The following is a 115,343-nucleotide window of genomic DNA, read 5'->3' on the forward strand; positions in this document are numbered from 1 at the left end:
ATGCTCATGTTTTTTGCGCATAATAATTACACATTTTATTGTTATTGAATGTGTCTACCTATATCAGCATAAGACAATTGGAAATAAATAGACACAAATAAAAGAAAAAGATCATATAATTATGTAAGGGGCAAAGAGATAGGCGGGAAATCCGATGGGAAATGGAAGCGTCAACAAACTTCCGCACGCAAATGTAAGCATTTGCTGGATATAAATGGTAAAGAATAGTTGTAAAACATGTAAAAATCTTTAACGCTATTCGTGCTTGCAAAGTAGAAATAGCATATATTTGCAGCATTGCAAAGTTGAGATAGCAATATAACAGTTGAAATCAACAAAACTAGAATCTAAATTCAATACTGTCGAATATGGAAAGAAAAAGAGTTTACACGTTCGGAAATGGAAAAGCCGAAGGTAAGGCAGATATGAGAAATCTGCTGGGTGGTAAAGGCGCTAACCTTGCCGAGATGAATCTGATTGGTGTACCGGTTCCTCCGGGATTCACGATTACAACAGAAGTTTGTATAGAGTATTACGAGTTAGGCAAAGATAAAGTCGTAGAGTTGCTGAAAGCGGATGTTGAGAAGGCGATCGCTAATATCGAAACGTTAATGAACTCTAAGTTCGGTGATGTTGCCAATCCTCTGTTAGTTTCAGTTCGCTCCGGTGCCCGTGCGTCCATGCCGGGTATGATGGATACGATATTGAACCTTGGCTTGAACGACGAGGTAGTGGAAGGCTTGTCTCGTAAGACGGGCAACGCTCGTTTCGCTTGGGATTCCTATCGTCGTTTCGTTCAAATGTACGGAGATGTCGTATTAGGCATGAAACCGACAAGCAAAGAGGATATCGATCCGTTTGAGGCGATCATCGAGGAAGTAAAGAAAGCGAAAGGCGTTAAGTTAGATAACGAGCTTGACGTTGAAGACTTGAAAACATTGGTCTCTAAATTTAAGGCAGCCGTTAAGGCCCAGACCGGACAGGATTTCCCGACTTGCGCTTATGAGCAATTGTGGGGCGCTATCTGTGCCGTGTTCAATAGCTGGATGAATGAGCGTGCTATCCTGTATCGTAAGATGGAAGGTATTCCAGACGAGTGGGGAACGGCGGTTAGCGTACAAGCCATGGTATTCGGTAATATGGGCGATACTTCCGCTACAGGCGTTTGTTTCTCTCGTGACGCGGGTAATGGTGAGGACTTGTTTAATGGCGAGTACTTGATTAACGCTCAAGGTGAGGATGTTGTAGCAGGTATCCGTACCCCGCAACAGATCACGAAGATCGGTTCACAACGTTGGGCTGAACGTGCCGGAATCTCAGAAGAAGAACGTATCGCTAAATATCCGTCCATGGAAGAAGCCATGCCGGAAATCTATAAGCAATTAGACGCTATCCAAGAGAAATTGGAAGATCATTATCGGGATATGCAAGATATGGAATTTACCGTACAAGAGGGTAAACTTTGGTTCTTGCAAACCCGTAACGGTAAACGTACCGGTGCCGCTATGGTGAAAATCGCTATCGACTTATTGCATCAAGGTATGATCGATGAGAAAACAGCGTTGAACCGTATCGAGCCGAATAAATTAGATGAGTTGCTTCACCCTGTATTCGATAAAAAAGCCGAGAAACTGGCGAAAGTGTGGGTAAAAGGTTTGCCGGCTTCACCGGGTGCCGCTACCGGACAGATCGTATTCTTCGCTGATGATGCCGCTAAATGGCATGCCGATGGCAAAAAGGTTGTCATGGTCCGTATCGAGACTTCTCCGGAAGACTTGGCCGGTATGGCTGTCGCCGAAGGTATCCTTACCGCTCGTGGAGGTATGACATCTCATGCCGCTGTTGTAGCTCGTGGTATGGGGAAGTGCTGCGTATCCGGTGCTGGTGCCTTGAACATCGATTATAAGAATAAGACTGTAGACGTTGATGGCGTGACTTTGAAAGAAGGTGATTATATCTCTATCAATGGTACGACCGGAGAAGTCTATGTCGGGCAGGTTGAGACAAAAGCCGCTGAGTTATCGGGTGATTTCGAGGAGTTAATGGCTTTAGCCGATAAATATACAAAATTGCAAGTTCGTACAAACGCTGATACGCCTCACGACGCTTCGATCGCTCGTAGCTTCGGTGCCGTTGGTATTGGCCTTTGCCGTACGGAGCATATGTTCTTCGAGGGTGAGAAGATCAAAGCTATGCGTGAGATGATCTTGGCCGAGGACGCTGAAGGTCGTAAGAAAGCGTTGGCGAAGATCCTTCCTTATCAGAAAGAGGACTTTAAGGGTATCTTCAAGGCTATGGCCGGATGTCCTGTTACCGTTCGTTTGCTCGATCCTCCTTTGCATGAGTTCGTTCCTCACGATTTGAAAGGTCAAGAGGAAATGGCTGAGACTATGGGCGTGTCCGTTAAGGAGATCCAAAAACGTGTGGAATCTCTTTGCGAGCATAACCCGATGTTGGGTCACCGTGGTTGCCGTCTAGGTAATACATATCCGGAAATTACGGAAATGCAGACTCGGGCCATTTTAGGTGCCGCTTTGGATTTGAAGAAAGAAGGTATTGAGGCTAAACCGGAAATCATGGTACCATTAACAGGTATCTTATATGAATTCAAGGAACAAGAGAAGGTGATCCGTACCGCGGCCGAAGAGCTATTCAAGGAAGTTGGCGATCGTATCGAATTCAAGGTAGGTACGATGATCGAGATTCCTCGTGCGGCATTGACAGCGGATCGTATCGCTTCCAGCGCTGAATTCTTCTCATTCGGAACGAATGACTTGACTCAGATGACATTTGGTTACTCTCGTGACGATATCGCTTCCTTCTTACCGGTTTACTTAGAGAAGAAGATTTTGAAGGTCGATCCGTTCCAAGTACTAGACCAAAATGGTGTAGGACAGCTGGTTCGTATGGCAACTGAGAAAGGTCGTGCCATCCGTCCGGATTTGAAATGTGGTATTTGCGGCGAGCATGGTGGTGAGCCTTCTTCCGTTAAGTTCTGCCATAAAGTTGGCTTGAATTACGTATCATGTTCACCTTTTAGAGTGCCCATCGCTCGTATCGCGGCGGCGCAAGCGGCTCTAGAAGACTAATCAAGGGGTTGATTTTTAATAGTTTAAGCACACGATAGACAGGAGGGTGGACTGAGTGATCAATCTACCCTCTATTTTTTTATAGTCATATGGTATAATCTTATATATCAGGATATTGAAGTGGAGGGGAAGGCAACAAAACGACTAGTTTAATCGTTCGTTTTAATTAGTCGTTTGCAAATATCGCAAAAAACATTTACTTATGAAAGTCAAAAAGACTTTAGAATATAATTTTGATGCGGTTTTTGGGGTATTTTACTAAACCTATATGTTCCCTATAAAATAATCGATATAAACGACTAATTAAAACGAACGATTAATTCATTCGTTTTTTATGGCTAAACCCTCTTTTTGCATAAATATAATGAGAACGGATATATATGAAAACGACATTAGGCATAGAGTTCGAGCCTTTTTTTCCTCAGATAAGTCATCGTGCCAAGATCGGCTGCGCAAAGTATGATTTGTCTACTGGGGAAGGAGTGGCGATGGAACAATGGTATCTGAATATGGGTGAAGTTCCGGGAACTCCATTGAGCCAGATAGTAGGCATATATTCCAATGTCAAGCCAGAAGACCGTGAATGCTTGAAAACTTCCTTGAGCCGACTTGTCCACGGAGAAACTGATCATGATCAAGGGGAAGTCCGGGTCAGGGATGGCGAGGGATGGAAATGGGTTCGTCTGGATATAATGGAGGCGGGTCTGGAGAAATCAAGCCCCATCCTATTACTGATGAATTATGATATATCTGAACTGAAAGCGATGGAAGAACGAATGCTGAAGGCCGAGAAATCAGAGCGTTTGAAATCCTCCTTTTTGGCAAACATCAGCCATGAGATCCGCATGCCATTAAACGCTATTGTCGGATTCTCTTCTCTTTTAGGGGATGAAGAGGATGGTGAGCTAAGACAAGAGTATATTAATCTTATTCAGACCAATAATGAGTTATTATTGGGTATCGTTAATGATGTATTGGATCTGGCTAAGCTCGAGTCTGGTACCATGACCTTTGATTTCATGGAATTTGATCTAAGACAACTTATTGTAGAAACGGTAGCATCTTTCCAGATCAAAGTACCGAGAGGGGTAGCTTTGACCTATCCGGAATCTTTGGATTCCTTTTTATTACGCTCCGACCGTATCCGTTTGAAACAAGTTCTTGGCAATTTTATAACAAACGCAATTAAGTACACCTCTATAGGTAGCATCATCTTGTCATATCAAGCCATGGAGAACGAGGTTCTTTTGTCCGTGACCGATACGGGGGAAGGAATGTCGGAGGAAATAAAACTTCATGTGTTCGATCGTTTTTATAAAGGACGAAACCAAAAGCAAGGCATAGGGCTTGGACTTTCTATCTGCCAAAATATAATTGAAAGGCTGGGAGGGCGTATCGGTGTCTCTTCTGAGCAGGGAAAAGGCTCTTGTTTTTGGTGCACTTTACCAATCTTTCCCCCAAAAGATACCTATTAAATAAAGAAAATACCGTATATTTGTTTTTGAAAGAGAAACGAAAAAACAATTTCTACGTATGGAGCGGTATTTAATTATAAAAACAAGGGATGAGTTGTTGCGCATTAAGATTGGTCAGATCCTTTATTTTGAAGCAGACAGGAACTATACGAAACTATTGTTGTCAAATGGCATCCAATTTACCTTCGCTATAAATATCGGAAAAATAGAAGAGATCTTAGAGAAGCAGGTCGCTGGTTGTAACAAGATATTAATGCGTGTCGGAAAAAGTCATATCATAAATAAAAATCATATCTTACAAATAAATCTCCCTAAGCAGCGTTTATTATTATTGACGGAAGAGGGTAAGCCTAAAGAGTTGGTAATATCCAAGGATCCGTTGAAAGTGCTGAAAGATAATCTTGAGAAGGAGATGGGAAAGCCTCAAGAGGAAGAGGAAAAGGAATAAGACTATGATTATAAAGATAGGAAAAGCAAAAGACAATGATTTTATTGCAAACGATCCTCATGTAAGCCGCCATCATGCCCGTCTGATACGTGAGGATGGTGGCAACTTATTATTGGAGGATACGGGATCTACTAACGGTACGTTCGTGAATGGAGCCCAGATCGTAAAGAAACGTGTTACTCCTACGGATCATATTCGCTTGGGGGATAGCTATGTCTTAAATCTTTCCGAGGTGCTTAAATACAATAATGATTATAGCGATGAATTTGCCGCATTGAAAAAAGTCTACGATGATTATATTCAAGCAAAAGTTAAGATTCAATCCTCTAATCAGTTTAAGACCAGATTATTTCAATCCTTACCATTTGCTTTGCCCGGAATAGTGGGGGTCGTGATAGGCTTCTTAGGGAAAGGTAGCCCGGAACTATTCGGCATCAGCCTCCTGATAACGATTTGTGCCCCTACGGTAGGAATCTATCTAGGAGCCAAGCAGTCGGCCAAGATTCCCCAGCAATTGCAGGATATCGCCAATCAATTTAAGATAGACTATGTTTGTCCGAAATGTGGGACATTCTTAGGTGAGATCCCTTGGGAATCATTGAAAAACCGAAAGCAATGCCCAGTTTCTTCCTGTAAGGCCAAATGGGTGAGAGAATGAGCCTTTTCTTTTCGTATAGTAAAACAGCCTCTTTTGTACATGAAACCCAAATGTTTGATTATAAGAGAGAATAACAAGTTTATTAATCCATTGCTTTTTGTACTTTTGTTTTCGGAATATTAATATATTAGGAACAAAGGTTATGCAAGAAGAGGAATATACATTCGTAACTTTAGACGGCAATGACGTCATGCCAGCGGATGCTGTCATAATAGACGTGGAAGGAGGAGGTGTCGACCTAGGCGACGCCATTGTTATAGACGATAGTAGCATCGAGTCTTTCGATCATTCAGACTTTATAACATTGGCGGACGATACGGTTATGCTTTCCGATACAGATATGATGGATCTGTACTCTACGGATATGGATGGCGCAGATATTTCGTTTATCGTATGATCGCAGTTAAATGTCCACATTGCCATGTAGGATTAAAGGTAGACGAGGGGAAGATTCCCCTCGGCATTACCTCCTTTAAGTGTCCGAAATGCAAAGAGCCTATTCCTTTGTCCTTATTATCCGAGAAAAGTAATCATCAGGAAGTCGATTCCGATACGATTTTAGTGACACCTGTCAAGACTGGAATCGGCAGACTGACGGTTCTTCCAGACGCCGATACACCTGAACAAGCGTTTCCTCTTCACGAAGGGAAGGTTGTCATTGGCCGGAAGTCGAACGCCTCACAAGCCACGATGCCAATTATCACGGCTGATCGCACGATGAGTCGCGAGCATATTTGCATTGAGGTGAAAAAAGATTCAAAAGGTGGATATAAACATTTCCTTACCGACAATAATAGTAAAAACCATACGTTATATAATAACAGTTACCTAGAGAATGGCGAGGTGGTCGTGCTCAATGATAATGACGAGATTATTATTGGTCGCACCGTCTTACGTTTTAATGAATAAAACTCATTTGTTATGATTATAACGATCGGTAAGCCATGTGCTATTACGGAAAAAGGAGGCAGATCGAATAACGAGGATTCCATTTACCCGCTTCCCGAACAAGTGACCCTTGACCAAAAATTGTTTATGGTTTGCGATGGTGTGGGTGGAGCCGAGAAAGGGGAGGTAGCCAGCTCATTAGCTTGCGAGTCCATACAAACTTTCTTTTCTACGTTCCTAAAGGATGATCCCACGCCTGAGTTTATCCATAAAGCCGTACATTATGCGGAAGTCTGTTTCGACTCCTATGTTCAAGAGCATCCGGAAGCGATGGGTATGGCTACTACGCTCACCATGGCCTATATCGCTTCTTCCGGAATCGTATTGGCTCATATCGGAGATAGCCGGATCTATCATCTGAGGAAGGGGGAGATTTTATATCAAACAGAAGATCATTCATTGGTAAATTCATTGGTTAAATTAGGTAAGATCACTCCGGAAGAAGCGTTAACCCACCCCCAGCGGAATGTGATTATCCGGGCTATACAAGGCACTCATACTCCAACAGAAGCGGACATTATTACCTTGAACGATATTCAACCCGACGATTTCCTCTTTCTTTGTACGGACGGGGTTCTTGAAAGACTGAAGAATGAAAAGATCGCAGAGATATTTAATGGTCGTTTATCTGTTCCGGAAATAAAGGACGCTCTCATGGAAGCCTGTGACGGCAAGACTCGGGATAATTTTTCTTTTTATATCATACCTATTCAAAAAGTGGAAGATAGCATGGGTTTTAAGCAAAATATTCTCTCTTTTCTTTATTCTTTTATATAAATAACGTACTTTTGGCAGATTAAATGGAATTATTCAAGGTTATGAATCTGCCAGACGGACATCTTCTTCAAAACGGAAAATACAGACTTACTCATGTGGTTGGTCAAGGTGGTTTTGGCATAACCTACAGAGGAGTTTGGTATACAGAGGTTAAAGGATCTTTAGGCACCGTAAAGACGGAGGTCCCTATCTGTGTCAAGGAATATTTCTTCAAGGATTATTGTTATAGAGAACCCGGTTCCCAAGCCGTAAAAGTACATTCGGAGACGGGAAAGGTCTTATTTAACAAGTTCAAGGAAAAACTGATCAAAGAGGCAAAGATCCTATCGGAAGTTCACCATCCCTATATCGTAAACGTGTTGGAGGTTTTCGAGGAAAACAATACGGCTTATATTGCCATGGAGTATATTTCCGGCTTCTCGCTAAAATATATGCTTGAGAAAAACGGGATATTGCCCGAAGCTACGGTCCTTAAATATGTACGGCAAATTGGCGAGGCGTTACAATTCGTTCATGATAAGAGTATCTTGCATCTGGATATCAAGCCTAGCAATATCTTGATCGATAAGAACGGGAACGCCCGCTTGATCGATTTCGGAGTCAGCAAACGTTACGATATCGAACAGGAAGAGACCAGCACTACGATGTTAACCCTTTCTAAAGGATTCGCATCCATAGAGCAATACGATAACGAAGGAACACAAGTGTTCTCGCCCCGTCCGGATATTTATTCCTTGGGAGCCACGATGTATAATCTGTTAACGGGAACAATCCCTACAGAATCTATACTACGTGCCGCACGTCCTTTGCGAAACCCCTCTGAAATCAATGCGGCGATCAGCCCGAAAACAGAGGCTGTTATCATAAAAGCGATGCAAATCATTCCTGCGGATCGCTTTGAGACGGTGGGCGAGATGTTGGCGTCTTTGGATTTTTCTCAAGCGGAAAAGGAAGTTCAGGTTGTCCCAAGTCCATCTCCCGAGATTGTGAATGAGGAAACAACGGTGGTTTATTCATCACCTGTAGATTCTAAATTAGTAGGATCGGATGATGAAGAGACTGTTGTCAATGTGGCTAATCCACCTGCCGTGGAGCCAATAACAGAAAAGAATAATTCCAGAAAGAAAATAATTCCTATCGGAATCGCTATATTTGTCGTTGTAGGATCCGCTACGGCTCTTTTAGTGCATAGCAATAGGCCCACAAAAGAGGTTGTCGAGAGTATTGATTTACCTTCAGCTGTGGAGCCGGATAGCAATGTCTCAAAAGAAGTAGAAATGCCAGATCACCCAGTTTTACATACGGAACCTCCTATCTCTGAGATAAAGGAAGCGGAGAAACAAGAGCCTAAAGTGGAAGAGAAACGACCTATGGAAACAGAGCATACGATAGAAGAGAATGTTCTCCCGGATCAGCCATCGGAAAATGAGATGAATGAGAAATATAACTCGTTAATCGCCTCCGGTAAGGAAAAAATGGCCAAAGCTGATTATTTGGGAGCTAAGAAAGATTTGTCGGAGGCAAAGGATACGAAACTTACGGAAGAGGTAGTCCGGTTGATCATCGCTTGCGATGAGAAAACCGAGGAGAAACGTATAGCGGACAAAAAGGCCCTGTATGAGGAGAAAATGGCTTTCGGACGATATAAGATCGTACGTAAGAAGTCAAATAACAGATACGGGGCGATCGATTCGAAAGCCGAGGAACGTATTCCTTGCAAATACCTAAGTGTCGGTATCGCGGATAACGGCCGGGCATTCGAACGGGAAGACAATTTGTTTGATATTTATAATTCTGACGGATCATTGATTAGCGAAGGCCTTACTTATTATTGATTGTAATATTATGAACAACTAAACATGTATTTACCTATTATATGAAAAGACTTTGGATATTGATGATATGTGCGGTATTTCCCCTCGGACTGCTGGCGCAACAGCGTACGGAATACAACCGTAAGGGAGATGAAGCGATGAAACGTCTTGATTATAGTGACGCTAAAATGTGGTACGAGGAAGGCGTATCGCAATGCGACGCATACAGTATTGATCAGCTGACTACGATTTGGCTTTCCAACGAGCGAATGCGGCCTTCCATGCGTAGCTTGATGAATAAATGTTTAAACTGCCTGACAGTCAAAGCTACGGAAGATGATCCGGATGCCATCTCTAAATTAATCATTTATTATTCGGAAGGTATCGGAACCCCTAAAAGTGAGGAGCTAGCAACCTATTGGAAAGAATACCAAGAGATGTTGTTAAAGCCGGCGGAACCGGAGGCCCAACCGATAGATTCCGCGGCGGTATCCCCTAAGAAACGAATGGAGTTTTTTGCGGGATACTCGTATTCGATCGAATCTCCTTATGGAATCACGGTAGGAGGTATGGGGCAACGCTTCGGTTGGTATGTCCGTTTCAAGACGAATATGTCTTTTATGAATTATACGGACGAATGTAATAACCAAGGGCAGATTATTAAGTTCTCTAATTCGGAAGGGGAATCTTATGAGCTTAATACAGGTAAATCCTCGAAGACAAATAGTATAGCCGGAACGGCCGGTTTAATCGTAAAATGCTTTCCGTGGTTATATGCCTCCGTTGGTTTGGGATATGGTGAAAGAGCTTTACTACATTCGTTCACGACCCATTCCTATGAAAACTACGATAGTACACGAGAGGTATGGTGCCGGAATATTGATTCCTCATACAAAGGGGTCGCTGCCGAGGTTGACTTGATGATGAAAATAACGAACTCTGTATTTATTAGCGTTGGATGCAATACGGTTAATTTTAAGTACTTGGATCTAAACGCTGGCTTAGGTGTATTCTTTTAATATTGATTATTTATGAAACATATATACTCACTCTTCTCTATTCTATTTGCGGCTTTATTAATGGCCGGATGCGTGAATGATCCGGATATAGATGGTGGCATTCGAAACGCTAAAAAACCGTCTGTTAAGACAGACGAGATATTGAAGTCCACGGCTAGTTCCGTGACAGTATCGGGGGAGGTCCTGCAAGAAAACGGCGCTCCCGTGACAGAGGCCGGTTTTTGTTGGAGCACGGAATCTACCTTTACTGTGATAGAGAAAAATAAAAAAGCCGTATCCAAGCGTAAGGTAAAATATGAGGCTACGATCGAGGGCTTAACCAATGATCTGGATTACTATATCCGGGCCTATGCGATCAATGCGGTAGATACCGCTTATGGAGAGATTTTACCTTTTAAGACGAAAGATGGATTAGGAAGCGTTAAGACCTTATTGCCAGTCAACGTGATGTCTACTTCCGTTCAATGCGGAGGTATGATAACCAAACAAGGGGAAGCCGAAATCGAGGAAAGGGGTATTTACTTAATGCTGAATCCGGAGCCTTCAGCATCCGACTCTACGATTCGTATAGACATGGAAGCCGATTCGTTCTATTGTACGATCTCCGATTTAAAACCGGAAACTACCTATTACGTTAGAGCTTACGCAAAAAGTAAATATGGTGAGTATAACGGGGCGAAAGTCGAGACCTTTAAGACCACGAATGGTCGTCCTGTATTAGATGATAACAAATTCAAGAAAATAGCGACAGAGTTTACCTATGCGGAGTTCTCCATGGAAATAATAAGCGAGGGAGATTCTCCGATCACGGCATGTGGTTTCTGCTTTAGTACTGATAAATCACCGACAATAGAAAATGGGGATACGATTATTTGCGGAGCGGGTATCGGAGAATTTGCCGGGAAAATCTATGATATGCAACAGCAGAAAGGGTATTACGTACGTGCTTATGCGACAAACGCTTTAGGTACTACCTATAGCGTAGGCGAAGGTATCCATACGATTCTGGAAAGTGAGTTGCCTACAGTCAATACGAAGGAGGTGTCTACTATTAAAAACGGTACCGCATGGGTAGGAGGAGAGGTCTTAGCCGAAGGAGCCTCACCGGTTACAGAGGCCGGTGTATGTTGGGGAACTAGTCCTAGTCCGGCCTTTGGTAATTGTGAAGGAGCGGTAGCTCTTTCTTCCGGTACACAAGCGTTTACGGGTACGATAAAGGAATTGAGAGGAGGCACGAGCTATTATTTAAGAGCTTACGCTAAAAATAAGAATGGTATCGCTTACGGAGAGGAAGTTCGCTTCCAAACTCCGGATATATTTGGAGCAGGGGCAAGGTTTGAGGGAGCTTTCCGGATACCGGGATCTACCTCTTTCTGTACCTTGGCTAATAGCACGGGATTCTTGTTAGGCGGTGACACGGGTAGGGAATACACCGATGAGTTTTGGGGATATATGACCTCTAAGAAAGAATGGTTGCCCTTAAGGTCTCAGCCTGAGAAATTATCGGGCCAAGCATGTTTCAGCATCGGATTTGGCCTATGGACTTTTGGTGGTTTGGATAACACGGGAAAGATATGTGACAGTTTATATGTATACTCCACATCCGATAATTCTTGGAGCGCCGTACAAACAGACCAGCAACGGCCTAAAGGTATGTATCGGGCGGCATGTTGCAGAATGGAAGATCAAGCGTTCCTCATAGGTGGACGTAGAGGTAACGAACTAATCGATGAAGTCTGGACTTATGAACCGAGCGCTTTCGTTTGGAGCAAGAAATCTAATTTCCCGATTAAACAATACGGCGGAATATCCGTTGTAATTGGTGACCGTATATATGCCGGACTGGGGATTATTAATAAAGCGGATCCTTCTTTGGAATATACGACACAGTTTTGGTCTACAGACAAGAACGCTGTAGCTTGGGAAAAGGAGGCTTCGTTCCCCGGAAGGATGCTTTTATGTGCTATCGCTTATGGTAATTACGTATATGGCGTAGACGGGGACGGTTATATTTGGCGCTATGATCCGGACTCTCAGAACTGGAGCCAGAAATCCCAGTTACCAGCGGCTAACAGGTCTGTACATTGCATGTATGTCTTGGATAATTATATCTATATAGGTTTGGGCAATGCCTCTAACTCATTAATCAGTTACGATCCTACTTGGGATAATTAAAGATGAATAGAACAGCGATTTTAGAACAGATACAGAAGAACGTAGAACGGCTGTCGGCTCCTGATCTACCGGAATACAAATATATCCCGTTGCATCAGAAGCCATCGCCTTCAGTCGCTACGTTGCATGAGATCATGCGCCTATTACGTACGGTTATCTTCCCCGGATTCTTTGGTACGGAACAAGAGGCTCAATTAGGCTCTATCCAATATTATACGGGAGTCTATTTGGAAAAGATCTATGATCTCTTGCAAGAGCAAATATATAATGGACTTTGTTTTGAGGTAGAGCGTTGTTGTGATTCCAAGGACCGGGCTTCCGAGATCTCGATCGCTTTTATTAACCGGATTCCTCATATCAAATATTTACTGTCCACCGATGTAAAGGCCATCTTGGATGGTGATCCGGCAGCCAAGAGCGTGAGTGAGATTATATTCTGTTATCCGGCGGTCTACGCGCTTTTACATCAACGGGTCGCTCATGAATTATTCGAGCTAGGCGTACCGGTACTCCCGCGTATCATTACGGAAATGGCACACTCGCAAACCGGGATCGACATTCATCCCGGGGCGCAGATCGGAGAATATTTCAGTATCGATCATGGAACGGGTATTGTCGTGGGACAAACCGCCATTATCGGAAACCATGTCCGCCTTTATCAAGGTGTGACGTTAGGAGCCAAGAGTTTTACGCTGGACGAGGAAGGACTTCCGATAGATTTGCCCCGTCACCCGATCATCGAGGATTATGTGACCATTTATTCCAACGCATCCATATTAGGACGGATCACTATTGGCCGAGGATCTATTATCGGGGGTAACATCTGGCTCACCCATAGTGTACCTCCCAATTCCAAGATATCTCAATCACGTGTCGAAGAAAAATTCACGGAAATATGATATTATTTGAAAGAGATTCCGTATGTTTGTGCAAATGACATTACGGTGTTTTCCTTAAATAATAGAATATGACCATGAACAAAGTAAAGACATTAGATGATCTCAAGAAAATGCGTGAATCTCTTCGTGCGTCTTTGGATCTGCGTGAAAAAAGCAATACCCCTGATCAGCTCGTACAAATTAAGGTTTCTATGGCCACTTGCGGTATAGCTGCCGGAGCCAAGGAGATAATGAGTTATTTTATCGAGGTTTTAGACCGGCAGAGAATCGATGCGTTGGTAACTCAAACCGGATGCATGGGCTATTGTTATGCGGAACCGACTATCGAAATCAAGCTTCCGGGTCAGGAGCCGTTGGTATTCGGTTATGTCGATAAGGCAAAAGTAGAAGAGATCATAGATAAGTATATCCGTAAGGGTATCTTGGTAGACGGCATCATTCCTGTAACTTACACCACCGTAAAACCCGAATAAGAAATTTAATATCTTACATAAATGGCACAATACACGAATTATATATTGGTGTGCGGTGGCACAGGTTGCCGTGCATCACAAAGCGAGCAGATCATCGAGAATCTGAGAGCCGCCGTCGAGCAATACGGATTAGAGGATACACAAGTGATCCGTACCGGATGCTTCGGTTTCTGCGAGAAGGGTCCGGTGGTTAAGATGATCCCCGATAACACTTTTTACGTACAAGTTCAACCATCGGATGCGGACGAGATCGTACGGGAGCATTTGGTAAAAGGCCGTAAAGTGGAACGGTTACTTTATATGAATCCAGAGACCCGTGAGCTGGTTCTGGACTCCAAGCATATCGGATTCTATAAGAAACAGCTACGAATCGCCCTTCGAAATTGTGGCTTTATCAACCCGGAGAATATCGATGAGTATATCGCTCGTGACGGCTATGTAGCGTTGGGAAAAGCCCTTGTGGAAATGACTCCCGAGGAAGTAATCAAGGAAATCATGGATAGTGGTTTACGGGGTCGTGGGGGCGGTGGTTTCCCCACAGGCTTGAAATGGCAGATTACCCGTAAGGTACAAGCGCCTCAAAAATACGTGGTCTGTAATGCGGACGAGGGCGACCCGGGCGCTTTTATGGATCGCTCCATATTGGAGGGCGACCCGCATTCGATTGTGGAGGCTATGGCGATTAATGGATATTGTACGGGAGCTAGCAAAGGTTTGGTATATATCCGTGCCGAATATCCGCTAGCCGTGGAACGTTTGAAAATAGCCATACGGCAAGCGAAAGAATATGGATTGCTGGGCGAGAATATATTTGGGACTGATTTCTCATTCGATATCGAGATCCGGTACGGTGCCGGAGCTTTTGTTTGTGGAGAGGAGACCGCTTTGATCCACAGTATGGAAGGTTTGCGAGGCGAGGCTACCGTAAAGCCGCCGTTCCCTAGTGAACACGGGTATAAAGGTTGTCCGACCAATGTAAATAACGTAGAGACTTATGCGAATATCCCGGTGATCTTGTTAAGAGGCGCTAAATGGTTCAGTAGTATCGGAACGGAGAAAAGCAAAGGAACAAAGGTGTTCGCCTTGGCTGGAAAGGTAAACAATGTGGGGCTGATCGAGGTTCCTATGGGTACGACTTTGCGTGAGGTTATCTTTGGAATTGGGGGAGGTATCAAGGATGGAAAGAAGTTTAAGGCTGTGCAAACCGGTGGCCCGTCAGGAGGTTGCTTGACAGAAAAGCATCTAGATCTTCCTATCGATTATGATAATTTGCTTGCCGCTGGTTCCATGATGGGTTCCGGAGGTATGATCGTCATGGACGAGGATGATTGTATGGTAGCCATGGCTAAGTTCTATCTGGACTTTACGGTCGAGGAATCTTGCGGTAAATGCGCACCGTGCCGTATCGGTAATAAACGCTTACATGAAATATTGCAGAAAATTACGAGTGGAAACGGAACCGAAGAGGATTTGACCCGTCTAAGGAATCTGGCGATGGTGATTAAGGATACCGCTTTATGCGGCTTGGGACAGACTTCTCCGAATCCGGTTTTATCTACGATGGATAATTTCTACGATGAATATCTGGCGCATGTCCGGGAGCATCGTTGTCCGTCTCATCAATGCCGGGAACTTACTCAATATTTCATCAATCCGGAGAAATGTAAAGGATGTACGCTCTGTGCCCGTGTTTGTCCGGTGCATGCAATTACAGGTGGACGGAAAATTCCTCATATTATCGATCCGCAAGCTTGTATCCGTTGCGGTACCTGTATGGAGAAGTGTAAGTTCGGAGCGATTTATGTCCACTAAATTCATTTACAATCATGGAAACAATTAAATTAATCATAGATAATAAAGAGGTGGAAGTGCCGAGAGGAACCACCATTTTAGATGCGGCAAAAAGTGTAGGTATTCATATCCCGACACTCTGTTATATGAAACTGGAGGACTTGCACTACGAGAATAATCCGGGAGCTTGCCGTATTTGTGTCGTAGAGATCGAGGGACGTAGAAATTTAGCCCCATCCTGTAAAATGGAATGTACGGAAGGTATGGTCGTACGGACACATACCCCTCGGGTAATGAATGCCCGCAGGACGGTGATGGAGCTGATCCTCTCGAATCATCCGGCGGAATGCCTGACATGTAGTAGCAACGGACATTGCGAGTTACAAAAGATCGCGCACGACCTAGGAATCCGCGAGATCCGGTATAAGGGAGAAATGTCTACATTTACGATAGATCGTTCCCCTTCTATTGTCCGGAACATGAACAAATGCATCATGTGCCGCCGTTGTGAGACCATGTGCAATACGATACAGACGGTTGGCGCCTTGACTGCCGTGAACCGTGGATTTAACGCGGCCGTATCGACAGCTTTCGAACGGGATATGGCCGGAAGTACCTGTTCTTATTGTGGACAATGCGTATCCGTCTGTCCTGTAAACGCGCTTAGCGGACGTAATACGCAACAGCCGGTCTTGGACGCTTTGGCCGATCCTACTAAAATTGTTATCGCCCAGACAGCGCCGGCGGTTCGCACAGCGTTGGGACGTGATTTCGGGTATGAGCCGGGTACATTGGTTACAGGCAAGATGGTTTCAGCTTTGCGTCAATTGGGTTTTGATTATGTATTTGATACGGACTTTGCCGCCGACTTGACCATTATGGAAGAGGGAACGGAATTATTACATCGCCTAGGTAGTTACTTGAATGGAGACAAAGAGGTGAAAATACCGTTAATGACGAGTTGTTGTCCGGGCTGGGTTAGCTTTGTGGAACAACATTTCCCCGAGTTACGGGATAATTTATCTACAGCCAAGAGCCCGCAGCAAATGTTCGGAGCGATCGCCAAGAGCTATTTCGCCGAGAAGTTGGGAGTGGACCGTAAGGATTTGGTAGTCGTATCTATCATGCCTTGTTTGGCGAAGAAGTATGAGGCTAGCCGCCCGGAGTTTAGCGTGGAAGGTAATCCCGATGTAGATTATTCGATATATACTCGTGAGTTAGCCCGTTTAATCCGTTATGCGAATATAGATTTCAATGAACTGCCGGATGGTGAGTTCGATCGCCCGTTGGGTGAATCTACCGGAGCGAGCGTGATCTTCGGTACTACCGGCGGTGTTATCGAGGCCGCTTGCCGTACAGCTTATGAATTATATACGAAGAAAAATCTGGATAAAGTGGATTTCGAGGAGTTACGCGGACTGGAAGGTATTCGTAGCGCTACCATCGATTTTAATGGGACTCCGGTAAAGATCGGTATCGCTCATGGTCTGGGGAATGCCCGCAAATTGATCGAGGAGGTGAAGAACGGTACCTCTCCTTATCATGCGATCGAGGTGATGGCTTGTCCGGGAGGCTGTATCGGCGGTGGCGGACAACCGTTCCACCGAGGCCGTATGGAGGTACTTCGCCGGCGTGCTGCCGCTCTTTACCGGGAAGACGCTAACAAACCGCTTCGCAAGAGCCATGAGAATCCGTATATCCAGCAATTATACAGCGAGTATTTGGGAGAGCCTTGCGGACCGAAAGCCCACAAATTACTGCATACCCATTACATAGATCGTAAGGAAGTAATCGGTATGTATATAGAAACTGAAAAAAGTAAATAAGCCATGAATGAGATACATTTGCCTAAAACAAAAGTAGCGGAGCTACATGCGATATGCGCTGAACGCAACAACGATCCCGGGGAGTTGATCAATATCTTGCACGCCGCCCAAGGCTTGTTCGGATATTTACCACCGGAAGTCCAACAGGTTATCGCCGCCGAATTGAATATCCCGGTCTCAAGGGTATATGGCGTAGTTACTTTTTACTCATTCTTTACGATGACCCCCAAGGGGAAATACCCCATCTCGGTTTGTCTGGGAACGGCCTGTTACGTGCGTGGCGCGGAAAATGTTCTGGAAGAAATGCAACGTCAATTGGAAATAAAGGTAGGAGAGACTACACCGGACGGTTTGTTCTCCTTGGATTGCTTACGCTGTGTCGGTGCTTGCGGATTGGCTCCGGTGGTCATGATCGGCGGGAAGGTCTATGGAAGGGTTACTCCCGAGAAGGTACGGGATATACTTTCCGACTACTATCTGAAAGAGCAATAAGATACGAAAACACAAGCGGTCACATAAGGTTTTACGTGACCGCTTGTATAAAATAATGCGAATAATCGTATTTTCAGAAACGACTGATCGAACCGCCACCCCCGGAGCTTCCACCTCCCCAAGAGCCGCCACCGCCGCCTCCGCTAAAACCTCCGAAACCACCACCGCCCCCCATAATAATAGGGCCACCTCCTCCTCGGTGTATGCGGTCGATGGTACGATTTTTTTTCTCTGTATACCCGCAACTCTTACAGCGATATACATCTTCGGCCAGACCTTCCGAAAAACGAGTCGCTTCCCGGATCACCTGCTGCCCCATATACACAAAGGTTTTCTTTCCACAACGGGGGCATGCCTTCGGACGATACTTTAAGTATGCGATAAACGCCGAGAAACCGATCATCCCGATAATCCCCACCACGAATATCCACATAAAATCATCATCGGACGAGGAAGAAGAACGGTTGCCAGTCATGCCTGCCCGTTCATAGTCGCTGGACATTAAATACTTGGTAACCGCCATGACTCCTTTCAACATGCCGGCGCTATAATCCCCGGCCTTTAGATCGGGCATCATATACCGCTGCTGGAGCCGGTAGCAAATCGCGTCGGGTAAGACACCCTCGATGCCATATCCCGTCTCGAAAACGACCGAACGTTGGGAAGGTTCCGTCACCAACTGGATCAATAAACCATTATCCTTGCTCTTTTGTCCCAATCCCCAATGTTTGAATAAATCCGTAGCGAACATCCGGGCATCCTGATCCCCGATGCTATTCACGGCAACGACAGCTACCTCGATACCGAGACTATCTTCCACTACATTTAATAATTGATTGATACGTGCCGCGTCATCCGGGGTAATGATACCATCCGGATTACTGACATGGTTCAACCGGTTGGAAAGACGTACGTTCGGAATGGTCTCGATCGAATAATCCTTTGCCGCGAAAATAGAGGAGGCAAAACCAACCAGCAATAAACTGATCCATAAAAGGCTTACCGGACACTTGCGTCTAGATCTTATATTCTTTATCTCACTCATTCAGCGAATGGCTATTAGAATTCTACCTTAGGAGCCTTTTCCGCACCGGATTCAGCGGCGAAATAAGCTTTCGATTGGAAGCCGAACATTCCGGACAAAATATTGTTCGGGAATTGGCGAATATAGGTATTATAAGACTGAGCTACCTCATTAAAACGTTTACGCTCTACTGAGATACGATTTTCGGTCCCTTCCAATTGAGCTTGAAGCTCCATAAAGTTTTGATTCGCTTTTAAGTCTGGATAACGCTCTAAAACAAGCATCAAACGGGAGAGGGCATTTCCTAACTCACCTTGTGCGGACTGGAATTTCTTCAAGGATTCCTCAGTAAGGTTAGAAGGATCAATCGTAGTCTTCGTCGCCTCGGCACGAGCGTTGACCACACCTTCTAAAGTCTCTTTCTCATGCGCGGCGTATCCTTTTACCGTATTTACCAGATTCGGGATCAAATCCATACGGCGTTGATATTGGTTCTCAACTTGGCTCCATGCGGTTTTCACGCCTTCGTCTTGAGTTACCATATTATTATACACGCCTTTCACCCAAAAGAATAATATCGCTACGATAGCGATGATAATCCATACAACTTTGTTCTTAAACATCTTTGCCTTATAATTTATTGATTATACATAATGAGACAAAGCTATATAAAAAAATCGGATTATCCACATAGCGATTGGCGGCTGCTTATAACTGCGATTGTTAGCTGCTTATAATGGGCATTGTAACATCCTTATATTGCCCATTGTTAGGACCTCATACCGGGCATTATAGGAAGGAGCTTGCCGCGATGCTGCGGATGGAAGCCCACCGCATAGATTCTATTTATCTTCCCATAGATAAAACTGATCAATGAAATCCAAGGCTTTTAGGGTACATGTAAGTGAATTGTTCTATATTTGCACTTAATAAATCTAAATAAATATAGTTATGCGTAAAACAATTTATGCTAAAATGACGGCATTACCGGTAGGACTCTGCGCTTTAGCCTTTGCGGTTACCTCGTGCGGTTCTTCCGAATACAAGAAATTTGCCGACAATGAAGGTAAGCAAGTGGCCTCTATCCTGCGGGAAAACGACTGTTTGGCCTGCCACTCTGAAAATGCGCCTCTGCCATTTTACGGTAATTTACCGTTGATCGGTCCCGTTGTACAGGCAGACATGAAGGAGGCCGTTCACTATGTGGACTTGACTGCTATGGTGGAAGCCTTGGAGAACGGGCAGCCCGTTTCAGAGGTTGATTTGGCGAAGGTGGAGAATACGGCCCTAAGCGGCTCTATGCCCCCGGCTAAGTATTCCCATATGCCGATGCACTGGGGAACCAGCCTTGACGACAATGAGAAAGCGGTGATCATTTCATGGGCGAAGAATGTCCGTAAAGATCGTTTCACGACCGAAACCGTAGCGGAAGAATTTAAGAATGAGCCTCTTCAGCCTCTAATGAAGAGCTTGCCTACAGATTCGGCGAAGGTAGAGTTGGGTTTTGCCCTGTATCATGATACTCGTTTGTCTGCGGACAATACGATCTCTTGCGCTACTTGCCACGGATTGAACACAGGTGGTGTAGACCGTAAGCAATATTCGGAAGGTATTAATGGACAGTTCGGTGGTGTTAACGCTCCGACCGTATATAATGCGGCGCTTAATTTCGTTCAATTTTGGGACGGACGTGCGGCAGACCTAAAAGAGCAAGCGGCTGGTCCTCCATTAAACCCAGTGGAAATGGGTTGTACCTCATTCGACCAGATTTGCGAGGCTTTAGCGCAAGATAAGGATTTCACGAAGAAATTCACGGAAGTGTATCCGGAAGGTTATTCTCAATCTACGATCACGGACGCTATCGCTGAGTTTGAGAAGACCTTGCTTACGCCGAGTCGTTTCGACAAATACTTGATGGGAGATAAAAACGCGCTTACAGCGGAAGAATTAGAGGGCTATCAACTATTCAAGGACAATAAATGCGCTACTTGCCACGTTGGTGTAAATGTCGGTGGTCAATCTTACGAGTTCATGGGTATCAAGAACAGCTATTTCGATTACCGGAATACAGGGTTGACGGACGGTGATAACGGACGCTATGCCGTGACTAAGAAAGAATCCGATCGTCATAAGTTCAAAACCCCGACACTTCGTAACGTGATGCTGACTTATCCGTACATGCACGACGGAACGGTAGCCTCTGTAGAGGATGCGATCCGTATCATGCATGAGTTCCAGATCGGAAAGGAGATCAATGATGTAGAAGTTGAAAAAATCGTTGTTTTTCTAAGGACTTTGAACGGAGAATATAATGGAAAAATGCTTCAATAATTGATTAAAAAAGGTACATGTCCTTCCGCTTGTTCTACATATTACTTATATTTGCCGCAGTTAAGTGTGGAGAAGGAATATGGGCACAGGAGGAAGGACTTGCTTCGTATTACCATCATCGTTTCCACGGCAGGAAATCATCCAGTGGAAGGGTTCATGATAAAGAAGAATTAGTCGCCGCGCATCGTACGTATCCTTTTGGTACTTTTTTAAGAGTCACGAACTTGGAGAATATGAAAAGTACCATTGTATGCGTAACGGATCGTGGACCTCGTTATAGAAAACGAATCATTGATGTATCAGCGAGCGCCGCCGAGATATTGGATTTTATCGATAAAGGTGTCGCTAAGGTACGGATAGAAGTCGTTCCCGGCCCCTTAGACCTCCGCTATCTGGACTTGATCTATCCTAAGATTCCTTATCTGGATATAGATTATTTACGTCCGGATCCACCTTATAGGGTGAAATTCACGAAATAAATTTAATATAATGAAGCAAATACTTATCACCGGGGGCGCCGGCTTTATCGGTTCTCATTTATGTGCCCGTCTTTTAGAAGAAGGAAATGAAGTAATTTGTCTGGATAACTATTTTACGGGAAGTAAGGAGAATGTGATTCCTCTGCTGAAAAATCCACATTTCGAGTTGATCAGGCATGATGTTTCTATACCGTTCCAAGCCGAGGTCGATGAGATTTATAATTTGGCATGTCCCGCATCTCCAGTTTATTATCAAATAGATCCGATACAGACGATCAAGACATCCGTGTTAGGAGCGGTCAATATGTTAGGTCTGGCAAAACGGGTGAACGCTAAGATATTACAAGCATCTACCAGTGAGGTGTATGGAGATCCCATGATACACCCGCAGCCGGAAAGCTATTGGGGAAATGTCAACCCGATAGGGCCTCGCTCTTGTTATGACGAGGGCAAGCGTTGCGCCGAGACCTTATTTATGGATTACCATCGCCAAAACAAGGTTCGCATTAAAATCATCCGCATCTTTAATACGTATGGGCCTAATATGAGTACGAACGATGGCCGTGTCGTCTCTAATTTCATTATACAGGCATTACAAAATAAGGACATTACGATTTATGGGGATGGAAACCAAACTCGTAGTTTCCAATATGTAGACGATTTGATCGAGGGGATGATTCGCATGATGAATACCTCGGATGATTTTACCGGCCCGGTAAATATCGGAAATCAGGGAGAGTTCTCGATGAACGAGTTGGCCAAGATCGTGATCCGTTTGACAAACTCCTCCTCTAAGATCGTATACCGCCCGTTGCCGGGAGACGATCCCAAGCAACGTAAGCCCGATATTACGTTGGCCAAAGAGAAATTAGATGGGTGGGAACCTACGGTTTGTTTGGAGGAAGGATTAAAGAAAACGATATTATACTTTAAATCTCTCTAATAAATTTCTAATTTGGCCTAAGAGTATTCTAACTAAATATTCATAAGCGATAAAAGAGTGACTTCTACCTTTGCGTAAAATTTAACGCAAATGGACAGACGAGTCACTCTTTTACTTTTTTTATCTCTTCTTTTCTCTGGGGCGAAAGCCTCTGTTGTCTCCCTCTCCTTGAAAGAGTCCGAGCAACGTTTCTCTGAACACAATCTGGAAGTGATAGCCGAACGGTATAATATCGATATAGCCGAGGCTCAGGTGGTACAGGCCAAACTTTTCGAGAATCCCGTGGTCTCTTTGGAGCAAAATGTTTATAACCGGTTGAACGGACATTACTTTGATTTCGGAAAACAAGGGGAAACGATCGTAGAGGTGGAACAGTTGATCTATATCGCCGGACAGCGAAACAAACGTGTCCGTTTGGAGAATATCCATAAGGAAATGGCCCTTTACCAATTCGAGGAAGTATTAAGAACCCTCCGGAGCGAGTTGAAGGAGAAATTCGTAACGCTTTATTTCACCCGGAAATCCCAATCCATTTACGATCGTGAGATCGATTCTTTGGCTCATCTGTTGGTGGTTCTCAAGGAGCAGAATGAGAAAGGGAATGTTTCTTTATTAGAGAAGTCCCGTATCGAGGCCCTATTACTCTCTTTACGGCAAGAGCGGAATGATATCGCCAACCAAGTTATCTCCCTTCAAGGAGACATGCGGCTTTTACTAGGAATATCCGGCAATGATACCTTCGAGCCGATATTCGATGAGTCTGTGTTGAACCAGATCGATATGGACTCCGTTCCTTTCTCTGAATTGACCTCTTTATTATACGAACGTCCGGATCTTAAGTTGGCGCAAGCAAGCGTCAAGGCTTCGGAGGCGGACGTGAGATTACAACGTTCCCTCGCTTTCCCGGAAGTGAGCGTAAAGGGTACGTATGATAAGGCGGGTAACTTTATCAATGATTATTGGGCGATCGGCTTGAGCGTCTCTCTCCCTATATTTAACCGGAATCAAGGGAATATCAGGGCGGCGAAAATATCCGTCGCTCAAAAGGCCCATAAGGAAGAATACGCACGCCGCCAGGCCGAGAATGAATTATTCACCAGCTATGCCCGGTTGGAAAAGGCGATTCAGCTCTATCGTTCCTCGAACTATGGGTTGGAGAAGGATTTCGCCTTGATTATCGAAGGCGTGAACTCGAATTTCCAAAAACGGAATATCAGTCTCCTTGAGTTTATCGATTATTATGAGACCTACAAAACAACCTGCTTGCAACTTTACCAAACTCAAAAAGAAGTGTTACTGGCCTTGGAGGAGGTAAATACCGTAACGGGTAGCCATGTATTCAACTATTAAAAGCAAATCAAACGATATGAATAAGCATCTAATCACATGCATCCTTTTAGTACCCTTGGTATGTTCCTGCGGGAAACAGGCGACCACCTCGGTCGATATCCGGGAACCTTTACTATTAAATGACAGTTTACAGGAGATTATAACACTGGATACGGTTCGTGACACACCATTAACCAACGAGTTATTGCTCAATGGCCGTGTCAGTTTCAATCCGGAGCGAGTGGCTCATGTGTATCCGATATTTGGTGGAAATGTCACCTCCATTCATGCGGAAGTTGGCGATTACGTGGGGAAAGGAGATGTCCTAGCGGTGATCCGGAGCGGCGAGATCGCTGATATCGACAAGCAGCGAAAGGAGGCCGAGCATCAACTGGCTATCGCTAACCGTAACTTGGAGGCTACCCAAGATATGGCGCGGAGCGGTATGGCTTCCGACCGGGACTTCCTGCAAGCCCAGCAAGAGCAAGCCAATGCCGAGGCCGAGACCAAACGTATCCAAGAAATGTATTCCATTTATAACATAACAGACCCATCTACCTATGTGGTGAAAGCGCCGGTCTCCGGCTTTATCATCGATAAGAATATAAACCGGGATATGCAGATCCGTTCCGATCAAGGGGAGGAGATGTTTACCATTTCCGGTCTCGACGATGTCTGGGTGATGGCCGATGTCTATGAGGGAGATATCAGCAAGGTAAAAGAGGGGGCTACCGTTCGTATCACTACTTTGGCCTATAAGGATATGGAGTTTACGGGAACGATCGATAAGGTTTATCATATGCTAGACCGAGAAAGTAAGACCATGAGCGTAAGAGTCAAATTAAGGAACGAGAAGTATATGCTTAAACCCGGAATGTTTACGAACGTATATGTACAGAGCGCGGTAAAAGGAGAAAGTATGCCTTGCGTAAACGCCCATGCCGTGATTTTCGAGGATGGTAAAGAATACGTTGTCTATGTCTCGAAGGAGGGATATTTGCAAATGCGTGAGATCTCGGTGTATAAGCAAACCGAGAAGTTCTGTTACCTGCGATCCGGCTTGAAGGATGGGGATCGGATCGTAGATCGGAACGCTCTTTTGGTGTATAACGAATTAAAGTAACCAGACGATATGCACACATTCATAGATAATATCATAACGTTCTCCCTCCGGAACAAATTCTTTATCTTCTTCTGTACCACGATCGCCGTAATCGCCGGTATCACCAGCTTTATCCATACGCCGATCGACGCATTTCCGGATGTGACGAATACGAAAGTGACGATTATCACCCAATGGCCGGGCAGGAGCGCCGAGGAGATCGAGAAGTTTATCACGATCCCGATCGAGATCGCCATGAACCCGGTACAGAAAAAGACGGATATCCGGAGCACGACCCTTTTCGGGCTTTCCGTCATCAACGTGATGTTCGAAGATAAGGTGGATGATTTCTTCGCCCGCCAGCAAGTTTATAATCTCTTGAACGACGCCGACCTGCCGGAAGGGGTCACGCCGGAAGTGCAGCCCTTATATGGTCCGACCGGCGAGATCTTCCGCTATACATTATGTAGCGATAAGCGTTCCGTCCGGGAATTGAAGACTTTGCAGGATTGGGTGATCGAGCGGAAGTTGCGGGCCGTACCCGGTGTAGCGGATATCGTCAGCTTCGGAGGAGAAGTAAAGACTTTCGAGGTTAGCGTCAACCCGAATCAACTGATCAGTTACGGGGTAACGACCTTGGAACTTTATGACGCTATCGCGAAAAGTAATATCAACGTAGGCGGCGACGTGATCACGAAAAGCTCGCAAGCCTATGTCGTGCGGGGTATCGGCTTGATTAACGATGTAAAAGAGATCGAGAATATCGTCGTAAAGAATATCAATGGCACGCCAATCCTTGTCAAGCACTTGGCTACCGTGCACGAATCCAGTCTTCCCCGCCTAGGGCAAGTCGGCCGCATGGAGGAAGATGATGTCGTACAAGGCATCGTTGTCATGCGAAAAGGGGAGAACCCCGGCGAGGTAATCGCCGCCTTGAAGGATAAGATCAAGGATATCCAACAAAACGCCTTGCCGGAAGACGTGCGAATCGTATCGTTCTACGATCGTGAGAATCTGGTAGATCTGGCGGTCAAGACCGTAACACATAATCTGGCGGAAGGTATTCTGCTGGTAACTTTCATCGTATTAATCTTCATGGCGGATTGGCGTACGACGGTGATCGTGTCGATCATTATCCCGTTGGCACTCCTCTTCGCCTTTATTTGTCTCCGGGCGATGGGGATGAGCGCCAACCTCTTATCTATGGGAGCGATCGACTTCGGTATTATTATCGATGGCGCCGTCGTGATGGTGGAGGGGCTTTTCGTGGCATTGGACCGGAAAGCCCGTGAAGTAGGCATGCCCGCTTTCAATTTGATGAGTAAGATGGGTATTATCCGTCATACGGCGAAGGACCGTGCGAAAGCGGTTTTCTTCTCTAAGCTGATTATCATCACCGCCTTGGTCCCGATCTTCTCTTTCCAGAAGGTGGAAGGAAAGATGTTCAGCCCGCTCGCTTATACCTTGGGGTTCGCCTTGTTGGGAGCGTTGATCTTTACGTTGACATTGGTACCCGTCCTCTCTTCCATGCTATTAAAGAAAGAGGTGCGTGAGAAACATAATCCGTTCCTTGCGTGGATCAATCAGAAGTCGATCGGTATTTTCGACTGGTGCCACGCCCGTAAGAAGCGGACAATCACGTTCGCCACGCTGGTAGCCGCCGTAGGTATCTGGTGCTTCACATTGTTGGGCAGCGAGTTTCTCCCGCAACTGAACGAGGGCTCTATTTATATCCGTGCGACCTTACCGCAAAGTATATCTTTGGATGAATCCGTTACGTTGGCCAACCAGATGCGCCGGAAGCTGGCGGCTTATCCGGAGGTTCGTCAGGTCTTATCGCAAACCGGCCGGCCGAACGATGGCACGGACGCGACAGGTTTCTACAACATCGAGTTTCATGTGGATATATATCCCGAGAAAGAGTGGGAAAGCGAACGCTCGAAAGCGGGTCTGATCGAGAAGATGCAAGAGGATCTGGCGATCTATCCGGGCGTGGATTTTAACTTTTCGCAGCCTATCTCGGACAATGTAGAGGAAGCGGCCAGCGGCGTGAAGGGTTCCATCGCCGTGAAAGTCTTCGGTAAGGATCTATACGAGTCGGAGAAAAAGGCGGTAGAAGTTTTCAAGGTCTTGGAGACCGTAGACGGTATCGAAGATCTGGGCGTTATCCGGAATATCGGCCAGCCGGAGCTACGGATCGAGTTGAACGAGTCTCGTTTAGCCCGCTACGGCGTGGCCAAGGAGGACGTGCAATCCATTATCGAGATGGCGATAGGAGGTAAGAGTGCCTCTCTGCTTTATGAGGACGAGCGTAAGTTCAATATCATGGTCCGCTACGAATCCGCTTTCCGCCGTAGCGAGAATGAGATAGGCAAGATACTGGTTCCGGCGAAGGATGGTTCCATGATTCCTATCCGCGAGCTGGCGGATATCCATACGATTACCGGCCCGTTGATTATCTACCGGGATAACCACGCTCGTTTCTGCGCCGTGAAATTCTCGGTCCGGGGCCGCGACATGGGTAGCGCCGTGGCTGAAGCCCAGCGGAAAGTGGAGAGGCAGGTAAAGCTCCCCGAAGGCTATACCTTGAAATGGACCGGAGATTTCGAGAACCAACAACGGGCTACCAAACGCTTGGCCCAAGTCGTCCCCGTAAGTATAGCGATCATCTTCGTGATCCTATTCGTCCTTTTCGGCAACGCCCGGGATGCCGGACTGGTCTTATTGAACGTGCCTTACGCCGCCGTCGGAGGTATCTTGGCCCTATTAATCACGAGTTTCAACTTCTCGATCTCCGCCGGTATCGGCTTTATCGCCCTCTTCGGTATCTGTATACAGAATGGCGTGATCATGATATCGGACATCAAGAATAACCTGCGGGAGAGGCATCCTCTGGAAGATTCGATCAAGATGAGCGTGAAATCAAGGGTACGTTCCGTATTAATGACCGCCTCCATGGCCGCTATCGGCCTGCTTCCGGCCGCCTTGAGCCACGGTATCGGATCGGAAAGCCAGCGTCCTTTGGCGATCGTGATCATTGGCGGATTAATAGGGGCCACGTTCTTCACCCTCTTTGTCTTCCCGCTGATGGTGGAGGCTTTTTATCGACGAATGCTTTATGATAAGAACGGTAAATTAGTGCAACGTAGGTTGTAATTGCTATATTTGTAGCAAGAAAGTCCGGAACTATTAGGGAGGGCGACTGGAGTTATTATGCGAAAGGATTATACTTACTGATCTTTTCACGGCTGTGAAAAGATCATATCACAGAGGTGAAACGATCGTATCACAACCGTGAAAAGAACGTTTCACCTCTGTGATACGATTAGCATCACCCTAAGTACGCATTACTAATGATGGACATTCTTATTAATACATACGATACAATGGCGAAGATATTATTAGTAGAAGACGAGATAAACATCGCCTCTTTTATAGAAAGAGGCTTGCGGGAGTTCGGGCATGAGGTATATGTCGCTTATGACGGTGCCGCTGGTTGGGAACTGACACAGAAGAACGATTTCCAATTGCTGATTCTGGATATTATAATGCCGAAGATGAATGGCCTGCAACTTTGCAAACAGTACCGGCAACGGTTCGGTTACCATGCCCCCGTGATCATGCTGACCGCCTTGGGAACCACCGAGGATATCGTTAGCGGGCTGGATGCCGGGGCGGATGATTATCTGGTAAAACCTTTCAGCTTCCAAGAACTCGAGGCCCGCATAAAGGCGTTATTACGCCGATCGGGAAACGAATCCGTCCATACGGCTCTCCGGTGCGGGGATCTGGTCTTAGATCCTCCAAGCCATCGGGCTATACGGAATGGGCAGGTCATCGATTTGACGGTAAAGGAATATAGGCTCTTGGAATATTTCATACAGAACCAAGGAACGGCCTTGAGCCGGATGAACTTGCTAAAGAATGTCTGGGACAAGGATTTCGATACCAATACGAACGTGGTCGATGTTTACGTGAATTATTTGCGCACGAAGATAGACAAGGACTTCGAACCTAAGCTAATCCATACCGTGGTGGGCGTGGGCTATATGATGGAAGCATGAAGACAGGAAACAAGATCGCTCTCTTTTACTCGGCCATTACCATAGGCGTGATAGCCGTCGTGACGCTTGTCTTCTATTTGGTTTCCACGAGCTATATCTCTCGCCTGTACTATTCTTACCTGACGGAAAAAGCCTATGCCACGGCACAGAAGCATTGGGAGAAGGACGAGACCGACGACGAGAGCTATGCCCGTATCCAACAGCGTTACGAGGAAACCCTTCCCGTCGCTACCGAGATATTGCTGAACGCCGATAGCTTGGAGACCCGGCAAGTACTGTCCCGTTATCTGGACGCCACGCAGGTGAGATCTCTATACCAAGAGGATATCGTTCACTTCAAGCACGATACGCAAATGGGAGCGGCTTTGTATTATCCCGACAACGAGGGGAATTTCATCGTGATTGTCCTTTCCGGGAATCAGTATGGGATGGATATCCAGCATCGGATCGGCTGGCTGTTGCTGGGATTGATATTGGTTAGCTCGGTATTGATCTATTTTGTCGGCAGACTATACGCGACCCGGATGGTAGACCGGATCGACGCTGCTTACCAAAGTGAGAAAGCGTTTATCAGCAACGCCTCGCATGAGTTGAACAATCCACTGACAGCCATTCAAGGCGAATGCGAGATCAGCCTGCTGAAAGAGCGCTCCCCGGAGGAATACCAAGCGGCATTAAGACGTATCGCCACGGAGACGAGCCGTATCATACAATTGATCAAACACCTGCTGTTCCTGTCGCACGGGGATAAGGAGATCCAGAAAAGTGCGATGGAGACGATCTTCCTAGCGGACTTCTTGATGCAGTTCTCCTCGGCCCGGATCTCGTTCTCCCCGGATAATTTCTCTTATATGATCAGTGCCAATCCCTATTTATTGAAGATAGCGATCAAGAATATCTTGAGCAACGCCTGTAAGTATTCGAACGATAAACCGGTAGAGATGCGGCTTCGAGGCAGTATCTTGACCATATCCGACCGAGGTATCGGCATTCCTCCCGAGGAATTGAAACGAATCTTCCAACCCTTTTACAGGGCGAGCAATACCCGGGAATACGCCGGGCATGGTGTCGGGCTAAGCCTCTCGCTACGCATATTGAGCACCTATGGAGCGAAGGTGAATATTATTTCTGATCTAGGGGTTGGGACGAGCGTGGAGATCGACTTTGGGTAGCCGTCAGATATTCTTTAGCCGGACCTGTTATTTCGACAGACTCCGGCGTTACCCCTACCGCCTCTTCCGAAGATATAAGTCCGCGATCTACCAAGCGATCCAGTATTACCCTGTAAAAATCCTCATAATACGGCTTCAACCGCAACCCGTCGAAGCAATAGCGGACCTGTTTGGGTTTGGGGATAATACTGGCCATAAAAATGCACTCGGCAAGGTTTAATTGGGAAGGTTCCTTCGCGAAATAATAACGTGAGGCCTCGGCGGCTCCATAAATCATGGGACCCCATTCGGCGATGTTCAGATAAACCTCAAACATCCGCTCTTTAGAGGTCAGATGATTGCTCTCGATCAGCCATACGATTAACATTTCCTCCAGTTTGCGGGCGATCGTCTTATTACGGCTCAAGAATACATTCTTCACCAATTGCATGCTGAGCGTACTGCCGCCACGGGCGAAACGTCGTTCCTTGATATCCTGTATCAACGATTCCCGGATAGCGCTTGGAATAAAACCGTTGTGATAAAAGAAGCCGGCATCCTCACTCTGCATGATCGCTAAAGGAAGATAACGGGATACGGCGTTGAACGGGCGGAAAGAGGGATTCGCCGGACCGATCTCGAAAGAGCGTACCGGCTCGCCTTGCTCATAGACAGTATATTCAAATGGCTCATTCATCTTCCGCAAATCTGTATTCCCATAGGCAAGGATCTGGAAGCCCTTCGCTTTCAAAGTAGATTCCAAGATCAAGCTGTCTACCTGTCCGAAATCCAGATCCAATCGAAAATGATAGGAGAGGGTACCTTCTGTTCTCAGGCCTTCCAGATTGTAGAATAAGCCTTTAGGCAGGGAGGAGAACAGTTGATCCGCAGGGAAATCCCTTTTATTCACAGAGGCCGTGATTTGCCAACTGGTATCTTTAACGATCTTCAGATAAGGATGGAAATCCAGATGATTAAACCGGATATCACTGACGCTATCTAATTCGATATAGTTCTTACCGATGTTTGTCCGGAAGTGTATAGAGCCTTTATCCAGTAAGACCGTGTCCGGAGATATACGCTCTTGGTGGATGGTAAGCCCGCTCACATAGGCGCTTCCGAGTAAGGATTGTATGTCTTCTTCTATTTTAGGTCCCTTAAGCTCGAAGGCCAAGGTGTCGAAACGTACCGATGCCCCCCAACGATATTCCAGAAAAGGAAGAGGAATCTTCGTATGCTCGTCGGCGTAGAGATGGGCTTTCACGAGTCGCTCCTTATCAGAGAGAGAGCCTTCGCAAATCCATTCGCTACGAACTCCGTTCTCCGTGCTGTTTATATGCGTAGAGAATTGATTGTTAGTAAGATTGAGTTCGGGTATCTCTAGTATTAGTTCATCTCCTTTATTACTATAAGAAACACATAAATCATGTACCAAGGCATTTCCGGGCAATAAATTGAAAAGGAGACTAAGGGAGCGTTCAGCCTTGCGCGCGTAATCCCGTTCCTTATCATCTACAGCTGTTTCCTCTGGCTCACCTGGGTGATTCGATGGTTTATAAAGGAAATCAAAATTAGCTCTCTCTCCCTTCTTAATAAAATGAATATGCAAATTATCCGCTTGTACACTCTCTATGGAAGGGGTAAGTAGCAATAATCTGCCAAGCTCCAGTTTCGCTTGAAGCCTGTCCGCATGTATCAACGTATCAGCATCAATCGGGATAACGGTCAATCCCTCCATACGTACGGTACTCAGCCCCATCAACCGGATCTTATCATAGCGTATGTCAAGATGATGCCTTTCGGCAAGTTTACTCAATTTATGTCCCGCATACGCCCCTAAGATCAGGTCGATGCCCCAAAATGCCATAAACAAGAGAAAGCCAATAAAAATAAGAACTGCTATAAAAGATCTTTTATGGGATTGATTCATGCTCATCTATATTGTTACCCAGCGGACAAAAGTACTATAATTAAACGAATGGATTTCTTTTTCGATAAACAATCAAGGGCTTAATTTAGTTATATTAAAAAATTAAAGTTATATGGCGTATAAGATTGCGTTTTTTGGTGCTAAACCCTACGACATCGCTTCTTTCGATAAGATCAATGAGCGGTATGAGTTCGATATTCGTTACTATAAAGGACATTTGAATATCAATAATGTCGTCTTAACCCAAGGGGTAGACGCTGTATGTATTTTCGTGAACGACACGGCCGATGCCGATGTAATAAACGCTTTGGTTGCCAATGGTGTGAAACTGTTGGCGCTTCGTTGCGCCGGTTTTAATAATGTGGATTTGAATGCCGCCAGGGGGAAATTACCGGTCGTACGCGTACCGGCCTACTCACCCTATGCGGTCGCTGAATATACGTTGGCCTTGATGTTATCGTTAAACCGTAAGATACACCGGGCATACTGGCGTACGAGAGATGGCAACTTCTCCTTGAATGGCTTGATGGGATTTGATATGCATGGCAAGACCGCCGGTATTATCGGTACCGGAAAGATCGCCAAGATATTGATTCATATCTTAAAAGGATTGGGGATGCGTGTATTGGCAAACGACCTGTATCCGGATGAGAAATTCGCCAAGGAGGAAGGGATCACCTATGTCTCTTTAGACGAGTTATACAAAGAGTCCGATATCATTTCCTTGCATTGCCCGTTGACCGACCAGACCCGTTATCTGATCAACGACGATTCGATCGCCAAGATGAAAGACGGCGTAATGATTATCAATACGGGACGCGGGTTACTGATTCATACCAACGCCTTGATCGAGGGATTGAAGACCAAGAAAGTATCTGCCGCTGGATTGGATGTCTACGAGGAGGAGGGAGACTATTTCTACGAGGATAAATCGGATAAGATTATCGATGATGATGTCTTGGCCCGTCTGCTCTCGTTCAACAATGTGATCGTTACTTCCCATCAGGCGTTTTTCACGAAAGAGGCTCTGCATAATATCGCCGAGACTACCTTGCGGAACATCAAGGATTTCGAGGAAGGCCGTCCCTTAGTGAACGAAGTGACCAAGTAAATTCTAAAAAGGAACTATTATTTATCGCTGATTTATTATATTTTTGTGGCCATTGCTTGGTGGGAACCCAGCAATGGCTTTTTTAATTCAGAGGTATATATATGGAAATAGATAGTCAGACAGGTTTGGTGTTGGAAGGTGGCGGAATGCGTGCCATATTTACGGTGGGAGTATTGGATTATTTTATGGATCATGATATTTGGTTTCCTTATACGATCGGAGTATCGGCGGGCGCGAGTAACGGAATCTCGTATGCTTCCCGCCAGCGGGGACGCTCTCGTTTTAGCAATATCGACCTATTGAAGAAATATAATTACATAGGTCTTCGTCATTTCTTACGGGGAAGGGGATATATCGATCTGAATTTCTTGTTTTATGTCTATCCGGATTTGTATTATCCGTTGGATTACGATACCTATTTCAAGTCCAAGGATCGGTTCGTTATGGTCACGAGCAATTGCTTGACGGGTAAAGCGGAATATTTCGAGGAAAAGAAAGATAAGAAACGTTTGGTGGATATCTGTAAAGCATCTTGCACATTACCGATCCTCTGTCCAATTACGTATGTAGACGGGATACCGATGGTCGACGGAGGCGTATGCGACGCTATCCCTATCCGACGGGCTATCGCCGACGGCTTCTCCAAGAACGTCATCATCCTTACCCGTAACAAAGGCTATCGGAAAGAAGAGAAAGATTTTTACCTTCCCGGCTTTATTTATAACAAATACCCAGCGATCCGGGAACAGTTGCGACTACGATACCGGCGGTACAACGAGGTCTTGGATTACATAGACCAACTGGAGGCCGAAGGAAAAGCCTTCATCATCCGTCCGCAAAACCCAATTAAAGTCGGCCGTACCGGAAGCGACACAAAGAAACTGGAAGAACTATATGAGGAAGGCTACGAATGCGGAAAACAAATCACTCAATTGTAGAGACGGGGCATGCCCCGTCTCATCCCCTCAAAACAGTATTTTATTTACAACCTTGCAAATCCTTACTTAACCGCATAGCGCAGAAATTAGGACCGCACATCGTACAGTACTCTCCATCCGTAACAGCACTCTCCTTATAATACTGTAAAGCCCTTTCCGGGTCCAAGGACAAATTGAACTGGTCTTTCCAGCGGAAATCAAAACGGGCCTTGCTCAACGCATTATCACGTACTTGAGCGCCGGGATGCCCTTTCGCCAAGTCAGCGGCATGCGCCGCTATCTTATAAGCGACCACCCCATTACGCACGTCTTCCTTATTCGGCAATCCCAAATGTTCCTTCGGCGTAACATAGCAGATCATAGCCGTCCCATGCCAAGCGATTTGCGCGCCACCAATAGCCGACGTGATATGATCGTATCCAGGAGCGATATCGGTCGTCAACGGGCCCAACGTATAGAACGGCGCTCCATGGCAGGCATACTGTTGTTCCTTCATATTCTCATGAATCTTATTCATGGGAACATGGCCCGGGCCTTCGATAATCACTTGTACGAACTGCTCCCAAGCTATTTTCGTCAGTTCTCCCATCGTGTGAAGCTCGGCGAATTGTGCCGCATCGTTCGCGTCATAGATAGAACCCGGACGAAGCCCGTCTCCGATAGAGACCGCCACGTCATATGCCTTTAGTATCTCGCAGATTTCGGCGAAATGTGTGTACAGGAAGTTTTCCTCGTCATGAAGCTGCATCCATTTAGCCATGATAGATCCGCCTCTGGAGACAATCCCCGTCAGGCGAGTCGCCGTCAGCTCCACATGTTTACGCAACAAACCCGCGTGGATCGTGAAATAATCCACGCCCTGTTCCGCCTGCTCGATCAACGTATCCCGATAGATCTCCCAAGAAAGGTCCTCTACCTTACCATTCACCTTCTCCAAGGCTTGATAAATAGGAACCGTACCCATCGGAACCGGGCAGTTACGAATAATCCACTCGCGCGTCTCATGGATATTATCGCCGGTAGAGAGATCCATCAACGTGTCTCCGCCCCATTTACAACTCCATATCGCCTTCTCGATCTCCTCGTCGATACCGGAGGAAAGAGCGGAGTTACCGATATTGGTATTGATCTTTACCAAGAACTTCTTACCGATAATCATCGGCTCGGCTTCCGGGTGATTGATATTCGCCGGGATGATCGCGCGACCGGCGGCGATTTCCTTGCGGACGAACTCCGGCGTGATATACGACTTCAGTCCCAAAGCCTCGATTTGCTGGTTCTCACGAATCGCCACGTACTCCATTTCCGGAGTGATAATGCGCTTCTTCGCATAATACATCTGGGTGATATTCTTACCCTCTTTAGCCCGGAAAGGCAAGTATCGCTTGGGGAAACGCAGGGAATTCAGACTCGCGTCCGCCAATCGCTCACGGCCATAAGCGGAAGTCAATTCCGGCAATTGAACCACATCTTTACGCTTACCGTACCACTCCTCACGTATACGAGGAAGTCCTTTAACGATATCAATCGATATCTTGGGGTCGGAATACGGGCCGCTCGTATCGTAAACGATTACCGGATTGTTCTTCTTGAAGATTCGTTCTCCATGCTCATCCAAGGTTACCGTGTCCAACAATTTAATCTTACGCATACCAACCTTGATCTTATTGATCTCGCCCGGGACATAAATCTTTTCCGAGGACGGATAGGAAATACGCATATTCTTTTTAGTAGCCATATGTATTTAGTTTAGTACTTATTGATTTCCTCTATAAACCGGCGGGTTTCCTCCACGGGATCGGGGGCATTGATAATCGCGCCCGAAACAGCGATTCCGGTTATACCCGTCTCCATCAAAGGGCCTACGTCTTCCAACGTAATACCACCTATCGCGAAGATAGGAATATCAATGCCAGCCTCCTTACATTGAACGATAATTTTACGATAACCTTCCAAACCTAAGATGGGACTCAAATTCTTCTTGGTACCTGTAAAGCGATACGGCCCTAGTCCGATATACGAGGCGCCTCGTTCTACGGCCAGCCGGATATCCTCGAACGTGTTAGCCGTAGCCCCGATATAGAAGATGGCATTGGAGTCCAACTTGTCTTTCAGTACTTCCCAAGCGATATCCAAGGGAATGTCATTCTTACCTAGATGACAAGCCGTAGCGCCACATGTCACGGCGGCTTCCAGATCATCGTTTACGCAGAAATCCACGATTCGCTCACATTCGTCCGCGCAGATAGTGGCACATTTACGTACGGTATCCTCATAGATCCCGTCTTTCATACGCAATTGTATCCACGAACATCCTCCTTGGATTGCCATGCGTACCTCGTCGCATTCCGTATATTTAGGTGTACGATGCGTTATAAACATCAAGCGGTTACTCCCACCAAAAGGAGGGCGTAATCCGGTTGTTCTCCGACCGACTCTTCCATTCTCATCATATCCGAAATAATAATTTAAGGCCATACTTGTAATCGTTTGAATTGTTTTATGAGTTGATCCGCAACAAGAAGGGAGGGATCGTTTCCCCAAAGGGCCCCGAGAACGGCGACACCGCCGAAGGGGATATCTCTTAATTTCGTTATTGTTTGTGAGCAGATTCCTCCCAAGGCGATCACCTTATCATCGATGATGCCCTTTGCGTTTCGCAATCCATCTAAGGGGAATCCGCTACCATATCCTTCTTTGGATATACTCTGAAAGATCGGGCTAAGGAATACATAGTCGCATACCGGTTTATACTTGATAATCTCTTCCAGACTATGGCAAGAACGACTTATACTGCCTTTATATAAAGGTGGAGCTTCCGGGTTCCTCTTGTTCAAATGGACTCCTCCTAAAGCCCTTTCTTCTGCCAAGGTAAACCAATCATGAAGAACGATCCTGTCGTAATAAGCCGGAGAGATGTTATCCAATAAGCCCTCCAATTCATCACGTTTACAATCCGGTTTACGTAGATGTAAACGAGACATTCCTTCCGCGAATAGAAGTTCGATCAAAGAAGCTTCATCCGCGAAAAAATAAGGTGTAGTAATTACGACCAGCTTATTCATGATTCCATCGGATTTTATGAAGGGCAGAGGGTGAGAAGAAGTGGTTTACAGGTCCGTGCCCTTTTCCCATGCATACATTTGCCCCGTGAACGAGCGCGTTATTCATATATTCCTTGGCTAATCGTACGGCTTCCACCAATGAATGGCCGAGTGCCATATAAGCGGCGATGGCGGACGATAGCGTACAGCCCGTTCCATGGGTATTGAAAGTCTCCACTGTTGGCGAGGCCAGACAAATCGGATTATTCTCATTGATAAATAACCGATCCACCGTTTCTACTCCGGGAATATGCCCCCCTTTGATCAATATAGCCTTACATCCTTTTTCCTGCAATTTCCGGGCGGCAAGTAAGATATCCGCCTCGTTATTGATTTTTATACCGGAAAGATATTCCGTCTCGGGAATATTCGGAGTAAGCAGTGTCGCTTTAGGGAACAACTCATCAATGATGGTTCGGATGGCGTCATCCTCCAATAATTTACTTCCGCTCGTGGATATCATCACTGGATCTAAAATGATAGAAGTCTGTTGGAAGGAAGATAAAGTTTCAGATACGACCTTTACGGCATCCTTGTTATGTAGCATCCCTATTTTTACGGCATCTACGATGAAGTCCTCAAGAATAGCTTCGATTTGTCCTCTCAAAATCTCGGGAGAGATCGCTTGGATCCCTCGCACTCCCTGTGTGTTTTGAGCGGTTATAGCCGTTATCGCCGAGGCTCCAAAAACACCCAGCGAGGAAAAAGTCTTAATATCCGCTTGTATTCCGGCACCACCGCCACTATCAGAGCCCGCGATCGTTAAAGCTACCGGATAACGGTACGTTTCATTTTTATCCATCTAACATTCGTTTTTCTTACGGCGGCATTACCCGCATCAAGTAGTAAGGGTATGATCTCAGCCCATATAGTATGGCACCCCTTCGACGACGCAAACTTAGTGAAAAAAATCGATATTAAGATATTTCCGGCTTTTAAACGATAATTTTAACGCAAGGTTATACTTCCATAAATCGTAGACGGGAGCCTTCTGGTTTTAGAAGGCTTCCGTCATATTCATATAAACCGCCATCCCTTTTTGGTTCGGGTCTTTGCCTACGTCTAGGCGGAAGTTCTTGCCGGGTTGCATTTGGATACGTAAGCCTACGCCGTAGTTGAACTTCCATTTATTCCAGTCTACGATAGGAGCGTTTCCGATCGTACCCGTGCCGACCCAGCCAACAAAACCACACTTCGCCCAGAAATTACCGCTCTTATATTTCTCCACGCTGCCGAACATATGACGATACTCCAGAATCCCATACGCCATGGTCTTGTCACGGTACTTGCCCCAATAGTATCCGCGAAGATCGAAAGGAGAGCCAAACGAAGGAAGCTCCGTAAAAGGAACGTTTCCCACACCGATTTGTGTCTTGGCGATCCATGCCAAGGTGCTACGAGGACGAAATACTTGCTGGAACTGGCGGTATTCTAACTCGAACATCTCATAATTATATGCACCGCCTAAATACTTTCCATACACTTTAGCGATCGCGCTTAGTAACATACCGGAACTTGGGGTCGCCACGTCATTTCGTGTATCGTATTGAATCAAGCCGCCGACACCGATATTGACATAATCTCGTTTGAACTTATTGAAATAAGGATCTTCGGCCATCACCGGGTTGATATCATCTGATTTGCTGAAATTAATATCAAAAAGAGGACCCGTATATAAATGAGGCCTAACTTCCCATACGAAACGGGGATATAGTTGGAAAGAACTCTTATGGAATTTCGTTGTCGAATCGCTTTTCTCGATTTGCTCGATCGTCTCATAGCCTTTCCCGAAATAATGCGAAGGTTCGTTCCGATAACCGTAACTGATATAAATACGGAAGCGATTCTCGTTGAAGAATAAGGTACCGGCACCGGCAAAAACGAACGTCCCGTTTAAGGTGATGTTAAATCCCGCAGGGATAAACGATCGTTGGGATATCGTATCATTCTTGTTTAAGCGAAAGCTAGCCAAAACCGCGCCACCTACGCCAAAGGAGGCTTCCGGCGTGTAAGACGGTCCGCCAAGGATAGACCACCAGATCCTTTTGTTGGCCCGTATGGAGTCTTTATGTAATTGTTTATGATAACGTTGTATTTGCTTTTCGGTCATAGGCTTACCATCCAGCATCAGCACTTCTTTCGGAATCGTGTCATTGGAAATGCCTTGCGCCTTTACGGAAAAGGCGAATAGAAGGCAGGCCATATAAATTAAAAGATATCTAAACATTATTTTAATCAATATTTAGAGGGCAAAAGTACGAAATCCTCCTAATATGTATTCTTAAAGAATCCCTAATAAAAAAGAATAAACAGCTAAAAAGAAATGCTATTACAGTCTGGGGGTTGTAGATACGTAGCGTGCGTGCTGCGTCTCTACAGCTAAGATTGGTACAAGACCTTGCCCTCTTCGGATATTAACAGCAAGGTTAGTTCGCCGTCGGGAAGGATAGGAGCGCAATACGATTTACATTTTTGTAAAAGTAATGGGAAAAAACGATTTTGATCTTTTTCCGTAAGAAGCTCCCATAATTCACGGGCCAACGTAATCCGATTGATTGCATCTACGGTCGCCTCCTCGCATTTCGCTTCTTTCGCTACATCTTGAAGGAAGCCTTTGTTCATGACGACTTTTTTGCTGTGTGTATCCAGGAAACCTTCCGCAAGTTTCACCGCCTTGCCGATCATGATACCTAAGATAACCTGCTTGAAACCTAAATCGGCAGCGATCTTTAGCGTCTCTCCGATAAAGTTCCCGTAATGGACGAATGATTGTGGAGGCAAAGAAGCGTATAAGCTCCGAAGGTAGCGTTCACTCTTCGCCCCGGAATTAATAACCAACGTCTCGCAACCTATCGCTTTGGCGACACTGGCTTCTTTCCGTATCGAGGCGATAAAAGCGTCCGATGAGAAAGGACGCACGATTCCGGATGTCCCGATAATGGAGATTCCCCCGATAATTCCAAGTTTCGGATTGAAGGTACGTTTCGCCAACTCCTCGCCACCGGGAACCGAGACCGTGACAATAGCGACGGAATCGGGTGAGGGCAGGAGTGGAATCAGCTCTTGCCGGATCATCTTACGGGGCGTGGCGTTTATAGCCGGGCCGCCGACTTTCAAGCCGAGTCCCGGAAGGGTCACGGTTCCGACTCCTTCACCTGCTTGGAAGATGACTCTTCCCGTATCGTCGCTTTCTGTTTCTTGACAATATTCTTCTTGTGCCATTACCGTGGCACGCTTGTGCCATCGGCTTGGCACAGCTGTGCCATCACCGTGGCACGACTCTGCCACGGCGATGGCACAACCGGATGCATCGAGAGATAATTGAACAGTAACCCGGATCCGGCTATGATTCGTCACGTCCGGATCATCCCCAGACTCCTTGATCACGGTACAGGTGGCGGAACACCCGGCCCATTCGGTATAGGCTACCGGCAACGTTATCTGTTCTCCCGAGGGTAATGTTATCTGGCTTTCTGTTTGTTCCTCCCTTGTTAATAAGGCTAATAAAGCAGCTTTTGCGGCGGCGGTAGCACAAGCTCCGGTCGTATATCCGCTTTTCAAGGGAAAGAATTCGGGTAATAGGCGTTCGATTTGTTTGCGCAATCCGTCTTCACCATACACTCGGTAGAAAGTTTCCGGTAATGCGGGACGCTTCACGACAAATACTGGTATTCCGAATTGGCGGGCAGCGTTCACTTTATCCGTAAAATAGCCGGAGAAACCACTTTCCTTTGTCAAGATCGCATCCGGATGGAGTTGCTCCAACAACTTTAACTCATCCTCACCTTCTCGATAGAAAACCAGACGTTCTTGGGGGAAGCCCTGCTTCTCGGCCAACGACAAAGATTCCTCCCGCTCCAATATACGGAACCAAGTGGTATGCGATCGCCAATAAGGGCGGAGCGGGGCAAGGGTGTTCACGCCACTGAGGGCAAGTAGCCGTTGGATACCTTTGTTTTCCATTTGGTGAATTGCGTCTGCATAACTATCGCACCAAGTCAAGTCCTCATCACGAGGTGGATACCGACGTTCGTAACGGATCACCGGAATCTGTAAACATTTCGATACTTTTTCGATCGTTTGGTGTAACACTTGAGCGAAAGGGTGTGCCGCATCAATCAATAGCTTAATCGCGTGGTCACGACAAAAACACTCCATTTCCTCCGCATTCATGGCTCCGGTCAAACGGATTCCATGCGCGCATTCAATGGATTGCAAAGTTCCTTTCGTAGAATAGTAATAGGTAGCGGCTGCCTCGTCCGCTACCCGCACAGCCACACGACCTTCTGTCGTTCCTCCAAGGATCAGTATCATTACTTACGGAAAAGATGTTTGAATTCATCCGCATATAAGCGGGATAGACCCTTGCGATTATCGATGGCATCCCCGACGACAAGTAATGTTGTCAGTGTAAGATGATTCTCTTTTACGATTTTCGCGAGATCTTTCAGTTGCCCACGGTAGATCCGCTCGTCTTTCCATGTCAATTTATAGCAAGCGGCTACCGGAGTGGTTGGAGCGTAATGTCGCGATAATTCCTCTTGGACCTTCTCTACGACACCGGCGCTTAAGAAGATACACATCGTACTTTGGCTTTGAGCCAGTTTGTGCAGTTGCTCTTTCTCAGGCATGGGCGTACGTCCTTCGCCACGAGTGAGGATGATCGTTTGTACTTTCTCCGGAATCGTGAACTGGGAATAAAGAGCGGCGGCGGCGGCTTGGAAAGAGGAAATACCCGGAGTGATATGATAATCCATCCCGTATTGATCAAAGTAATTCATTTGCTCTTGAATAGCTCCATAGATGCAAGGATCGCCCGTGTGCAAACGAACGACAAACAATCCTTTATCATAAAACTCTTTCATCAACGCGAACTGTTCTTCCAGATTCATATCCGCCGAGCTTCGCACTGTAGCGCCTGCCTTCGCGCATAAGGTAAGTTCTTTCGGGACGAGGCTTCCTGCATACAGGATCAAATCCGCTTTCTCCAACATTTGCCGTCCGCGGATAGAGATTAAGTCCGGATCGCCGGGACCGGCTCCTACGATCTCGATATGTCCCTTGCGGCAGGCCGTCCGATCTAACGCTACGGCAAAGGTATATTCATTTCCTTTCCCTAAATCCGCTTTTTGCTTCTCGACCAAAAGCGGACCGCCATGAGCCGCATAAATGGCGGAAGCTTCCGATACACTTGGGGATTCGGTTACCTCCAGTACCTTCTCCGAGGGATTGGGTACCGGGATATCTTTCAGCTCCTCCGATGTATAGGTGTGGAAAGGGCATTCCATAACTCCATAAGCCAGTAATGTCAGCACCGGTTCGCATTTCTTCAAATCGATTGTATTTACATCCGCCAAGGCCTCCGGATACAGGCGTTTATCACGCAATACATCTTTAATATGTTCGTAAACGACCGTAGGATCGCCTTGCATATCCTTGCGGCAACCCATTCCTAGGTGGAGGACTTTCGGTATATAGGTGATCGTAGGGATGGATGTATCGTATTGTTGGGGACTGACGATCATCAATAACTCATAGTCTTGCTGCGGTATCGCCTCGAAGGAATAAAAGATAGAGACATGAGACGGGACCGTACGCTCCAAATAATCCGTTCCTTTATCTCGTATATCAAGGAGTAGCGCTGTCGGTTTTCCATTGACAAAAGTGGAGATGGCGGCATTGCTATCTTTGGCGATCAAGGTCCAATCGTATTTCTTCCCTAATGTATCGAGCGCCCATAGGTTTGCGTTGTCGCTTTGTGTCGTAATAATCGCTTCGGCTCCTAATAGGTTCGCTAACTCTTTGGAAAGATCGTTCGCTCCACCGATATGTCCGGATAAGACAGGAATCACGTATTTGCCGGTACTATCTATACAAACCACGGCCGGATCGGTATGTTTATCTTCCGCGAAGGGAGCGATACTGCGTACGCAAATTCCCATCGCTCCAATAAATACCAAACTACTGGATTCGTGAAAAACCTCTTTTGAGAAAGAGCCGAATGGTAAGATCTTCGCCTCGGGATAAGAAGCAAGAATTCGCTCAGCAAGCACCCGGCTGCTATCGGATATTGGAATAATTGATATTGTACTCATAATTTATAAATAACATTCACGGTAATCGTATTAAAATCATCAATCGTGATACGGGTTTGGGCGGATATCCGAAGACCGGTTTGGCGGACCGCTTCCTCTAAAAGCGCTTTGCTTTCGTCGGATACGGAGTTGAAGACGATGACACCGTTCTCTTTCATCTTTTTGGAAACTACCATAAGGATCTCCACTAATTTCCCGCCATGTCCGCCGATAAAGATTGCATCCGGAGCCTCCAACGCTGATAAATCCACCGATAAGAAATCTCCGATTATAGCCTCGATACCCGGAGTCCCAAAACGATGACAATTCTCAGTCATTAACTTTCGTCCCTCTTCCCGGATCTCAAAACTCGTGATATGCAAATGCGGGAACAGCAATTTAGCCTCTATCGAGACAGAACCCGTGCAAAAGCCGATATCCCAAAAACGTTCCCGGTTTCTCAGATCCAGCATGCTTAAAGATAACAAACGGATCGGCATTTTGGTTATCATCTTCTCCCGTCCGTTCAAATGCTCGAACGCGGAATCCGGCAGGCCGAATTTACGGGAATGCCCGTCACGCTCTTTCTTTAGGATCAAGCAATTCGGATGAACGAAATTATTCATTGCCGCGGCTTGTATACTGAATTGGCGGATGCTCTGCCGTTCGGTATTTCCTAACCGTTCTCCCACGAACATGGTATAATTATCATAGCCGTATTCCAGCATCCGGCGAGCGATAGTCGTAGGCGTATGTTCCCGATCCGTGAGCACGCCTATCTTAGACGCACTTTCGATCAAGGCACGATCGAACTCGTGCCAAGGCCGTCCGGTAAGGGAGACGATCCGCATATCGTGGTAAGGCATCAATAGATTTTGTGCCAAGAGTTGCAAGGAATTAAATGACGGGTACAGGCGGATTTGCGCATCCGGCAATCGGTTTTGAATCGTAACGGCGAATCCGAAAAACAAAGGATCTCCGGAAGCGAATACAACGATGCTTTCCCGACCGTCGTACGAACGATAGCGATCGAAGACCTCGTCCAACGGGACTTTTATATCGATCCAGTCCGCTTTCTCGGGCAAGAGCGAACGTACGATCTCATGATGCCGCACGCCTCCGGAGAACACCCGGTGGGACGAGATTATCTCCAATATCTCCGGCGGAAAGTATTGCCGCATATTATCATCCAGCCCTATGACATAAAATCGGTTCATACGTCTCTTCCCGGCTTTAGTTGTTCTGCGTCATTAAAACAAAGGATGGCATTCACTAGCGTAGCCGCTAAATTACTACCTCCTTTACGACCTTCCACGATTAGTTTCGGTATACCGATAAAAGGTTTCACCATATGTTTGGATTCCTGCACATGTACAAAACCTACCGGAGCCGCGATAATACCTACCGGAGTCGCTTTACCTTTACGTATTAAATCGCATAATTCCATAAGGGCGGTCGGAGCGTTCCCGAAGACAAACAGAGCGGTCGGATGCTCTTCCACGGCCCGACGAATACCGGCTTGGGTACGGGTAATTCCTTTGCTCGAAGCCATCTCAGCGACCCGCTCGTCTTGAAGGTAGCATTTCACCTCGACACCCAGACGTTGCAGAGCTCCCTTACGAATGCCGGAAGCAGCCATCGTGACATCGGTGATGATCGTAGGAACTTCCCCGCCGCTGATCTTATTATATAATGTAGAGACAGCATCCGGGTCGGCATAAAGGATATTTTCCATATCGAAATCGGCCGTCGTATGAATGGCATGGAGTAACGCCCATTTCTTATCCAACGGGATCTCTTGGTTTTTCAGTTCCTTCTCGATCGTACGGAAACTACGGATCATGATGTCCTGTCCGATACCCGTATCCATTTTCTTTTGTTTGATCTCGCCATAATATCCCCGGGGAGTGATCATATGATTCCCGGAAAGATATGTTTGTGAGTTTCCGATCAAGACTACCGTAAACATATCGATCTGCTCGGGGTCCAGATCTGCGAGCGTAGTGACGAATACTTCTTGCTCCTCCCGTCCGGCCTGACGTACATAACCGACCGGAGTCTCCGGCTTGCGTTCTTGCAGGAACAATTCTTTTAAGCGATAGAGTTGCCAATAACGTCCCTCGCTTTTTGGATTATAGATCGCCGTAACAAAATCGGCCATGGCCGCCGCGTGAATCCGTTTCTCGATCAGTTCCCAAGGAGTCATCAAGTCTGAGAGGGAAATCACACAGAAATCATGTCCGATAGGAGCGCCAAGCAAGGACGCAGCTTTCTGGAAAGCGCTGATGCCCGGATACGACTCGATCTCGATCTCGCTTCCGGATTCTTTCTTCATCTCATAAATCAGAGGAGTCATGCCATAAATACCGGCGTCACCGGAACTGATCACGCAAACCGTCTTTCCCTCGTTGGCATAAGCGAAAGCTTGCTCGGCACGAGCTTGCTCACGTTTCATACCTGTATCTATACATTCCGTTCCCTCACGAAGCAAGTGGGTGATAAAACGGAAATAATATTTATATCCTATGATGACATCCGAGCTTTGGATAGCGGCCAAAACCGCAGGCGTTATATCGGCCTCGCTACCGGGGCCGATTCCGGCGACTATAATCTTGCCTTTATTCATTCAAATCTATTTTATAATACAATGTTCTCAATAAATATAATACAAATATACAGGCTTTACTTCTTTCTTCTCGCTTTTCGCCTGATATATTTTATCGCAAGCCATACACCGGATAAGGAAACGAACGTGCCTCCCAACATGGTTCCCCACATCACGATATTCCATAAGACCGGATGATCTACCAAGAATTTCAGATTCAAGCTATGCAATGCCGGATACATCCAATGGTTCCAACGAGACGGCGTATTTACATAACGGTATTGTCCATTACGGGGATTAATGTAATAACAACTATTATCCACGTCTTGAATAGATACTTTCCAGACCGGGAGTTCTAAATTCCTTTTTCGTGAGATATAATACGTATCATAAGCATCCAACAGTTTGATATCAGCCGTGGTCCCGATACCATGTATCTGAGACAATACGGAACGGATTTCTTCCGGTCGCAGGTTCAATAAAGATATCCCGTCACTCTTATTTGCGTTCACGACAATATCCTTCGTGTCTGTTTGTACGATGTAAAAGGGTATATCACCAAAACTACTCCATTCCAATTGACGGATCTGGCCGGGATAGGCTTGTACGACCGCCCTGTAATCCAACGGATAATCGAGTGGGGAAGGAGCCATCTTCCGCAGTTCTTGAACCGGGTTTATATCGAGCTTGGCTTTCAACCCCCAATCCTGTACACGAGCCAAAGACATCATACCACTAAAGCAGAAGGTGAGGACAAATAAACCGAATAACACCCCAAGAATATGATGCCATTTATACCAGAACTTCTTATAAGGGGAAATCAAATGACGTCTCCTCGCTAACCGGAAATCCCGTATTCCTAAATAGATCCCGGCGATACACATAACGCACCCGATTCCGGATAACCAGACAACTACCTTTATCCATAATTCAGCGTCTTGCCGCAAGGAAGTGAAATAGACCCAATGAGGGATCGCCCCGAGCCAAGCCCAGAAACGACTGTTTTTATCCGTATATTGCAAAACCTCCCCGGATTTAGAGGATATGTATAATTCATGTCGTTCCGGATCGGCGAAATGGAATTTATAGATCGGAAATTCCTCTTTTAAACGACCGAATGGAATCCATTGGTCCAAGGTGTACAAGGAATCTACCTTCGCTATGGAAGAGGTATTCCATAGTGATGCCACACGTTGGATATGATTCCAGTCGATTACGGGTAATCTTTCCGTCGAGTCGGCAGGAATATCATAGCTCCCTTTCTCCGTCCGGAGATGAAAAACAGTTTGTCCCAAATAGCTGTTTAAGGTAACATGGTTTATCCGCTCGTTCTGCGGTAAACGTTTCTCTATCTGGTCTAACGAAGGAAGATTCTCCGGAGAGAGAATATCCATCTTCGCCCGTTTATCGGCCCGGTCCGCTCGCGGGAACGTATGGTAGATCATTACCAATCCCGATAGGAACCAAACGAGGAACAGGATACTGAGTGCCGTGCCCAGTATCCTGTGTATAAATTGCATGATCTTTGTCAATAGATTCATGAGCGTATGTTCTATATATTATAATGTATAGGAGATAGCCACTTGGAAATTACGAGGCATGCTTGGCACCATCTGTTGTCCGAGCGCTTGGTTATAATAATTGTTGTCAAACAAGTTATTCAAGTTGAATGTAAGGTGAATATTGTTGTTCAACAAATAAGACATACCGAAATCGGTTACCCAATACGGATCGAACCAAGAGTTGTTAGATGTATTACGGTATACTTTACCGGTATAACTGCTACTCAAGTGAAATTCCAGATTCTTCAAGACACCCCGAGGGATGGTATAACTGCCGTATGCGTAGAAAGTCTGGTTCGGTACGTTGCTCTGCCAGTTTCCTTCTTGGCTATTCAATTGTTGCTTTGTCTCATCCGGGTTATTGCCATAGATAGCCTCGATCAATTCCGGATCCTTTATTTCTTTCATCTCCCGGATCTTGGAGTCGTTCAATCCATAACCGATCGTCAGCGCTAAGGTGCTTACCGGAGAAAGAGTGACATCAAAATCAAAACCTTTGGAATCTTGTACACCCACCTGTCCGATTACACTCATCGTGGTAGTCTCGCCGTTTACTTCCTCTTGATAGTTGTTGGTCAACGTAGCCGTACTGTTCATCTTCCGGATATAGAACAAGCTGGCATTGGCGCTTAATATATTGTTCAATTGATATTTAAGACCCACCTCGGCTTGGTATCCTTTCTCCGGCTTAAATACTTCCTCATTGCGAGCAGGCTCGAAACGATTTCCATCACCTCCTACATAAATGACGTTATCTTGATAGAACGTACGGATCGGCTTGAAGAAAGAGGCGAAAGACGCATAAATGGATGTATTCGGATGGGGCAGATAGACCGCTCCGAAACGATAAGTCAACGCCTTATTCTTTATCATATTGAAGCTTGAATGCTCCTCATACTCACGTCGTCCGGTAGGAGTTGTAGCGCTGGCGGACATATAACGGAAAAAGTCGTAACGTAGAGCGGCTAATACCTTCCATTGCTCGTTGAACTCAACCATATCTTGAAGATAAAGGCTGTTGGAATAATGATGCGTAACCGTTGCTTTCGAGAATTTACTGGTCATATATCCCATGCTATGCGGATCATAAACGGATACATGCGAATAAAGGCCGGGACCCTGAACATCATCTCCTAAATTATAGCCCGAATAGCTGGTACGATTCAAGGCGACGAAAGAGTAACCTCCCATATACGTATGCTTTATCTCACCCGTCCTGAATTTACCGCTTAGCTCGAGCGTATTGGCTACCGTCTTGGCTATATGGGAGAAGCGAAGCGGGAAAGAAAGATATACACTGTCCAAACAGATATATTTTTTCTGGCCGTTTTTCATATAATAATGATCATAGATCGGATCATCACTTTCGAGATAGTCGAGGGCTTCCGTCCCAAAATAGTTGATATCGTCGTTATTGTAAGAAAGGCGATCTGTTAGTTTCGCGCCGTTCCAAAAAGTATGTGTGTATTGCGTCGATACGTTCCATGCGTGATTCTTCATAAAGTCGGACTCGTTATTGTAGCGAGCCTCACGGTCAAGTCCCGGTAGCATCTCATTTTTATGGAGATATAACTGTCCTGTTTGCACATTATATACATCATTTGCCATTAAATCGGGAAGACCGATCTCCGTCCCATAGAAGTCGCGGTTAAAACCTCCGCGAACATCTAATATGTCACGTTCCGTCATTTTAGCTTGCAATGCCAGATAACCGGAAAAGCGACGGTTGCCATTATCACGCCAGCCCTCTTGATCGGAAAAGTTGACATTGGCGTAATAATTGACCGGACCGACCAATTTACCGCCCATGCCAAGTGTCGCCTCTTTATTCTCGTAACTACCGTAGGCCAATCGAGCATTAACGCTCTGTTTCTCTGACGGGGATTTACGAACGATATTCAAGGTTCCACCTACGGCTGAATGTCCGTAAAGTACAGAAGCCGGTCCCTTTAATAATTCAATAGACTCGATACAGGATAGATCGGGTACGGGATAAGAGTTGTTTATTGCCGAACGTTCATCGCGGATACCGTCTATCATCATGATAGAATGATCGAAACCACGGATCGACAATTGTTGAAATGCGCCATAAGATGTTTGGAATCGTACGCCCGGCATAAAGCGTACCGCATCTTGGATATTACGGATACCTCGCAACTCCAAACTACTCGCCGTAATGCTATTAATTGAAATAGGAAGATATTTCATAGGTACGTCCAACTTCGTGATTTGTGGACGTGGCTTGCGTGCGGCGGTCGCTACGACTTCTTGAATATTGAATGTCGTATCGGCGAAATTCGTGTACTCATTCTTGTGTTGTGCCTGCATCGTACTGATACATAAGGCTGTCAACGGTAAGATTGTCAAAACTCTTTTCATGTATTTAGCATATTAGTCCTTTTCTACCGCATAAGCTTTTTTCTTGTCGACGATATCAATCATCTTATGTTTAGCCATAAAACGGGCGTGCTCGATGAAAATCTTCTGAATATCCGGATTCTGTCCCAGACCTTCCATAAATACGCTTACCTCGTAGCCTTTCTTTTCCAGTTCCTCTTTCCAATCACCGGCGATATCGTTTTTCGCATGGTCTCCAGCGACAAACATAAATGGCATTAACACGACTTTCTTCGTACCATTGGCTTTTACTTGAGCTTCCATCGTATCAAAAGAAGGATAACCTTCAATAGTTCCTACGGAATAATTCTTGAACCCCTTCTCCTTCAACATATAATCCAACATGGCATATTGGGCCGTTGCTGGAGTATAAGTGCCATGACCTACTAATAATGTAGCGCCTTCCTTCGCCCCATTTTTTATGATAGCAGCGATTACTGCCTCATAATCTTCCGGCGTATACAATAGGGGATTGCCGATTCGGATTTCCTTGAAAGAAGACTTCATGGCGGCAACGTCTTTACGTAAGGATTCCATCTCGATACCTTCGATTATATTCGTGGATTGGATCAAGATGTGCGTATAACCATCAGCCTTTAACTTTTCCAAGGCTTCGATCGGGTTTAGTTTCTCTATGCCACGAGCTTTTAAGCGGCGCATTACAATGCGAGAAGTCCATGCCTCACGCAACTCAACATCTTTGAAAGCTTCTTTCGCTTTTTGATTGATCGCGTCGATTGTCAAGGCACGGGTATCATCATGGGTTGTTCCAAAATGTACCATCAATAAAGCGGCCTTATCGCCCGGTTGTAAAGAGGCGAATAAATCGGATGCTACAAAATTCTCGCCATCGTGCGCACGACAAACTAGGCTGATGACCAGCAGGAAGAAAGATAGTAAGTGTTTCCTCATCATATGAATATATTAATAATTAGATTACATATCAATCCCACGGAGACAACGTATTATTCCGTCTCCAACATCTTTTAGATATAGGTGATATTTCTATCCTCTTAATTGCTCCTAACCCCGGGAGGAATTAATCATTACTTCGCTTGGCAGGTTTCCTGACTGGCTCGGAAAGCAACCTTCCCATCTTTCTTAAGACAGTGGCATAGCAGAACGCTTTCCTTTTCAAGAGCTTCACAGTAGCGGGCACTGTTCCGGATTCTAACCGGATTCCCTTTTATAGAGTTGTCGGTAGACAAACTCTATCACCTAAGCGGTCGCAAATTTATATAAATAATCCCGAAAAGTAACAACATCTTTCAAAGAATCCCTGTTCCAATAGCATCTTTTTTGTTTAACATCAAATAAATAGATATGGAATGGATAACTAATTTACTTCAACATTATCCGGAGCTAGCTATTTTCATAACCTTAGCTCTCGGTTTCTGGATTGGCAAGTTTAAGATAAAGAAGTTCACGCTGGGAACGGTTACCAGCGTATTATTGGTCGGTGTATTGATCGGGCAATTAAAAATCGATATAAGCGGACCGTTAAAGTCCGTCTTTTTCTTGATGTTCCTCTTCGCTGTAGGATATAGCGTTGGGCCACAGTTCTTCCGGGGATTGAAAAAGGAAGGTCTTCCTCAAATGCTTTTCGCCGCCGTCATGTGTATATTTTGTTTGATCGCTCCTTTTTTGTTAGCGAAACTTATGGGATATAACGCAGGCGAGGCCGCAGGATTATTGGCGGGCTCCCAGACGATGTCGGCAGTATTAGGAGTTGCCGAAGATACGATCGGACAGATGAATATTAGCGATACGGATAAAAGTGCTATGGTAAATGTAATGCCCGTGGCCTATGCGGTAACTTATATTTTCGGTACGGCAGGATCCGCATGGTTAGTGAGTGATATCGGGCCACGTCTTTTAGGAGGACTCGACTACGTGAAAAAAGCGTGTAAAGAGCTAGAGGCTAAAATGGGAAATAACGACGAGAGCGAGCAACCGGGCTTTATGCCAGCCGCCCGTCCGGTAACTTTCCGGGCCTATAAGATTAGTAATGAATGGTTCAAGGATGGCAAAAGCGTAAAGCAGTTGGAGGTATATTTAGACCAATTGGGACGGCATTTGTTCGTGGAGCGTGTCCGTATTAATAATGTAGTAACCGATGTTAAACCGGATTTGGTTTTACATACCGGAAATGAGGTTGTTCTAAGCGGTCGCCGGGAATTCGTGATCGGAGAGGAGAACTGGATTGGCGACGAGGTCAATGACATTGAATTGCTTGATTTTCCGGCAGAGACGTTACCCGTACTAGTGATCCATAAGGAATACGTGGGGAAAAAGATCTGCTATTTACGCAATCAATCGTTCATGCATGGTGTTAGCATCAAGTCCGTAAGGCGCGCGGGTATCAATATCCCGGTCTTGGCCGCTACGGTGATAGATTCCGGTGATATGCTGGAATTGGTAGGCATGAAATCAGAGGTAAATAAAGCGGCGACGGCTTTAGGATATCCCGATCGCCCAACCAATCAGACCGATTTGATTTTCGTGGGTATCGGTATTTTCTTAGGGGGAATTTTAGGTTCGCTCGCGATTCATTTCGGGGGTGTCCCGATTAGCCTAAGTACGAGTGGAGGTGCTTTGATAGCCGGGCTCGTCTTTGGATGGCTTCGTTCTAAGCATCCGACCTTCGGGCGTATTCCGGAGCCTTCCGTCTGGATATTAAATAATTTGGGATTGAATATGTTTATCGCCGTAGTCGGTATCACGGCGGGTCCCAGTTTCGTGACCGGATTGAAGGAAGTCGGTATAAGTTTATTTATTATCGGTGCTTTAGCGACATCTATCCCGCTTATCATCGGTATTCTGATGGGACGTTACGTTTTTAAGTTCCACCCGGCTATTACTTTAGGTTGTACGGCGGGTTCACGTACGACAACTGCCGCATTAGGAGCGGTGGAAGATGCCGTAGGAAGTGAGACTCCAGCCTTAGGCTATACCGTTACCTATGCGGTGGGTAATACTTTATTAATCATCTGGGGTGTCGTTATTGTGCTAATCATGTAATATATATAATGTATGGACAAGAAGAAAATACATGTCACGAGAGAATATGAGAAAAAGATGTCGGAGATTAGCCCTTTCGAGCTAAAGAACATCTTGATAGAGTTAGCGGATGAGAGCGCTCGTAAAAGTACGCACATCATGCTGAACGCAGGAAGGGGAAATCCAAACTGGATCAGTACGGTTCCACGGGAGGCATTCTTCCTATTAGGGCAGTTCGCCTTGGAGGAATGCCAGCGGGAAACCGAATTGGCAGATGAGATGGCCGGAGCCGCAGGGGTTCCCAACCGCAAAAGGATCGCGTCTCGCTTCGTACAGTTTCTAAAGAAACATGCGCAATCTCCCGGCGCTACTTTATTGAAGGGTACCTATGAATATCTGGTCACGGAAAAAGGTGTAGATGAGAATGAGCTTGTATATGAATGGGCGGAAGGTGTCATTGGTGATCAATATCCGGTTCCCGATCGTATCTTGAAATATACGGAAATGCTCGTGCGGGATTATTTAGACCAAGAATTATGTGATAACCAGCCCCCTGAGGGAATATTCGACCTTTTCGCTACCGAGGGCGGAACTGCCGCCATGTGTTATATCTTCGATTCCTTGCAACAGAATTTCTTGTTGAATAAGGGAGACAAGATCGTTCTCTTCGCTCCGGTATTCACTCCTTATATAGAGATTCCGGAACAGGCTCGTTATCTTTTTAATGTCATAGAGATAAAAGCCTTGAAGATGACAAAAGACGGCTATCACACGTGGCAATATCAAGAAAAAGATTTAGATGTCCTGAAAGATCCTAGCGTGAAAGCCGCTTTCATAACAAACCCGAGCAACCCGCCTTCATACGGATTGACAAAAGCATTGATGAATAGGATCGTTGAGATCGTACGGAACGACAATCCCAACCTCATGATTATTACGGATGATGTGTATGCGACATTTATTCCGCATTTTCGCTCGATGATGGCCGAATTACCAAAGAATACGTTATGTGTCTACTCTTTCTCCAAATATTTCGGGGCAACCGGATGGAGATTGGCGGTAATCGCTTTACATCAAGATAATATTTACGACCGGATGATCCGTGAATTGCCAAGAGATAAACAGGAGCTTCTAAAAAAACGATATAGCAGTCTATCCTTACATCCCGAGGATATCCGCTTTATTGATCGTATGGTAGCCGATAGCCGTCAAGTAGCCTTGAATCATACGGCCGGTCTTTCCTTGCCACAGCAAACACAAATGTCTCTGTTTGCGTCTTTCGCTCTATTAGATGCGGAAAATACCTATAAGAAAAGGATGCAGGATATGATCCACGAGCGTTTACACACATTGTGGGAAAGCACCGGATTCACCTTATTAGACGACCCTTTGCGTGCGGGATATTATAGTGAGATCGATATGCTTGTCTGGGCTAAGAAATTCTATGGGGATGATTTCGTGGAATATCTAAAAAAGAATTACGAACCTCTGGATGTCGTTTTCCGTCTGGCACAGGAAACTTCCTTGGTTTTACTGAACGGAGGAGGTTTTGATGCTCCCGAGTGGTCTATCCGCGCATCTTTAGCTAACCTTAAACGGGAAGATTATGTCCGGATCGGAGAGGGTATCGCATCTATTTTGCATAGTTATGCCCAAAGATGGAAAGAAAGTCTCGATAAGTAGAAAAAACAGCTCCAAGGCTTGAACAAAACGGGCTAATGGTACGTTTTATTAATAAACGTGCGATTAGCCCGTTTTTCTAAGTTATCCGGGAGATTATAAATAACCTCTATAACCTCATAGAAATTATCGAACAAATTGTATTTCATTATATTATATATTTGTTGATAATAAAAACAAAGACTCATTGGCAGATGTCTTATTTATTACATTTTAGCTGGTTATAGATAAATATATTTGCGAAAAGGCTTACAATAAAAAACGAATATGAATATGGTGTACGACATTGACATGCTTAGAAATTTCTATGCGAATTTCCCCAGAAGAGTGGACACAGCCCGCGAACGTATCGGTGGTCGCCCGATGACCTTGGCCGAGAAAATCTTATATGCGCATCTATACGATGAAAGCTCGACTCGCCTTTTCAAAAGAGGTGAGGATTATGTGAATTTCCGTCCCGACCGTGTGGCTATGCAAGATGCCACCGCTCAGATGGCGCTTTTACAATTCATGAACGCCGGAAAAGAAAAATCCGCAGTACCGGCTACCGTGCATTGCGACCATTTGATCCAAGCGAATATGGGAGCCAAGACGGATATCGATACGGCTACCAAAAGCAATAGCGAGGTCTATGATTTCTTGAAATCGGTCTCCGATAAATATGGAATCGGTTTTTGGAAACCCGGAGCAGGCATTATCCATCAAGTGGTATTGGAAAATTATGCGTTTCCCGGCGGTATGATGGTAGGAACTGATTCACATACCCCGAATGCCGGAGGACTTGGAATGGTCGCTATCGGAGTAGGAGGAGCCGACGCCGTGGATGTCATGACCGGAATGGAATGGGAACTGAAGATGCCGAAACTAATTGGTGTTAAGTTAACTGGTAATTTGAATGGTTGGGCCTCGCCGAAGGACGTGATTCTTAAGCTAGCGGGCATCTTAACCGTAAAAGGTGGAACGAACGCTATCATCGAATATTTTGGTCCGGGCACCGCCTCAATCTCAGCGACCGGAAAAGCTACGATCTGTAATATGGGTGCCGAGGTAGGAGCGACGACTTCCTTATTTCCATTCGATAATACAATGGCTCAATATCTTCGTGCCACGGGACGTGACGAGGTAGCGAGCTGGGCCGAAGCTATCGGTGAATATCTGGAAGCGGATATGGACGTTCGTGCCGAGCCAGATAAGTTTTACGATCGTGTAATCGTTATTAACCTTTCCGAATTGGAGCCGCATATCAACGGTCCGTTCACGCCGGATGCAGCTACGCCTATCTCGGAGTTTGCCGCAAAAGTAAAAGCGAATGGCTATCCCCGAAAGATGGAGGTCGGATTAATCGGTTCCTGTACCAACTCTTCTTATCAAGATCTAAGCCGTGCGGCATCCATTGCTCGCCAAGCTTATGAGGATAAAATACCGGTAGCGGCACCCTTGATCATCAACCCGGGTTCCGAGCAAATCCGTTATACGGCGGAAAGAGATGGTATTATCGGTGATTTTGAACGGATTGGCGCAACCATTATGGCGAATGCCTGTGGTCCTTGTATCGGACAATGGAAACGTCATACGGATGATAATACCCGTAAGAATTCGATCGTTACTTCATTCAATCGTAACTTCGCTAAACGTGCGGACGGTAATCCGAATACACATGCTTTTGTCGCTTCTCCGGAACTGACACTGGCCTTGACCATCGCAGGTGATCTATGTTTCAATCCTTTGACCGATACATTGAAGACAGAGGATGGTAAGGTTGTGAAACTGAAAGAACCGAAAGGCACGGATTTTCCGCCGAAAGGTTTCGAGGTAAAGGATAACGGCTATCTGGCACCTACGGGTAAGAACGTAGTGGTGAACATCGATCCGGAATCCAACCGCCTACAAGCATTAAAGCCTTTCGCTCCTTGGAATGGAGAGGATTTCACGGATATGCCCCTTCTTATCAAGGCTGAAGGTAAATGTACGACGGATCATATCTCGATGGCCGGTCCATGGTTACGTTTCCGTGGGCATTTGGAAAATATATCGGATAATATGTTGATGGGAGCCGTAAACGCTTTCAACGGGAAGACAAACTCTGTATTGAATCAACTGAACAATGAATATGAAGCAGTTTCTGCCGTAGCGAAACAATACAAGGCAAATGGTATTTCCTCGATCGTCGTAGCGGAAGAAAACTATGGTGAAGGCTCTTCCCGGGAACATGCAGCCATGGAGCCTCGCTTCCTAAATGTAAAAGTGATCCTAGCCAAGAGTTTCGCCCGTATCCACGAGACAAACTTGAAGAAACAAGGAATGTTAGCACTGACTTTCGCCAATAAGGAGGATTACAGCAAGATCCGCGAGAATGACCATATCTCGATCATCGGATTGAAAGATTTTCAGCCGGGCAAACCGTTGACGGCCGTTCTTCTTCATGCGGATGGTACGCAAGAATCATTCCCGGTTAACCATACGTATAATGATTTACAAATTAAATGGTTCAAGGCGGGTTCCGCTTTAAATACAGCTCACTAAGACAAACAAAAAATCTTGATATCATGAGTAAGATAACAAAGAAAGGTAATCATATTTTCGTTCCGGATCACGTGACAATCCCTTATATTGAAGGAGATGGCGTGGGGCATGAGATCACTCCCGTTAGCCAAAAGATAGTAAACGCTGCCATCAAGCAAGCTTACAACGGAACCCGTTCCATCGAATGGAAAGAGGTCTTAGCCGGCGAAAAGGCGTTTAAGCAAACCGGAAGTTGGCTTCCCGATGAGACTATGGAAGCGTTCCGTGAATACATCGTCGGTATTAAGGGACCGCTGACGACTCCAATTGGTGGAGGTATCCGTTCATTAAATGTGGCCCTCCGTCAGACGTTGGATTTATATGTTTGTCTCCGTCCGGTTCGTTGGTTTAAAGGAGTCGTATCTCCGGTAAAGGAGCCGCAGAAAGTGAATATGTATATCTTCCGTGAGAATACGGAAGATATCTATGCCGGAATCGAATGGCAACAAGGGACTCCGGAGGCACAAAAGTTATTGAAGTTCCTCACCGAGGAAATGGGAGTGAAGAAAATACGTTTCCCGGAAACTTCCTCTTTCGGCATCAAGCCGGTTTCTGTGGAAGGTACGGAGCGTCTGGTGCGTGCCGCTATCGAATACGCGATATTGCATCAGTTACCGAGCGTGACTTTGGTACACAAAGGTAACATCATGAAATTCACGGAAGGTGGTTTCAAACTATGGGGATACGCTTTAGCGGAACGGGAGTTTGCGGATCTCACTTTCACATGGCCTCAATATGAGAAGATCAAGAAAGAGCAAGGCGAGGAAGCGGCCAATACCGCCTTAGTGGAAGCTTCAAAGGCCGGTAAAATCATTATCAAGGATGTCATAGCCGATGCTTTCTTGCAAAACACTCTATTAATTCCGGAAGAATATTCCGTGATCGCTACCTTGAACCTGAACGGCGATTATATCTCCGATCAATTAGCGGCGATGGTAGGTGGCATTGGCATTGCTCCCGGCGCTAATATCAACTATAACAGTGGTCATGCGATCTTCGAGGCAACACATGGAACCGCTCCGAATATTGCGGGAAAGAATCTCGTAAACCCCTCTTCCTTATTATTATCATCCGTGATGATGCTGGAATATATGGGATGGAGTGATGCGGCTAACCTGATTACATCCGCTATGGAGCAAGCTTTCTCCGCTGGAGAGGCCACTCATGACTTGGCTCGTTTTATGCCGAACGGCAAATCTCTCGGCACCAAAGAATTTGGTGATCGTATCATCTCTATTATCGAAACAATTAAATCAGTATAGTCATGTTGAAGAAAGAATATTTAATTTACAAATTGTCCGAGGCTGCCAGAGAGGCTTGCAAGATCGACAACGAACTTTTCCCGATGTATAATGTGAAACGTGGCCTTCGTAACGAGGATGGTAGTGGCGTGTTAGTAGGATTGACCCAAGTCGGTAATGTAGTAGGATACGAACGCTTGCCAGAGGGCGGTCTTAAAGCGATCCCCGGTAAGTTATTCTATAGAGGTTACGACGTAGAGGATTTAGCGCGTGATTTCATCAAGGAAAAACGGTTCGGTTTTGAGGAAGTGGCTTATTTATTACTTTCTGGTAAACTCCCCGATAAAGAGGAATTATCAGCCTTTAAAGAACTGTTGAACGATAATATGCCCTTGGAGCAAAAGACCAAGATGAATATTCTGGATCTGGAAGGACAGAACATCATGAATATATTGGCTCGTAGCGTATTGGAGATGTATACCTTCGACGCAAACCCGGACGACACCTCCCGAGATAACTTAATGCGCCAATCTATTGAATTGATCTCTAAGTTCCCGACGATTATCGCTTATGCCTACAATATTTATCGTCATAGCACACAGGGGCGTTCTTTACACATCCGTCATCCGCACGAGAACTTATCGATCGCAGAAAATTTCCTTCACATGCTGAAACGTGATTTCACGGATCTGGACGCACGTACGTTGGATTTGCTCTTGGTATTGCAAGCAGAACATGGTGGTGGTAATAACTCTACGTTCACGGTACGCGTCACTAGTTCTACGGGAACGGATACGTACTCATCTATCGCAGCTGGTATCGGCTCATTGAAAGGCCCGTTGCACGGAGGTGCCAATATTCAGGTAGTAGATATGTTCCATCATTTAAAAGAGAATATCGCAGATTGGAAGAACGTGGACGAGATCGATACTTATTTCATGAGGATGCTTAACAAAGAGGCTTATAACAAGACTGGCTTGATCTATGGTATCGGCCATGCGGTCTATACGATTTCCGATCCCCGTGCGGTCGTATTAAAGGAACTGGCTCGTGATCTGGCAAAAGAGAAAGGTCGCTCTGAGGAATTCGCCTTCCTTGAGTTATTAGAGGAAAGAGCGATCGAATGTTTCGCCAAGCATAAAGGAACTAAGAAACGGGTTTCCTCGAACGTGGACTTCTATTCTGGATTCGTTTATGAGATGATCGGTTTGCCACAGGAAATCTATACGCCTTTATTCGCCATGGCCCGAATCGTGGGTTGGACCGCTCACCGTATCGAGGAGTTGAACTTTGACGGAAAACGCATCATCCGTCCGGCTTACAAGAACGTTTTGGACGATAGGGAATATATCTCAATCAACGAGCGATAACACTAAAAAAATCATAGTTATGTTTTCTTTCATTCATAGTTATAAGTTGAAGGATTCATAACTATGATTTTTTAGCATGCTCAAGCTTATAATAATAAGCCTACATAAAACCCTTAAAATGTAAATTTCTCAAGTTTCATCGCACCTAATCCTTGCAATTTAGGAACCAACGTTACGAAATGCTCAGCTTTTTCGTGAGCTGATAAGGATTCAGCGTCTTTCCACGTCTCACAAATCATCAATACATCACTACGAGTAGAGCTCTCGAAAATATCATAAGCTATACAGCCATTGTCTTTCAAAGACTTTTCAACCAATTCTTTCGCTGTCTCCAATGCGGCTGGACGATTCTCCTCACTTACTTGAATAAATACATTTAGTCTAATCATACTCATAATTGTTTTAAGAATGTTACATACTTGATCAAAAGTACAGCACAAATATAGAAATAAACCCGTATATTTGTCATTCGAAACGTATAATTAACAGCATGAAGGAATCTGTTCGTATTCTTCGTTTCGCCATTGTAGGTTCTTCTAACGCTTTGATCACCGCATTGGTAATCTGGATATTAATGGATATTCTGGATTGTAATTACTTGTGGTCGAACATGGCTGGATATGTGGCTGCCTTGGTGAATAACTTCTTTTGGAGTAAATACTGGGTATTTTCTTCCGGGAAAGGTAATTTCTGGAAGGAGATTCCTTTATTCCTAATCGCTTTTGGTTGCGCTTACGCTACTCAATTCATATTCTTGCTTTTAATGGTGGAGGTGATCGATCTAAATGAATATCTGGGTCAGTTCCTTGGACTTTTCGTTTACGGAGCCGTTAATTTTATGATGAATAAGAGGCTTACTTTTAAGAGCTAGAATCCGATAAATCGTATCAAAGGAAGTGGTATAGTACGCCAGTAGTGGTGAAGGTCAACGCGACTATTCGCATAAGCCTTCACCACTACTGGTGTTGACCATCGGGACTAGTCGCGTGAGCCATCGAGACTAATCGTGCTGAATCGCTAACGGGTAAGGCTCGTAAACTGCTTCCCGAGTCTGTAAAGATAGAAAGCTAGATGCGTAAAAGCGAATACGAATGAGATAATCAATAAGACTTTACTTTCGCCCCATCCCACGGTTTGCTGGTGCCAAAGCCCCGTAATCACGCAAAGCACGGATAGGGTAATACCGATCATATCCAATGTGGTCTGTCCCGAGCGATGTTTCTGCATATGTTCCAGTTTGCTATGTTTGATGCCATAGCAGACATATATATCCAGACCGATTAACATCCATAATACCAAACGAATCCATGTATCAGCCGGGAGAAAAAGCATCATTACCAGACAAGTTATGATACCGGCGATAGGCACGAACGGAACCAACGGGGTCTTGAAAGACCGGGGAGCGTCCGGCATTGTCTTACGGACAATCAATACCCCGGCGCAAACTAGCGTAAAGGCGAACAAAGTCCCGATACTACACATCTCGCCCGCTACGCTCGCCGGAACGAAAGCTGCCAATGCACCGACCAATAACATAAACAGGAAATTACTTCGTGCCGGCGTGCGGAATTTCTCATGGATATGGGAAAATAGGGGAGGGAGCAGCCCATCCCGGCTCATACTCAAGAATACACGACTCTGTCCTAATAACGTTACCATGATAACCGAGCAATACCCCAGTAAAATAGCTATTACGATCGCCCGGTTCATCCAAGGGTAATCCGGACGAATCACACCAGAAGCATCCATTTGCCCCATATGATCGATAGCTATTGCCACAGGAGCGATTCCATTCTGGCCAGCAAACGCTGAGTAATGTACGACTCCGGTCATCACGTGGGCAAACAACATATATAATATAGTACAAACCACTAATGACATCAAGATACCGATCGGCATATTCCGTTTCGGGTTCTTGGTTTCCTGCGCCGCCGTACTTACAGCGTCGAAACCGAGGAAAGCAAAGAATACGATAGCCGCCCCTCGTAGGATACCGGAGAAACCGAACTCGCCTAGGGTCCCCGTATTAGCGGGTATATAAGGCGTATAATTCTCCATACGGATATATTTCCATCCCAAGACTACGAACACCAAGACTACGGAGACTTTCAAGAATACGATAATCCCATTGAAGATAGAACTGCCTTCCGTCCCTCGTATCAACAAAATACTCATTAACACCACGATCACGAAAGCCGGGATATTCACGATACCGCCATCCCAAGGGCAAGCCGTCAAGGCTTGCGGTAAATGTACTCCGAATCCTTCCAGAAAAACGACCAAATACCGACTCCAACTTATGCTAACGGTCGTAGCGGCCACGCAATACTCGAGCACCAAATCCCAACCGATAATCCAAGCGACCAACTCACCCATCGTGGCATACGAGTAGGTATATGCACTACCTGCCACCGGGATCATGGATGCGAACTCGGCGTAACATAACCCGGCGAAACAACAGCCCAAGGCGGCGATAGCGAAAGATAAAGTAATGGCAGGCCCCGTATACCCGGCGGCCACCGCACCCGTAATGGAGAACAATCCGGCACCGATAATAACACCGACACCTAAGGCGATCAAACTCCACGGGCCAAGGATACGCTTCAGCGATTTACTGCCCGAATCATTTGCCTCGGTCATCAAATCCGCTAAAGGCTTCTTAATAAATAAACCCATCTGTATAGATTAAAAAATTAGTAATTGGGCGCAAAGGTAGGAATTTTTATTATGTTTGCCGAAAAGTAAAAGCAAGGACAGAAACAAACAAGAAAATAAATAGACAACTAAATAATGAAACAATTGATAGCCTGTTGCGGATTAGATTGCGAAAGTTGCGATGCCCGCATAGCCACAGTTAAGAATGATAATGAGCTAAGAGAAAAAACCGCCCAAAAGTGGAGCGCCATGAACAATGCGCCCGAAATTACAGCCGCAACTATAAACTGTATGGGTTGTCGTGCGGACGGAGTGAAATTTGCGTATTGCAGTGATTATTGTGAAATACGCAAATGTGTATCCGGAAAAGGCTTTAATACATGTGGCGATTGTGATGAATTGGATAGTTGCCAAATAGTCGGCGCGGTCCTTCAGCATGCTCCCGGCGCAAGAGAAAATCTAATGTAGAAGCAAAAAAGATGAACCTCTAACATATCCGATCCTAATTCCGTATTGGCAGCCGTTCCCAAAGCCATTCAGGGATCAGTCTCCAGAGAAAGACAAGGATAGCGTATTTCCAATCGATGATCGCCCTTCTCTTTTTCCGGTCTATAGCGTTAGCGATACGCAAGGCGGCGTATTGGGGAGACATCAGCATAGGATAATTCCTGCCGTCTTTCAATAAATCCGTACGGACAAATCCCGGACGGATATCCGTAAATGTAATAGGCTGTTTCTCCATACGGGAAAGTTGGGCTAAAGCGTCTATATAAATATTTTGGTATCGTTTGGTAGCCGAGTAGGAGGGAGCGACACCTAATCCTTTGGTTCCGGCAATAGAGCTGATTACAGATATATGCCCGCCACCTTGACTGGAAAAATAACGATAAGCAGCTAGTACCATACGTGTAAAACCCGTCACATTCGTCTGTATCGTAGCTTGTTCAATGGAAGTGTCTAAGTATTTATTCTGGTTGCCGATCCCTGAACTAAGCAAGAAGATGTCCATTCCTCCCAAATCACGGATCAACTCTTCCAAACGATCGGCGGCATCCTCGGCGGTCACGTCCAACCGCTTTATCCGGATATGTTCCGGATCTTGCCTACGAAGCTCTTCTAATCGATCCACCCGACGGCCAGCCAACCCTAATTGATATCCTCGTTTCCAATAGATCTTAGCGACCTCATAGCCAATACCGGAGGTAGCGCCAATAATGATAATTCGTTTGACCATAATACTTGATGCCATAAATTAACAATAAAGACAAATTAAATTCTCATGCCATGTCTACTGCAACCCGCCTTGCAGTAGTACTGCACCGCACGTGCAGCGTCACTGCAACGGGCGTGCAGTAACACTGCAAGGCGGGTTGCAGTGACGCGGGTTAAGTAACACACGGCTAAAATAGCATAAAATCCCTTGCAATCCCCATCTGTTTCGTTATATTTGCTACAATTTATAAACTTGATAAAATAAAACGCTATGTCAGTAAAATCTTATATCGAATCCAATAAGGATCGCTTTCTTGAGGAATTGTTCTCTTTAATCCGTATTCCGTCAATCAGCGCCAAGCATGAGAATAAGCCGGACATGTTGACATGTGCCCAGCGTTGGACTGAGGTGCTGTTGTCTTCCGGTGCGGATAAGGCCGAGGTAATGCCTACGAAAGGCAATCCTGTCGTATACGCCGAGAAAATGGTATCTCCCAATGCTCCGACCGTATTGGTTTACGCTCATTACGACGTGATGCCTGCCGAGCCACTAGAACTGTGGAAGAGTGAACCTTTCGAGCCGGTGATCCGGGACGGACGCATTTGGGCCCGTGGAGCAGACGATGATAAGGGACAGGGCATGATTCAAGTAAAAGGTTTTGAGACAGCGATTAAAGAAGGTTTGTTACAGTGTAACGTGAAGTTTATTTTCGAAGGAGAGGAGGAGATAGGTTCTCCTAGCTTGGAAGATTTTTGCCGGGAACATAAAGAATTATTGAAAGCGGATGTAATCCTCGTTTCCGATACAAGCATGGTCAGCGCTGAAACACCGTCGCTCACGACAGGCTTACGTGGTTTGGCTTACTGGGAAATAGAAGTAACCGGACCGAACCGCGATTTGCATTCCGGTCATTTTGGCGGAGCCGTAGCGAATCCGATCAACGTACTTTGCAAATTGATGGCAGATATCACCGACGTGGATGGACGCATCACGATCCCGGTTTTTTATGACGACGTGGAGGATGTATCTCCCGCAGAACGGGAGATGATCGCCCAAATCCCATTCGACGAGGAAAAATATAAGAAAGCGATCGGGGTAGACGCTCTTTTCGGAGAGAAAGGCTATTCTACGCTAGAACGTAATAGTTGTCGGCCTTCTTTCGATATCTGTGGTATTTGGGGCGGATATACGGGGGAAGGAAGCAAAACTGTATTGCCTTCAAAGGCTTATGCCAAGGTTTCCACTCGTTTGGTTCCACACCAAGATCATGCCAAGATCTCCCAAATGTTTGAGGAGTATATAGCTCGTGTGACCCCACCTTATGTTAAAGTGAAAGTTACGCCCAGCCATGGCGGGCAAGGATATGTTTGTCCGATAGACTTGCCAGCTTATCAAGCGGCAGAAAAGGCTGTTGGCATCGCATTCGGGAAGAAACCGTTGGCGGTTCGTCGCGGAGGTAGCATTCCTATTATCTCTACATTCGAGCAGGTATTAGGTATCAAGACCGTACTGATGGGATTCGGCTTGGAGCAAAACGCGATCCATTCGCCCAACGAGAGCCATGAGTTGGATATCTTCTTCAAGGGAATCGAGTCGGTAGCGGAATTCTACCGTTTATATAAATAAGAAGGAAGAAGATGAGTATATTAATAAAGAATGTCCTGTTCAACGATAAAACGATTGATATCTATATCGAAGGAAAAGAGATCAAGCAAATAGGAGCGGGGCTGTCCTTTCCTGCCGATAAGATACTGGATGGTAGCCGTAAAGCCGTCATTCCCGGTTTCGTGAACGCTCATACACATGCTGCCATGACTTTGTTCCGCGGCTTCGGCGATGATATGCCGCTTATGCCATGGCTTGAGCAAAAGATCTGGCCGAATGAGGCGAAAATGACCCGTGAGGATGTATATTGGGGAGCGAAATTAGCGTGCTTGGAAATGATAAAAAGTGGCACGACCACTTTCTTCGACATGTATCAACGCCCTCGTGTCACGGCCGATGTGACGGAGGAGATGGGATTGCGAGGTATCATAGCCGGCGTTTGCTTCGATGGTTTTGATAAAGAAGAGGCGGAGAAATGCAAACGCCATAACGAGCGACTGATCCAAGATGTGGATAACTACAGCAAACGGGTTCGCTTCTCGATCGGGCCGCACGCCATCTATACCGTTTCCGGTGAGCTTCTGAAATGGGCGCATCGGTTCGCTATGGAACATCAAATCCCGATCCATCTGCATCTAGCAGAGACAGAGGGGGAAGTGAAAGACTCTCTCGATAGATTCGGACTCACTCCTGTACGTTATTTATATAAGTTAGGTGTGCTTTCTCCACGTTTGATTATCGCTCACGGAATTTACATCGATGATGACGAGCTTCGCATGTTGGCCGATCACGAGGTGAAAGTCGTACATAACCCGGCCTCAAACATGAAACTGGCTTCCGGTATTCATTTTAAGTTTAAGGAAATGCGCCAATTGGGTATTACCGTGGGATTGGGAACGGACGGTTGTTCCTCTTCCAATAACTTGGATATGATCGAGGCGATGAAGCTGGCTTCCCTGTTAGGAAAAGCTTGGCGAAAGGATCCCGAAGCCTTGACCGCAAATGAGATGCTGCAAGCCGCTACTGCGGAAGGAGCCGCTATGTTCGGTTTAAAAGCCGGGCAGATCAAGGAAGGGTATTTAGCCGATCTATGTTTGATAGATCTCAACACCCCCGCTTTTACCCCGAACTTCAATTTCGTCTCAAATCTTGTATACGCCGCCAACGGCAGTTGCGTGGATACCGTTATCTGTGATGGTAAAATATTGATGGAGAATAAGAAGGTACCGGGAGAGGACGAGATTATGGAGAAAGCGACAGAGATAGCTTATAACTTGATGAAACGTTAAATTGATTAAATATGGAAATGATTAAAACCGAACAATATCGGGAAGCGGCCGCCTATTTAGCTAGCCGGATCGAAGGTAACCCGGAGACCGCCATTATCCTTGGTAGTGGCTTAGGCTCTTTAGCCGATCAAATAACAGATCCTATAGTGATACCTTATGCGGAGATCCCACATTTTATGAAATCTACCGCTACCGGGCATAAGGGGAATTTTATTTGTGGCAAACTAGGGGATAAGCAAGTCTTGGCTATGCAAGGCCGTTTTCATTACTATGAGGGCTACACAATGCAACAGGTCACTTTTCCCGTACGTGTAATGAAGCTCTTAGGAATCAAGAACCTTTTGGTCTCGAACGCCGCCGGAGGTATCAATAATACGTTCAAGGTAGGTGATCTGATGATCATCCGGGATCATATCAATATGATGCCGAACCCGCTGATCGGTCCGAACAATGAGGATTTCGGCACTCGTTTCCCGGATATGACCCGTGCTTATGATCGTGAATTTATCCGCTATGTGGAAGAAATAGCCGCCTCCCGATCTATCCCGTTAAAGAAAGGTGTATATGTAGGTTTGACAGGCCCTTCCTTCGAGACTCCTTCCGAGTACGCTTTCTATGGAAAAGTCGGGGGAGATGCGATCGGCATGAGTACGGTACCGGAAGTAATCGTGGCACGTCATGCGGGCTTGCGTGTATTCGGTATGTCTGTCATCACGAACGAAGGTTATCACTTCGCTGACGACTTTGTAAATGATGGTGCCGATGTTATCGTAGCGGCTAATAAAGCAGCATCTGTTATGACACAACTATTTACGGAATTGGTCAAAAAAATCCAATAAAAAAGTAACGCAAAGGCTTGGTGGTTTCAATGAAATCACTACCTTTGCACTCGCAATCGAGAACAAAGCGGTTGTATATGCGGAAGTAGCTCAGTTGGTAGAGCATAACCTTGCCAAGGTTAGGGTCGCGGGTTCGAGTCCCGTCTTCCGCTCTTTCTCGTATTGATTGCCCAGGTGGCGGAATTGGTAGACGCGCTCGTTTCAGGTGCGAGTGGTTTTGCGATCGTGCAGGTTCGAGTCCTGTTCTGGGCACCCTTCCTAAAATGCGCAGGTGGTGGAATTGGTAGACACGCTACTTTGAGGGGGTAGTGCCGGTTACGGCGTGTGAGTTCAAGTCTCATCCTGCGTACTTAAGTAAAAAAAGAAATAAAAGCATGATCTATTCAATTAGGTCATGCTTTTTTTGCGTGTCAAAATGACAGACGAATAAGATGGACGAACATAAAAAAAGCCGGACTCACGCCCGGCTTCTATATTCATAGACAAACTTATTCAGCATCTTTCTTTTTTATCGAAGTCGTGATTTTCTGCTCTTCTTTATCAAAGTCTACGATAATCGTATCGCCTTCACCTACTGAGGCACGGATAATCATCTCCGCCATCTCATCTTCCAGATACTTCTGGATCGCACGCTTCAACGGACGGGCACCGAATTGGATATCGTAGCCTTTTGTCGCAATGAAATCTTTTGCCTCGTCTGTGATCGACAACTCATAGCCCAGATTTGATACACGCTGATACAGACCCTGCAACTCAATATCGATAATCTTATGAATAGCGGCTTTATCAAGCTGATCGAACATAATGATATCATCCACACGATTCAAGAACTCTGGAGCAAATGCTTTATTCAACGCTTTCTGGATCACGCTACGGGAGAAATCCTTATCCGGCTCACCAGCCATCTGGGTATTGAAACCAACGCCACGGCCGAAATCTTTCAATTGCCGGGTACCAATATTGGAAGTCATGATCAAGATCGTATTCTTGAAATCAATACGTCTACCCAAACTATCCGTCAAACGGCCTTCATCCAAGACTTGCAGCAGCAAGTTAAATACATCCGGATGCGCCTTCTCGATCTCGTCCAATAAGACCACCGAATAAGGCTTGCGACGTACTTTCTCTGTTAACTGGCCACCTTCCTCGTAACCAACGTATCCGGGAGGCGCTCCGATCAAACGGGAAACAGCGAATTTCTCCAAGTATTCACTCATATCGATACGTACCAAAGAATCCGCCGAATCAAATAGATATTCAGCAAGCTTCTTGGCCAAGTGAGTTTTACCTACACCCGTCGGTCCTAGGAACATAAAAGTTCCGATCGGCTTATTCGGATCTTTCAAGCCAACACGGTTACGTTGAATTGCCTTTACGATCTTTTGAACAGCATCATCCTGCCCGACCACCTTACTTTTCAATACGTCCGCCATTTCCAGAAGCTTGACATTCTCTGCCTTAGCGATACGTTGAACAGGTACACCGGACATCATGGCAACAACTTCAGCGACCTTCTCTTCATCAACGGTCTCCCGATGTTCTTGAAGCTCTTGTTCCCATTTAGCTTTCGCGGCCTCCAGTTGCAATAAATACTGACGCTCCTTATCGCGGAAACTTGCGGCTAACTCAAAGTTCTGAGATTTCACGGCCGCTAATTTCTCATTCTTCGTATCCTCGATCTTTGCCTCAAGCTCTTCGATACTTTTCGGAACAATGATATTAGATATATGTACACGGGAACCGGCCTCGTCTAAAGCATCGATCGCCTTATCCGGGAAATTACGGTCACTGATATATCTTTCTGTCAATTTTACACACGCTTGTAAAGCATCTTCAGTATAGATCACGTTATGGTGCTCCTCATAACGAGGTTTGATATTACGCAAGATCTGCAAAGTTTCTTCCGCCGTAGTCGGATCAACGATCACTTTCTGGAAACGACGTTCCAACGCACCGTCTTTCTCGATATTCTTACGATATTCATCCAAAGTAGTAGCGCCAATGCATTGAATCTCACCACGAGCCAACGCAGGTTTCAGCATATTCGCCGCATCCATAGATCCGGAAGCGGAACCAGCGCCAACAATCGTATGAATCTCATCGATAAAGAGGATGATATTCGGGTTCTTCGATAACTCATTCAAGATAGCCTTAATACGTTCCTCGAATTGTCCGCGGTATTTCGTACCGGCGACAATAGAAGCCATATCCAAGCTAATCACACGCTTATCGAATAACACCCGGGAAACCTTACGCTGAATAATGCGTAAAGCCAATCCCTCTACGATAGCCGACTTACCCACACCCGGCTCACCAATCAATACCGGATTATTTTTCTTCCTACGGCTTAATATCTGGGCCAAACGCTCGATCTCCTTCTCACGTCCCACAATTGGGTCTAGACGGTTTTCTGCGGCGGCACGTGTCATATCCGTTCCGAAGTTATCCAGAACAGGTGTATCATTAGGGGATTTCGGTTGAGCGGCTCCCGCTCCAGCACCGGAAGAGGGGCGAGATGCCTCACGACGAGAGGAGAAACCTTCGTCCTCGTCATCTTCGTCATCATCCGTATATCCGTCGCTGATCTCGTCGAATTCCTCCATATTGTTCAAACCGGTTCCGCTTACTAATATATTATATGCGGAACGATAAGTAATACCCGCGTCGTTCAACACCTTGGCGGCTACGTTAAACTCCTCTTTCAATATCGCCAATAGAAGATGTTCCGTATCGGTCTCATCTTCCTTGAATAAACGAGATTCCAGCATACTCATACGCAAGACACGTTCTGTAGTCTTACTTATTGCGATCTCATGCTGGACAGAATCCTCAGAATCGAATGTGTTCTTTATTTCTTGCTCAATCTTGCGTTTAATATCCATCGGATCGGTATGTAGCTCTCGCAAGACACGCATTGCCTCGCCTTCGCCTTCCCGGATGATGCCTAGCATCAAATGTTCCGGCCCGATATAGCTATTCTGGAGCCTAGCCGCTTCTTCACGGCTATACTCAATCACGTCAATCAATCTTTTCGAATAATTTTTCATACTATATTATATATGTACTGATTACGCAAAGTTACATAATCTATTCCAACTATCATCAAATTTCGTGCCATTATTCCTTAATAAGCCTTGAAAAGCCCAGAGGCGCAAAATTTCAAGACAAATTCTTTCGTAGTATACGGAAAAACCTTACCTTAGTGCAATTTTTCAGAGGTGAGATATTGAGTGTAATTAATATAAAACTAAATGGTTGATCAAGACAGAATTATTAAGATTAACATCGAAGAGGAAATGAAATCGGCATACATTGATTATTCAATGTCTGTCATTGTTTCACGTGCTCTTCCTGATGTTAGGGATGGCTTTAAGCCGGTTCACCGCCGTATTTTATTTGGAATGAATGAACTGGGTAACACATCCGACAAACCTTATAAAAAATCTGCGAGAATAGTTGGTGAAGTTTTAGGTAAATATCATCCACATGGCGACTCGTCTGTATATTTCGCCATGGTTCGTATGGCCCAGACATGGTCTATGCGTTATCCGTTAGTAGACGGACAAGGTAACTTCGGTTCAGTGGACGGTGATAGTCCTGCCGCTATGCGTTATACAGAGGCACGACTGAGTAAACTCGCCGAAGAAATGCTCCGGGATATCGATAAGGACACGGTAGATTTCCAGCTCAACTTCGATGATACGTTGAAGGAGCCAACCGTATTGCCGACTCGTGTTCCTAACTTACTTGTAAATGGTGGATCGGGTATCGCCGTTGGTATGGCTACGAATATGCCGACTCATAACTTGAGCGAGGTATTAGATGGTTGTATCGCTTATATCGATGCCAAGGGAGATATCGAGGTAGAGGGCTTAATGCAATATATCAAGGCTCCGGACTTCCCTACAGGCGCTACAATTTATGGCTACGCAGGCGTGAAAGACGCTTTCGAGACGGGTAGGGGACGTATCATCCTTCGCGGTAAAGCCGAGATTGAGGTGGAGAATAATCATGAGAAGATTATTATTACCGAGATTCCTTATTTGGTAAATAAGGCTGAGTTGATCAAGTATATCGCTGACCTGGTAAACGAGAAGCGTATCGATGGCATTTCCAATGTCAATGACGAGTCCGACCGTAGCGGTATGCGTATCGTAGTTGACGTGAAACGTGACGCGAACTCGAGTGTCGTACTGAATAAATTGTATAAGCTTACTGCTCTGCAATCCTCATTCAGCGTCAATAATATCGCTTTGGTGAACGGCCGTCCGAGGTTGCTTAACTTAAAAGACTTAATCAAGGCGTTTGTTGAGCACCGTCATGAGGTCGTTATCCGGCGTACAAAATATGAATTGAGGAAAGCGGAAGAGAGAGCTCATATATTGGAAGGCTTGATCATCGCTTCCGATAATATAGACGAGGTAATCGCGATTATCAAGTCTTCCAAGAGCCCGCAAGAGGCTATCGAGCGTTTGATCGAACGTTTCTCTTTATCTGAGCTTCAAGCACGTGCGATTGTCGAGATGAGACTTCGTCAGTTGACAGGTCTGGAACAAGACAAATTGCGTGCGGAATATGAGGAGATCGAGAAGTTGATCGCTTATTTGAATGAGATTCTGGAGAATGAGGACCTTTGTATGAAGGTTATCAAAGATGAATTATTGGAAATCAAGGATAAATTTGGCGACGAACGTAAGACGGATATCGTTTACGCCTCTGAGGAATTAAATCCGGAGGATTTCTATGCGGATGATGAGATGATCATTACCGTATCTCATATGGGATATATCAAACGTACCCCGTTAAGTGAGTTCCGTGCGCAAGGCCGTGGTGGTGTAGGAGCGAAGGGTTCCGAGACTAGAGACGAGGATTTCGTTGAGTATATCTATCCGGCATCCATGCACGCAACCTTATTATTCTTCACGGCAAAAGGTAAATGTTATTGGTTGAAGGTATTCGAGATTCCGGAAGGAGCTAAGAACGCTAAAGGACGTGCGATCCAGAATCTTCTGAATATCGAGCCGGATGATAAGGTACAAGCCTTTATACGTGTTAAGAAATTAACCACCGATACGGAATTCATTAATTCTCATTACCTATTATTCTGTACGAAGAAAGGTGTGATCAAAAAGACTTTGTTGGAGGCCTATTCCCGTCCTCGTCAAAACGGTGTGAACGCTATTACATTGCGTGAAGACGATGGCTTGATCCAAGTATGTATGACGAATGGCAACAACGAGGTGATCATAGCGAACCGTAACGGCCGGGCGATCCGTTTCCATGAAAGCGCAGTACGTGTAATGGGCCGTACGGCTTCCGGAGTGAAAGGTATGACTTTGGACGAGGATAATACCGATGAAGTCGTTGGTATGATCTGTATCAAGGACAAGGAAAAAGAGACCGTACTCGTCGTATCAGAGCAGGGATATGGAAAACGTTCCTCTATCGAGGATTATCGTATAACGAATCGTGGCGGTAAAGGCGTAAAAACCATTAATATCACGGAGAAGACCGGTAAATTAGTTGCCATCAAGAATGTTACGGACGAGAACGATTTAATGATTATCAATAAGTCGGGTATCGCTATCCGTATGAAAGTGGCCGATTTGAACGTAATAGGACGTGCTACTCAAGGTGTTCGTTTGATTAATCTAGAAAAGCGCAACGACGAAATCGCTTCTGTATGTAAAGTATTGTCTGAGAGTGAAGAGGAAATAGCCGAGCAAAAAGCGGAACAAGAAGCCAGACAAGAGAATGAGGGAAGAGAGTTGAGTGAGAATCAAGCTAGTCTAGGTACCGATGTTGATCTACCGGAATCAGAGGAGGATAACGAACAAAATGATAACGAAGAAATAACTGAATAATTTTAAACAAATAGAAATATTAATCTCAAAATTACTATCGCAATGAAACGAGTATTATTAACAGTGGCACTATGTGTCGCAGCATCGGTCTCTTTTGCACAGAAAAAAGCTGTAAATGAGGCTCAAAGTATAGCTAAGGGTTCAACTCCTGATTTCTCGGAAGCCAGAACTCTTATTAAAGGAGCTTTGGAAAATCCAGAAACAAAGGATGACGCTAAAACTTGGTATGTTGCCGGTTTTATCGAGGATCAACAGTTCAGCAACGAAAGAACTAAACAAGTCTTGGGCCAACAACCGGACGAGCCTGTTATGTACGAGGCATTGGGTAGTATTTTGCCATACTTTGAGAAAGCATATGAGTTAGATCAACTTCCTAATGAAAAAGGAAAAGTTAAACCTAAGTTCACGAAAGATATCAAAGGTATCCTAGGAGCAAACCACGTATATTACATCAATGGTGGTGCTTACTATTTCGATCAGAAAGATTATAACAAAGCTTACGATTTCTTCGAGCAATACCTGAAAATATCTGATATGCCGATGTTTAAAGGTGAGGCTGTCGCTGAAAGAGATTCAAACTTCATGACAGTTCAGTTCTATGCCGCTGTAGCAGCGACCCAACTTGGCGATTCTCAAAAAGCTATCGCAGCGTTAGAGCGTGCTAAAAATACGGATTATAGAGCAAGCGAGGTATATCAATACTTATGCTATGAGTATGAGCAAGCTAAGGATACCGTGAATTTAGAGAAGACTTTGGAAGAAGGTTTGAATAAATTCCCTGAGGAACAGTATTTCTTAATGAGCCTTATAAACAATTACATCTATTCTAATAGAAATGAGAAAGCTATTGAATATTTGAACACAGCTATCGCTAAGGATTCCAACAATCCACAGCTTTACGATGTAATGGGCCGTGTTTATGAGACTGGTTTGAAAGATTACGCTAAAGCTGAAGAGTATTTCAAGAAAGCATTGGCGATCAATCCTGACTATATCGAATCTCTCTCTAACTTAGGTCGTGTATATTATAACCAAGGTGTAAACAAGCAAGGTGAGGCTAATATGATCAACGACGCAAAACAATATCAAGAGGAATTAGGCAAAGCTAAGGAATTCTTTAAGCAAGCTCTTCCTTACTTTGAGAAAGCTCACCAAATGAAACCAGAAGAAAGAGAATATATGACCGCTTTAAGAGGTATTTACTACAACTTGAATATGGGTGATAAATTCGATGCTATTGAAGCAGAGATGAATAAGTAATTTCTTCTTTCAGAATAAATGGAACCGTCTAGTAATATAAGGTTACTAGGCGGTTTTTTATTTGTGTATCATGTATCGCGGAGTAGTCATTTTTTGATCGTTCATAATACTATTAAACATAATGGGAATTATAAAATTAATGGCAAGATAAGGATAAATTAGTGCATTCAAACAAAGCTTGTAGCTGCTTTGAGTAAAGACACAGATCTTTTCACGGCTGTGAAACGTTTGTTTCATGGATGTGAAAAGATCGTATCACAGCTGTGAAAAGATCAGATCACCTATATGAAAAGATTAATTCAGCTTGACGCGACTATTTGATTCGCTATTAACTCCTTCAAATAAAGCATGACTTTCGGATGACTTAATGGCATGTCCTCTAGGATTTCTTTAAGCTCTTGCGTACTGATATCAAATGAAACCAGATCTGAATGATATGAGAAATGAATGTTTATGTCTGGATTACTGCCTATAAGCATAGCCATTGTACCCGCCAAATCTCCCCAAGGCGGACAATCAATATGAGATGAGACAAAACAAGCAACAACTACCGTACCTTTTCCCTGTATGGAAGATATTTCCACATTCCCGCCTGTTTGCTCCGCATTTTGTATCAAGAAAGGTAAGCCTAGACCCACTTTTCGTGTCGTGCGAGTCGTATAAAACGGATTACGGATCAGAGAGACTGTTTCCGGATCCATACCACAGCCATTATCCGCGATACGAATACATATGGATGTGTCCTTTATCTGTATATCTATCTCTATGTCAGAAGCTTTTGCTCTGATACTATTAGCGGTTATATCCGTGATATGAAACGAGAGATTATCCATGAGAGGCGAAAATTAAGTGATTGTCTTTTTGATCAAAAGCCTTTCGTAAGCCATCGAAGGTTAATTCCTCCGTTTGCCAAATGGAGGGCTGAGTACCTATTTGTTCGGGGTAATGAGCATCCGAGGCTGAGTATTGAGTCTGCTTTTTCAAATACCCGTGAATAGACAATAACTTACTGTATCTTTGCTGATTATTATATTCAATAGCATCTAAAGATAAGCAAGGGTCTATAAAACCTAATTGACTGATCAGGCTGAATGACGGACGTTCTACATGGGCGGCTACAAATAGAGCATCCACCTTACGTGCTTGAGCGGCTATTTGGTTTACGCTTTGATCCAAGGCGGAGAGCAAAAGATAGGGCACTTCTCCTAGAATCTCATTCTCCGCATTCACCCAAACTTGATCGCCAAAACGTTCCGGATCATTTGGAATTGGAGGGAGATGCTCTTCTAAATATCGTTGGAATCGCTTACGGGATTCATCGGTCGGGAAATAAACCAGACAATGCGCCTCCTCACGGGTCGTAACTTCTACGCCCGCAAAGACCCTTAGTCCGAATCTCTCGCCAAGGGATTGAATCTCCGGGCATTGTAAGGTCGTATTATGGTCCGTAATGGCAATAGCATCCAAACCTTTCGCTAAGGAACGACGCACGATCTCCGATGGACTCATTTCCAGACTGCCGCATGGTGACAGGCAAGTATGGATATGTAAATCAGCTAAATACTGTTTCATCCATTCTCATTCTGTAATAAGCGGTAAATCATACCGGAAGCCTCGAACGCGGAGCGTGTAGTTCCTAAAAGAGGGACAGCCTCTTCCCTACCTTTTTGTAAGGTCTCATCATCCGGAGAGGTTCCGTTTACGATCAATACTGCGGAGGCGTCTTTTAAAGTAGCCACGGCCAGTATATTCTGATGCGTTTGCATGGTAATCCATAGCATACCCTCCTCGATATGTCCCATGACATCACTTAGTAAATCGCTCGTATAGCCTCCGGTTATCTCTGTATCAAGGCCCTCTTGTCCACAAAATACAGTAAGATTCAACATCTTCACTAAATCACAAACCTTCATATTTAGCTCCTTTCTTATAACAATCCTTATTTAAACGATCTTTCCCCCATGTCTTCTCAACGATACGGAAGGCATGCTCTTGGTCTAGTTTACCGTGCTTCTCCATATTACGTTGCATAAATACGCAATCACTGAATTGAGCCTCGTGGCGTACGATATCCTCGGCCAAGCTTTGACAGTTCGGGCTGCCGCAAGCGCCACAATCGATTCCCGGTAGGTAGCACATCAATTTCCGCACTTGCTCCATTTTCTTCAGCATCTCATCGATCGTTCCATCGTACAACCGTTTGGGATTCGGTTGCACCGGACGGATCGTAATATGCTGCCTCAAATAGGATAAAGCCTCGAAATTATCGGCGGCGTATATCATCGGTACTTTATCCCGGTTCATGGATCGCTTCATGATACGCTCGGCCGTGAGGAAACGGTTCGCTACGGCTAATACACCTCCGGCACAGCTACGGTCGCAAGCCCTCAGTTCCAGAAAGTCTACGTTACGTACCTCGCTGGTCGTTTCCATTCGTTCCAAGAAATCGATCACATTATGGATCTCATCGATCGCGAGGCAACGACCGGAGAAATGTTTGGCCTCCCCTCCTGTCTGGCTCCATCGCATCTCTTTTTTCGTTAATGGCGGAGGAAGCTCACATTCCGGCTCATATCCTCTCGGGCGATTCTTAAGAATATGGTATACCTTATTATATAGGGTATCCATATTTATCACGCCTTTGATCGTAGATGAGTAACCTTCCGCTCCCTTCAACGCCGCGATTTTCGCCGCGCAAGGCGTAACATAAAAGATACCGATCTCTTCCGAGGGAACACCTTGCCCTTCCAATATCTTATGATAATAAGTGGCCGAGGCGTTTACCGGCGCTTTCACCAATAAGATATTATCCACCAGCGCAGGGAAACGGACTTGTATCAACCGGACGATAGCGGGGCAAAAAGAACTGATCACCGGCTTTTCCTCGGCGTTTTCCATCTGCCGTACCATTTCCTTATGGATCATATCGGCGGTAAACTCTACTTGGAAAACATGGGTAAAGCCCAGTTCCATAACGGCGCTGATAATTTCCTTCTCGGTCGTATACTTTGAGAACTGCCCGATAAATACCGTGGGCATCAACGCTACTCTGCATTTATAATCAAATATACGCTGGAAGTCATCCTGCTCCACATAGATAGCCTCTGTCGGGCACGATTTCAAGCACTCGCCGCAATCCACGCACCAATCCTTATGGATCAAAGCCTTACCATCCCGGATACGGATCGCTCCCGTAGGGCACTCTTTCATGCAATGCGTACAGCCTATACAGCGGTCATTGTCAATCTTCAAGGCATGATAAAAATTAGCTTCCTCCATGGTCTACGCTCCTTCTTTATTAAACCATGTGACCATACGTACCGTGGTACCTACGTCTACTTGGCTCTCGATCGTTAATTCATCTACGTTCTTCTTCATATTTGGAAGTCCCATTCCGGCACCAAATCCCATTTCACGCACGGCCTCGGATGCCGTCGAATACCCTTCACGCATAGCTAGCGATATATCCGGGATTCCGGGCCCTTCATCCTTCAGTTCCAAAGATATTTTATCAGCGTCCAATTCAGCGACAACCGTTCCTCTCCAAGCGTGAGCCACGATATTCACCTCCGCCTCATAAAGCGCCACGACCACCCGCTTAATGATCCGGGGATCGATAGCCAATTGCTTCAAGACCTTCTTTATCTGGCTAGACGCATAACCCGCCTTCGAGAAATTACCGCCCTCCAACTCAAACTTAAATAGCATATCTCACGACCTCCTTTCTTAATATATAGGAAGGAGCCCCGCGCTATAAAGCTCTCCGACCGTATGATACATAGAATGATCTGTCTCCAGAAGAACCATATTGTTCTCACGAGCCAGCTCCAGCATATCCGGGGTTACTTTCTTCCCCCGCACGAAAAGTATATAAGAAACTTCCGCCATCTCCGCGGTACGGATCGTTTGCAAATTACAAAGTCCTGTCACCAACAGCACATCGCCACAATCCAGCGTAAGCACGTCACTCATCAGATCGCTGGCAAAAGCGCACTGCACATCGTTCTCCCGTTTCTCTGAGCCACAGACGATGGAGGCATCGGTAAGCTCTTGAATTCTTTGAATCTTCATAAGGTACCAGAGGTTACATTTTACATGGGCTAATGTAAGAAATAATTTCGAATGTCGGCCTAGTATATTACATTAATTACTATCTTTGGTACACTAACAAAAAATAATCCTTATGTTCAGTAAAGAAACTTATATGGCCCGCCGGGCTAAGCTGAAACAAACCATAGGTTCCGGTTTGTTGCTATTCCTTGGAAACGACGAGAGTGGGATGAACTACGCCGATAATACGTATCACTTCCGTCAAGACTCTACCTTCTTGTATTTCTTCGGATTGCCATACGCCGGGTTATCCGCTATCATCGATATCGATAACGATAAGGAGATCATCTTTGGCGATGAGTTGACTATAGACGCGATTGTATGGATGGGTACGCAGCCCACCCTAAAAGAGAAGAGCGAGGCCGCAGGTATCAAGGAGGTCCGTCCTTTCAAGGAGATCGAGACATACTTGAAGAATGCCCAGCAAAAAGGCCAGCCAATCCATTATCTGCCGACGTATCGTGCGGAACACCAGATCAAGTTATTCCAATGGTTGGGTATCGTACCCGGTGCGGAGAAACCTTCCGTACCTTTCATCATGGGTGTCGTAAACCAACGGAATTATAAGAGCGAGGAAGAAATCGCCGAGATCGAGAAAGCCTGTATCGTAACCGCCGATATGCACCTGACTGCCATGCGTACCGTACGTCCGGGAATCCGGGAGTCGGATGTAGCGGCTGCCGTTGCGGAAGTAGCTTTCGCCAACAATTACCAGCTCTCCTTCCCTATCATCGCCACGATCAATGGGCAGACTTTGCACAACCATGATCATAGTCATATGATTAAGAGCGGTGATATGCTGTTATTGGACGCCGGTGCCGAGACTGAGATGGGATATGCCGGAGATATGTCGTCCACCATCCCGGCCGACTCAAAATTCACGACCCGTCAAAAAGACATCTATGATATTCAAGTAGCCGCCCATGAGGCTGCCGTAGCGGCTTTGCGCCCGGGTATTCCTTTCGTGGATGTATATGAGTTGTCTTGTAAAGTGATCATGGAGGGTTTAAAGGACCTTGGTTTCGTGAAAGGAGATCCGATGGAGGCCGTAAAAGCCGGTGCTCACGCCATGTTTATGCCTTGTGGCCTAGGTCACATGATGGGATTGGATGTACATGATATGGAGAATCTGGGAGAGGTATACGTTGGTTATGACGGACAGCCGAAGAGTACGGAATTCGGACGTAAGTCATTGCGCTTGGGACGTAAGCTGGAACCGGGTTTTGTCTTGACCATCGAGCCGGGCGTATACTTCATCCCCGAATTAATGGATTTATGGAGAGGCCAGAACAAGTTCACCGAATTCATCAATTACGAGAAGTTGTTTACATATAAAGATTTCAGTGGCATACGTAACGAGGAAGACTATCTGATTACCGAGAACGGCGCTCGTCTATTAGGAAAGAAGATCCCTTTGCGTACGGAAGAAGTAGAAGCAATTCGATAAATCCTATACATTATTATATATAAGCTTATGCAAAAGGGAGAGCCTTAAAAACAGCTCTCCCTTTTTGGGCTAAACGAGAAAGACAATGTATGAAACGATTTAAAAGCGATATCCAATACTTAGAAAGAACGAATGCATAAAACGAATCCGGGGCATACTAAGCCTTTTTCCCTCTACAACGAAGTTTCGCCCTCCACTATATAAATCAAAATTCGAGAATATATACCCCAAAGAGAATATATACCGCTGGTCTATATCAAGGCTCAACATACTTTTAATATGATAAAATAACGATTTACCTCCCTTGTTCTTTATATGATCGAATTTTTGAGGTATCCATACCCCGGGAGTGTTTGGAACATAGCTTATATTAAACTCTTGATTGACAGGCAAAGGAATGGTTAATCCAGGTGAAACGACCAAAGAGAGTCCCGTATCCTTGTCTTTCCCGAATTTAAAAGTGGGAGTTACTAACTGGATGGCCGGACGTAACGCAAAGAAATGACAGCCCGGATTACTCTCATCTGAATCCCAGAACCACTGATTATCTCTTGAAAACCCCGTATAACTATCTTTCTCAATCGTATTACAGAAAAGCAACCCCATAGTAATTCCCACATAAGGAATCGGTAGATAAGTAACAGATGGCTCTACCTCCCATGCTGAATTATTATTCAAGGCACCGGAGAGTTCTACTTTCCACATATGGGATTTTTCTACCTCTTGCGCCTGTCCCTCAAAGGTAAAGATCAAACAAATAAAGAAAAGTATAGATCTCATTATATATAGGATGTTAGTTGTTCATTTACAGTAAAGACAGAGGACCTTCTCAATCACCCTATCCATTAGGGTTAATAAATCAAAAAGAGTTAATAATAAACACGGACTTAAAAAGAAAGTGTACATTTCCTTCTCAGACTATACATGCTATTTCATCATCTCGAAACGAAAACTCGTGAATCGATAAAAAAAGGCTGTCCCATCTTGAAGTGGAACAGCCCTCTTTGCTAAATAATACTGATTAAATTGCTTTCAGAATCTCGGTCAGTTTTTCCGGTGTGACGTTGGCGGCGATTATCACTCCTTCATCGTTAATCAAGAAGTTCTTGAAACCTTTTCTTAAATCATACTTCTTGTACAACTCTGACTCTTTACCCAGTCCTTCGTGAAATTGCGTTGACAGATCCAACTTGTCAATCTTTACCGTCTCGGTAAAAATAGATTCTTTCTCATCCATAGAGATCGAACACATCGCGATTTTGTCCGGACCAAACTTGTTAACCTCATTCGCCAATTGCACGTTACGAGCCCGCGATTCCGCATCGTAAGCCGCCCAAAAGTTGAGCAATGTATAACGTCCTAATTGGTTGTGGAAACTGGCTTTAGCGTCGTTTCCCAAAAACTCTATTCTCGGAGCTAGATCACCGGGGTTCACACCCTCGGTAAGTTTCGCCTTTTTCGAACCGGCAGACATTCCTAATAACGCTACCGATGCGATGAGAACATAAGCTCTTACCTTCATATTTTCAATTTTACGTTAAACTTAATCGGGGGAATCTCCCGGGGGACAAACTCCCGACTCCTGATTTTCAGGATCGTAAACAAGCATGTTTCTTTCGCTAAAGAGACACTTACTTGTCTTTAACGGGTGCAAATATAAAACCAAATACTTCTTTCCACCAAATTATGTAGCGATTTTCTGCAAATTAGCAAGCTTTTTTATATGTTTTAGCGCACACATCGATAAAAAAATTAACTGTTTTGCAACATAAATTTAGAAGTAGAGTACCTTTTTCTCCCCGAGAGAACCGCAAAATCATCAAGAATCATTAGCTTCCCGCTCCCCTACCTTTAGACCGATAACAGGGAATCCTTAGCGATTTCATCTTTAAGTATAGATTATCCAACAACTGTTGCATAATCATCTAACAGTTGGTGCATGATCTTCCAACAGCCGTTAGATGATCATGCACCAACTGAAAAATTAGCAATGCTTCAAGAGCAAACCGCTAATCCTTCTTGGAAAAGAGGCTAATAGCATTAAGAGATTCCCTTTAATCACCTTGTACTGCCATCTTGAAAAATAAAAGGAAAAAAATACCCTTCCCTCTTGTTTATTCAAAAACTTCCACTACATTTGCAGTGTACTATTAAACTAATACACTAAAGCAGCAAAACATATGATTACATTAAAAGAACTCTCATTCAGCTATAGCCGCAAAAAAGAGGTACTTGATCGTATCAATCTTGAGGTTGGATCGGGACACATCTGTGGCTTATTGGGAAAGAACGGCGAAGGAAAGACTACGCTTCTAAACCTTCTAAGCGGACAGATCTTTCCGGATCAAGGCTCTTGCCTCGTATTGGAGGAAATTCCTTCCGAGAGAAACGCTCGTTTCTTGCAACAGATATTCTTATTGCCGGAGGAAATCTCCATGCCGGAGGTCACCGCCATAGAATATATAAAGATGTACGCGCCTTTTTATCCGACATTTAGAGACGATATCTGCAAGGCTTGCGTAGAATCGTTTGAGATCAATCTATCCGATCGCCTGTCGAAAATGTCTCAAGGACAACGGAAAAAGGTGGCGATAACCTTGGCGCTGGCCGCTCATACGCCCCTGCTTCTAATGGATGAACCAACAAATGGGCTGGACATTCCCTCGAAAGCGACATTCCGCAGACTGGTAGCCTCTTTGATAGATGACAATCAGACGGTTATTATCTCCACGCATCAGGTCAGGGATCTGGAAAGCTTGATCGACACGGTATTGATCTTAGACCAAAGGCAAATCCTATTGAATAAGACGTTGAACGAGATCGGCGAGAAACTTTATTTCGGACCACTCCTGCCGGAAGAGAAAGCTCTTTATTCCGAGCCTACCCCGCAAGGGACAATAGGCGTCACCGCAAGGGATGGCAAGGAAGAGACGGCCGTATCCTTAGAGTTGCTCTTTAACGCGGCGATAACGTATCCCAAAGAGATCCAAAGAATCATGAACTCCTAAATACACATAGATATGAAAACAGATTTTAGTATACAACGCATCAATCTTTTACTTCGCAAAGATTGGATAGAGAATAAGAAGAAATTAGCTTATGGGGTGTTGGTCATCCTCGGAGTCCTCTTCTTTTTCCTATTATCCTCCATTTTATGGGATACGAGATTCCGTACCCTTACATTATATGTATTGGGATCATTGGGGACTTTTATCGCTTTCTGTAGCTACGTAAACTTAATGATACACCGCCCTAGAGGATTGTTCTTAACGCTTCCCGCGAGCAACCAAGAGAAATTTGCCGCTATCTTGATCGAAGGCATCGTGGTATTCTTAACATACCAAGTCACGTTCTGGACTGGGACGGGAATAGCCTCAATGCTCATTCATATACAGCCTGTAGCATTCAAGGACATTATCATGACCTTGCAAGATTTCACCATGCTGGCGTTTGCCGGCTCCTTGATGTTTCTCTCTTATGTCACGTTCCGGAAGTATGCCTTAGGAATCGCTTGTGGCGGATATATATTGATAGCAGCCTCTATCATAGGGATTGTCTATCTATGTATAAACATCTTGAATATCCAGCCGGGTATGAATAGTTTTTGTTATGAATCTTCACCGTTTTATACCGCCGTGTATTGGCTGAGCTTTGCCTTTACACCCGCATTTCTCATCGCGACCCTCGTGGTCTTATACGTCGCTTATCTAAAACTTAAAGAAAAGGAACTAAGATGAACTACAATACGAATCAATCCATATTTATCCAGATAGCCGAGCGGATTTGCGACCGGGTATTGAGTGGTAATTACAAAGCCGATAGCCGTATCCCGTCCGTACGGGAACTGGCGGTAGAGATGGAGGTAAATCCAAATACGGTCATGCGTTCCTTCGAGCGCCTGCAAGCCAACGATATTATTTACAACAAGCGTGGGATCGGCTACTTCGTCGCTTCCGACGCCGAGCAGAAAATCCGTGAGATGCGCCATAACCAGTTCGTGGAAGAGGTACTTCCCGCCGTCTTCAAGGAGATGCACCTGCTAGATGTAGGTATCGACGAGCTTACGAAAGCCTATACATTATATATATCTACCATTAAATGAAGACAATCATGAAAAAAAGTAATCGCGTATTTATCGCCCTGATAGCGACATTATATATCGTCCCAGTCCTCACTTTCGGCGTTGCCCAGTTTACGTCGGAAAAATGCCTTACAGGTTTCACGCAAAAGTTTCAGATTATCCAGATAGATAATCCGGAGTTGAAAGCGGAAAACATAAAAGTCGATACGAGAACCGCCTCCAAATTTCCCCGGGGGCAAATACTGGAAGCAAAGGACCGGTCGTTACTCTATTACGAGGGAATGAAACGGTATTTGCCGGAAGTCAGCCGCCACGATTCTCTATTATTGGTTAGCGGGGCGAGGGACGCCGGGCAAGATAAAAATCTCACGTTGCATATCCGTATCAACAATATCCAGAAGATCCGTCTGAACGGAGAAGAGATTTGGACTAAGTAACAAGCACATACACACATTATTTCTTAATCATTAAATCGTACTATAATGAAACAAATCATTATGGCAGCCCTTCTTATATCCTTTTCTTGGGGTATTCGGGCACAACAATTACAGATCCGGGGGAAAGTCATCGATCTATCCGACAAGTCTCCTCTTGAGTTCGCGAATATCACGCTTCAAACAGCCGATTCCGCATTCATCACAGGGACGACGACGGATAGTAAAGGACTTTTCCGGATCGAGAAAGTCAAGGCCGGAGATTATCAAGTATCTGTTTCCTCCATAGGTTACAAGACTTCGGTAGTCTCCGTGCTGGGACTTTCCCAGAATATAGATCTCGGTACGATCTCATTGGCATCCGCTTCTATATCCTTAGATGAAGTCACGGTCAACGCTTCCGCTATCCGTAATACGGCGGACCGTAAGATCGCATTCCCTACCTCCGAGCAAAAAGCGGCCTCCAGCAATGGCATCAATCTATTGAACGCCTTGATGCTTCCCCGTTTGGAAGTGGACCCGATCCGGAATAGCGTATCGCTATCGAATGAAGGGACGATTCAATTCTGTATCAACGGTATCAAGGTAGAGCTGTCCGATATCCGGGGTTTATCGCCACAGGAGGTAATCCGGATAGAATATCATGATAATCCGGGCTTACGTTACGGTAACGCCTCTGTCGTACTCGACTACATTGTCCAGAGGGAAACTAGCGGAGGTTCTGTCAATCTGGATCTTAGTAATTCGCCGACCACCTCTTTTGGAGACGATCAGGTATCGACGAAGTTCAATCATAAGAAATCGGAGTTCGGATTGCAATACGCCGTCCGCTACCGGAATCCGTATCATATCTGGACGGAAGGAGTCGAGACCTTCCGCTTTGAGAGTGGCGAGACGATGGAACGTACCTCGAAAGGTCTGCCAAGAGGAATGTCCGAGACCTCTCATAACCTCTCTCTTAATTATAATCTGGTAGATAACGACCATTATTATTTCAATGCCACGCTACGCTATTTCTTATCAGACGAGGATAAAGGTGGCGGCAAGAACCTGTATACCAACAATAATCCCGAGGATAAGACATACGCTTGGAATCCAAATAGCAACTCTACCAAACGTCCTTCCCTCGACCTTTATTACCAACGCTCCTTACCACATAAGCAGACATTGATACTTAATATGGTAGGTACGTACATACATACGAACGCAAACCAAATGTATCAAGAATGGAAAAACGATATCCTCTTATCGGATATCTTGTCGAACGTGGACGGAGACAAATATTCCATCATCGGCGAGGGAATCTACGAACGGCAATTCGAGGCCGGTCGATTGGGAGGAGGATTGAAACACACCCAATCGTGGACGGATAACACCTACAGCGGAACGGTTGGAGGACGAACCAAGATGAAACAGTCGGAGACGTATCTCTATACGGAATTCAGCGGACGTGTCAAGAAGTTGAATTATACCGCCGGAATAGGTGTCTCCCGCTCATGGCTCAAGCAAGAAGGTGAGGAAGATTATCAATATTATACGTTCCGCCCAAAGGTATCCTTACAATATAACTTTACGGATAATATGTATTTCCGGGTGAACGGTAGCGTAAATAATGTCTCACCTAGCCTATCGGAGCTAAGCGCCATCGAGCAATACATCGATACGCTCCAGATACGCCGGGGAAATCCTTATCTGAAACCCTATAAGAGTTATGACATGCAAGCCAATTATCTATATAAAAAAGGAATATTCACCGGAGACTTAAACTTTTATTACAGTAATAGCCCGGACCGGATCATGGAGGAAGTGATACGAGAAAATAATAAGTTCATTCGCATTACCGATAACCAAAAAGGATGGCAGAAACTAAGCGGTGACTTGACATTACGTGTCGGCCCTATCATCAAGCGGATCATAAGCCTATCCGTGACAGGTGGAGTCAATCGTTATATCAGCGAAGGAAATAGTTACTCGCATACCTATAACAATTGGTATTACCGGGCTTCCGTCATGGCTATGTACAAGAAATTCATGGCTATGTTCCAGATACAAAGTAGCTATAATACGTTTGTCGGCGAATTATTGCATGGCGGCGAGAATATCCATATGTTTATGTTCCGGTACAATCAAGGTAAATTCGCCGTTGGAGCCGGATTGATGATGCCTTTCTCCAGCCAGTACAAACGGGTAGAGGAAAATCGGAACGCTTACGCTCCCAGCCGTACGAACATGTACGCGAACGACTTCAGCCGAATGTTGATGCTAACCTTCTCTTGGAATTTTGACTTCGGCCGCAAGTTCAAGGAGGCTAACAAGAAACTTTGGAATAGTGACGAGGATTCGGGTATCATGCGATGATCCTCAAATAAAAAAAGTCCGGTATTAATTACCGGACTTTTCTTTTCTATCTTCAGGAGGGGGAATTGGAACCCCTTCTTTAATAAACTCATCATATACGATCTTAGGATGGTCTTGCGGAGAAGCCAGTTGATATTCCGCGGCGAAATTATCCCGCCTAAAATTCTTCAGCTTAAGGTTTTCCGCGCTGTAATTTCTCAAGGTCTCCTTTCTGTCACCAAACAAAGAACTGTTCAATACTTCCGAATCCAGAATATTTTCTTTCGGAGTCATCGTCGGCAAAAGGTTTTGTTCCAGCAATCCTCTATAAGCGCCAATGTATTCGCACCAAACAGAATTACCTTTTTGATAGATTCGATAGGTGTAGTTAGACCAAGCTGTCGTTACATGAATCTCATGCTCCCAGATATCGACGCATGCCTCTGAATCAAAGTAGGGATCTTTAATCGTCACACGTCGCAATCCATGATTCTCATCTCTCACTAAAGTCAGCCACTTATCTGAATGAAGTATTTCAGAAATAATGTCGGGCAACTTTTCCTTGATTTCAAATTGGATTCTCATACATTTCGCCTGCCGGTCAGGACTTTTTAAGGTTGCCAGGTTCTCATTAAACATTTTGTCGTTAATACGATAAAACAAATATAAGCAAAAATGTTTAATATAATATACTCTTTTTCGATAATTCTTACGTACTTTTGCCTAATAGAATGACAAATATGGCACAAAACGACGAAATAATACTGATAAATATCAATGGAGCGGATCGTCCGGGTGTAACGGCGGCTCTTACGGAGATTCTAGCCAAGAACAACGCTGTTATCCTCGATATCGGTCAAGCGGATATCCATAACCATTTATCATTGGGTATCTTGTTTCAAAGCACGGAAGGAAATTCCGGCGATATATTGAAAGAACTACTGTTCAAGAGTTACGAATTAGACGTCAATATCCGTTTCAATCCCATTACAGAGCAAGAATATAGTAAATGGGTAGGTATGCAGGGCAAGAACCGGTATATCATCACGATATTAAGCCGTAAGCTTACGGCCAAGCAAATCGCGGGTGTTTCCCGGATCGTAGCGGAGCAAGATATGAATATTGATGATATCAAGCGGCTCACGGGACGTATCCCGTTGGACGAGAATGCCCGTACTCCTAAGGCGAGCGTGGAGTTTTCCGTACGTGGTACCCCGAAAAACAAGGAGTGCATGAAAGCGGAGTTCATGAAACTTTCCACGGAGCTTGAGGTGGATATCTCTTTCCAAGAGGATAGCATGTATCGCCGTATGCGCCGTCTGATTTGTTTCGATATGGACTCTACCTTGATAGAGACGGAGGTTATCGACGAGTTGGCGATACGTGCCGGAGTTGGCGATCAAGTAAAAGCGATTACAGAGGCAGCCATGCGTGGAGAGATCGATTTCTGCGAGAGCTTCCGCCAGCGTTGTGCCTTATTAAAGGGGTTGGACGTATCCGTGATGCAGGAGATCGCCGAGAATCTACCGATCACAGAAGGTGTAGACCGCTTGATGCGTATCTTGAAAAAGGTGGGCTTCAAGATCGCTATCCTTTCCGGAGGTTTCACTTATTTCGGTAATTTCCTTAAACAAAAATATAATATCGACTATGTATACGCCAACGAGCTTGAAATCGAGAATGGCAAGCTAACGGGTAATCATGTGGGTGATATCGTAGATGGGAAGCGTAAAGCGGAGTTATTACGCCTGATCGCGCAAGTGGAGAACGTGGATATTCGCCAGACCGTAGCGGTTGGCGACGGGGCGAACGACTTGCCGATGATTAGTATCGCCGGTCTAGGTATCGCCTTCCATGCCAAACCGAAAGTAAAGGCGACCGCCAAGCAATCTATCTCTACGATTGGCCTCGATGGTATCTTATATTTCCTTGGATACAAGGATTCGTATTTGGATGAACAGATGTAATATATATAATTAACGTATAGCGATTATGATCAGACATATTGTAATGTTTAAGTTGAAGGAGTTTCAAACTCCGGCTGAGAAGCAAGCCAAAATGCAAGAAATTAAGGATAAACTGGAAGCCTTAATCAATAAGATAGACGTATTGAAAATGATCCGTGTAGATTTTAATTGTAATCCGGCGGAGACTTGGGATATTATTTTAACTACTGAATTGCCTACCTTGGAAGATGTAAATACGTACGCTAATCATCCGGAACATGTAGCGGTCGCTAAAGGAATTATTGGCCCGGTAAAGGCGGACAGAGCTTGTGTTGACTATGAAATCCTTTGATATAGAGGAGCGTGTGAACCAAGCGGTCCACAACTTCGAGTCCGGATATAATTGCGCTCAATCTGTATTCCTCGCTTATTCGGATGTCTTCGAGTTGGATTTAGAGCTGGCGAAAAAGATGTCTGTATCTTTTGGAGGAGGTGTCGGACGCATGCGTGAGGTTTGTGGTACCGTAAACGCAATGGCGATGTTAGCCGGATTTAAGTATCCGGTATTTGATCCGCTAGATCAAGAGGCGCGTGCCCGCAACTATGGCATGGTACAAAAAATGGCGGCTTTATTCAAGGAGAAACATGGGACGATCATTTGCCGTAGCCTTCTTCCTCCGGAAGAGACATCGACGAATCCCGCTCCTTCCGTACGCACACAACAGTATTATGCCAAACGTCCTTGCGGTAAATACGTTGAGGAAGCGGCTCGTATCGCCGGGCATATGCTAAAGGGTGAACTTGAATAAACGGCATTGTCAAGCTAGAAGACGTATTTGTGAAATGTAACCAAGTTTTCGAATCTCAGTGAATAACTCACTGTAAGAGGACTTGGATTTCACATTGACTTTATAGGTAATTGTCGACGTATTCTTGTCGTAATTATGCTCATAAGAAAGACTTACGATAAATATGCTCCTATTTTCCAAGATTTTCCGGATACCTTTAAGATCGGGAGTCGAGGTTGAGCAATTTATCGTAAGTATTTTATTAACACCATCCAAATACATACGTCGCTCCAGCCTTTCTAAAGAAACCAATACGAACAAGGTAAATGCCGTAGTGATAGAAGCGGCCAAGAACATGCCGGCACCAGCGGCCAAACCTACTACAGCCATTACCCAAATACAAGCCGCCGTAGTGAGTCCATGCACGCTTCCATGACTTTGAATAATAGCTCCTGCTCCCAAGAAACCAATACCTGTAAGGACTTGGGCGGCGATACGCCCCGGATCTCCATTCAAGAAATTCGGATAGGTTTGTGGTATCCAGATAGATATCAACATGGCGGCGGCGGATCCCATACAGATCAAGGTAAAGGTTCGCATACCAGCGTCCCTGCGGCGAAATTGTCTTTCTACACCGATAATAGCGCCAAGCACGAAGCTGATAGCTAATCGTACGGCGGCGGTCGAGGCCGTTATCTGAGTATTCTCTAAAATATCGTTCAAATGTTCCAGCATAGTCTGTCATTCATTCTAAGTTATACAAATATAGAAAATTTCTATGTACCGATTATGGAATGAAAACAATGTAAAATCGTCAAAAGTTGTATCTTTGAGACAGAATAAAAGTCATTCACATCTAAACTTAGAAAAATTGAAAATAATAACGTACAATACAAATGGATTAAGGGCTGCCGTAGGTAAAGGCTTGCCCGAATGGTTGGCTCAAGAACAGCCAGACGTGTTATGTATCCAAGAGACAAAGTTACAACCAGAACAGTTTCCATCGGAAACATTCGAGACTTTAGGATATAAGTCTTATTTGTTTAGTGCCCAAAAGAAGGGATATAGTGGCGTGGCCATTCTTACGAAACAGGAACCGGATCATATCGAGTATGGAATGGGGATCGAGAAGTATGATAATGAGGGACGTTTCCTCCGTGCGGATTTCGGGGATGTATCGATCGTAAGTGTCTATCATCCTTCCGGGACTAGTGGGGATGAACGGCAGGATTTTAAGATGATATGGTTGGAAGATTTCCAGAAATATGTCGTTGAGTTACAGAAATCCCGTCCGAACTTAATTCTCTGTGGCGATTACAACATTTGCCACGAGCCGATAGATATTCATGATCCGATCAGGAACGCAAAGAACAGTGGTTTCCTTCCGGAAGAACGGGAATGGATGACTCGCTTCTTATCCGCAGGTTTTACGGATACATTTCGCTTCTTGAATCCGGATAAGCAAGAATATACATGGTGGAGTTATCGCTTCAATTCCAGATCTAAAAATAAAGGATGGCGTATTGATTATTGTATGGTTAGCGACAATATGAAGCCGAAAGTTAAAGCCGCTTATATATTAAACGATGCCGTACATTCTGATCATTGTCCGGCCGTATTAGAGATCGAATAATTTTTCATAATAAAAAGAAAGGATGTGTTCTTTTTGCGTAAGCGAACACATCCTTTTTTATTATTGAAAAAATGGAAATAAAGTCTATAAATGAACTTAGATTATCTCTGAATATCCAATGCTCCGATCAACTCTTTTACTGATTTAAAACCATGTCGGTCACAATAGTCATTCAATCCATCAATAACCTTGATAGAAACAGTTGGATCTACAAAGTTATAAGTTCCGATCTGGATAGCACTAGCCCCAGCTAACATGAACTCCACGGCATCTTTCCAATTTGAAATACCTCCCAAACCTATAATCGGAATCTTTACCGCATGATACGTTTGCCATACCATACGTAGAGCTACAGGTTTTACGCAAGGCCCGGAAAGACCTCCAGTTATTGTAGATAATATAGGTTTACGTTTCTCTGCGTCGATGGCCATTCCAAGCATCGTATTAATTAACGAAACAGAATCCGCACCCTCCGCTTCAACAGCTTTAGCGATCTCCGTAATATCAGTTACATTAGGAGAAAGTTTTACAATAAGTGTCTTTGGATAAACCCTACGAACAGCCTTAACAACCTCTCCCGCACCACACGTAGTAACGCCGAAAGCCATACCACCTTGCTTTACGTTCGGACAAGAAATGTTCAGTTCGATAGCGGGAATCCTATCCAACTCTGCGATCTTTTCTGCACACTCGACATACGTTTCAACCGAAGATCCACTCACATTTACGATCATATTCGTATCGATGTCCTTGATCTCCGGATAAATATGCTCTGCGAAATAATCGGTGCCCTTATTCTGAAGCCCCACGGCATTCAACATTCCGGAAGGAGTCTCCGCCATTCTTGGATAATCATTACCTTCACGAGGTTGGATAGTGGTACCTTTCACGAAAATACCCCCCAAACGTGAAATATCCATGAAATCAGCATATTCTATACCATATCCGAACGTGCCGGATGCTGTCATTACCGGATTTTTCAACGGTAAATTCCCAATGTTTACATTTAATTCAGCCATGACAATTTCTCAATATTAAATACGGGACCTTCTGTACATACACACACATTATGACCTTCCTTGTTTTTCTCTACGCAGCACAAACAAGCACCTATGCCACAAGCCATCGTATTCTCAAGAGAAACCTCGCAAGAAATAGCTTCCGCACCTGCGTATTTCGCTACTGCCACCATCATTGGTTTAGGACCACAAGTATAAATCTGGTCAAATCGAACCTCTTTAAGGATCGTATGGTTAGTCACATACCCTTTCTCGCCTAGCGAACCATCTTCGGTTGTGATATAAACCTTACCAAATCTCTGGAATTCATCTAATTGCAATACATCATCCTTAGAACGAGCCCCAAGTAGAAAAGTAGGCTCAAAACCGGCTTCTTTTAAACAAGCTCCTAGATATAACATCGGAGCGGTTCCAACACCACCACCAATCAGCAAAAGTCTTTTGTTCTCCTGTTCCTTGGAAGGAATTGTAAAACTATTACCCAGTGGTAGCATTATGTTTACAATATCACCGGGACGGAATTCTGCCATTTTTCTCGTGCCATCACCAACAAGTTGAATCAATAACCACAACTCATTTTTAGACTTATCTACATAGTTGACGGAAATCGGACGACGTAAGAATGTTGTAGGAGAGTTTTCTACATGAACCTCTACAAATTGTCCGGGAAGCATCTCTGGAAGATTCCCATCCGAGGTTAACTTTAGCAGGCAATAATTTTTATGAAGGTGACAGTTTTCAGTCACCTTCATGTCTAAGATGTACTTCTTCATATACACGATTACTCAATTTATCCGCAAAGATACATGAATATAACGTATATACCGAACAGTTTACCTTAGTCTTTCTTGTTTTTTTCAGGGACGAAAGTATCAAACGTATTGTCGGAGTAAAATATCATTATTTTACTAACATTTTTAGAAGGCTTTTCTTGGCATATAACTTGCTCTACAACAGGTTGTTTCTGGATGTTTACAGGTGTCTCAACCCCAATTTCCTTGCGATTTTCGGCAACAACTTGTACATTGGGACGATTTTCAAGCATATTTGTAAACAAATTAGGTTCAGTTAACACATGTTCTCGGATCATTTCGCCTTTGCCAAACAATAGCCAGTCAGAATCAACATAAGTGAACCGTTCCAGTATTTTTAGCAGAACATCCAAACTCGGATTATTTCTCCCAGATATAATATGTGACATTGCCGAACGCTGTATACCGATCGATTCGGCAAATTTAGAAGGGGTAAGTCCTTCACGTTCCATTATTTTTAAAATACGATCTCTCATATTCATATATATCTTAAATTCTTACTAGAATACTGCCATTATGACCGTTTACTAAGATAAATATCCACAAAGTAAACTGGATACAAAGATAAATCAATATTTCCATTTGTGCAATTTATTTTTATAAAACTAAATTGATACATATGTATCACGCCGATACATATGTGATGGGTAGAACTGTAAACCGTGTTCAAGAAGGAGGTATAGAGTATTTAGAAAAACTTTAGAAAAATAGCATATATGTCTGATCTATATGTAAATATAATAATACATATGATGTATAGTTAGGGGGGTTTTATACGTTTGTAGACGAAAAAACATGTTTAGTTAATGTAAACAATCAATATTTCTATATAAAAAACTGGTTATTTATAATTTATAGCAAATCTTACGTGGATAAAGAAATATATAATAATCCATGATTTATATTAGTAATGTAAATATGATACATTTGTAACGCCTATATAATGATTACAAAAATCACCAACATTTGTAATCTACTCAAATACTTTTACTGTGTATATGATTGTAAACATCCATTTCTCGGTTATATTTGTATACAATATAATTTTACTCTATTTATTTTACTGCCAACTTGTCTATTTTTCCTTTAACGGATAATGAAGGCAATCTATAGCTATACCGATTATAGCTTTAAGTATGGATTTCTTGGAATTTTTGAGGAAGAAGGTACGTGATTGAATAAATTTTAAAATCTCAGAGAGATAAAATATGCGTAATTAATTGATAAATAAACAAAAAGGCCTCTTTTTCCAGTTTGACTTTTTCATCATTCTAGGAAAAAAGGCCTTTTTGCCTGCACTAAGTCTATGATTTCTGTTTAATGTAAAATTTTGTAAAGTAATTCTTTTAGTAAATCTGCATCTGTCGCTGAAGAGTTTTCCATTCCCTTAGATCTTGCGTCAGTCGTTCGGATATCGCTGATCAAATTAAAAACTTTCATCGCTGGATAATTTTTCATCCCCAAAAGATAGTCCTTTACTTGATAAGTTCCCCGTAAACCAAGTGCGGTCATCAATCCTGATTCCGATCGATCCTTTGAATAATAACAAATCAGCAAGTTTGAGAAATAGTTAAATAATACAGGAAGTGTCATCTGTATCGGATTACTTTTAGGGTTTTTCTCAAAATACTGAGCGATCCGGTTAGCCTTTAATATATCCTTCATGGCAAGTGCCTTTATCAGCTCAAAGTTATTGTATTCTTTACTAATCCCTATATTTTGCTCGATCAATTCCGGTGTGATGCGTTTTGAGGCCTTTTCAGCCAAGATAATTGCCAGCTTATCCAATTCCTTATTGAGACGGTTTAAATCGTTTCCAAGGAAATCTGAGAGCATTTGAGCGGCTTTTGGATCGATACCGATAGAACGCTGTTGCATCAAAGAGGTGATAAAACTCGGCATTTTATAATCCGGGATCTTTTTTGACTCATATAAAATACCGTTTTTATCGGTTGCGGCCGCTAACGCACGACGGCGATCTAAAGTCTTATATTTGTAATTTATGACCAAAATAGTTGATGACAAAGGATTCTTCACATAACTGCTCAGCAACTCTATATCTCTCACTAATTGAGCCTCTCGAACAACGATCAATTGATATTCGGACATCATTGGAAAACGACGTGCCGCATTGATAATAGAAATAGCATCTGTATCTGCGCCGTATAGAATAATCTGATTGAAATCTCTCTCAGATTCCTCTAATACGCTTTTTAATAACAAATCTGTTATTTGATCGATGAAGAAAGGCTCTTCGCCCATTAACACATAAACAGGCTGAAACTTCCTTGCTGTTATATCCCTACAAATCTCCTCGAAAGTAATTTCTTTTTTTGCCATAAATTATGAGGTTTCGCTATTACCAACTAAAACGGATATGACGGATGGTTTTCTTACCATCCAAAATCTGTTGAAGAGCTTCAACTCCCAACATTACCTGTTCTCCTACAAATTGTTGAGTTACCTTCCGGTCACTCGCTTCTGTTTTTACACCATCTTCTTCCATCGGTTTATCCGATATCATCAACAATGCACCCGTAGGTATTTGGTTAGCGAAACCGGCAGTAAGCAAGGTTGCGGTTTCCATATCGATACCAGTGGCATGCGTACTACGAAGATATTCCTTGAAAGCATTATCGTATTCCCAAACCCTGCGATTTGTCGTGTAAATCGTACCTGTCCAATAATCTTTTCCATGATCACGTATGGCGGAAGAAATGGCACGAAGCATTGAAAAAGCGGGCAATGAAGGTACCTCAGGTGGTAAATACTCATTCGACGTTCCCTCACCTCGGATCGCCGCTATTGGCAATACATAATCCCCTAATACATTCGCTCTTTTTAATCCTCCACATTTACCGAGGAAAAGCACCGCTTTGGGCATGACTGCTGATAATAAATCCATGATTGTAGCAGCGTTCGCACTTCCCATCCCAAAATTGATAATGGTAATCCCTTCTGCCGAGGCATTGGGCATCGAACTTTTCAATCCCAAAATCGGGACATTAAAATGATCCGCAAATATCTCGACATATTTAGTAAAGTTAGTGAGTAATATGTGCTTAGTGAAGTCTTCTAGCTTTCGCTCGGTATAACGAGGCAGCCAATTTTCTACGATTTCTTGTTTTGTTCTCATAAATAACTACCTTTGAGGTGCATTTTAGTTTAGAATATAAATAGCAAATATAGCAAATGCTCCCATTAAATCTACCAAAATTCTCAGTCAAAGTTACGGAGAAAGCAGGAAAGCCTTCTATTTGGGATCCTGTACGCCGAAAATTTGTCGCATTAACGCCAGAGGAATGGGTACGACAACATTTCGTGAACTATTTGGTCACGGAAAAAAACTATCCTCAAGAACTTTTAGCGAATGAAGTAGCGGTAAAACTAAACGGAACATCCAAGCGATGCGATACCGTTGCATACAATCGGTTTCTAGCACCTCTAATGATTATTGAATATAAAGCTCCACATATCGAGATAACAAGCGCTGTATTCGATCAAATCGTACGTTATAACATGGTCTTACACGTAAAATACTTAACCGTAAGCAACGGCATCCGTCATTTTTGTTGCAAAATTGACTATGAGAAACAGACGTATGCTTTCCTCGAAGATATACCGGAATACAATCTATTGGAGAAAATCGTTTAATTATCTAAAATAAGTCCCCCTTATCCTTCTATGCACTCGCACGGATCAGATAAGGGCTTACTCAGCCCAACCAGTGAGTAGTTCTATCGATTAGGAATTTACAGTTTGCAGATAAGTCATCTTGTTCTATATACTCGACATCACCGGAAGTCTTAGAAGGTAGCACCATATCTGATACTTCTACCTCCTCATTTTCAAGGCTGGCAAACTTAAACAGATTATATATGCTTGATAGAAAGAGAAGAAAAAGAAACAGGAATGCCTTTGCGACACTTCCTGTTTTTTCTATATATTGAGTAGATTTCAAATCCATATCCCACGCATTAAAAGTTACATGGGCACAAACATAGCAATATTCGTCAAATAAACAAATATTTTAACACGAAAATTTTATTTCGTAAAGAGATAATCCTCCGGTTTTGCGATTCGTAAAATATATTCCGGAGTATTAGGGAGCCTTTTCGCATACAAAGTGACAGAATCACCCCTCTCAGGCATCGTAGAATTAGATTCCAACGATATCTGGTCAACATTACGCAATTTTATTTCATCATCTTTATCGAAAAAGAATGAGTATCCTAATAAAACCGCAAAAAAAGATAAAATCAATGGCTTCATGTCTAACTTGTTTTTATGACTATATAAGCTTAGATGCTTATAAAACGATAAACGCTGCATATTATTTCAAAATAATTACATTTTTAATGTGCCGACAGACTGATCCACCACTCCGACCGCGGCGTTCAATATTGTTGTAATCAATATATTGATCGTCTACAGGCCATTAAAGCCACGATCAGCATGACGGAGGACTACAAGCCTACCGACAACGCGATCGCCGAGCGGGTCAACGGCATCATCAAGCAGGAATGGCTCTACAGGATGAAACGCCCCTCGGACGTGGTGGCCGCAAGGGAGTCGTTGGCGGGGATCATAGACTTCTACAACAACAGGAGACCGCATAGGAGCAACAGGGACATGCTACCACCTGTCAGGCTCCGGGAGGCGCTGACTTGCGTGTGATCGCTCAATGGAGGCTTTGCGCCTCCAGCCGCGAGGCTTCCTCCGCAGTGGTTTTTTCATGGTTGTTTTGCATGGAAAAAGAAAAACGGTATTTTTGCCGCTGTGAACCGGTTCAGGAAACAACTTTCAACCCTGTGAAGTTTTTCAGGAGAAGCTTCTCTAAGATGTGAAGTACCTTAGAAAATAACAGTAAAATCTGTGAAGTAAATTTAGGCATAGTCAGAAGTACGACTTATTTCGTTAATGAAGTATATATCCTATGACACATGCAGTATATATCCTATAGCATTTGAAGTATATCTTCGTAAAGAGGAGTTTCAGGGCCAAAATAAAAAAGGCGAGGATCTTAACCCCCGCCTTCTATCTGTAGATATAGAAATCCTATTTTATCCACCGAAATCATCGAAGTGCAACATCTCACGAGGTACACCCAAGTTATCCAGCATATTTTCCACGGCCTTTGACATCGGGCCCGGACCACACATGTAGTATTCGATATCTTCCGGAGCCTCGTGATCCTTCAAGTAAGTATCATGGATTACTTGATGAACGAATCCAGCCGTATATTTAACACCCGCAGCATCAGCGGCAGGATCAGGACGGTCAAGCGCCAAGTGGAACGTAAAGTTTGGGAATTCTTTCTCTATTTCCAAGAAATCTTCCAAATAGAACACTTCGTTCAAGGCACGCGCGCCATAGAAGTAAGACATCTTACGATCCGTAGTCTTCAACGTCTTCGTCATGTGCATGATTTGGGCACGCAACGGAGCCATACCAGCACCACCACCAATCCACATCATCTCTCTCTTAGAATCGAAAATTGGGTGGAAATCACCATAAGGACCACTCATAGTCACCTTATCACCCGGTTTCAACGTAAAGATATAAGAAGAAGCGATACCCGGCATCACATCCATGAAACCAACTTGTGGTTTCGGTTTGAACGGCGGCGTAGCGATACGCACGGTCAACATGATACGGTCACCCTCAGCAGGATAGTTAGCCATAGAATAGGCACGGATAGACGGTGAGTCATTCTTACACTTCAAACCGAATAAACCGAATTTCTCCCAAGCCGGCAGATACTCGGGGCCGATCAAGCTCTTATCGATATCCTTGTTATAATCCATTGAGTATGTAGGGATCTTGATCTGAGCGTAAGAACCCGGAATAAAGTCCATGTGCTCACCTTTAGGCAACGCAACGATAAACTCCTTGATAAATGTAGCGACGTTCTTGTTACTGATAACCTCGCATTCCCATTCCTTAACGCCAAATACCTCGTCTGGTACCTGAACGACCATATCCTCTTTCACCTTGCATTGACAAGCCAAACGCCAATGATCTTTCACTTGTTTACGAGAGAAGAAACCTTTCTCAGTAGGTAGGATCTCGCCACCGCCATCAATAACTTGAGCACGGCACTGACCGCATTTACCACCACCACCACAAGCGGAAGACAAGAAGATGCCACCGCTCTGTAGCGCACCTAGCAAAGTTCCACCAATCGGGGTCTCTATATCTTTCTCTCCGTTAACCTTCAAGCTTACATTCCCTGAAGGCACCAATTTTGCTTTGGCGAACAAAAGCAAACCGACCAAGATCAGCGTGATCAATAAGAATACTATTGCGCTGACACCAATCGTAAGTCCGCCCGACATTAATAAAGTCATCTTTATATTTTGTTTAATGCGTTAATACTTAAATCTTCAGACCAGAGAAACACATGAATGCCATACCCATCAAACCCGTGATGATGAAAGTAATACCCAAACCTTTCAAAGCATTGGGGACATTTGAATATGACAATTTCTCACGGATAGCCGCCATACCTACGATAGCCAGCAACCAACCGATACCAGATCCTAAACCATAAACAGTGGCGACACCTACATTAGGGAACGCTTTTTGTTGCATAAACAGAGAACCACCCAAGATAGCGCAGTTTACAGCGATCAGCGGCAAAAAGATACCAAGGGAAGCATACAAAGACGGAGAGAATTTCTCGACTACCATCTCGACCAACTGCACGAAAGAAGCGATAACGGCGATAAAGATAATAAACGCCAAGAAGCTAAGGTTCACCTCCGCATATTCCGGGCCTAACCAACTTAACGCACCTTCTTTCAATACATAATTCTCAAGCATATAGTTAATCGGCAACGTACAGAAAAGTACGAATGTCACTGCTATACCTAATCCTAAAGCGGTCTTCACGTTCTTTGAGACAGCCACGAAAGAGCACATACCCAAATAGTATGCGAAGATCATGTTGTCAACGAAGATCGAGCGGACGAATGTGCTTAATAATTGTTCCATTCTATTATTCGTTTAATCGTTAACATTAATTTTCTTGAAGTTCCTTGTTCTTAGCACGATGAACCCAAATAATAACAGCGATCACGATCAACGCCATCGGAGGCAAGATCATCAAACCATTGTTCACGTAACCCAGATCATAGAATGCCTGCGGAATCACTTGGAAACCCAATAAGGTACCAGATCCCAGCAATTCACGGAAGAAACCTACGATAATAAGAATAATCGCATATCCCAGACCGTTACCAATGCCATCCAAGAACGATTCCCATGGGCCGTTACCCAAGGCGAACGCTTCCAGACGTCCCATCAAGATACAGTTCGTAATGATCAAACCGACAAATACGGAAAGCTGTTTGTTTACGTCATAAGCAAAAGCTTTCAACACCTCACTAACGATTGTCACCAAAGCGGCAACTACCACCAATTGCACGATAATACGGATACGGTTCGGAATCGTATTACGCATCAATGAAATGATCACGTTAGCGAAAGCTACGACAGCCGTCACCGAGATACCCATCACGATGGCCGGCTCAAGTTTTGATGTTACAGCCAACGCAGAGCAAATACCCAACATCTGAACGACAACCGGGTTGTTAGCGCTCAACGGGCCTAACAGAACTTCTTTATTCTTTTCAGATAATAATCCCATCTTCTACTTAATTTTGTGAGGTCAAAAATTTAACATAACCGCTCAAGCTGTTGAATAACATTTCATCCACACCTTTACTGGTAATTGTACCACCTGAGATACCGTCTACATAATCCTGTCCCGCTACGCTCTTACCCGGCTTAACAACAGCGACAGACTTGAATTCTCCACTCATGAAGATCTTCTTACCTTTGAACTCATTGCTGAACGCCGGTTTAGAGATCTCAGCTCCCAGACCCGGAGTTTCACCTTGGTGGCTGAAGTCAGCACCATAAATAGTATTCTTATCACTATCTACAGAGATATAACCCCATAACGGACCCCAAAGACCTGCTCCATGCAAAGCCATGATATATTTCGGTTGACCATCTACATTCGCGACGAAAACCGGATATTGATGCTCAGCGGCAGCCTTAACTACATCCGTAGCGAAAGCGTCGCCTTCAACCTTCTCACCATTCTCGTTTACCAAGAAAGCTTCCTTGATCAACTCGTTGTACTTGGTCTCAGCCTCAGAAGAAGAAACATTTACGTTAATAGAACGCAGAATTTGTTGTCTCTTATCGTTATCCTCGTTCTGTTTCTGAAAACTTCTCAATGATTGTGAAGTAAACGCCAATACGACAGCCACTAGCACAACCATCACAGCCGCATAAACAACCGTATAAACATTGCTATCCCGGTTTATGCCTTTCTTAGCGGCGCCCTCCTCCTTGATTTCCTCAAATTCGGAAGCAGGAGCGGAACATACCGGGCAAGTGTCAGGAGCCTTATTTCCCTCGTGGACATAGCCACATACCTTACATTTATATTTAGCCATATTCCTTCTTACTTTATTTTATTACACGTTTCAATCTGCGAGAGATATTAGCTTCCACAACATAATAGTCGATCAGCGGAGCGAACACGTTCATCAACAGGATAGCGAGCATCATACCCTCTGGATAACCCGGGTTCAACGCACGAATAATAATGGCCATAGCACCTACAAGGAAACCATAGATATATTTACCTGTCTCCGTACGAGCGGAAGTCACAGGGTCTGTAGCCATGAACACGGCACCAAAAGCGAAACCACCTAAGAACAAGTGATCCAGCGGAGATACGCACATAGCGACCGTTGTACCGACCATATTAAAGATCAATGACATGAAAGCACCACCCACGAACACGGAAACCATTGTCTTCCAACTTGCGATACCCGTAACCAACAAGATAACCGCACCGATCAAAATAGCCAATACGGAAGTCTCACCGATAGAGCCCGGGATCAAACCAATAAATGCGTCCCAAGTAGAGATCGGGTTGCCTAATACGTCAACAGCTTGGAAAGAACCGATCATCTCCTTACCAGCGATAGCGACTTGTCCCAGCGGAGTAGCTCCGGAAAAGCCGTCAACCACTTGGCCAGCCCCAATACCAAACGTATCAGCCGTACGAACGAACACTTGATCACCAGACATTGCTGCCGGGTAAGCGAAGAATAAGAACGCACGTGTAACCAATGCTACATTAAATATATTATATCCCGTACCACCAAATACCTCTTTCGCGAAAATAACAGCGAAAGCAGTAGCTACGGCGATCATCCATAACGGAGTATCGACCGGAACGATCATCGGAATCAAGATACCTGAAACCAAGAATCCTTCCTGAATCTCTTCCTTCTTCACTTGGGCGACAGCGAACTCTATACCCAAACCTACCACATACGAAACAATGATCTTAGGCAATACCGCCAAAAATCCAAAAATAAAAGTCATCAAAAATCCCGGCTCAGCCCCCACAGCTAAATTGTGCTGATAACCGACATTATACATACCAAAAAGCAAAGCAGGCAACAAAGCGATGATAACCACGGTCATGGCACGCTTTGAATCAATACAGTCATGAATATGTACGCCCGTTTTAGAGGTCTCGTTCGGAACAAATAAGAATGTTTCGAAACCGTCAAAAACAGAACGGAACATCGCCAGCTTTCCGCCTTCCTCAAAGTTAGGCTTAATCTTGTCGAGATAATTCCTTAACGCTTTCAATGTATTATAAGTTTTTTATGTTATTAATTCATTTCCTTATACAACAGGTTCAATCCGTCGCGAACGATCTTTTGCAACTCGATCTTGGAAGTGTCCACGAACTCGCAAAGAGCGAAGTCCTCGGGAGCCACCTCATAGATACCTAAGTTCTCCATCTTGTCGATATCGAACGCAATGATCGCTTTCAACAAATACTCCGGATAGATGTCCATCGGAAACACCTTATCGTATTCATTAGACATGATCATGGCACGTTTACCACCTTTGATACGGGCGTCGATCACATATTCCTTGCTAGTACCTAACCAGCTAAAGTAACTATGGCTAGCGCTGAACTGGTTGAAACGAGGCATAGCGAAACCTAAGAACTCATGCGTCTCATCACCTTCCGGAATCACGGTGATCTGGTTATCATAAGCGCCTAGGTAACCATCCATATTCACCTTGGTACCTGTCAAAACATTACCGCTGATAATACGGATATGTTCCTGTCCTAACACTTTACCGTTAACCAAGCTCTTAATCGTACAACCTGAAATCGTTTTAACGTAGCCTCTCTCGGTAGTCTCGGAACCGGTAATAGCAACCATACGGCTGAAATCGGCGACACCCTTGTTAAACAAGCGTCCGATAACGATCACGTCTGCCGGATTAACCGTCCAAACTACCTCACCCTTGTTAACGGGCTTGATATGATTGATCTGCACGCCAACGTTCGCTGCGGGATGCGGACCTTCTACTTCCACGATCTCCACACCTTTCATTCCGCTCACGACAGAACCACTTCTTACACCCACATACACTTTTCCATTCGTTAATTTAGCTAGGGCGTTTAATCCAGTCTGGAAATCAGCCTCCTGACCTTTTACGATAAAATCGAAGTTTGGAGCCAACGGAGCGGAGTAAAAAGCCGAAACGAAGATATCACGCGGAGTATCCAATGGAGCGGCAACGATATCGTATGGGCGTTGCTTGATAAACGGCCACATACCAGCGTTCAGAAGTACCTCTTTCACCTCTGCTCCCTGTAGGGATGCTACGTTCTTCTTACCGAACTCCTCATACTCGATCTGCGCATCCGGCTTCACAACGATGCTTAGCACCTTACGCTTCTCTCCTCGGTTTACGGCAGTTACCTCGCCACTGACCGGCGAAACAAACTTGATCTCGGGGCGGTTCTTGTCAATCATCAGTACAGAACCGGCTTTGACTTTTTCTCCTACTTTCGCAACAACTTTGGGGAGAATACCGTTATAATAATCGGGGACGATCGCGTAAGACTCGCTCTTGCCGCCGTTTAACAGTACATCCGAAGCTTTGCCCTTCAGATTAATGTCTAAACCCTTTTTAATCTTAATCACATTTGCCATGATACAACTAAAATTGTTTATATGTAATTTTCCTGCAAAAGTAAACATTTTTTCATGCTTTAGAGCAGGGAAAGGCAAATAAATAGAGAAATAATTCCATAATTTTGCGTCGTTAAAGAAAGTAATAAGAAAATGAAAGTTTTTAAAATCCTATTTCTGCTGCTTATCACGGTTTTAGTACCGTTGAACGCTCAAGTGACTTACTTCACCAACGTTAGCGATAAGCAAATAAAGACCCTCCAAGTGAAGGTTGCCGGCGAGATGTTCTCCGATCCATTCATTGAACTGGGCGGTGAAAACCGTATCGAAGTTAATTTCGATGCTTTTAATCCGGGCTTCGGGCGATACGCCTATAATCTGGTTCATTGCAACGCCGATTGGACGCAATCGAATCTTTCCCCGATTGAGTATATGAATGGTTTCCAAGGGAGCACGATCGAGGATTTCGCCAATGCGATGGGTACTACGGTGCAATACACCAACTACCGATTACTTTTCCCAAACGATGACGTTCAACCGAAGGTCTCGGGGAATTATGCCTTGCAAGTATATAACGAGGATGATCCCTCCCAGATCGTATTTACCGCTTGCTTTTCTATTTTCGAGCCGATGGTTAGTGTCGCCGCTACGGTGAGCGGAAATACGGATATCGATACCAATCAGTCACACCAACAAGTCAGCTTTGCGATCAATAACAAGAATTTCCCCATCACCTATCCTCAGACCGACTTGAAAATCTGGGTTTATCAGAATAACCGCAGGGATAATGCCGTAACAGGTCTTCAGCCTATGACTATTTTAGAAAACCAGATCTCTTATACGAACAATCAGAACTTGATCTTTCCCGCAGGAAACGAATATCGCCGTATGGAATTTTTGAGCAACAAATACAATGGCATGCACGTAGAAAGTATCTCGTTCCATAATCCATATTACCATGTAGAGTTGATGACGGACTATCGGCGTGACCAATTATCGTATCAATACGATCAAGACCAAGACGGCCGTTTTTTCATCCGTTGCAGTAATTGTAACGACCCGGATACGGAAGCGGACTATTACATCGTTCACTTTACCCTCGCCATGGACTTAATTCCCGATGGAAACGTGTATTTGAACGGTGAATTATATAATAATGTATTGGACGAGAAAAGTAAGATGGGCTATAATCCGGAGACGCATCAATACGAGAAATCCGTCTTACTGAAACAAGGCAGTTACAACTATCAGTACCTCTTTGTCCCTAACGGACAGACCGTAGGACAGACCGGCCCTATCGAGGGTAATTTCTTCCAGACGGAGAACGAATATAGCATTTACGTCTACTATTGTCCAATGGGAGCACGGTATGATCGTTTAATCGGTGTAACTAGTATCAGAAATACAATGCCCGTGCTATAATTATTCGCGTAAAAGGCATACTTTTACGCATAAAATAATTGAGCATGAAAACGAGACGTATTGTTATCAGTACCGTATTATTAGTCGGGGGACTTCTCTCGATCGTTCAAGTCATGCCTAAAAATCCACTGTTGATAGGCGAAAGGTTATTTCCGTATGGAGGATGGATACAAGTGATACTTGCCATGCTATACGGTGGTTGGCTCTGCTATAAGATGCAAGATCGGCAAGAACGTCCCAAATGGAGAAAACGAGCGTGGTTGTTATTCTCGATCGTTTTTTTCGGGCAACTTGCTCTAGGGATTTTTGCCGATCCCATTTTCCTTATGACCGGGAAACTGCATTTACCGATCCCTGCGGTAATCTTGGCCGGACCGCTTTATCGCTTTGATGGATTATTCATGCCCATACTTTTTATCAGCACCTTATTACTATCCGGTCCCGCTTGGTGTAGCCAGCTTTGTTACTTCGGGGCATTCGACGCATGGAGTGCCCGGGGAAAATTGGAACGAAAAAGGTTCCCCTACCACAAGCAAATGCGATACAGCGTATTATTTCTGGTCATGCTGGGAGCCATCTTGCTACGGATATTCGGAGCGAGCGGCAAGATAGCCACCGCTTTTGGAATAGCGGTCGGAGTTATCGGGCTACTTGTCATGCTATTGTTTTCCAGAAAGAGACGGAAGATGGTACATTGCAGTAGCTATTGCCCAATCGGAGCTTTGGTGTCTTTCCTCAAGTACCTCTCTCCTTTCCGGGTACGACTGACCACGGATTGTTGCCATTGCATGGCTTGCACAAACATTTGCCGGTATGATGCCCTGCATAAAGAAGAGATCAAGAAGGGGAAGATCGGTTACACCTGTACCTATTGCGGAGATTGTCTTTCCGCTTGCAAGCACGGGGCTATAGAATATCATTTCCCGGGATTACGCCCGGCTACTGCCGAACGTCTATGGATCGTCGTAACGGTCGTATTACATACTTGCTTCTTGATGATCGCACGGATCTGAGCCGTATACTTGCTTGCCCATTATATAAGTACATACCATATTCCGGTCATCGCCGAGGGTTTGTAGGCCAAACAGCTTATTCTCGATCGTCCATTTATCTCTCGAACGAAGATACTCCATACGCAATTTCTGGACAGAGGTAGCGGCATAATCCACGACTATGAAATCCGCTTCACGGCCAGGAAGGAAACTTCCGATTCGGTCGTCCAACGATAAGGCCCGTGCAGAGCCTAGCGTACATTTATAGATAGCCTCCAAAGCTGTCATCGGATAACCGTTCAACTGTTGTACCTTATAAGCCTCTCCCATCGTACGCCACATAGAGAAAGATGTACCCGCACCGACATCTGTCGCCAAGGTAGTACGTACGCCGTAACGGTTCGCTTCCCTCATATCGAATAATCCGCTTCCAAGGAAAAGGTTCGAGGTCGGGCAATGGGCGATAATGCCTCCCGTTTCTCCCAACCGCTTATATTCCCGATCGGTTAGATGGACACAATGCCCGAATATCGAACGATCGGTCAACAATCCGGCACGCTCATAGACCTCCAGATAATCCGCATGACCGGGACAGAGCGATAAGACAGATTCAATCTCTCCCAGATTCTCCGAAAGATGTGTCTGTATATAGGTACTGGGATATTCGGCATGTAAACGACCGGCAGACTTTAATTGATCCGGCGTACTGGTTATGGCGAAACGGGGCGTGATCACATAGTGATTCCGTCCTTTCCCGTCCCAATCCTCGATTAAGCTACGGCAGTCCAACTCACCCTGATGCGTGGTATCCATCAGATAATCCGGAGCGTTCCGGTTCATCATCACCTTTCCAGCCAAGATACACATATTATACTCCGTAGCCACGGAAAATAATGCGGTTACGGAAGCAGGATGAACCGTGGCATAAGCGGCACAAGTCGTAGTTCCGTTCTTCACCAGTTCCTTCACGAAAAAGCGAGCGATATCTTGTGCATATTCCATGGAAGAGAAAGCTTCCTCGGCGGGAAACGTATATTCGTCCAGCCAATCCAGAAGTTGCTTGCCATACATTCCCTGTATCTCCGACTGGGAGAAATGGATATGGGAATCAATAAAGCCGGGTGTAATCAATTTACCGGAATAGTCTGTCACCGGGAAATCCGGGTAACGGGAACGCATCGCCTCGAACGGCCCCGCCTCTACAATCTTTCCATCAACAACAGCCAGTCCCCCATCCTCAAAATAGCGGTAAGCCTCCACATGATCCAGCGGGGAAGCGATCAAATAGAACACTTCTCCCCTATATAAGTTCTTCATCATGGTCAAATAACAATTCGTTTATTTAATTGGTTCCACGTGCAAAGCGATGTGCGTAGCCTGACCGAACTTATCACGCAGATTCTGTTCGATCTCTTTCGTCAAGTCATGGGCACGAGTCACGGTTATCTGTCCGTCCACCCGTATATGCGCCTCGATAGCAAAATTATTACCGATGCGGCGGGTACGTAGATTATGCGGGCTCTTTACCTCGGGAACCTCACTAATGATCGCCAAGATCTCATCCTCCACCTCCTTCGGCAAAGATTTCTCCAATAAGTCATTAATCGCCGGGATCACCAGCTGCAAGGCTACTTTTACGATAAACAAACTGACAATCACAGCCGCCAACGGGTCCAGCACACGCCAATTATCCCCCAACAAAATCGCCCCTCCGATACCTAAAGCCGTACCGATCGAGGAAAAGGCATCCGAGCGATGATGCCAAGCGTTAGCGATAACGACTTGACTATTCTGCTTCCTTCCTACCCAAACCGTAATATGATACAGTAATTCCTTGATCACGATAGAGATAAGAGCGGCAACTAAAGCGATCATTCCCGGACTTTCCAACGGAATCCCCTTGAAATAAAAGTCATAAATCTTGTTCGCTCCCTCCCAGAAAAGGCCAAAACCTACACAAAGCAAGACGATACCGACAATTGAAGTCGCCAAAGTCTCGTATTTACCATGCCCGTAATCATGGCTCTCGTCCTTCGGCTTGGAAGATATATTGACAAAAAGAAGTACGATTATATCCGTTACGAAATCAGATAACGAATGCACCGCATCGGCGATCATAGCGCTACTATGCCCCCACATACCCGCCACGAACTTGAATACCAATAAAACAAAATTAGCGAATGACCCTAAAAGTGTCACTCGCATAATCTCTTTTTTCCTCGCCTTTGGTGCCTCCTCCATAGAATCCCATTAACAAGATTTACCGGTCATGATGTCCAGCACCAGACGATCCGTCGCCTCCATTCCTTTAGAGCCGATAGCGGTCAAGTTCGCGATCGATTTATCCACATCCTCATCGATGATACCTTCCACGGAAGTCACCACCTTATCCTCCATGGCCATCAAAGCGGAAAGCATCGCCGTAGATACGCCACTAGATACTTTCATCGCGCAACTCGGCTTGGCACCGTCACAGATCATTCCGGTAATATTACCGATCATATTCTTGATCGCATAAGAAATCCGCGCCTTATTTCCTCCCATCAAATAGGTGATAGCGCAACTCGCTCCCGTAGCGGCAACCACACAACCGCAAAGGGCGGACAAGCGTCCCAGACTTTGCTTGATATAGATCACCATCAAATGGCTTAACATCAACGCACGGATCAGTTGCTCTTCCGAGCATTGGATATCCTCGGCGAAAGAAAGAACCGGAAGCGTAGCGGCGATTCCTTGATTACCGCTTCCCGAATTACTCATCACCGGGATCATAGCGCCGTCCATGCGAGCGTCGCAAGCTGCGGAAGTCATGATCAACATATGCGTATAAGCGGAATCTCCCATGAACTTACGGCCGAAAGCACCCGAGACTGTCTTGCTTACGGTATGTCCGTAATTGCCTTTCATGGAAGCTTGGGCAGCTTTCTTATTCAACTCGGCCGTTTCTAAAATAAAACGAATCTCATCCAATGGCATTTCCATGGCAAACTCATAGACCATAGAGAAGGAAAGACGTAAATCCTTATTCTCACATACTTCCTCGCCAGAAGCGTTTGCCGTACGTAAATCAGTCAATACCTCCCCGTTTTTCTCTACATATATTATATGGGTATGCTCATGGCAAATGATCACCCTTGAACGATCGCTCCCTGCAGAACTTATAATTTCGATATAAAGTTTATCTACATTCTCTTTCAGGTCTATACCGATACATTTCTTGCAGACCATTTCCTTACCTTCTTTCAATCCCTCCGGAGTCAAGTCTTTCAGCACCTCTAGCCCATAAGCGGACTTACCGATGATCGATCCCAAAGCGATAGCGATAGGCAACCCCACCATGCCAGTCCCCGGGATTCCTACTCCCATGGCATTCTTCAGGATATTGGCGCTCAGATAAACCTCTATCTTCTCTGGCTTACGCCCCAGCACTTCCGCCGCTTTTGCGGCCGCCAAAGCCACGGCAATAGGTTCCGTACATCCGATAGCAGGGATTACCTCCCTGTGAATCAAATCTATAATTTGAGTTTTTATGATAGTATCCATACTGATAGTCTTTATTTAGAATTAGATAGTTAATATACAATAGATTAAGAACAAAACTCAACAACGATATCTCGCAAGGCATCGTATTGTTTTCCCAATGCATCTTCATAACGCAACGCTTCTTCCAGATTCCCTTCTCTCAACAGCGATAGTATATTATTCGATACATCGAATAGATTTACCAGACCTAAATTAGCGGCTATCCCTTTCAAGGTATGCGAATATAGCTTGGCATTCTCCAAATCCCGCTCTACTAAAGAGCTCCGTAATTTCACATACGAACCGTCTGTAGTAATAAATTTATATAGAAACTTTTTGAAGAGGCTATCACTATTCATAAAACGATCTAAGGTATTCTCTTTATCCCAAGCAGCTACATCTATTAATGCGTTATAAAAAGCATCGTTCTCATTCATTTTTTTATGATATTAGTTTTCGTACAAAATTAGGAATTTTATAGACACTACCAACGTTAGCGGTATTCTTTTTCTTTACTTACCGCAACTTGGGTACGGAACGATAATTTTAGTACTTTTGTCGCCTACTTCGGGACCTAGAACGCCCGGGCTGTATTTATCCGATTAATAGAATTGAAAAAGGAATGGGAATTTCATCGCCGCTTGTAGATTTGCAACATCAATATGATCTCCTGCAGAAAGAATATGAATATGAGAAGGAAACATACCGACAGCAATCCGAGCGTACGGGTTTGCGAAAACGAGTGGCGCAGGGCCTCTGTTGGTATCCGGTCACTCCGGGACGCAGTTATTATAACTCCTTAAACCAATTGGTGATCGAGATCGAAAGGACAGAAGACCGGGAGATCGAGCATAATTTTGAGTACGGGCGCCCGGTTTGCTTCTTTACGGCAGATATCAGTGGTAAATTTAAGTATCTGGATTTCTCCGCCACGATCAGCTACGTGCAAGAGGACCGGATGGTGGTAGTTCTCCCCACTCCTTCCGCCTTGATGGATATACAAGGAAAAAGCAATGATCTCGGCGTGCAACTCTACTTCGACGAGACCAGCTATAAAACGATGTTTTCCGCTCTCTCGGACGTGATGCGGGCAAAAAACAACCAACTCTCCCATCTTAGGGACGTATTGCTGGGGCAGGAAAAACCGGGACAGCGTGAATTATTCCCGATCCGCTTCCCTTGGTTGAACCGCTCGCAGGAAGAAGCCGTAAACAAGGTATTGGGAGCGAAACAAGTATCTATCGTACACGGCCCTCCCGGAACCGGGAAAACAACCACCTTGGTGGAAGCCATTTACGAGACCCTTCACCGGGAGAATCAAGTGATCGTTTGCGCCCAAAGTAATACCGCCGTAGACTGCATCTCGGAGAAACTGGTAGATAGAGGCATTAACGTCCTGCGCATCGGGAACCCCACTCGTATCAATGACAAGATGCTCTCTTTCACATATGAACGCCGTTTCGAATCGCATCCGGATTATCCCGAGTTATGGAGCATCCGAAAAGCGGTACGGGATATACAATCCAATATGCGAAAGAAAAGCCGGGAGGAACGGGATACGATCCGAAACCGCCTCTCCCGTTTGAAATTCCGGGCGACCGAACTGGAAGTCAAGATCGATACAGAGCTGTTCGACGAGGCTCGTGTTGTCGCTTGCACCTTGGTTGGCTCCGCAAACCGGGTCATGATGAACCGGCACTTCACGACCTTATTTATCGACGAGGCCGCCCAAGCCTTGGAAGCCGCTTGCTGGATAGCGATCGGCAAGGCGGACCGGGTCATACTAGCGGGCGATCATCACCAATTGCCCCCTACTATTAAATGTATAGAAGCGGAACGAGAAGGCTTAGGACGTACCTTGATGCAAAAGATAGCCCATGCGAAACCGGAAACGGTCTCTCTCTTGAATATCCAATATCGTATGCACGAGGATATCATGCGCTTCTCCTCCCAATGGTTCTATCATAACGAACTCGAATCCGCTCCCGAGGTAAGCGGGCGGGGAATCTTGCGACTGGACACTCCCATCGTATGGTTCGATACGTCCGAGTGCGATTTCACGGAAAATACGAGAGAAGAGACCATGAGCCGTGTCAACAGGCAAGAGGCGGAATTGCTCGTGGAACAATTACGCTCCTATATACAGAAAATATCCAAGGAGAGAGTGCTGGAAGAGAATATCGACTTCGGATTGATCTCCCCTTATAAGGCGCAGGTACAATACATCCGTAAATTGATCAAACAAGACGCTTTCTTCAAGCCTTTACGCAGACTGATCACCGTACACACCGTTGACGGTTTCCAAGGGCAAGAACGCGATGTCATCTTGATCAGTTTGGTAAGGGCCAACGAGGATGGAAAGATAGGCTTCTTGAACGACTTGCGGCGCATGAACGTAGCGATCACCCGTGCCCGTATGAAACTGATGATCTTGGGAGACGCTTCCACCCTTACCCGGCACGCATTTTATAAAGAACTCTATAATTATATCTCCCAAAGAGGTAAAATAATCACGATCAACACGAAACAAGAGCATGAACTATAAATTATTGGTACTGGATTTAGACGGTACACTGACAAACAGTAAAAAAGAGATCACCCCGTTTACGAGGGAAACCCTTCTGCAAGCGCAGGAAAAAGGATTGCATCTGGTCTTAGCCTCCGGCCGGCCCACCTACGGTATCGTGCCTTTAGCCGAGGAACTGAACATAAAGCAATATGGTGGTTTTATCCTTTCCTTCAACGGCGGTAAGGTGATCGACTTGATGACAGACAAAGTACTTTTCGAACAGGCTTTGCCACCCGATATCGTACCTGTTTTATACAACCGCTCCAAAGAAGCGGGACTGGCTATCCTTTCCTACAACGGTAAATATATCTTAAGCGAGCATCCGGAAAATAAATACGTACAATACGAATCTTTCTTAACCAAAATGAAGATCAAGGCTACCGACGATTTTCTGCGGGATTTGCATCAGCCAGCCGATAAATGCTTGGTGGTAGGCGAACCGGAGATGTTGGTACCGTTGGAAGAGAAGCTCCGCCAAGAATTAGGGAAACGTATCAACGTATATCGTTCCGAGGCATTCTATCTGGAGCTTGTCCCCAAAGGCATCGACAAAGCCGCCTCGTTATCCCGCTTACTAGAGCGAACCCGGATAAAACAGGAGGAAGTGATCGCTATCGGCGACGGTTTCAATGACGTATCCATGATCCGTTTCGCCGGATTGGGAGTCGCTATGGCCAACGCCCAGCCCCCTGTCAAGGCCAATGCCGACCGCATCACCCAATACACGAACGATGAGGATGGAGTGGCTCGTTTCATCCAAGAATTGCTTTGAAAAAAAACACGTACGTATTTTCCGAAAAACATGTACATGTTTTCGCGAGAACACGTACGTGTTTTTTCAGAGACATTTACACCAGTATCGACACAGGCCAATGCCTATACCGGCATACGCCTATACCAGTAGTGCCGTAGGGCTACGCCAGTATAGGCGTGAGCTTGCGCCGATATACGTAAATTCCTTTCATGGAAATGTCTTCTAACTATCAACTATTTTATGTATATTTGTATTCTAAACCATAAAAATAAGACGCCATGAAGTACAAATTATTAGTCTTAGACGTAGATGGGACGTTGCTTAACGACAAGAAAGAGATAACTCCCCGGACCCATGCCGCCTTGTTAAAGGCTCAGCAGATGGGAGTTCATGTTGTATTGGCATCCGGCCGACCCACCAACGGGGTTCAACCCTTGGCGGAGGCCCTTGAATTGAATCATTACGGTGGTTTCATATTATCTTATAACGGAGGTCAGATCATCAATGCCCAGACCGGAGAATTGATGTTCGAGAAACGAATCGATCCGGCCATGATTCCTTATTTGAACCGGAAGGCGAAGGAAAACGGTTTCGCGATCTTCACATATCACAAGGACTATATCCTAACCGATAGCCCGGAAAACATGCATGTCCAAGAGGAGGCCGAACTCAATAAGATGCGCATCATCGGTGTGGAGAATTTCCCGGAAGCGGTGGATTTCGCACCCTGTAAGTGTATTCTTACCAGCGATGACGAGAACAATCTAGTGGGTCTCGAAAATCATTGGAAGAAACGTCTGGACGGGGTATTGGAAGCTTTCCGCTCCGAGGACTATTTCTTGGAGGTAGCTCCTCATTTCATCAATAAGGGAAATACGTTGGCGGTATTGATGGAGATGCTGAATATCACGACCGAAGAGGTTGTCGCTATCGGTGATGGCGTGGCCGACGTATCCATGCTTCAATTAGCCGGTACCGGCGTGGCGATGGGTAACGCACGCGATTCCGTAAAGGCTTGTGCCGATTTCACGACCTTACCCAATAATATGGAAGGTGTGGCGGTAGCGATCGAGAAAGCGATCCTTGCCACGATCAAACCCACAGAGGTTCCGTTAGATCAACTAAACGCACGGGCCAAACATGCTTTAATGGGTAATCTAGGCATTCAATATACCTATGCGTCAGAGGATCGTGTGGAAGCGACCATGCCTGTAGACGAACGGACCCGCCAGCCTTTCGGTATCTTGCACGGAGGCGCTACACTGGCTCTGGCAGAGACCGTGGCCGGACTAGGTTCCATGATTCTGGCGAAACCGGACGAGATGGTAGTCGGCATGCAAGTTAGCGGCAGCCATATGTCGTCCGCCCACGAGGGAGACACGGTACGTGCCGTCGGGACGATTATCCACAAAGGCCGTTCATCCCATGTGTGGAACGTAGACATATTCACCTCTACCGACAAACTGGTTTCCTCTGTACGGGTAATCAATAGTATACTAAAGAAGAAATGATTCCAAGAGATTCTTACGAAATAATAGACACGTTGATCAAGCAAGGCCGGAGTTTCGCTATTTGGCGTATTCCCGGTGAGGATAGGCTCCATTTCAGGATGCAAAGTGCCGGCTCTCCTTGCCTATTATACGACATAAAAGACTTAAATGAACGGAGCGGTTTTGTAATCGCTCCGTTTCAGGTGACAGCGGAACGACCTATCGTTTTAATCCAACCGGATTGCTTTGAAATCCCCTCCGAATCCGATTGGGATTTCTCTCGAGAGAAAAACGAATTCCCTTCGAATGAAATCGAAATCCCGTCCGAATCCGAGGAGAAGGAAC

Annotated in this window: 101 protein-coding genes, 3 tRNA genes and 2 riboswitches (1 of these 106 running past the window's edge); of the genes, 58 read left to right on the plus strand and 46 right to left on the minus strand. The window is 44.9% G+C overall.

Annotated elements, in window-relative coordinates; genetic code table 11:
• Positions 1-368 precede the first annotated feature (368 nt).
• The 15 genes from ppdK (at position 369) to ACESPU_RS00075 (ending at position 17,884) form a co-directional block, all read left to right on the plus strand.
• Positions 369-3,089, plus strand: coding sequence for a pyruvate, phosphate dikinase (gene ppdK, locus ACESPU_RS00005; protein ID WP_008772196.1), 2,721 nt, complete (start codon positions 369-371; stop codon positions 3,087-3,089).
• A gap of 380 nt (positions 3,090-3,469) precedes the next feature.
• Positions 3,470-4,564 (plus strand): HAMP domain-containing sensor histidine kinase, encoded by a 1,095-nt coding sequence (locus ACESPU_RS00010; protein ID WP_005862364.1) that lies wholly within the window; start codon positions 3,470-3,472, stop codon positions 4,562-4,564.
• 58 nt (positions 4,565-4,622) lie between these two features.
• Complete coding sequence (locus ACESPU_RS00015) at positions 4,623-5,012, plus strand: LytTR family DNA-binding domain-containing protein (protein ID WP_005857058.1); 390 nt, start codon at positions 4,623-4,625, stop codon at positions 5,010-5,012.
• Between the two features lie 4 nt (positions 5,013-5,016).
• Entirely contained in the window at positions 5,017-5,670 is a 654-nt protein-coding gene (locus tag ACESPU_RS00020; RefSeq protein ID WP_005857056.1) for an FHA domain-containing protein, read from the plus strand.
• 142 nt (positions 5,671-5,812) lie between these two features.
• Positions 5,813-6,067 carry a hypothetical protein gene (locus ACESPU_RS00025; RefSeq protein WP_005857054.1) on the plus strand — a complete coding sequence of 85 codons (255 nt, stop codon included), beginning with the start codon at positions 5,813-5,815 and terminating at the stop codon, positions 6,065-6,067.
• Positions 6,064-6,579 carry an FHA domain-containing protein gene (locus ACESPU_RS00030; RefSeq protein WP_008772194.1) on the plus strand — a complete coding sequence of 172 codons (516 nt, stop codon included), beginning with the start codon at positions 6,064-6,066 and terminating at the stop codon, positions 6,577-6,579. The genes ACESPU_RS00025 and ACESPU_RS00030 overlap by 4 nt, the downstream gene beginning before the upstream one ends.
• Positions 6,580-6,591: 12 nt before the next feature.
• Positions 6,592-7,395 (plus strand): PP2C family serine/threonine-protein phosphatase, encoded by an 804-nt coding sequence (locus tag ACESPU_RS00035; protein WP_005862361.1) that lies wholly within the window; start codon positions 6,592-6,594, stop codon positions 7,393-7,395.
• A gap of 41 nt (positions 7,396-7,436) precedes the next feature.
• On the plus strand, positions 7,437-9,230 hold the full coding sequence (locus ACESPU_RS00040) for a serine/threonine-protein kinase (protein ID WP_158593847.1): 1,794 nt from the start codon (positions 7,437-7,439) through the stop codon (positions 9,228-9,230).
• Positions 9,231-9,271: 41 nt separating this feature from the next.
• Positions 9,272-10,228: a hypothetical protein gene (locus ACESPU_RS00045; RefSeq protein WP_036629346.1), complete on the plus strand. Its 957-nt coding sequence runs from the start codon at positions 9,272-9,274 to the stop codon at positions 10,226-10,228.
• A gap of 12 nt (positions 10,229-10,240) precedes the next feature.
• Complete coding sequence (locus ACESPU_RS00050; RefSeq protein WP_373133057.1) at positions 10,241-12,403, plus strand: Kelch repeat-containing protein; 2,163 nt, start codon at positions 10,241-10,243, stop codon at positions 12,401-12,403.
• A 2-nt stretch (positions 12,404-12,405) separates the two neighbouring features.
• Entirely contained in the window at positions 12,406-13,302 is an 897-nt protein-coding gene (locus ACESPU_RS00055; RefSeq protein WP_005857041.1) for a serine O-acetyltransferase, read from the plus strand.
• 74 nt (positions 13,303-13,376) lie between these two features.
• Positions 13,377-13,775 carry a ferredoxin gene (locus ACESPU_RS00060; protein WP_044546039.1) on the plus strand — a complete coding sequence of 133 codons (399 nt, stop codon included), beginning with the start codon at positions 13,377-13,379 and terminating at the stop codon, positions 13,773-13,775.
• A 21-nt stretch (positions 13,776-13,796) separates the two neighbouring features.
• The gene (locus ACESPU_RS00065; RefSeq protein WP_259012846.1) at positions 13,797-15,587 is read left to right on the plus strand and encodes an NADH-ubiquinone oxidoreductase-F iron-sulfur binding region domain-containing protein; all 1,791 of its coding nucleotides are present in this window, start codon (positions 13,797-13,799) and stop codon (positions 15,585-15,587) included.
• Positions 15,588-15,601: 14 nt separating this feature from the next.
• On the plus strand, positions 15,602-17,392 hold the full coding sequence (locus ACESPU_RS00070; RefSeq protein WP_005862352.1) for an NADH-dependent [FeFe] hydrogenase, group A6: 1,791 nt from the start codon (positions 15,602-15,604) through the stop codon (positions 17,390-17,392).
• A 3-nt stretch (positions 17,393-17,395) separates the two neighbouring features.
• Positions 17,396-17,884, plus strand: coding sequence for an NAD(P)H-dependent oxidoreductase subunit E (locus ACESPU_RS00075; protein WP_005857033.1), 489 nt, complete (start codon positions 17,396-17,398; stop codon positions 17,882-17,884).
• A gap of 73 nt (positions 17,885-17,957) precedes the next feature.
• Here ACESPU_RS00075 and ACESPU_RS00080 read toward each other — a convergent pair whose 3' ends face one another.
• Together ACESPU_RS00080 and ACESPU_RS00085 are read right to left on the minus strand one after the other, a co-directional pair.
• A complete protein-coding gene (locus ACESPU_RS00080) occupies positions 17,958-18,929 on the minus strand; it encodes a TPM domain-containing protein (protein ID WP_005862349.1) in 972 nt (323 codons plus the stop codon).
• Between the two features lie 14 nt (positions 18,930-18,943).
• Positions 18,944-19,531 (minus strand): LemA family protein, encoded by a 588-nt coding sequence (locus ACESPU_RS00085; RefSeq protein WP_005857030.1) that lies wholly within the window; start codon positions 19,529-19,531, stop codon positions 18,944-18,946.
• Positions 19,532-19,859: 328 nt separating this feature from the next.
• On the opposite strand from ACESPU_RS00085, the gene ACESPU_RS00090 reads away from it, so the two are divergent.
• The 8 genes from ACESPU_RS00090 to ACESPU_RS00125 all read left to right on the plus strand — a co-directional run bounded on the left by ACESPU_RS00090 (position 19,860) and on the right by ACESPU_RS00125 (position 30,328).
• Entirely contained in the window at positions 19,860-21,239 is a 1,380-nt protein-coding gene (locus tag ACESPU_RS00090) for a cytochrome c peroxidase (protein WP_121961931.1), read from the plus strand.
• Between the two features lie 17 nt (positions 21,240-21,256).
• The gene (locus tag ACESPU_RS00095; RefSeq protein ID WP_005857026.1) at positions 21,257-21,718 is read left to right on the plus strand and encodes a septal ring lytic transglycosylase RlpA family protein; all 462 of its coding nucleotides are present in this window, start codon (positions 21,257-21,259) and stop codon (positions 21,716-21,718) included.
• A gap of 10 nt (positions 21,719-21,728) precedes the next feature.
• Positions 21,729-22,661 carry a UDP-glucuronic acid decarboxylase family protein gene (locus ACESPU_RS00100; protein WP_008779858.1) on the plus strand — a complete coding sequence of 311 codons (933 nt, stop codon included), beginning with the start codon at positions 21,729-21,731 and terminating at the stop codon, positions 22,659-22,661.
• Positions 22,662-22,751: 90 nt separating this feature from the next.
• On the plus strand, positions 22,752-24,011 hold the full coding sequence (locus ACESPU_RS00105) for a TolC family protein (RefSeq protein ID WP_373133058.1): 1,260 nt from the start codon (positions 22,752-22,754) through the stop codon (positions 24,009-24,011).
• A 16-nt stretch (positions 24,012-24,027) separates the two neighbouring features.
• Positions 24,028-25,113, plus strand: a complete 1,086-nt coding sequence (locus tag ACESPU_RS00110; protein ID WP_057326235.1) for an efflux RND transporter periplasmic adaptor subunit — start codon at positions 24,028-24,030, stop codon at positions 25,111-25,113.
• A gap of 9 nt (positions 25,114-25,122) precedes the next feature.
• The gene (locus tag ACESPU_RS00115) at positions 25,123-28,248 is read left to right on the plus strand and encodes an efflux RND transporter permease subunit (RefSeq protein ID WP_373133059.1); all 3,126 of its coding nucleotides are present in this window, start codon (positions 25,123-25,125) and stop codon (positions 28,246-28,248) included.
• 230 nt (positions 28,249-28,478) lie between these two features.
• Positions 28,479-29,156, plus strand: coding sequence for a response regulator transcription factor (locus tag ACESPU_RS00120; protein ID WP_121961926.1), 678 nt, complete (start codon positions 28,479-28,481; stop codon positions 29,154-29,156).
• A complete protein-coding gene (locus ACESPU_RS00125; protein WP_373133060.1) occupies positions 29,153-30,328 on the plus strand; it encodes a sensor histidine kinase in 1,176 nt (391 codons plus the stop codon). Before ACESPU_RS00120 ends, ACESPU_RS00125 begins: the two co-directional genes overlap by 4 nt.
• On the opposite strand, the gene ACESPU_RS00130 is transcribed toward ACESPU_RS00125, so the two are convergent.
• A complete protein-coding gene (locus ACESPU_RS00130; protein ID WP_373133061.1) occupies positions 30,279-32,237 on the minus strand; it encodes a transglycosylase domain-containing protein in 1,959 nt (652 codons plus the stop codon). The two genes, ACESPU_RS00125 and ACESPU_RS00130, sit on opposite strands and share 50 nt — an antisense overlap.
• A 112-nt stretch (positions 32,238-32,349) precedes the next feature.
• On the opposite strand from ACESPU_RS00130, the gene ACESPU_RS00135 reads away from it, so the two are divergent.
• Complete coding sequence (locus ACESPU_RS00135; RefSeq protein WP_057317046.1) at positions 32,350-33,348, plus strand: 2-hydroxyacid dehydrogenase; 999 nt, start codon at positions 32,350-32,352, stop codon at positions 33,346-33,348.
• Between the two features lie 101 nt (positions 33,349-33,449).
• Complete coding sequence (locus ACESPU_RS00140) at positions 33,450-34,286, plus strand: patatin family protein (RefSeq protein WP_224202369.1); 837 nt, start codon at positions 33,450-33,452, stop codon at positions 34,284-34,286.
• Positions 34,287-34,326: 40 nt separating this feature from the next.
• Here the strand turns inward: ACESPU_RS00140 and thiC are convergent, their stop codons facing one another.
• The 12 genes from thiC to ACESPU_RS00200 all read right to left on the minus strand — a co-directional run bounded on the left by thiC (position 34,327) and on the right by ACESPU_RS00200 (position 50,940).
• On the minus strand, positions 34,327-36,024 hold the full coding sequence (thiC, locus tag ACESPU_RS00145; RefSeq protein WP_288655592.1) for a phosphomethylpyrimidine synthase ThiC: 1,698 nt from the start codon (positions 36,022-36,024) through the stop codon (positions 34,327-34,329).
• 11 nt (positions 36,025-36,035) lie between these two features.
• Complete coding sequence (locus tag ACESPU_RS00150) at positions 36,036-36,764, minus strand: thiamine phosphate synthase (protein ID WP_048927289.1); 729 nt, start codon at positions 36,762-36,764, stop codon at positions 36,036-36,038.
• Positions 36,755-37,351, minus strand: coding sequence for a thiamine phosphate synthase (locus tag ACESPU_RS00155; RefSeq protein ID WP_121961924.1), 597 nt, complete (start codon positions 37,349-37,351; stop codon positions 36,755-36,757). The genes ACESPU_RS00150 and ACESPU_RS00155 overlap by 10 nt, the downstream gene beginning before the upstream one ends.
• The gene (thiD, locus tag ACESPU_RS00160; RefSeq protein ID WP_121961923.1) at positions 37,344-38,192 is read right to left on the minus strand and encodes a bifunctional hydroxymethylpyrimidine kinase/phosphomethylpyrimidine kinase; all 849 of its coding nucleotides are present in this window, start codon (positions 38,190-38,192) and stop codon (positions 37,344-37,346) included. Before thiD ends, ACESPU_RS00155 begins: the two co-directional genes overlap by 8 nt.
• Positions 38,187-38,284: riboswitch (TPP riboswitch) on the minus strand. It overlaps the preceding gene by 6 nt.
• 103 nt (positions 38,285-38,387) lie before the next feature.
• Positions 38,388-39,617: a BamA/TamA family outer membrane protein gene (locus ACESPU_RS00165; RefSeq protein WP_005862328.1), complete on the minus strand. Its 1,230-nt coding sequence runs from the start codon at positions 39,615-39,617 to the stop codon at positions 38,388-38,390.
• A 152-nt stretch (positions 39,618-39,769) separates the two neighbouring features.
• A complete protein-coding gene (gene cbiD / locus ACESPU_RS00170; RefSeq protein ID WP_158532606.1) occupies positions 39,770-41,704 on the minus strand; it encodes a cobalt-precorrin-5B (C(1))-methyltransferase CbiD in 1,935 nt (644 codons plus the stop codon).
• Positions 41,704-43,485, minus strand: coding sequence for a precorrin-4 C(11)-methyltransferase (gene cobM, locus ACESPU_RS00175; protein ID WP_008772174.1), 1,782 nt, complete (start codon positions 43,483-43,485; stop codon positions 41,704-41,706). Before cobM ends, cbiD begins: the two co-directional genes overlap by 1 nt.
• The gene (cbiE, locus tag ACESPU_RS00180) at positions 43,482-44,681 is read right to left on the minus strand and encodes a precorrin-6y C5,15-methyltransferase (decarboxylating) subunit CbiE (RefSeq protein ID WP_158532607.1); all 1,200 of its coding nucleotides are present in this window, start codon (positions 44,679-44,681) and stop codon (positions 43,482-43,484) included. The genes cobM and cbiE overlap by 4 nt, the downstream gene beginning before the upstream one ends.
• Complete coding sequence (gene cobJ, locus ACESPU_RS00185) at positions 44,678-46,090, minus strand: precorrin-3B C(17)-methyltransferase (protein ID WP_373133062.1); 1,413 nt, start codon at positions 46,088-46,090, stop codon at positions 44,678-44,680. The genes cbiE and cobJ overlap by 4 nt, the downstream gene beginning before the upstream one ends.
• 56 nt (positions 46,091-46,146) lie before the next feature.
• Positions 46,147-47,610 carry a PepSY domain-containing protein gene (locus ACESPU_RS00190; RefSeq protein ID WP_005856997.1) on the minus strand — a complete coding sequence of 488 codons (1,464 nt, stop codon included), beginning with the start codon at positions 47,608-47,610 and terminating at the stop codon, positions 46,147-46,149.
• Positions 47,611-47,628: 18 nt separating this feature from the next.
• Positions 47,629-50,010 carry a TonB-dependent siderophore receptor gene (locus ACESPU_RS00195; RefSeq protein ID WP_008779872.1) on the minus strand — a complete coding sequence of 794 codons (2,382 nt, stop codon included), beginning with the start codon at positions 50,008-50,010 and terminating at the stop codon, positions 47,629-47,631.
• Positions 50,011-50,022: 12 nt separating this feature from the next.
• A complete protein-coding gene (locus ACESPU_RS00200; RefSeq protein WP_122369367.1) occupies positions 50,023-50,940 on the minus strand; it encodes a sirohydrochlorin cobaltochelatase in 918 nt (305 codons plus the stop codon).
• Positions 50,941-51,067: 127 nt separating this feature from the next.
• A riboswitch (cobalamin riboswitch) is annotated at positions 51,068-51,265 on the minus strand.
• A gap of 86 nt (positions 51,266-51,351) precedes the next feature.
• On the opposite strand from ACESPU_RS00200, the gene aspT reads away from it, so the two are divergent.
• The 5 genes from aspT to ACESPU_RS00225 all read left to right on the plus strand — a co-directional run bounded on the left by aspT (position 51,352) and on the right by ACESPU_RS00225 (position 59,881).
• The gene (gene aspT / locus ACESPU_RS00205; protein ID WP_036610880.1) at positions 51,352-53,049 is read left to right on the plus strand and encodes an aspartate-alanine antiporter; all 1,698 of its coding nucleotides are present in this window, start codon (positions 51,352-51,354) and stop codon (positions 53,047-53,049) included.
• A gap of 12 nt (positions 53,050-53,061) precedes the next feature.
• A complete protein-coding gene (locus ACESPU_RS00210) occupies positions 53,062-54,711 on the plus strand; it encodes a bifunctional aspartate transaminase/aspartate 4-decarboxylase (RefSeq protein WP_005862319.1) in 1,650 nt (549 codons plus the stop codon).
• Between the two features lie 270 nt (positions 54,712-54,981).
• Positions 54,982-57,231, plus strand: coding sequence for an aconitate hydratase (locus ACESPU_RS00215; RefSeq protein ID WP_057326310.1), 2,250 nt, complete (start codon positions 54,982-54,984; stop codon positions 57,229-57,231).
• 23 nt (positions 57,232-57,254) lie between these two features.
• Positions 57,255-58,532: an NADP-dependent isocitrate dehydrogenase gene (icd, locus tag ACESPU_RS00220; protein ID WP_008772166.1), complete on the plus strand. Its 1,278-nt coding sequence runs from the start codon at positions 57,255-57,257 to the stop codon at positions 58,530-58,532.
• A gap of 5 nt (positions 58,533-58,537) precedes the next feature.
• Complete coding sequence (locus ACESPU_RS00225) at positions 58,538-59,881, plus strand: citrate/2-methylcitrate synthase (RefSeq protein WP_008772165.1); 1,344 nt, start codon at positions 58,538-58,540, stop codon at positions 59,879-59,881.
• Positions 59,882-59,994: 113 nt separating this feature from the next.
• Here the strand turns inward: ACESPU_RS00225 and ACESPU_RS00230 are convergent, their stop codons facing one another.
• On the minus strand, positions 59,995-60,270 hold the full coding sequence (locus ACESPU_RS00230; protein ID WP_005856980.1) for a putative quinol monooxygenase: 276 nt from the start codon (positions 60,268-60,270) through the stop codon (positions 59,995-59,997).
• Between the two features lie 101 nt (positions 60,271-60,371).
• Between ACESPU_RS00230 and ACESPU_RS00235 the strand changes: the two genes are divergently transcribed.
• Positions 60,372-60,752: a GtrA family protein gene (locus ACESPU_RS00235; RefSeq protein WP_005856979.1), complete on the plus strand. Its 381-nt coding sequence runs from the start codon at positions 60,372-60,374 to the stop codon at positions 60,750-60,752.
• Between the two features lie 146 nt (positions 60,753-60,898).
• On the opposite strand, the gene ACESPU_RS00240 is transcribed toward ACESPU_RS00235, so the two are convergent.
• Positions 60,899-62,557, minus strand: a complete 1,659-nt coding sequence (locus ACESPU_RS00240) for an amino acid permease (RefSeq protein ID WP_008772164.1) — start codon at positions 62,555-62,557, stop codon at positions 60,899-60,901.
• 114 nt (positions 62,558-62,671) lie between these two features.
• Here ACESPU_RS00240 and ACESPU_RS00245 point away from each other — a divergent pair, with 114 nt between their 5' ends.
• Entirely contained in the window at positions 62,672-63,004 is a 333-nt protein-coding gene (locus tag ACESPU_RS00245; RefSeq protein ID WP_122378592.1) for a DUF3795 domain-containing protein, read from the plus strand.
• A gap of 34 nt (positions 63,005-63,038) precedes the next feature.
• Here ACESPU_RS00245 and ACESPU_RS00250 read toward each other — a convergent pair whose 3' ends face one another.
• Entirely contained in the window at positions 63,039-63,770 is a 732-nt protein-coding gene (locus tag ACESPU_RS00250; protein WP_195283997.1) for an SDR family oxidoreductase, read from the minus strand.
• A gap of 249 nt (positions 63,771-64,019) precedes the next feature.
• Here ACESPU_RS00250 and ACESPU_RS00255 point away from each other — a divergent pair, with 249 nt between their 5' ends.
• The 6 genes from ACESPU_RS00255 (at position 64,020) to ACESPU_RS00280 (ending at position 67,831) form a co-directional block, all read left to right on the plus strand.
• Positions 64,020-65,375 carry a dipeptidase gene (locus tag ACESPU_RS00255; RefSeq protein ID WP_158532612.1) on the plus strand — a complete coding sequence of 452 codons (1,356 nt, stop codon included), beginning with the start codon at positions 64,020-64,022 and terminating at the stop codon, positions 65,373-65,375.
• 11 nt (positions 65,376-65,386) lie between these two features.
• Complete coding sequence (locus ACESPU_RS00260) at positions 65,387-66,643, plus strand: amidohydrolase (protein ID WP_158532613.1); 1,257 nt, start codon at positions 65,387-65,389, stop codon at positions 66,641-66,643.
• 11 nt (positions 66,644-66,654) lie between these two features.
• Positions 66,655-67,482, plus strand: coding sequence for a purine nucleoside phosphorylase I, inosine and guanosine-specific (locus ACESPU_RS00265; protein ID WP_005862304.1), 828 nt, complete (start codon positions 66,655-66,657; stop codon positions 67,480-67,482).
• A gap of 79 nt (positions 67,483-67,561) precedes the next feature.
• Positions 67,562-67,634: transfer RNA gene (locus ACESPU_RS00270), tRNA-Gly, on the plus strand.
• Between the two features lie 16 nt (positions 67,635-67,650).
• Positions 67,651-67,734 (plus strand) — tRNA-Leu (locus tag ACESPU_RS00275).
• A 13-nt stretch (positions 67,735-67,747) separates the two neighbouring features.
• Positions 67,748-67,831 (plus strand) — tRNA-Leu (locus ACESPU_RS00280).
• Between the two features lie 139 nt (positions 67,832-67,970).
• On the opposite strand, the gene ACESPU_RS00285 is transcribed toward ACESPU_RS00280, so the two are convergent.
• Complete coding sequence (locus ACESPU_RS00285) at positions 67,971-70,529, minus strand: ATP-dependent Clp protease ATP-binding subunit (protein WP_005862303.1); 2,559 nt, start codon at positions 70,527-70,529, stop codon at positions 67,971-67,973.
• A 204-nt stretch (positions 70,530-70,733) separates the two neighbouring features.
• Between ACESPU_RS00285 and gyrA the strand changes: the two genes are divergently transcribed.
• On the plus strand, positions 70,734-73,346 hold the full coding sequence (gene gyrA, locus ACESPU_RS00290) for a DNA gyrase subunit A (protein ID WP_008779885.1): 2,613 nt from the start codon (positions 70,734-70,736) through the stop codon (positions 73,344-73,346).
• 42 nt (positions 73,347-73,388) lie between these two features.
• Entirely contained in the window at positions 73,389-74,606 is a 1,218-nt protein-coding gene (locus tag ACESPU_RS00295) for a lipopolysaccharide assembly protein LapB (RefSeq protein ID WP_005856958.1), read from the plus strand.
• 299 nt (positions 74,607-74,905) lie between these two features.
• Here the strand turns inward: ACESPU_RS00295 and ACESPU_RS00300 are convergent, their stop codons facing one another.
• Genes ACESPU_RS00300 through ACESPU_RS00325 form a run of 6 tightly spaced genes read right to left on the minus strand, consistent with a single transcriptional unit; the run spans position 74,906 to position 78,677 of the window.
• Positions 74,906-75,439, minus strand: coding sequence for an ATP-binding protein (locus ACESPU_RS00300; protein ID WP_373133063.1), 534 nt, complete (start codon positions 75,437-75,439; stop codon positions 74,906-74,908).
• Positions 75,432-76,178 carry a PHP domain-containing protein gene (locus ACESPU_RS00305; RefSeq protein WP_373133064.1) on the minus strand — a complete coding sequence of 249 codons (747 nt, stop codon included), beginning with the start codon at positions 76,176-76,178 and terminating at the stop codon, positions 75,432-75,434. The genes ACESPU_RS00300 and ACESPU_RS00305 overlap by 8 nt, the downstream gene beginning before the upstream one ends.
• On the minus strand, positions 76,175-76,519 hold the full coding sequence (locus tag ACESPU_RS00310) for a DRTGG domain-containing protein (RefSeq protein WP_373133065.1): 345 nt from the start codon (positions 76,517-76,519) through the stop codon (positions 76,175-76,177). The genes ACESPU_RS00305 and ACESPU_RS00310 overlap by 4 nt, the downstream gene beginning before the upstream one ends.
• Positions 76,506-77,885, minus strand: a complete 1,380-nt coding sequence (locus ACESPU_RS00315) for a [Fe-Fe] hydrogenase large subunit C-terminal domain-containing protein (protein WP_005856950.1) — start codon at positions 77,883-77,885, stop codon at positions 76,506-76,508. The genes ACESPU_RS00310 and ACESPU_RS00315 overlap by 14 nt, the downstream gene beginning before the upstream one ends.
• Before the next feature lie 3 nt (positions 77,886-77,888).
• Entirely contained in the window at positions 77,889-78,314 is a 426-nt protein-coding gene (locus tag ACESPU_RS00320) for an ATP-binding protein (RefSeq protein ID WP_005856948.1), read from the minus strand.
• Between the two features lie 18 nt (positions 78,315-78,332).
• Positions 78,333-78,677 carry a hypothetical protein gene (locus ACESPU_RS00325; protein WP_005856945.1) on the minus strand — a complete coding sequence of 115 codons (345 nt, stop codon included), beginning with the start codon at positions 78,675-78,677 and terminating at the stop codon, positions 78,333-78,335.
• Positions 78,678-78,789: 112 nt separating this feature from the next.
• On the opposite strand from ACESPU_RS00325, the gene ACESPU_RS00330 reads away from it, so the two are divergent.
• Positions 78,790-80,163 carry an aminopeptidase P family protein gene (locus ACESPU_RS00330; RefSeq protein WP_005856943.1) on the plus strand — a complete coding sequence of 458 codons (1,374 nt, stop codon included), beginning with the start codon at positions 78,790-78,792 and terminating at the stop codon, positions 80,161-80,163.
• A gap of 99 nt (positions 80,164-80,262) precedes the next feature.
• Here ACESPU_RS00330 and ACESPU_RS00335 read toward each other — a convergent pair whose 3' ends face one another.
• Together ACESPU_RS00335 and ACESPU_RS00340 are read right to left on the minus strand one after the other, a co-directional pair.
• The gene (locus ACESPU_RS00335; protein WP_008779890.1) at positions 80,263-80,943 is read right to left on the minus strand and encodes a hypothetical protein; all 681 of its coding nucleotides are present in this window, start codon (positions 80,941-80,943) and stop codon (positions 80,263-80,265) included.
• 241 nt (positions 80,944-81,184) lie between these two features.
• Positions 81,185-81,685 carry a thioredoxin family protein gene (locus tag ACESPU_RS00340; RefSeq protein WP_005856939.1) on the minus strand — a complete coding sequence of 167 codons (501 nt, stop codon included), beginning with the start codon at positions 81,683-81,685 and terminating at the stop codon, positions 81,185-81,187.
• Between the two features lie 658 nt (positions 81,686-82,343).
• On the opposite strand from ACESPU_RS00340, the gene ACESPU_RS00345 reads away from it, so the two are divergent.
• From ACESPU_RS00345 to ACESPU_RS00365, 5 genes are read left to right on the plus strand one after another with little or no spacing between them, the layout of a single operon-like run.
• Complete coding sequence (locus ACESPU_RS00345; RefSeq protein WP_009017461.1) at positions 82,344-83,171, plus strand: ATP-binding cassette domain-containing protein; 828 nt, start codon at positions 82,344-82,346, stop codon at positions 83,169-83,171.
• A gap of 12 nt (positions 83,172-83,183) precedes the next feature.
• Positions 83,184-83,900, plus strand: a complete 717-nt coding sequence (locus ACESPU_RS00350) for a hypothetical protein (protein WP_122143813.1) — start codon at positions 83,184-83,186, stop codon at positions 83,898-83,900.
• Complete coding sequence (locus ACESPU_RS00355) at positions 83,897-84,265, plus strand: GntR family transcriptional regulator (protein WP_005856933.1); 369 nt, start codon at positions 83,897-83,899, stop codon at positions 84,263-84,265. Before ACESPU_RS00350 ends, ACESPU_RS00355 begins: the two co-directional genes overlap by 4 nt.
• Before the next feature lie 8 nt (positions 84,266-84,273).
• The gene (locus ACESPU_RS00360) at positions 84,274-84,681 is read left to right on the plus strand and encodes a hypothetical protein (protein ID WP_122145388.1); all 408 of its coding nucleotides are present in this window, start codon (positions 84,274-84,276) and stop codon (positions 84,679-84,681) included.
• A 45-nt stretch (positions 84,682-84,726) separates the two neighbouring features.
• On the plus strand, positions 84,727-87,036 hold the full coding sequence (locus tag ACESPU_RS00365; RefSeq protein ID WP_373133066.1) for an outer membrane beta-barrel protein: 2,310 nt from the start codon (positions 84,727-84,729) through the stop codon (positions 87,034-87,036).
• A gap of 24 nt (positions 87,037-87,060) precedes the next feature.
• Here the strand turns inward: ACESPU_RS00365 and ACESPU_RS00370 are convergent, their stop codons facing one another.
• Positions 87,061-87,654: a hypothetical protein gene (locus ACESPU_RS00370; RefSeq protein ID WP_005862283.1), complete on the minus strand. Its 594-nt coding sequence runs from the start codon at positions 87,652-87,654 to the stop codon at positions 87,061-87,063.
• A 101-nt stretch (positions 87,655-87,755) separates the two neighbouring features.
• On the opposite strand from ACESPU_RS00370, the gene serB reads away from it, so the two are divergent.
• From serB to ACESPU_RS00385, 3 genes are read left to right on the plus strand one after another with little or no spacing between them, the layout of a single operon-like run.
• Positions 87,756-88,982: a phosphoserine phosphatase SerB gene (gene serB, locus ACESPU_RS00375; protein ID WP_158532631.1), complete on the plus strand. Its 1,227-nt coding sequence runs from the start codon at positions 87,756-87,758 to the stop codon at positions 88,980-88,982.
• A 25-nt stretch (positions 88,983-89,007) separates the two neighbouring features.
• Entirely contained in the window at positions 89,008-89,313 is a 306-nt protein-coding gene (locus ACESPU_RS00380; RefSeq protein WP_005856923.1) for a Dabb family protein, read from the plus strand.
• A complete protein-coding gene (locus ACESPU_RS00385) occupies positions 89,300-89,770 on the plus strand; it encodes a C-GCAxxG-C-C family protein (protein ID WP_158532632.1) in 471 nt (156 codons plus the stop codon). The genes ACESPU_RS00380 and ACESPU_RS00385 overlap by 14 nt, the downstream gene beginning before the upstream one ends.
• A gap of 9 nt (positions 89,771-89,779) precedes the next feature.
• Here the strand turns inward: ACESPU_RS00385 and ACESPU_RS00390 are convergent, their stop codons facing one another.
• A complete protein-coding gene (locus tag ACESPU_RS00390) occupies positions 89,780-90,484 on the minus strand; it encodes an MgtC/SapB family protein (protein ID WP_005856919.1) in 705 nt (234 codons plus the stop codon).
• 136 nt (positions 90,485-90,620) lie between these two features.
• On the opposite strand from ACESPU_RS00390, the gene ACESPU_RS00395 reads away from it, so the two are divergent.
• Complete coding sequence (locus ACESPU_RS00395; RefSeq protein ID WP_036610829.1) at positions 90,621-91,382, plus strand: exodeoxyribonuclease III; 762 nt, start codon at positions 90,621-90,623, stop codon at positions 91,380-91,382.
• 101 nt (positions 91,383-91,483) lie between these two features.
• On the opposite strand, the gene ACESPU_RS00400 is transcribed toward ACESPU_RS00395, so the two are convergent.
• The 5 genes from ACESPU_RS00400 to ACESPU_RS00420 all read right to left on the minus strand — a co-directional run bounded on the left by ACESPU_RS00400 (position 91,484) and on the right by ACESPU_RS00420 (position 96,349).
• Entirely contained in the window at positions 91,484-92,401 is a 918-nt protein-coding gene (locus tag ACESPU_RS00400) for a dihydroorotate dehydrogenase (protein WP_158532633.1), read from the minus strand.
• On the minus strand, positions 92,389-93,174 hold the full coding sequence (locus ACESPU_RS00405; protein ID WP_005856914.1) for a dihydroorotate dehydrogenase electron transfer subunit: 786 nt from the start codon (positions 93,172-93,174) through the stop codon (positions 92,389-92,391). Before ACESPU_RS00405 ends, ACESPU_RS00400 begins: the two co-directional genes overlap by 13 nt.
• A gap of 65 nt (positions 93,175-93,239) precedes the next feature.
• Complete coding sequence (locus ACESPU_RS00410; protein WP_005856911.1) at positions 93,240-93,689, minus strand: helix-turn-helix domain-containing protein; 450 nt, start codon at positions 93,687-93,689, stop codon at positions 93,240-93,242.
• 841 nt (positions 93,690-94,530) lie between these two features.
• Positions 94,531-95,553, minus strand: a complete 1,023-nt coding sequence (gene holA, locus ACESPU_RS00415) for a DNA polymerase III subunit delta (RefSeq protein ID WP_036612213.1) — start codon at positions 95,551-95,553, stop codon at positions 94,531-94,533.
• Between the two features lie 19 nt (positions 95,554-95,572).
• Entirely contained in the window at positions 95,573-96,349 is a 777-nt protein-coding gene (locus tag ACESPU_RS00420; protein WP_005856904.1) for an AMP nucleosidase, read from the minus strand.
• 56 nt (positions 96,350-96,405) lie between these two features.
• On the opposite strand from ACESPU_RS00420, the gene ACESPU_RS00425 reads away from it, so the two are divergent.
• The gene (locus ACESPU_RS00425; protein ID WP_005856901.1) at positions 96,406-96,867 is read left to right on the plus strand and encodes a type I restriction enzyme HsdR N-terminal domain-containing protein; all 462 of its coding nucleotides are present in this window, start codon (positions 96,406-96,408) and stop codon (positions 96,865-96,867) included.
• Positions 96,868-96,928: 61 nt separating this feature from the next.
• Here ACESPU_RS00425 and ACESPU_RS00430 read toward each other — a convergent pair whose 3' ends face one another.
• On the minus strand, positions 96,929-97,180 hold the full coding sequence (locus ACESPU_RS00430; protein ID WP_005862263.1) for a hypothetical protein: 252 nt from the start codon (positions 97,178-97,180) through the stop codon (positions 96,929-96,931).
• 77 nt (positions 97,181-97,257) lie between these two features.
• Positions 97,258-97,485, minus strand: coding sequence for a hypothetical protein (locus ACESPU_RS00435; RefSeq protein WP_010182987.1), 228 nt, complete (start codon positions 97,483-97,485; stop codon positions 97,258-97,260).
• Between the two features lie 183 nt (positions 97,486-97,668).
• Between ACESPU_RS00435 and ACESPU_RS00440 the strand changes: the two genes are divergently transcribed.
• Positions 97,669-97,890: an integrase core domain-containing protein gene (locus ACESPU_RS00440; RefSeq protein WP_057327671.1), complete on the plus strand. Its 222-nt coding sequence runs from the start codon at positions 97,669-97,671 to the stop codon at positions 97,888-97,890.
• Positions 97,891-98,276: 386 nt separating this feature from the next.
• On the opposite strand, the gene nqrF is transcribed toward ACESPU_RS00440, so the two are convergent.
• The 6 genes from nqrF to ACESPU_RS00470 are packed head-to-tail and all read right to left on the minus strand — an operon-like array spanning position 98,277 to position 104,270.
• Positions 98,277-99,551: an NADH:ubiquinone reductase (Na(+)-transporting) subunit F gene (nqrF, locus tag ACESPU_RS00445; RefSeq protein ID WP_010182986.1), complete on the minus strand. Its 1,275-nt coding sequence runs from the start codon at positions 99,549-99,551 to the stop codon at positions 98,277-98,279.
• 40 nt (positions 99,552-99,591) lie between these two features.
• A complete protein-coding gene (gene nqrE, locus ACESPU_RS00450; protein ID WP_005856893.1) occupies positions 99,592-100,209 on the minus strand; it encodes an NADH:ubiquinone reductase (Na(+)-transporting) subunit E in 618 nt (205 codons plus the stop codon).
• Between the two features lie 25 nt (positions 100,210-100,234).
• Positions 100,235-100,864, minus strand: a complete 630-nt coding sequence (locus ACESPU_RS00455) for an NADH:ubiquinone reductase (Na(+)-transporting) subunit D (protein WP_005856891.1) — start codon at positions 100,862-100,864, stop codon at positions 100,235-100,237.
• 7 nt (positions 100,865-100,871) lie between these two features.
• The gene (gene nqrC, locus ACESPU_RS00460) at positions 100,872-101,684 is read right to left on the minus strand and encodes an NADH:ubiquinone reductase (Na(+)-transporting) subunit C (protein ID WP_048927306.1); all 813 of its coding nucleotides are present in this window, start codon (positions 101,682-101,684) and stop codon (positions 100,872-100,874) included.
• Positions 101,685-101,697: 13 nt separating this feature from the next.
• On the minus strand, positions 101,698-102,900 hold the full coding sequence (locus tag ACESPU_RS00465) for an NADH:ubiquinone reductase (Na(+)-transporting) subunit B (protein ID WP_057327673.1): 1,203 nt from the start codon (positions 102,898-102,900) through the stop codon (positions 101,698-101,700).
• A 23-nt stretch (positions 102,901-102,923) separates the two neighbouring features.
• Entirely contained in the window at positions 102,924-104,270 is a 1,347-nt protein-coding gene (locus ACESPU_RS00470) for a Na(+)-translocating NADH-quinone reductase subunit A (RefSeq protein ID WP_008772142.1), read from the minus strand.
• A 132-nt stretch (positions 104,271-104,402) separates the two neighbouring features.
• On the opposite strand from ACESPU_RS00470, the gene ACESPU_RS00475 reads away from it, so the two are divergent.
• Positions 104,403-105,671, plus strand: coding sequence for a DUF5103 domain-containing protein (locus ACESPU_RS00475; protein WP_005856883.1), 1,269 nt, complete (start codon positions 104,403-104,405; stop codon positions 105,669-105,671).
• Positions 105,672-105,715: 44 nt separating this feature from the next.
• Positions 105,716-106,684 (plus strand): 4Fe-4S binding protein, encoded by a 969-nt coding sequence (locus ACESPU_RS00480; protein WP_122143805.1) that lies wholly within the window; start codon positions 105,716-105,718, stop codon positions 106,682-106,684.
• On the opposite strand, the gene guaD is transcribed toward ACESPU_RS00480, so the two are convergent.
• From guaD to ACESPU_RS00500, 4 genes are read right to left on the minus strand one after another with little or no spacing between them, the layout of a single operon-like run.
• The gene (gene guaD / locus ACESPU_RS00485) at positions 106,649-107,989 is read right to left on the minus strand and encodes a guanine deaminase (RefSeq protein ID WP_122143804.1); all 1,341 of its coding nucleotides are present in this window, start codon (positions 107,987-107,989) and stop codon (positions 106,649-106,651) included. The two genes, ACESPU_RS00480 and guaD, sit on opposite strands and share 36 nt — an antisense overlap.
• Positions 107,990-108,001: 12 nt before the next feature.
• Complete coding sequence (locus ACESPU_RS00490) at positions 108,002-108,904, minus strand: cation diffusion facilitator family transporter (protein ID WP_158532433.1); 903 nt, start codon at positions 108,902-108,904, stop codon at positions 108,002-108,004.
• Positions 108,905-108,913: 9 nt separating this feature from the next.
• On the minus strand, positions 108,914-110,206 hold the full coding sequence (locus ACESPU_RS00495) for a serine dehydratase subunit alpha family protein (RefSeq protein ID WP_005862252.1): 1,293 nt from the start codon (positions 110,204-110,206) through the stop codon (positions 108,914-108,916).
• Between the two features lie 44 nt (positions 110,207-110,250).
• A complete protein-coding gene (locus tag ACESPU_RS00500; protein WP_005856873.1) occupies positions 110,251-110,622 on the minus strand; it encodes an Hpt domain-containing protein in 372 nt (123 codons plus the stop codon).
• Between the two features lie 185 nt (positions 110,623-110,807).
• Here ACESPU_RS00500 and ACESPU_RS00505 point away from each other — a divergent pair, with 185 nt between their 5' ends.
• The 4 genes from ACESPU_RS00505 to ACESPU_RS00520 form a co-directional block, all read left to right on the plus strand.
• Positions 110,808-112,730, plus strand: a complete 1,923-nt coding sequence (locus ACESPU_RS00505) for an AAA domain-containing protein (RefSeq protein ID WP_158532432.1) — start codon at positions 110,808-110,810, stop codon at positions 112,728-112,730.
• Complete coding sequence (locus ACESPU_RS00510) at positions 112,720-113,526, plus strand: Cof-type HAD-IIB family hydrolase (protein ID WP_005862248.1); 807 nt, start codon at positions 112,720-112,722, stop codon at positions 113,524-113,526. Before ACESPU_RS00505 ends, ACESPU_RS00510 begins: the two co-directional genes overlap by 11 nt.
• A gap of 260 nt (positions 113,527-113,786) precedes the next feature.
• Entirely contained in the window at positions 113,787-115,019 is a 1,233-nt protein-coding gene (locus ACESPU_RS00515; RefSeq protein ID WP_057326258.1) for a Cof-type HAD-IIB family hydrolase, read from the plus strand.
• Positions 115,016-115,343 carry the start of an isochorismate synthase gene (locus ACESPU_RS00520; RefSeq protein ID WP_048927312.1) on the plus strand. 770 nt of this gene lie beyond the right edge of the window, so only the first 328 of its 1,098 coding nucleotides appear in the window; its start codon is at positions 115,016-115,018; the stop codon falls past the right edge of the window. Before ACESPU_RS00515 ends, ACESPU_RS00520 begins: the two co-directional genes overlap by 4 nt.

Origin of the sequence: Parabacteroides sp. 20_3, assembly GCF_964238835.1 — a bacterium.
Lineage (GTDB): Bacteria > Bacteroidota > Bacteroidia > Bacteroidales > Tannerellaceae > Parabacteroides > Parabacteroides distasonis.

What these genes read in the sequence shown, in the direction of transcription:
- ppdK (WP_008772196.1), top strand. Translation starts at nt 369, where the DNA reads ATGGAAAGAAAAAGAGTTTACACGTTCGGAAATGGAAAAGCCGAAGGT.
- ACESPU_RS00010 (WP_005862364.1), top strand. Translation starts at nt 3,470, where the DNA reads ATGAAAACGACATTAGGCATAGAGTTCGAGCCTTTTTTTCCTCAGATA.
- ACESPU_RS00015 (WP_005857058.1), top strand. Translation starts at nt 4,623, where the DNA reads ATGGAGCGGTATTTAATTATAAAAACAAGGGATGAGTTGTTGCGCATT.
- ACESPU_RS00020 (WP_005857056.1), top strand. Translation starts at nt 5,017, where the DNA reads ATGATTATAAAGATAGGAAAAGCAAAAGACAATGATTTTATTGCAAAC.
- ACESPU_RS00025 (WP_005857054.1), top strand. Translation starts at nt 5,813, where the DNA reads ATGCAAGAAGAGGAATATACATTCGTAACTTTAGACGGCAATGACGTC.
- ACESPU_RS00030 (WP_008772194.1), top strand. Translation starts at nt 6,064, where the DNA reads ATGATCGCAGTTAAATGTCCACATTGCCATGTAGGATTAAAGGTAGAC.
- ACESPU_RS00035 (WP_005862361.1), top strand. Translation starts at nt 6,592, where the DNA reads ATGATTATAACGATCGGTAAGCCATGTGCTATTACGGAAAAAGGAGGC.
- ACESPU_RS00040 (WP_158593847.1), top strand. Translation starts at nt 7,437, where the DNA reads ATGAATCTGCCAGACGGACATCTTCTTCAAAACGGAAAATACAGACTT.
- ACESPU_RS00045 (WP_036629346.1), top strand. Translation starts at nt 9,272, where the DNA reads ATGAAAAGACTTTGGATATTGATGATATGTGCGGTATTTCCCCTCGGA.
- ACESPU_RS00050 (WP_373133057.1), top strand. Translation starts at nt 10,241, where the DNA reads ATGAAACATATATACTCACTCTTCTCTATTCTATTTGCGGCTTTATTA.
- ACESPU_RS00055 (WP_005857041.1), top strand. Translation starts at nt 12,406, where the DNA reads ATGAATAGAACAGCGATTTTAGAACAGATACAGAAGAACGTAGAACGG.
- ACESPU_RS00060 (WP_044546039.1), top strand. Translation starts at nt 13,377, where the DNA reads ATGAACAAAGTAAAGACATTAGATGATCTCAAGAAAATGCGTGAATCT.
- ACESPU_RS00065 (WP_259012846.1), top strand. Translation starts at nt 13,797, where the DNA reads ATGGCACAATACACGAATTATATATTGGTGTGCGGTGGCACAGGTTGC.
- ACESPU_RS00070 (WP_005862352.1), top strand. Translation starts at nt 15,602, where the DNA reads ATGGAAACAATTAAATTAATCATAGATAATAAAGAGGTGGAAGTGCCG.
- ACESPU_RS00075 (WP_005857033.1), top strand. Translation starts at nt 17,396, where the DNA reads ATGAATGAGATACATTTGCCTAAAACAAAAGTAGCGGAGCTACATGCG.
- ACESPU_RS00080 (WP_005862349.1), bottom strand. Translation starts at nt 18,929, where the DNA reads ATGAGTGAGATAAAGAATATAAGATCTAGACGCAAGTGTCCGGTAAGC.
- ACESPU_RS00085 (WP_005857030.1), bottom strand. Translation starts at nt 19,531, where the DNA reads ATGTTTAAGAACAAAGTTGTATGGATTATCATCGCTATCGTAGCGATA.
- ACESPU_RS00090 (WP_121961931.1), top strand. Translation starts at nt 19,860, where the DNA reads ATGCGTAAAACAATTTATGCTAAAATGACGGCATTACCGGTAGGACTC.
- ACESPU_RS00095 (WP_005857026.1), top strand. Translation starts at nt 21,257, where the DNA reads ATGTCCTTCCGCTTGTTCTACATATTACTTATATTTGCCGCAGTTAAG.
- ACESPU_RS00100 (WP_008779858.1), top strand. Translation starts at nt 21,729, where the DNA reads ATGAAGCAAATACTTATCACCGGGGGCGCCGGCTTTATCGGTTCTCAT.
- ACESPU_RS00105 (WP_373133058.1), top strand. Translation starts at nt 22,752, where the DNA reads ATGGACAGACGAGTCACTCTTTTACTTTTTTTATCTCTTCTTTTCTCT.
- ACESPU_RS00110 (WP_057326235.1), top strand. Translation starts at nt 24,028, where the DNA reads ATGAATAAGCATCTAATCACATGCATCCTTTTAGTACCCTTGGTATGT.
- ACESPU_RS00115 (WP_373133059.1), top strand. Translation starts at nt 25,123, where the DNA reads ATGCACACATTCATAGATAATATCATAACGTTCTCCCTCCGGAACAAA.
- ACESPU_RS00120 (WP_121961926.1), top strand. Translation starts at nt 28,479, where the DNA reads ATGGCGAAGATATTATTAGTAGAAGACGAGATAAACATCGCCTCTTTT.
- ACESPU_RS00125 (WP_373133060.1), top strand. Translation starts at nt 29,153, where the DNA reads ATGAAGACAGGAAACAAGATCGCTCTCTTTTACTCGGCCATTACCATA.
- ACESPU_RS00130 (WP_373133061.1), bottom strand. Translation starts at nt 32,237, where the DNA reads ATGAATCAATCCCATAAAAGATCTTTTATAGCAGTTCTTATTTTTATT.
- ACESPU_RS00135 (WP_057317046.1), top strand. Translation starts at nt 32,350, where the DNA reads ATGGCGTATAAGATTGCGTTTTTTGGTGCTAAACCCTACGACATCGCT.
- ACESPU_RS00140 (WP_224202369.1), top strand. Translation starts at nt 33,450, where the DNA reads ATGGAAATAGATAGTCAGACAGGTTTGGTGTTGGAAGGTGGCGGAATG.
- thiC (WP_288655592.1), bottom strand. Translation starts at nt 36,024, where the DNA reads ATGGCTACTAAAAAGAATATGCGTATTTCCTATCCGTCCTCGGAAAAG.
- ACESPU_RS00150 (WP_048927289.1), bottom strand. Translation starts at nt 36,764, where the DNA reads ATGGCCTTAAATTATTATTTCGGATATGATGAGAATGGAAGAGTCGGT.
- ACESPU_RS00155 (WP_121961924.1), bottom strand. Translation starts at nt 37,351, where the DNA reads ATGAATAAGCTGGTCGTAATTACTACACCTTATTTTTTCGCGGATGAA.
- thiD (WP_121961923.1), bottom strand. Translation starts at nt 38,192, where the DNA reads ATGGATAAAAATGAAACGTACCGTTATCCGGTAGCTTTAACGATCGCG.
- ACESPU_RS00165 (WP_005862328.1), bottom strand. Translation starts at nt 39,617, where the DNA reads ATGTTTAGATATCTTTTAATTTATATGGCCTGCCTTCTATTCGCCTTT.
- cbiD (WP_158532606.1), bottom strand. Translation starts at nt 41,704, where the DNA reads ATGATACTGATCCTTGGAGGAACGACAGAAGGTCGTGTGGCTGTGCGG.
- cobM (WP_008772174.1), bottom strand. Translation starts at nt 43,485, where the DNA reads ATGAGTACAATATCAATTATTCCAATATCCGATAGCAGCCGGGTGCTT.
- cbiE (WP_158532607.1), bottom strand. Translation starts at nt 44,681, where the DNA reads ATGAACCGATTTTATGTCATAGGGCTGGATGATAATATGCGGCAATAC.
- cobJ (WP_373133062.1), bottom strand. Translation starts at nt 46,090, where the DNA reads ATGAATAAAGGCAAGATTATAGTCGCCGGAATCGGCCCCGGTAGCGAG.
- ACESPU_RS00190 (WP_005856997.1), bottom strand. Translation starts at nt 47,610, where the DNA reads ATGAATCTATTGACAAAGATCATGCAATTTATACACAGGATACTGGGC.
- ACESPU_RS00195 (WP_008779872.1), bottom strand. Translation starts at nt 50,010, where the DNA reads ATGAAAAGAGTTTTGACAATCTTACCGTTGACAGCCTTATGTATCAGT.
- ACESPU_RS00200 (WP_122369367.1), bottom strand. Translation starts at nt 50,940, where the DNA reads ATGAGGAAACACTTACTATCTTTCTTCCTGCTGGTCATCAGCCTAGTT.
- aspT (WP_036610880.1), top strand. Translation starts at nt 51,352, where the DNA reads ATGGAATGGATAACTAATTTACTTCAACATTATCCGGAGCTAGCTATT.
- ACESPU_RS00210 (WP_005862319.1), top strand. Translation starts at nt 53,062, where the DNA reads ATGGACAAGAAGAAAATACATGTCACGAGAGAATATGAGAAAAAGATG.
- ACESPU_RS00215 (WP_057326310.1), top strand. Translation starts at nt 54,982, where the DNA reads ATGGTGTACGACATTGACATGCTTAGAAATTTCTATGCGAATTTCCCC.
- icd (WP_008772166.1), top strand. Translation starts at nt 57,255, where the DNA reads ATGAGTAAGATAACAAAGAAAGGTAATCATATTTTCGTTCCGGATCAC.
- ACESPU_RS00230 (WP_005856980.1), bottom strand. Translation starts at nt 60,270, where the DNA reads ATGATTAGACTAAATGTATTTATTCAAGTAAGTGAGGAGAATCGTCCA.
- ACESPU_RS00235 (WP_005856979.1), top strand. Translation starts at nt 60,372, where the DNA reads ATGAAGGAATCTGTTCGTATTCTTCGTTTCGCCATTGTAGGTTCTTCT.
- ACESPU_RS00240 (WP_008772164.1), bottom strand. Translation starts at nt 62,557, where the DNA reads ATGGGTTTATTTATTAAGAAGCCTTTAGCGGATTTGATGACCGAGGCA.
- ACESPU_RS00245 (WP_122378592.1), top strand. Translation starts at nt 62,672, where the DNA reads ATGAAACAATTGATAGCCTGTTGCGGATTAGATTGCGAAAGTTGCGAT.
- ACESPU_RS00250 (WP_195283997.1), bottom strand. Translation starts at nt 63,770, where the DNA reads ATGGTCAAACGAATTATCATTATTGGCGCTACCTCCGGTATTGGCTAT.
- ACESPU_RS00255 (WP_158532612.1), top strand. Translation starts at nt 64,020, where the DNA reads ATGTCAGTAAAATCTTATATCGAATCCAATAAGGATCGCTTTCTTGAG.
- ACESPU_RS00260 (WP_158532613.1), top strand. Translation starts at nt 65,387, where the DNA reads ATGAGTATATTAATAAAGAATGTCCTGTTCAACGATAAAACGATTGAT.
- ACESPU_RS00265 (WP_005862304.1), top strand. Translation starts at nt 66,655, where the DNA reads ATGGAAATGATTAAAACCGAACAATATCGGGAAGCGGCCGCCTATTTA.
- ACESPU_RS00285 (WP_005862303.1), bottom strand. Translation starts at nt 70,529, where the DNA reads ATGAAAAATTATTCGAAAAGATTGATTGACGTGATTGAGTATAGCCGT.
- gyrA (WP_008779885.1), top strand. Translation starts at nt 70,734, where the DNA reads ATGGTTGATCAAGACAGAATTATTAAGATTAACATCGAAGAGGAAATG.
- ACESPU_RS00295 (WP_005856958.1), top strand. Translation starts at nt 73,389, where the DNA reads ATGAAACGAGTATTATTAACAGTGGCACTATGTGTCGCAGCATCGGTC.
- ACESPU_RS00300 (WP_373133063.1), bottom strand. Translation starts at nt 75,439, where the DNA reads ATGGATAATCTCTCGTTTCATATCACGGATATAACCGCTAATAGTATC.
- ACESPU_RS00305 (WP_373133064.1), bottom strand. Translation starts at nt 76,178, where the DNA reads ATGAAACAGTATTTAGCTGATTTACATATCCATACTTGCCTGTCACCA.
- ACESPU_RS00310 (WP_373133065.1), bottom strand. Translation starts at nt 76,519, where the DNA reads ATGAAGGTTTGTGATTTAGTGAAGATGTTGAATCTTACTGTATTTTGT.
- ACESPU_RS00315 (WP_005856950.1), bottom strand. Translation starts at nt 77,885, where the DNA reads ATGGAGGAAGCTAATTTTTATCATGCCTTGAAGATTGACAATGACCGC.
- ACESPU_RS00320 (WP_005856948.1), bottom strand. Translation starts at nt 78,314, where the DNA reads ATGCTATTTAAGTTTGAGTTGGAGGGCGGTAATTTCTCGAAGGCGGGT.
- ACESPU_RS00325 (WP_005856945.1), bottom strand. Translation starts at nt 78,677, where the DNA reads ATGAAGATTCAAAGAATTCAAGAGCTTACCGATGCCTCCATCGTCTGT.
- ACESPU_RS00330 (WP_005856943.1), top strand. Translation starts at nt 78,790, where the DNA reads ATGTTCAGTAAAGAAACTTATATGGCCCGCCGGGCTAAGCTGAAACAA.
- ACESPU_RS00335 (WP_008779890.1), bottom strand. Translation starts at nt 80,943, where the DNA reads ATGAGATCTATACTTTTCTTTATTTGTTTGATCTTTACCTTTGAGGGA.
- ACESPU_RS00340 (WP_005856939.1), bottom strand. Translation starts at nt 81,685, where the DNA reads ATGAAGGTAAGAGCTTATGTTCTCATCGCATCGGTAGCGTTATTAGGA.
- ACESPU_RS00345 (WP_009017461.1), top strand. Translation starts at nt 82,344, where the DNA reads ATGATTACATTAAAAGAACTCTCATTCAGCTATAGCCGCAAAAAAGAG.
- ACESPU_RS00350 (WP_122143813.1), top strand. Translation starts at nt 83,184, where the DNA reads ATGAAAACAGATTTTAGTATACAACGCATCAATCTTTTACTTCGCAAA.
- ACESPU_RS00355 (WP_005856933.1), top strand. Translation starts at nt 83,897, where the DNA reads ATGAACTACAATACGAATCAATCCATATTTATCCAGATAGCCGAGCGG.
- ACESPU_RS00360 (WP_122145388.1), top strand. Translation starts at nt 84,274, where the DNA reads ATGAAAAAAAGTAATCGCGTATTTATCGCCCTGATAGCGACATTATAT.
- ACESPU_RS00365 (WP_373133066.1), top strand. Translation starts at nt 84,727, where the DNA reads ATGAAACAAATCATTATGGCAGCCCTTCTTATATCCTTTTCTTGGGGT.
- ACESPU_RS00370 (WP_005862283.1), bottom strand. Translation starts at nt 87,654, where the DNA reads ATGTTTAATGAGAACCTGGCAACCTTAAAAAGTCCTGACCGGCAGGCG.
- serB (WP_158532631.1), top strand. Translation starts at nt 87,756, where the DNA reads ATGGCACAAAACGACGAAATAATACTGATAAATATCAATGGAGCGGAT.
- ACESPU_RS00380 (WP_005856923.1), top strand. Translation starts at nt 89,008, where the DNA reads ATGATCAGACATATTGTAATGTTTAAGTTGAAGGAGTTTCAAACTCCG.
- ACESPU_RS00385 (WP_158532632.1), top strand. Translation starts at nt 89,300, where the DNA reads ATGAAATCCTTTGATATAGAGGAGCGTGTGAACCAAGCGGTCCACAAC.
- ACESPU_RS00390 (WP_005856919.1), bottom strand. Translation starts at nt 90,484, where the DNA reads ATGCTGGAACATTTGAACGATATTTTAGAGAATACTCAGATAACGGCC.
- ACESPU_RS00400 (WP_158532633.1), bottom strand. Translation starts at nt 92,401, where the DNA reads ATGGCTGAATTAAATGTAAACATTGGGAATTTACCGTTGAAAAATCCG.
- ACESPU_RS00405 (WP_005856914.1), bottom strand. Translation starts at nt 93,174, where the DNA reads ATGAAGAAGTACATCTTAGACATGAAGGTGACTGAAAACTGTCACCTT.
- ACESPU_RS00410 (WP_005856911.1), bottom strand. Translation starts at nt 93,689, where the DNA reads ATGAGAGATCGTATTTTAAAAATAATGGAACGTGAAGGACTTACCCCT.
- holA (WP_036612213.1), bottom strand. Translation starts at nt 95,553, where the DNA reads ATGGCAAAAAAAGAAATTACTTTCGAGGAGATTTGTAGGGATATAACA.
- ACESPU_RS00420 (WP_005856904.1), bottom strand. Translation starts at nt 96,349, where the DNA reads ATGAGAACAAAACAAGAAATCGTAGAAAATTGGCTGCCTCGTTATACC.
- ACESPU_RS00425 (WP_005856901.1), top strand. Translation starts at nt 96,406, where the DNA reads ATGCTCCCATTAAATCTACCAAAATTCTCAGTCAAAGTTACGGAGAAA.
- ACESPU_RS00430 (WP_005862263.1), bottom strand. Translation starts at nt 97,180, where the DNA reads ATGGATTTGAAATCTACTCAATATATAGAAAAAACAGGAAGTGTCGCA.
- ACESPU_RS00435 (WP_010182987.1), bottom strand. Translation starts at nt 97,485, where the DNA reads ATGAAGCCATTGATTTTATCTTTTTTTGCGGTTTTATTAGGATACTCA.
- ACESPU_RS00440 (WP_057327671.1), top strand. Translation starts at nt 97,669, where the DNA reads ATGACGGAGGACTACAAGCCTACCGACAACGCGATCGCCGAGCGGGTC.
- nqrF (WP_010182986.1), bottom strand. Translation starts at nt 99,551, where the DNA reads ATGTCGGGCGGACTTACGATTGGTGTCAGCGCAATAGTATTCTTATTG.
- nqrE (WP_005856893.1), bottom strand. Translation starts at nt 100,209, where the DNA reads ATGGAACAATTATTAAGCACATTCGTCCGCTCGATCTTCGTTGACAAC.
- ACESPU_RS00455 (WP_005856891.1), bottom strand. Translation starts at nt 100,864, where the DNA reads ATGGGATTATTATCTGAAAAGAATAAAGAAGTTCTGTTAGGCCCGTTG.
- nqrC (WP_048927306.1), bottom strand. Translation starts at nt 101,684, where the DNA reads ATGGCTAAATATAAATGTAAGGTATGTGGCTATGTCCACGAGGGAAAT.
- ACESPU_RS00470 (WP_008772142.1), bottom strand. Translation starts at nt 104,270, where the DNA reads ATGGCAAATGTGATTAAGATTAAAAAGGGTTTAGACATTAATCTGAAG.
- ACESPU_RS00475 (WP_005856883.1), top strand. Translation starts at nt 104,403, where the DNA reads ATGAAAGTTTTTAAAATCCTATTTCTGCTGCTTATCACGGTTTTAGTA.
- ACESPU_RS00480 (WP_122143805.1), top strand. Translation starts at nt 105,716, where the DNA reads ATGAAAACGAGACGTATTGTTATCAGTACCGTATTATTAGTCGGGGGA.
- ACESPU_RS00490 (WP_158532433.1), bottom strand. Translation starts at nt 108,904, where the DNA reads ATGGAGGAGGCACCAAAGGCGAGGAAAAAAGAGATTATGCGAGTGACA.
- ACESPU_RS00495 (WP_005862252.1), bottom strand. Translation starts at nt 110,206, where the DNA reads ATGGATACTATCATAAAAACTCAAATTATAGATTTGATTCACAGGGAG.
- ACESPU_RS00500 (WP_005856873.1), bottom strand. Translation starts at nt 110,622, where the DNA reads ATGAATGAGAACGATGCTTTTTATAACGCATTAATAGATGTAGCTGCT.
- ACESPU_RS00505 (WP_158532432.1), top strand. Translation starts at nt 110,808, where the DNA reads ATGGGAATTTCATCGCCGCTTGTAGATTTGCAACATCAATATGATCTC.
- ACESPU_RS00510 (WP_005862248.1), top strand. Translation starts at nt 112,720, where the DNA reads ATGAACTATAAATTATTGGTACTGGATTTAGACGGTACACTGACAAAC.
- ACESPU_RS00515 (WP_057326258.1), top strand. Translation starts at nt 113,787, where the DNA reads ATGAAGTACAAATTATTAGTCTTAGACGTAGATGGGACGTTGCTTAAC.